The organism is Streptomyces roseolus, from assembly GCF_014649855.1.
In the GTDB taxonomy this organism is placed as follows: Bacteria; Actinomycetota; Actinomycetes; order Streptomycetales; family Streptomycetaceae; genus Streptomyces; species Streptomyces roseolus.
The window spans coordinates 1,312-97,330 of the sequence record NZ_BMTV01000031.1; the positions used below are offsets into that span (position 1 = coordinate 1,312).

Consider the following 96,019-nt stretch of genomic DNA (forward strand, 5'->3'; position numbering starts at 1 on the left):
CGTCGTACTCCCGTGACGACCGTGGTGGCGACCAGCGCGGTGGCGGCTTCCGCCGTGACGACAACCGGGGCGGTGGCGGCGGCTTCCGCCGTGACGACCGCGGTGACCGCGGTGGGTTCCGTGGACGGGACGACCGGGGCGGCGACCGCGGTGGGTACCGCGGGCGGGACGACCGGGGCGGTTACGGGCGCCGGGACGACCGTGGCGACCGGGAGCGGAGCGACCGCGCGCCGCTCAAGCGGCTGCCGATCCCGCCGGAGGTTACCGGTGAGGAGATCGACCCCGACGTGCGCCAGGAGCTGATGAGCCTGCCCAAGGGGCTCGCCGACGACGTGGCCCGCAACCTCGTCATGGTCGCGCAGCTGATCGACGAGGACCCGGAGAAGGCCTACGGCTACTCCCGGGTCGCCCTGCGGCTCGCCTCGCGCGTCGCCGCCGTCCGCGAGGCCGCCGGCTTCGCCGCGTACGCCAACCAGAAGTACGCCGAGGCACTGGCCGAGTTCCGGGCCGCGCGGCGGATGAGCGGCGGCGTGGACCTGTGGCCCGTCATGGCCGACTGCGAGCGCGGCCTCGGCCGGCCCGAGCGGGCGCTCGCCATGGCCGGTGAGCCCGAGGTGCAGAAGCTCGACAAGGCCGGGCAGGTCGAGATGCGGCTCGTCGCCGCCGGCGCCCGCCGGGACATGGGGCAGCTCGACGCCGCCATCGTGACCCTGCAGAGCCCCGAGCTGGCGTCCAACGCCAACCACCCGTGGACCGCGCGGCTGCGGTACGCCTACGCCGACGCCCTGCTCGCCGCCGGGCGGGAGCAGGAGGCCCGCGAGTGGTTCGCCAAGGCCCTGGAGGCCGACAAGGACGGGGCCACGGACGCCTCCGACCGGCTCGCCGAGCTGGACGGGGTCGAGTTCGTCGACGCCTTCGACGACGAGGACGAGGACGAGGACGAGACGGACGCGGTCGCGTCCGACGCCGGCCCGGCCGACGAGCGTGAGGACGACGAGGACGAGGACGACGAGCGTCAGGGCGACGCCGGCTGAGGTCCGGTGACATGAGGAAGGGGCGGCACCCGTCGGGTGCCGCCCCTTCCGCGTTCCGTCCGCGGGTCAGCCGAGGGCGAGGCTGCGGAGGACCAGGCCCGTGGCCGGCTTGGGCCCGAAGGAGGTCGACTTGCGGGGCATCGTGACGCCCTGGCGGGCCAGGTCGCGGACGACCTCCTCCCGGACCGGGTGCATCAGGACCGCCGTACCGCCGCGGCGCTCGGCCTGGGCGACGGCCGCCGCCGTGTCGTGGATGTAGGCGATGTCCTCGGGGGCGTCCGGAACGTGCCACAGGTGCTCCAGGAGCGTGGCGTGCAGGACCGTCGCGTCCAGGGTGCGCCAGGCCTCCGGGCGGTCGGCGCGGACCGTGCGGGCCAGCAGCGCCGGGTCCGGGCGGTCCAGGAGGTGGAAGGCGCCGTCGCCGGCGAGGAGGAAGGCGTTGCCCTCGGCGGCGGCCTCGGCGAGGGCCTCCAGGGCCTCCGGCAGGGGGCCCTGGAGGCGGCGGACGCGGAAGGCGTCGCCGACGGCGTCGAGGGCGTCCGCGACCGGCAGGCGGCTCAGGAGGCGGTGGATCGCGCGGACCCGCAGGGGGTAGCGGGCCGTGTCGACGAGGAGGACCAGGCCCTGGTTCCAGGGCCCGGGAGAGGGATGCTCGTCGCGCAGCCGCAGATAGGTCGCCCAGCGGTGGTGCCCGTCCGCGATGAGCGCCTGGTGACGGGCGAGTTCGGCCGCGACCGTCGCCTGCTCGGCCGGGTCCGTGACCGCCCACAGGCGGTGGTGGAAGCCGTCCTCGGTGGTCGTCGCGAGCAGCGGCTCGCCCAGGACCGTGCGCTCGATCACCGCGTCGGCCCCGTCGCCGTCGCCCGGGTAGGTGAGGAGCAGCGGCTCCAGATTGGCGGCCGTCGTGCGCATCAGGGCGGCGCGGTCCTCGACGACGTGCGGCATGACGTCCTCGTGGGGGAGGACGATCCCCTCGTCGGGGGCGGACAGTTCGAGGGCGCCGATGACGCCGCGCTGGAGGACGCCGTCGCCCCGCTGTTCGTACACGTACAGGGCGGGGGCCGGGTCGGGGGCGAGGACGCCGTCGGCGAGCCAGCGGTCCATCGTCACCGCGGCCTTGCGGTGGCGGGTGCCCGCCGTGACCGCCTGGGGGAGGATCAGCCGGACGATGTTGTGGGGGTCGGCGGACTCCAGGTGGAGCAGTCCGTCAGGTCGTACGACGACGTCGTAGGGCGGGGAGGTGACGGCCGCGAGGCTGCCGACCCGCTCGGGGACGTACCGGATGCCGCGGAACGGACGCAGGCGCAGTCCCGCCGTGTCGTCGCGGACGGCGTCGGCCGCGTGACCTGAGGTGTTCATCTCGCAATGGTAGGCGGGCGGCGGACATGAGCGATGATCGGGGAGCGGGGACGGACCGGTGCGAGTGAGGAGCGGGTGGTCATGGCGCGAGACGGCCAGGAGCGGCGGACGGAGAGGCTTCGGCCCGGTGGCAGCGGGGCCGCGCTGAGCGAGGCGTACGACACGGCGCTGCTCGACCTCGACGGGGTCGTGTACTTCGCGGGCGGGGCGGCGATCCCGTACGCGGTCGAGGCGCTCGGGGCGGCGCGCGACCGCGGGATGCGGCTGGCGTACGTGACGAACAACGCGCTGCGGACGCCGGACGCGGTGGCCGCGCACCTCACCGAGCTCGGGGTGCCGGCCGAGCCGGGCGACGTCGTGACCTCGGCGCAGGCCGTGGCGCGGCTCGTCGCGGAGGACGTGCCGGCCGGGTCCCGGGTGCTCGTCGTCGGCGGCGAGGGGCTGCGGGTGGCGCTGCGCGAGCGGGGGCTCGTGCCGGTCGAGTCGGCCGACGACGGGCCGGTGGCCGTCGTGCAGGGGTACGGCGGGCCGGACATGGCCTGGGGCCGCTTCGCGGAGGCGGCGTACGCGATCGGGAGGGGCGTGCCCTGGTACGCCTCCAACACCGACCTGACGATCCCGGGCGCGCGGGGGATCGGGCCCGGGAACGGCGCCGCCGTCGAGGTCGTGCGGATCGCCACCGGCGGGCGGGCCGAGCCGAAGGTCGCGGGGAAGCCGCAGCCGCCGATGCACCGGGAGACCGTGCTGCGGACCGGGGCGCGGCGGCCGCTCGTCGTCGGCGACCGGCTGGACACCGACATCGAGGGCGCCTTCCACGGCGGGGTCGACTCGCTGCTCGTGCTGACCGGGGTCACCGACGCGGCGACGCTGCTCGCGGCCGTGCCGGAGCACCGGCCGACGTACGTGGCGGCGGACCTGCGGGGGCTGCTCGGGGGGCAGCCGGAGGTCGTGGCCGAGGCGGACGGCGGTTTCCGGTGCGGCGGGTGGCGGGCCTCGGCGGGCGGGGGCGCGCTCGTCCTGGAGGGAGCCGAGGGCGAGGGCGGCGAGGACTCCGACGTGCTCGACGGGCTGCGGGCGCTGTGCGGGGCGGCGTGGACGTCGGCCGGGTCCGGGGCGTGCGGGCTCGACGCGGGGAAGGCGCTCGCCCGGCTCGGGCTGTAGGGGAAGAGGCCGGGGGAGAGGCTGGTCGGGAAGGGGGCTTTCCGGATTCGTGACCGTCGGCCGCTGCTAGATCAATATTGGGTAGGCTAACCTAACTCCGTGTTGGTCGAGAGTCCCTCCCGTACGAGCGCGGAGCCGGTGAAGTCCGGGCAGACCCCGAAGCGCCGGAATTCCGTGCGCGCCCTCGGGCTGCTCGCAGCCGTCGGTGCCCTGCTGCTTGTCTGTGTCCTCAGCATCATGATCGGTGCCAAGCCGGTGCCGATCGGTGACGTGTGGCACGGGCTGTTCCACAACAGCGGTGTCGGCAACGACGTCGTCATCCACGACGTGCGCGTGCCGCGCACCCTGCTCGGGCTGCTCGTCGGTCTGGCGCTCGGCCTGGCCGGCGCCGTGATGCAGGGGTTGACCCGCAACCCGCTGGCGGAGCCCGGGCTGCTCGGGGTCAACGCGGGCGCGGCCGCCGCCGTCGTCTCGGCCATCGCCTTCCTGGGCGTCACCGACGTCCGCGACTACGTGTGGTTCGCCTTCGTCGGCGCCGCCGTCGTCTCGGTGGTCGTGTACGTGCTCGGGGGCAGCCGCAGCGCGACGCCGGTGCGCCTCGCGCTCGCCGGCACCGCCGCCACCGCCGCCCTGTACGGCTTCGTCAACGCCGTGCAGCTGCTGAACTCGGCCGCCCTCGACCGGCTCCGCTTCTGGACCGTCGGCTCGCTGGCCTCCGCCGACATGGAGACCGTCGGCCGGGTCGCGCCGTTCATCCTCGTCGGCGCCGTGCTGGCGCTCGGGATCGCCCGGCCGCTCAACGCCATGGAGATGGGCGAGGACTCGGCCCGCGCGCTCGGCGTCCACATCAACCGGACCCGCGTCGTCGCCATGCTCGCCGTCACCCTGATGTGCGGGGCCGCGACCGCCGCCTGCGGGCCGATCGTCTTCCTCGGCCTGATGGTGCCGTACATGGTGCGCGCGATCACCGGGCCCGACATGCGGTGGATCCTGCCATACGCCGCGGTGCTCGCGCCCGTGCTGCTGCTCGGCTCCGACGTCCTCGGCCGGGTCGTCGTCCGGCCCGCCGAACTCCAGGTCGGCATCGTGACGGCCCTCGTCGGCGGGCCCGTCTTCATCCGACTCGTACGCCGCAAGAGGATGGCCCAGCTGTGACCACCAAGACCCTGCGGACCGGCGGCGGAGTCTCCGTACGGTACGCGCCGCGGGCCGCGTTCTCCGGCCTCGGGCTGATCCTGCTCACCCTCGCCGTCGGCACCGTCCTCGTCTGCACCGGCGACTTCCCCATGACCCCGGGCGAGGTCCTCGACACCCTGATCGGCCGGGGGACCGTCGTCCAGGAGTTCGCGGTGATGGAGCTGCGGCTCCCGCGGGTCCTCGTCGCGATCTTCGTCGGTGCCGCGCTCGCCCTCGGCGGGGCGGTCTTCCAGTCGATCTCGCGCAACCCGCTCGGCAGCCCCGACGTCATCGGCTTCGGGCAGGGCGCCACCGTCGGCGCGCTCGCCGTGATCGTCCTCTTCCAGGGCAGCGCGGTCGCCACCGCCCTCGGGGCCGTCGTCGGCGGCGTCCTCACCGGCGCCGTGATCTACCTGCTCGCCTGGAAGCGGGGCGTGCACGGCTACCGCCTGGTGCTCGTCGGCATCGGCGCCGCCGCCATGCTCACCTCCGTCATCCACTACCTCATCACCAAGGCCAACCTGGTGGACGCCACCCGCGCCACCGTGTGGATGACCGGCTCCCTCGACGGCCGTGACTGGACCCAGTTCTGGCCGCTGCTCGCCGTCTGCTGCGTGCTCGTGCCGCTGGTCCTCGGCCACGGCCGGGCGCTGCGGATGCTGGAGATGGGCGACGACGCGGCGTACGCGCTCGGCGTGAAGGTCGAGCGGACCCGGATCGTGCTGATGGCCTCCGCCGTGCTGCTCGTCGCCGTCGCCACCTCGGCGGCCGGGCCGATCGTCTTCGTCTCCCTCAGCGCCCCGCAGCTGGCCCGCCGGCTGACCCGCGCGCCCGGCCCGAACCTGGCGGTCTCCGCCGTCATGGGCTCCGCGCTGCTGCTGAGCGCCGACTGGATCGCCGGCAACGCCTTCGGCGACCGGCAGCTGCCCGTCGGCGTCGTCACCGGCATCCTCGGCGGCTGCTACCTCCTCTGGCTGCTCGTCAGCGAACGCAAGGCGGGCCGGATATGAGCGCGCCCCAGGACCACCCGAACCAGGACACCAGGAGTACCCCCATGAGCGATCGGCAGCGGCAGCGGCTCGGGGCCGAGTCGGTCACCCTCGCGTACGAGCAGCGGGTCATCGCCCGCGACCTGTCCGTCGAGATCCCCGACCACTCCTTCACCGTCATCGTCGGGCCCAACGCCTGCGGCAAGTCGACCCTGCTGCGCGCCCTGTCCCGGATGCTCAAGCCCACCGAGGGCCGGGTGCTGCTCGACGGGCAGTCCATCCACTCCCTGCCGGCGAAGAAGGTCGCCCGGACGCTGGGCCTGCTGCCGCAGTCCTCGATCGCGCCCGACGGCATCACCGTCGCCGACCTCGTCGCCCGCGGCCGCTACCCCCACCAGGGGCTGCTGCGCCAGTGGTCGCCGGAGGACGAGCGGATCGTCCAGGAGTCGATGGAGTCCACCGGCGTCGCCGAACTCGCCGACCGCTTCGTCGACGAGCTCTCCGGCGGCCAGCGCCAGCGGGTGTGGATCGCCATGGCCCTCGCCCAGCAGACCCCGCTGCTGCTGCTCGACGAGCCGACCACGTACCTCGACATCCAGCACCAGATCGACGTCCTCGACCTCTGCGCCGAGCTGCACGAGACCCAGGGGCGGACGCTCGTCGCCGTCCTGCACGACCTCAACCACGCGGCCCGGTACGCCACCCACCTCATCGCGGTGCGCGGCGGCGAGGTCGTCGCCGAGGGCCCGCCGTCGGAGGTGGTGACCGCGGAGCTGGTCGAGCGGGTCTTCGGGCTGCGCTGCCAGGTCATCGAGGACCCGGAGACGGGCACCCCGCTCGTCGTCCCCGCCGGGCGGCAGGCGCGCGCCAGGCGGTCCCTCCCGGCCCAGGGGCCGGCGGAAGGCCCGGCGAAGGAGTCCGCCGAGGGCCAGGAGGCCGTGCTACAGAAGTGAGCGCAGCCGCAGCAGGTCGCGGAAGCCGGCCTCCAGGCCGACCCGGCCGGAGGCCCAGGCCTTCGCGAAGTGCAGCCGGCCCTCCACCATCGCGACCAGGTCGTCGCCGGTCATCCTGAGACGGATCTGCGCCTTCTCCGGCGGCGGTCCCGCCACCGTGGAATCCACGAGCATCCGGCCGCCCGCGAGCCGGCCGGTGAAGGTCGTGTCCAGGTCCGTGAGGTGGCAGCTCAGGGTGCGGTCGAGCGCGGCCGCGCCCTTCATGGAGCCGTCCGCCCCCGCGAGCCTGTCCGCCAGCTTGTCGAGCGCCTCGCGGCACTCCGTGATCGTCGCCATCGCCGTCGACCGTACCCCAGGGCTTCGCGGTAGCGTCGGGGCATGAGCGAAGCGATGACGGACGCCGGTACGGATCCGGCGGCGGACGGGCCCGCCGCGGCGGCGCCGCTGGGGGTCGGCCGGGAGCCCACCGGACTGCCGGCCGTCGACGCGCTCCTGGAGCGTCTCGCCGAGACCGACCGCCTCACGGCGGACGGACACCTCGCGGTGTACGAGGATGTACACCGAGGCCTGCGCGCCGAGCTGACCTCGCTCGACGCGCACCCCGCCTCCGCACCCCGTCCGCACGACCCCAGGAGCTGAACCCAACGTGGCAGGAGTGGCACGCCGCCGACTCGACGCCGAGCTGGTCCGGCGCAAACTCGCCCGCTCGCGCGAGCACGCCGGCCAGCTGATCGCCGCCGGCCGGGTGACCGTCGGCAAGACCGTCGCCACCAAGTCCGCCACCCAGGTCGAGACCGCCGCGGCGATCGTCGTCTCCCCGGACGACTCCGATCCCGACTACGTCTCGCGCGGCGGCCACAAGCTCGCCGGCGCCCTCGCCGCCTTCGTCCCGCTCGGGCTCGTCGTCGAGGGCCGCCGGGCGCTCGACGCCGGGGCCTCCACCGGCGGCTTCACCGACGTGCTGCTGCGCGCGGGCGCCGCGCACGTCGTCGCCGTCGACGTCGGCTACGGACAGCTCGCCTGGTCGCTCCAGAGCGACGAGCGGGTCACCGTCAAGGACCGGACCAACGTGCGCGAGTTGACATTGGACGCCATCGACGGGATCCCCGTCGACCTCGTCGTCGGAGACCTCTCCTTCATCCCGCTCGGCCTCGTGCTGCCCGCGCTCGCCGCCTGCACCGCACCCGGCGCCGACCTCGTCCTGATGGTGAAACCGCAGTTCGAGGTGGGTAAGGAGCGGCTCGGCTCCGGCGGTGTCGTGCGCAGCACCGAGCTGCGCGCCGACGCCGTGAAGAACGTCGCACGACAGGCCGCCGAGCTGGGACTCGGCGTGCTCGGCGTCACCGCCAGCCCACTGCCCGGGCCCTCCGGGAACGTCGAGTACTTTCTGTGGCTGCGGGCCGGAGCGCCCGCACTCGATCCGGCGGATGTCGACCGAGCCGTGGCGGAGGGACCTCGTTGACAGAGACAGCGGCACCACAGGCACCACGCACCGTCCTGCTGCTCGCGCACACCGGCCGGCCGGCCGCCGTGCGCAGCGCCGAACTCGTCGTCCTGGGGCTGCTGCGCAGCGGCATCGGCGTCCGCGTCCTGGAGGCGGAGGCGGCCGACCTGCCGCTGCCGCCCTCCGTGGAGCGGATCCCGGACGAATGCCCCGAGGCGCTCGACGGCTGCGAACTGATCATCGTCCTCGGCGGTGACGGGACACTGCTGCGCGGCGCCGAGTTCTCCCGGGCCTCCGGCGTCCCCATGCTCGGCGTCAACCTCGGCCGGGTCGGCTTCCTCGCCGAGGCCGAGCGCGACGACCTCGACAAGGTCGTCGACCGGGTCGTCACCAAGGCGTACGAGGTCGAGGAGCGGATGACCCTCGACGTGGCCGTCTACCAGAACGGGGACGTCCTGCACCGCGACTGGGCGCTCAACGAGGCGGCCGTCCAGAAGGTGTCCCCGGAGCGGATGCTGGAGGTCGTCCTCGCCATCGACGGGCGCCCGGTGACCGGCTTCGGCTGCGACGGGGTGATCTGCGCGACGCCGACCGGCTCGACCGCGTACGCCTTCTCGGCCGGCGGCCCGGTCGTCTGGCCCGAGGTGGAGGCGCTGCTCATGGTGCCGATCGGGGCGCACGCGCTCTTCGCCAAGCCGCTCGTCACCACCCCCGACTCGGTCCTCGCCGTCGAGGTCGAGCCGCACACCCCGCACGGCGTGCTGTGGTGCGACGGGCGGCGGACCGTCGAGCTGCCCTCGGGCGCCCGGGTCGAGGTCCGGCGCGGCGAGGTTCCCGTCCGGCTCGCCCGGCTCCACCACGCCTCCTTCACCGACCGGCTCGTCGCCAAGTTCGCGCTGCCGGTCTCCGGCTGGCGGGGCGCGCCCCACTGATCCGCCCCACCGACCCCCGGTGACCACCCCGAGGCGGGGGTGATGTCGCGTCCCGGCACGGAAACCTCGTATGGTCTGGGGCGTGCTGGAGGAGATGCGGATACGGTCGCTCGGGGTCATCGACGACGCGGTGGTCGAGCTGTCGCCCGGCTTCACCGCGGTGACCGGTGAGACCGGCGCGGGCAAGACCATGGTCGTCACGAGCCTGGGGCTGCTGCTCGGCGGCCGGGCCGACCCGGCCCTCGTACGGATCGGGGCGGGCTCGGCGGTCGTCGAGGGGCGGATCACCCTGCCGCCCGGCGCCGCCGCCGCCGTGCGGGCCCAGGAGGCCGGGGCGGAGCTCGACGAGGGCGCCCTGCTCGTGACCCGCACGGTCTCCGCCGAGGGGCGCTCGCGGGCCCACCTCGGCGGGCGTTCGGTGCCCGTCGGGCTGCTCGCCGAGCTCGCCGACGAACTCGTCGCCGTCCACGGCCAGACCGACCAGCAGGGACTGCTGAAGCCCGCCCGGCAGCGCGGCGCCCTCGACCGGTACGCCGGCGAGGCCGTCTCCGGTCCGCTCGCCGCCTACGGCGAGGCGTACCGCCGGCTGCGGGCCGTCACCACCGAACTGGACGAGATCACCACCCGGGCACGTGAGCGAGCCCAGGAGGCCGATCTGCTGCGCTTCGGGCTCGCCGAGATCGAGGCCGTCGCGCCGCGGCCCGGCGAGGACGAGGAGCTGGCCGCCGAGGCCGAGCGGCTCGGGCACGCCGAGGCGCTGGCCTCCGCCGCCGCGCTCGCGCACGCCGCGCTCGCCGGGAACCCGGAGGACCCCGAGTCCGTCGACGCGACCACGCTCGTCGGCGGGGCGGGGCGGGCCCTGGAGGCCGTGCGCGCGCACGACCCGGCGCTCGCCGCGCTCGCCGACCGGACGGGGGAGATCTCCATCCTGCTCGCCGACGTGGCGCAGGAGTTGGCCGGGTACGCCGACGACCTGGACGCCGATCCGCTGCGGCTCGCCGCGGTCGAGGAGCGGCGGGCGGCGCTCACCCAGCTCACCCGGAAGTACGGCGAGTCCGTCACGGCCGTCCTGGCGTGGGCGGAGGAGAGCGCGGAGCGGCTCGGGGAGCTCGACGGCGACGACGAGCGGATCGGGGAGCTGACCGCCGAGCGGGACAGGCTCCGCGACGAGCTGTCCGTCCTCGCGCAGCGGCTCACCGACGCCCGCGTGGAGGCCGCGGACCGGTTCGCCGGGGCGGTCACCGCCGAACTGGCCTCGCTGGCGATGCCGCACGCGCGCGTGTCCTTCGACATCCGGCAGACCGAGGCGGCCGACGAGGCGAACGGCGTCCTGGTCGGCGGGCGGTGGGTCGCGTACGGGCCGTCCGGCGTCGACGAGGTCGAACTGCTGCTCGCCCCGCACCCGGGGGCGCCGCCCCGGCCCATCGCCAAGGGCGCGTCCGGCGGTGAGCTGTCGCGGGTCATGCTCGCCGTCGAGGTGGTCTTCGCCGGGGTCGACCCGGTGCCGACGTACCTCTTCGACGAGGTCGACGCCGGCGTCGGCGGCAAGGCGGCCGTGGAGATCGGCCGCCGGCTCGCCAAGCTGGCCCGCACCGCGCAGGTCGTCGTCGTCACCCACCTGCCGCAGGTGGCCGCCTTCGCCGACCGGCAGCTGCTGGTGGAGAAGACCAACGACGGCTCGGTGACCCGGTCCGGCGTCACCGTCCTGGAGGGCGAGGAGCGGGTCCGCGAACTCTCCCGCATGCTCGCGGGCCAGGAGGACTCCGAGACCGCCCGGGCCCACGCGGAGGAGCTGCTGGCCACGGCCAGGGCGGATGCCTGAGGCGTCCCCCGCGCGGGGCTCCCGGGCGGCCCGGGGCGCGCGGGGTCGTGTGCGCGCGCTCGCCCGGACGGGTGAATCCGGGGGCGGGGTCGTGCGACCGGCGCCCGGCCGGGCGGGGAACGTTGCGGTGTCGGTGCCGGAACGTGCGTACGGGTGGCCGCCGGGGCTGGCATCCTTGGGCGCGTGACACAGCTCCGTACGGTCCAAGTGCTGGGCGGCGGCAGCGCGGGCAGCAGCGCTCACGTCCGATCACTTGCCTCGGGGCTGGTGGCGAGGGGCGTCCGGGTGACCGTGTGCGCTCCGGCCGAACTCGACCGCCTCTACGACTACTCCGGGGCCGGCGCGCACGTCGTGCCGCTGCCGCGCCGCAACGACCCGGCGACCGTCGGCGTGCTCCGCAACGCCTGCATCGGCGCCGACGTCGTCCACGCGCACGGACTGCACGCCTCCGTCCGGGCCGCGCTCGCCGTCTCCGGCGCCGTCGGGCCCGCCCGCGTCCCGCTCGTCACCACCTGGCACGGGCGGCCGTACGCCGAGGGGCCCAAGGCCGGGCTCGTACGGCTCCTGGAACGCCGGACCGTACGGGCCGCGGCCGTCGTCCTCGGGACCTCCTCCGAACTCGTCGACCGGGCCCGGCGGCGCGGGGCGCGCGACGCCCGGCTCGCGCCCGTCACCGTGCCCGCCGCGCGGGGGCCCGTCTGCCTCCACGACGGCAAGGCCCGCGCCGAACTCGGCGCCGTCGACCGGCCCCTGCTCATGGCCGTCGGCGCGCTCGAACCCGGGCGCGGGTACGGGACGCTGCTCGACGCGGCGCGGGAGTGGCGGGAGCTGGAGCCGCAGCCGCTGCTCGTCATCGCCGGCGAGGGGCGCGAACGGGCCGCGCTGCAGCGGCGGATCGTGGCGGAAGGCCTCGCCGCGCGGCTCATCGGGCGCCGCGACGACGTCGCCGAACTCCTCGCCGCGGCGGACGTCGCGGTGCTGCCGTCGCGCTGGGAGGCCCGGTCCCTGCTCGCGCAGGAGGCGCTGCGGCTCGGCGTGCCGCTGGTCGCCACCGCGGTCGGAGGCGTACCGGAACTCGTCGGCGACGCGGCGGAACTGGTGCCGTACGGGGACGCGGCGGCGCTCGCCACGGCGGTGCGGGGCCTCCTGGAGGACGCGGAGCGGCGGATGGACCTCGCGGCGGCGGGACGGGTGCAGGCGGGGACGTGGCCCTCGGAGGACGACACCATCGCGCACGTCCTGAGCGTGTACGACGAGCTCGCGGCGGCGCGTTAGTGTCCTGAGTCGGAGATTCCTGGGTAGTTCTCCCAGCCTCCGGCTTCCGGGCCGACGGTTCCAGGTCGAGCCCCACCCTGGTGAGAAGCGGGCGCGACCGCCGACCGATCGAAGCAGAGATCTGCCTGAAGACTTCCGACTCGGGACACTGGGCGTCGCGGGCCCGGCACGATCCGAAGGGAACGGCCCGGCCCCGGCGCGCCCGCCCGGGGGTCACGCCGTGTGCCGCCGCGCGCGGAGCGCCAGGGAGAGGGCCAGGACCGTCTGGGGGTCGTCCAGGTCCGTGCCGAGGAGTTCGGAGATGCGGGCCAGGCGGTTGTAGAGCGTCTGGCGGTTGAGGTGGAGCTCGCGAGCCGTCTCCGCCTTGCGGCCCGCGTGCGCCAGGTACGTCTCCAGCGTGGGGAGGAGCGGCGGCCGCGAGGCGCGGTCGTGGTCGCGGAGAGGACCGATCGCGCGGTCGACGAAGGCCGCCAGGTCCGGGTGGTCGCGCAGCCGCCACAGCAGCAGGTCGATGTCCAGGCGCCGGGCGTCGTACCAGGGCCGGTCCGTCAGGCCCTGCGCCGCCGTGGCCGTCTCCGCCGCGTGCCGCAGGCCCGCCGACGCCGCCGCCCAGCCGCCGGCCATGCCGACCACCACGACCGGCGGATGCGCGCCGGCGCCTTCGAGGCCGGCCCGTTCGACGCCGGCCCGCAGCGCCGCCGCGACCCGGTCCGCGACCGCCGTCCGCTCCGACTCCGAGCGCAGGCCCAGGAGGAGCGGGACGCGGCCCTCGACCGGGCGGACGCCGAGGAGGGCGGGGACGCCGACGGCGGCCAGCTCCTCGTGGACGGCGCGGGCGAGCAGCGCCCAGCTGCCGGACGGGGACAGTTCGGGGGCGAGCCGCATGACGACCGGGAGCAGCGGGCCGTCGCCGGGGCGGAAGCCGAGGACGCGGGCCTGCGCCGGGGCGTCCTCGGCCGAGATCCGCCCCTCCGCCAGGTCGGTCAGGAAGTCGCCGCGGCCCCGGGCCGCCAGCTCCTCCTCCTGCCGGGCCTGCATGAGGACGACGGCGAGGAGTCCGGCCGCCCGCTCGGCGGCCATCCGGTGGACGGGGGAAAGGGCGCCGGAGACCGCCAGGAGGACGAGGCGGGCCCGCACCGAGCCCGTACCGGGACCCCCGCCGGGGACGTCGACGAGGACCGTGCCGGTCGGCGGCCCGGACTCGCGGGCGGCGCGCCGGCCGCGGAGGCCGTCCCAGACCTGGAGCGGGTCGGCGGGCCCGGACTCGGTGCCCGCCGCGTACAGGAGCTGTCCCTCGGCGGTCTCCAGGAAGACCGGGTTCGCGGCGAAGTCGGAGAGGATCCGGAGGACCTGGGGCACCCCGCCGCCGCCGAGGAGCGCCTCGGTGCACTGCCGGTGGACCTCCTCGGCCCGCCGCTGGAGCGCGTAGTGGCCGTTGACGATCTCGGTGTGGATCTCCTCCGTGACGGCGACGAAGGGGACCTCGCGGTGGAGCTGGACGAGCGGCAGCCCGGCGGCCCGCGCGGCCTCCACTATCGTCGCCGGCAGCCGGGCGAAGCGCGGGCCGAGCTCGACGACGAGGGCGGCGATGCCGCGGTCGGCGAGGCGGCGGACGAAGGCCCGCTGCTCGGCCGGGCGGGTGCCGAGGCCCAGGCCGGTCGTCAGGAGCAGCTCGCCGCCCTTCAGCAGGGACGCGATGTTCGGCACCTCGCCGGCGTGGACCCAGCGCACGGTCCGCTGGAGCCGGTCCGCCCCGGCGACGACCTCCGGAAGGCCGCTGCGGAGCCCCGGCAGTTCGAGTGCCCGTTGTACGGTGATGCCGCCCTGCGTGTCCATGGGCGGACGGTATCGCCCGCCGTGTTTCCCGGACATCACCCGATCGTCAACCGGTCGGACACTTCGTACAACGGACCGGCAACTCGTCGTGTCGTGGCGGGAATTGTGTGACCACCTGTCGCTTGTGGCCTACATCACTTCCGAGGATGCTCTCGCGCCATGGCAGACACCTCCAGCAAGGGGCCCGCGCCCCGCGTCGACCGGCTCAAGGCGAACTCCGTCGGGCTCGTCGGCGTCGTCTTCATGGCCGTGGCCACCGCCGCGCCGATCACCGCGATGACCGGAAACCTCCCCATCGCCGTCGGCTTCGGCAACGGCACCGGCGCGCCCGCCGGCTACCTCTTCGCCACCCTCGTCCTCACCGTCTTCTCCGTCGGCTACGTGGCCATGGCCAAGCGGATCACCGCCGCCGGAGCCTTCTACGGCTACATCTCGCACGGCCTCGGCCGGATCGCCGGCATGGCCTCCGGCATGCTCGCCGTCCTCGCGTACATCGTCTTCGAGGCGTCCATCGTCGGCGTCTTCGCCTACTTCGCGAAGACCACCGTCGCCGACCAGCTCGGCGCCGACCTGCCGTGGATCCTGTACGCGGCCGCCATGCTGGCCGTCACGGCCGTCCTGTCGTACTTCGACATCAACCTGACCGCCAAGGCCCTCGGCGTCATGCTCATCGCGGAGATCGCCGTCCTCTTCGCGGTCGCCACCGCCGTCCTCGTCCACGGCGGCGGCCCCGACGGCATCCCCGTCGAGCCGATCAACCCGAAGAACGCCTTCACCGGCGCCTCCGCCGGGCTCGGCCTCTTCTTCGCCTTCTGGTCCTGGGTCGGCTTCGAGTCGACGGCCATGTACGGCGAGGAGTCCCGCGACCCCAAGCGCGTCATCCCCCGCGCCACCCTCGTCTCCGTCGTCGGCGTCGGCCTCTTCTACATCTACGTGTCCTGGATGGCGATCGCCGGGAACGGCCTCACCGGCTCGGTGGAGCTGTCGTCCTCCAGCAGCCCGCTCGACCTCTTCTTCGCGCCGGCCCACACCTTCATCGGCGCCTGGGCCGTCGACGCCTTCCAGTGGCTGCTGCTCACCGGCTCCTTCGCCTGCGGCATGGCCTTCCACCAGTGCGCCTCGCGCTACCTCTACGCCATCGGCCGCGAGGGCTTCCTCCACCCCGCCCTCGGCCGCACCCACCCCAAGCACGCCTCCCCTTACCTCGCCTCCTTCGCGCAGAGCGCCATCGCCGTCGTCCTCGTCGGCGCCTTCTGGCTCACCGGCCAGGACCCCTACATCCACCTCTACACGCTGCTCGCGATCCTCGGCACGATGGCGATCCTCATCGTGCAGACCCTCTGCTCCTTCGCCGTCATCGGCTACTTCCGCCGGAACCACCCCGAGGACCGGCACTGGTTCAGGACCCTCACCGCGCCCCTCCTCGGCGGCATCGGCATGACCGCCGTCGTCGTCCTCCTCGTCGTCAACATGGAGACCGCGGCCGGGCTCGCCGCCGACTCCCTCTTCTTCAAGGCGATCCCGTGGATCGTCGGCGGAGTCTTCCTCGGCGGCCTCGCCCTCGGCTTCCACCTGAAGGCCCGGCACCCCGAGCGGTACGAGATCATCGGCCGGATCGTCCTGGAGGACGCCGCCGAACGCGACGACGAGCAGGCGGAGCCCGTACCTGCAGCGCACGGCTGACCCCTCACCGCCAACCCTCCAGGAGCGCCCCATGGCACGCACCAACCCGATGCACCTCCTGAACCGCCTCGCCGCCGACCACGCCGACGCCCGCCGGCTCGGCCTGCCCGTCGACGAGCTGCGCGGCCTGCGCCGCGACCCGCTCGGCCGCCGCACCCTCCTCAAGGCCGCCGCCGCGGCCGGCGTCGCGGTCTCCGCGGGAGCCGCGGCCGCGCCCGCCGTCGCCGCCGTGCCCGACCCTCCGGTGCGGTCCGACGCCCGGATCGTCGTCGTCGGCGCCGGCATCGCCGGACTCACCGCCGCCCTCACCCTCCAGGACGCGGGCCTCGCCCCCGTCCTCCACGAGGCCGACCCGGCCCGCGTCGGCGGCCGCATCTGGACCCAGCGCGCCCACTGGGCCTACGGGCAGACCTCCGAGATCGGCGGCGAGCTCATCGACACCGGCCACAAGAAGATGCTGGAGCTCTGCCGCCGCTTCGGACTCCCCGTCGAGGACTTCCTCGGCGGCGGCCCCAACGGCGCCGAAGAGGTCCTCTGGTTCGACGGCGGCTACTACCCGCGCCACCAGGCCGACGAGGACTTCAACGGCGTCTACCAGGCCCTGCGCCGCGACCTGTCGGAGGCGGGGGAGGTCTCCTGGAACCGGACGACCCCCACCGGCACCGCCCTCGACACCATGTCGGTGTACGAGTGGATCGAGAGCCGCGTCCCCGGCGGGCACGCCTCGCCGCTGGGGAAGTTCATCGACGTCGCCTACAACGTCGAGTACGGCGCCGACACCACCGAACAGTCCTCGCTCGCCCTCGTCCTGCTCATGGGCTACCAGACCAATCCCGGCAACTTCAACGTCTGGGGCCTGTCCAACGAGCGCTACCACATCACCGGAGGCAACGACCGGCTCCCGAACGCCATCGCCGCGGCCCTCAAGCCCGGAACCCTCCGCAGGGGCTCCTCCCTCCAGGCCGTACGGGCCAACGCCGACGGCACCCAGACGCTGACCTTCGCCGAGGGCGGCACCACCCGCACCGTCACCGCCGACCACACCGTCCTGTGCGTCCCGCTGCCGGTCCTCCAGCGGCTCGACCTCACCCGGGCCGGCTTCGACCCGCTCATGACGAACCTCCTCCGGGACGCCCGCATGGGCCACTGCACCAAGCTCAACATGCAGTTCGGCACCCGCCCCTGGCGCGGCACCGGCCCCTGGCCCGGGGTCTCCGCCGGCGACTGCTTCACCGACCTGGACGTCCAGCAGACCTGGGACACCACCAAGATCCAGGGCGGCACCGGCGGCATCCTCATCCAGTACAACGGCGGCGGCCTCGCCCGGAACCTCGACCCCGCCGGACCCTTCTCCACCGAGTCCGACCCGTACGTGAGGAACCTGGTGAGCCGCTACCTCACCGGCGTCGACGCCTTCTTCCCCGGCACCTCACGGGCCTGGAACGGCCGCGCCCAGCTCTCCGCCTGGCACAAGAACCCGAACGCCCTCGGCGCGTACTCCTGCTGGCCGGTGGGCTACCTCCACCGGTACGCCGGGTACGAGGGCACCGCCCAGGGCAACGTCCACATCGGCGGCGAGCACTGCTCCTACGACTTCCAGGGCTTCATGGAGGGCGGCGCCACCGAGGGCGAGCGGGCCGCGCGGGAGGTGATCGACGCCCTGCGGTAGCGGTCAGGCCGCCGGCCGGACGTTGTGGTTGTGGCGGAAGACGTTGTCGGGGTCGAAGGCCGCCTTCACGGCGGCGAGCCGGGGGAGGTTCTCCTCGCCGAACCCGGCGACGACCCGCCGCTCGCCCTCCGCCCCGATGAAGTTGAGGTACACGGCGTCCGTGGTCCACGGCCGCATGTCCGCGCGGACGTCGTGCACCCACTGCACCGCCCGCCCGTCGTCCGCCGGGTCCTCCCAGGTCGCGAACGGGTGCACCACCCACGGCGCGGTCCGCCACGGCAGCGGATGGCCGGACGGGCCGGCCGCCACCGCCCCGCCCATCATGAAGAGCACGTGCTGGGTCGCCGTCCCGGCCGGGATCCGCTCGCCGCGCGCGCAGAAGACGTCCACGGCCTCCTCGGGGAAACCGCTCAGATACTCCGCCGACCAGTAGTTCCGCAGCCCCGGCGGGTCGTCCATCATGCACTGGAGCTCCGCGTACGGGACGTCGGCGACGACCTCCACCACCGGCCGGAGCGCCACCAGCGACTCGGCGACCTCGCGGAGCCGGGACACCGGCCCCGCGCACGTCACCAGCACGCCGCACACCAGCTGCCCCACCAGGTGATCGGGCACGAACGGCTCCGGCGGGGCCGGGAAGTAGATGACCCCGCCCCCGATCTCGTCCGGCGCCCACCCGGCCAGCTCCCGGTAGGCGCGCACGACCTCGGGGCCGTACCGGGGCGGGAAGAGCAGCAGCGCCATGCTCATGTGCGGCAGCTCGTGCAGCCGCAGCGTCAGCGAGGTCGCCACGCCGAAGTTGCCGCCGCCGCCGTGCAGCGCCCAGAACAGCTCCGGGTTCTCCTCCGCGCTCGCCACCACGTGCTCGCCCTCGGCCGTGATCAGCTCGACGGAGAGCAGGTTGTCGCAGGCCAGACCGAACTTCCGCTCCAGCCAGCCGGAGCCGCCGCCGAGCACGAAACCGCCGACGCCGGTCGTGGACACCCGCCCGCCGGTCGTCGCCAGGCCGAACGGCTGGGTCGCGCGGTCCAGGTGGCTCATGAGCGCCCCGCCCTCGACCCGTACCGTCAGGTGCTCCGGGTCCGCGACCACCGCGTGCATCCGGCGCAGGTCGACCACGAGCGCTCCGTCGACGACGGAGACCCCGGCGACGCTGTGGCCGCCGCCGCGCACCGCGATCGGCAGCCCGGTCTCCCGGCCGAAGAGGATCGCGTCGGCGACGTCGGCCTGGGTCGCGCACTGGGCGATGACCGCCGGACGCCGGTCGATCATCCCGTTGTGGACGGCCCTGGCCTCGTCGTAGCCCGGATCCCCGGGCACGTACACCTCACCGGCCAGATCCTCGCGGAGCCCGGCCAGGGCGCTCGGCGGAACGGTGGTGTGGGGAGCCATGGCCGCCCCCCTTTCGGTACGGGGGCCAGAACACCTCTTCATCGTAGGCCCGGGCCCCCGGGGCCGCCGCTCAGCCGCCGTACGCGCCGCTCGCCGTCAGCCGCAGGGCCGTGTCGATCAGCGGGACGTGGCTGAACGCCTGCGGGAAGTTGCCGACCTGCCGCTGGAGCCGGGGGTCCCACTCCTCGGCGAGCAGCCCCAGGTCGTTGCGGAGGGCGAGCAGCTTCTCGAAGAGGGTGCGGGCCTCGTCGACCCGGCCGATCATCGCCAGGTCGTCGGCGAGCCAGAACGAGCAGGCGAGGAACGCGCCCTCGTCACCCTCCAGGCCGTCGACGCCCGCCTCCTCGCCGGCCGTCGGATAGCGCAGCACGAAGCCGTCCTCGGTGGACAGCTCCCGCTGGATCGCCTCGATCGTGCCGATCACCCGCTTGTCGTCCGGCGGCAGGAAGCCCATCTGCGGGATCAGCAGCAGCGAGGCGTCCAGCTCCTTGGAGCCGTACGACTGGGTGAAGGTGTTCCGCTCCTTGTCGTAGCCCTTCTCGCAGACGTCCCGGTGGATCTCGTCGCGCAGCTCCCGCCAGCGCTCCAGCGGGCCGTCCGCGTCCCCGGCCTCGATCAGCTTGATCGTGCGGTCGACCGCCACCCAGGCCATCACCTTGGAGTGGGTGAAGTGCCGGCGCGGGCCGCGGACCTCCCAGATGCCCTCGTCGGGCTGGTCCCAGTGGGTCTCCAGGTAGTTGATCAGCTTGATCTGGAGCAGGGAGGCGTAGTCGTTGCGGGAGAGGCCCGTCATGTGCGCGAGGTGGAGGGCCTCGGCGACCTCGCCGTAGACGTCCAGCTGGAGCTGGTTCGCCGCGCCGTTGCCGACCCGGACCGGGCCGGAGTTCTCGTACCCCGGCAGCCAGTCCAGCTCCGCCTCGCCGAGCTCCCGCTCGCCCGCGATGCCGTACATGATCTGCAGGTTCTCCGGGTCGCCCGCGACCGCGCGGAGCAGCCAGTCCCGCCAGGCGCGGGCCTCCTCGCGGTAGCCGGTGCGCAGCAGCGAGGAGAGGGTGATGGCCGCGTCCCGCAGCCAGGTGTAGCGGTAGTCCCAGTTCCGTACGCCGCCGATCTCCTCCGGCAGCGAGGTCGTCGGCGCGGCGACGATCCCGCCGGTCGGCGCGTACGTCAGCGCCTTCAGGGTGATCAGCGAGCGGACCACGGCCTCCCGGTAGGGGCCGTGGTACGTGCAGTGCCCCACCCAGTCGTGCCAGAAGGCGGCGGTCGCCTCCAGGGAGCCCTCCGGGTCCGGCAGGGCCGGCGGCTCCTTGTGCGAGGGCTGCCAGGAGAGGGTGAAGGCGATCCGGTCACCGGGGGTGACGGTGAACTCGGAGTAGGTGGTCAGGTGCTCGCCGTGGGTCTCGGCGTCGGTGTCGAACCAGACGGAGTCCGGCCCGGCGACCGCGACCGTCCGCTCGCCGACCTTGTGGACCCAGGGCACGATCCGGCCGTAGCTGAACCGCATCCGAAGCGCCGAGCGCATCCGCACCCGGCCGCTGACGCCCTCCACGATCCGGATCAGCTGGGGGGCGCCGTCGCGCGGCGGCATGAAGTCCGTCACCCGGACCGTGCCGCGCGGGGTGTCCCACTCGGACTCCAGGATCAGCGAGTCGCCCCGGTAGCGGCGGCGGTCCGCCGGGGCGGGTTCGGCGTCGGGGGGTCCCGCCGGTCCCACTCTCCAGAAGCCGTGCTCCTCGGTGCCGAGCAGGCCCGCGAAGACCGCGTGCGAGTCGAAGCGGGGGAGGCAGAGCCAGTCGACACTGCCGTCCCGGCAGACCAGCGCCGCGGTCTGCATGTCCCCGATGAGTGCGTAATCCTCGATACGCCCGGCCACGTGCTTCACTCCAGTCGAACGGCCCGTCCGCCCCTCGGGGCGCGTGCAGCAGATGTTGCGGGTTGCGAGTTGCGAGAGTGCCCGCGGTGCCAGTGTGCGGGATGGCCGGCTCCGGCAGCGGATCGAGGGGAGGCGACACGGGCTCCCGGTCCGGTTCCACGGGCGGGGGTGGTGCCGTCGGCCGGCCGCCCGGCGACACGGCCGGGCGGGATGGACCGCACAGTAGTGACCGTGGTGATCGCCCGTGCAACGCGCTGCTCCACTCGGGTGAACAGCTGCTTTCGATACGCCCCCGGAGCCCCGCCGGCGGCGCACGACGGCCCCGCGGCGGCCCGTCCCACCCGGTCGGCGGGCGCGCCGACCGTGTGGCCGGAAGCGGTCTCCTGATGTCACTGATACCCTGGTACCCCGTGGACCGGTGGGAAACGGCGCCAGCCGAAACCCCCGAAACCGCAGCGACGGCACCCCCGATTCTTCCGGAGGGCATGCCGCTTCGCACCTCCAGAACGCGACCACGGGAGCCCCCTCTTGGCGATGCCGCCCAAATCCACGACGACCAAGCACATCTTCGTCACCGGGGGTGTCGCCTCCTCGCTCGGCAAGGGCCTCACCGCCTCCAGCCTGGGTGCGCTCCTCAAGGCCCGGGGCCTGCGGGTCACGATGCAGAAGCTCGACCCGTACCTCAACGTCGACCCGGGCACGATGAACCCCTTCCAGCACGGTGAGGTGTTCGTCACCAACGACGGCGCCGAGACCGACCTGGACATCGGCCACTACGAGCGCTTCCTCGACGTCGACCTCGACGGCTCGGCCAACGTCACCACCGGCCAGGTCTACTCGCAGGTCATCGCCAAGGAGCGGCGCGGCGAGTACCTCGGCGACACCGTGCAGGTCATCCCGCACATCACCAACGAGATCAAGTCGCGGATCCGCCGCATGGCCACCGACGACGTCGACGTCGTCATCACCGAGGTCGGCGGCACGGTCGGCGACATCGAGTCGCTGCCCTTCCTGGAGACCGTCCGCCAGGTCCGCCACGAGGTCGGCCGCGACAACGTCTTCGTCGTGCACATCTCGCTGCTGCCCTACATCGGCCCCTCCGGCGAGCTGAAGACCAAGCCGACCCAGCACTCGGTCGCCGCCCTGCGCAACATCGGCATCCAGCCCGACGCGATCGTGCTGCGCGCCGACCGCGAGGTCCCGACCGCCATCAAGCGCAAGATCTCGCTGATGTGCGACGTCGACGAGGCCGCGGTCGTCGCCGCCATCGACGCCCCGTCGATCTACGACATCCCGAAGGTGCTGCACACCGAGGGCCTCGACGCCTACGTCGTGCGCAAGCTCGACCTGCCGTTCCGCGACGTGGACTGGACCGTCTGGGAGGACCTCCTGGACCGCGTCCACAACCCCGACCACGAGGTCACCGTCGCGCTCGTCGGCAAGTACATCGACCTGCCCGACGCCTACCTGTCGGTGACCGAGGCCATGCGCGCCGGCGGCTTCGCCAACAAGGCGCGGGTCAAGGTCAAGTGGGTCACCTCCGACGACTGCAAGACCCAGGCCGGCGCCGAGAAGCAGCTCGGCGACTGCGACGCCATCCTCATCCCCGGCGGCTTCGGCGACCGCGGCGTCTCCGGCAAGGTCGGCGCCATCCAGTACGCCCGCGAGCACAAGGTGCCGCTGCTCGGCATCTGCCTCGGCCTCCAGTGCATCGTCATCGAGGCGGCCCGGAACCTGGCGGGCATCCCCGAGGCGAACTCCACCGAGTTCGACCCGGCCACCGCGCACCCCGTCGTCTCCACGATGGAGGAGCAGCTCGCCTACGTGGAGGGCGCCGGCGACCTGGGCGGAACGATGCGTCTGGGCCTCTACCCGGCGAAGCTCGCCGAGGGCTCCGTCGTCCGCGAGACCTACGCCGGCGAGCCGTACGTCGAGGAGCGCCACCGCCACCGCTACGAGGTGAACAACGCGTACCGCGCCGAGCTGGAGAAGAAGGCCGGTCTGGTCTTCTCCGGCACCTCCCCGGACAACAAGCTCGTCGAGTTCGTCGAGTACCCGAAGGAGATCCACCCCTACCTGGTCGCCACCCAGGCACACCCGGAGCTGAAGTCCCGTCCGACCCGCCCGCACCCGCTCTTCGCGGGCCTGGTCAAGGCGGCCGTCGAGCGCAAGACCGGCAAGAAGTAGCCAGGCGTTAACGTTGCCGGGGTGCGGGTCCTGACGGGCCGGTACCCCGGTTTTCGTATGTGGTTTCGGGTACGGGAGGACAGAGATGAAGGTGCAGGACACCCCGGAGGAGTGGCAGGTCGTCGCCACCGCCACCCCCTTCACGGGAAACAAGACGAGTGTCCGCACGGACGACGTGGTCATGCCGGACGGGTCGGTCGCCCGCCGCGACTACCAGGTCCACCCCGGCTCCGTCGCCGTGCTCGCCCTGGACGACCAGGACCGGGTGCTCGTGCTGCGGCAGTACCGCCACCCGGTGCGGCAGAAGCTGTGGGAGATCCCGGCGGGCCTGCTCGACGTGCCCGGGGAGAACCCGCTCCACGCCGCGCAGCGCGAGCTGTACGAGGAGGCGCACGCCAAGGCGGGGGAGTGGCGGGTCCTCGCGGACGTCTACCCCACGCCGGGCGGCTGCGACGAGGCCGTACGGATCTTCCTGGCGGGTGACCTCGCCGACGCGGAGGGGGACCGGTTCGCCGTCTCCGAGGAGGAGGCGGACATGGAGCTGGCGCGGGTCCCGCTCGACGAGCTGGTGCGCGGGGTCCTCGCCGGCGAGCTCCACAACACCTGCCTGGTGGTGGGGGTGCTGTCGCTCGTCGCGGCCCGTGCGGGTGACGGCGTCGAGGCGCTGCGGCCCGCCGACGCGCCCTGGCCCGCGCGCCCGTTCGAGGCGTAGCGCTCCCGCCGTCCCGTCGTGGGCCGCGCCGCCGCCCGTGCGGCCCGCAGCGGGGACCGACCGGTGTGACTGTCGGCTGATCCGATCGGGGGATGCCCCCGCCGCGCTCCGCCGGGTCGGCGGCAGGGGCTGAACTACGCTCGTACACGCCCGTGCGGAGTCCCCCGCGGGGATCGGCTCGTGCGCAGGTGGACGGGAGCGTGGCCCGTGACGGATCAGGCGGTGGCAGCGGCCGGCAGCCGGCAGTTCTACGGCCGGCAGCGGGAGTTGAAGGCCCTCCGCGCCGACATCGAACGGACCGGTCTCGACACCCTCACCGGACGCAAGGAGCCCCGCGCCCGTGTCCTCCTCGTCGCCGGCCGGCCCGGCTCCGGGCGGACCTCGCTCGCCGAGGAACTGATCGCCTCGGTCGCCGCCCGCTACCCCGACGGGGTCTACCGCGCGCGGCTCACCGAGCCCGGCGGAGAGCCCGTCCCCACCGCCAGGGCCGCCCGCGAACTGCTGCGCGACCTCGGGGTCGCCGAGCCGCCGGGCGCCGCCGAGGACGAGCTGACCGAGCTGGTCCGCGAGGCGCTCGGCGCCCGCCGGGCGATCCTCCTGCTCGACGACGCCGTCGACGCCGAGCAGGCCGATCCGCTGCTCCCCGACAACCCCGACGCCCTGGTCGTCGCGGTGGCCCGGGGGCCGCTCACCGGCATCCCCGACGTCCGGCCCTGCACGCTCGGCGGGCTCGACCCGAAGTCCGCGATCGAGCTGCTGACCTCGGCCACCGGCTCGGTCCGCATCACCGTCGACCCGCAGGCCGCCGAGGCGCTGGTCGAGGAGTGCGGCGGACTGCCCGCCGCGGTGGTCCTGGCCGGCGGCTGGCTGGCCGGCCGGCCCGAGACCTCCGTCGCCGACCTCGCCAAGCGCCTGCGCGGCCTCAGCGGCGACCCCCTCACGCGCACCTTCCTCCTGGCCCACCAGGCGCTGCCCCAGCCGGCCGCCCGGATACTGCGCTTCCTGGCGCTCGCCCCGCTCGGCCGGGCCGACGCCCACACCGCCTCCGCCCTGGCCGGCTGCTCGGTCTCGGCGGCGGCGACCACGCTCGCGGACTTCGCCCACCTCGGCCTGGTGGCCGAGACCGCCGACGGGCGGTACGAGGTCCCCGGCCATCTCGTCCCCCTGCTCCGCGCCCAGCTGGAGGAGCGCGACCGGCCCGCCGAGGTGCAGCTCGCCCGGGCCCGGATGCTGGAGCGGACCGTGCGGCTCCTCCAGTCGTGCCGCGCGGTCACCGAACCCGAGGGCTCCCCGGCCCGCCGCAGACTCGCCGGTCTGCCGCGCGCCCTGCGCTTCCCCACCCCCGAGGACGCCGCCGACTGGCTGGCCTCCCGCCGCACCGAGCTGCTCGCCTGCGCCCGGCTCGCGGTCGCCGACGGCGAGCTCGACACCCTCGCCCGCCGGCTGATCGCCTCCCTGGTGCGGGCGCTCACCGCGCACCGCGGGGCCGAGGCGGCGGCCCCCGACCTCTACGGGCTGCACCGGCTCGTCCTCGACGTCGCCGAGCGGCGCGGACTCCACCGCGAGCGGGCCGCCGCCCTGCTCAACCTCGGCGACCTCGACGCCAAGACCGGCCGCACGAAGGACGCCCTGCTGCGATATCGGTTGGCCTGGGAGGTCGGGAGGCAGGCAAATGACCCGTACGCCACCGGTCGCGCAATGGAATCCGTAGGTGGCAGCTATCAGGAGCTCGGCGACTGGCAGCGGGCCGGCGACTGGTACGGCCGCGCCCTGGCCCAGCGCCTCGCCCACGACGAGCGGGCCGACCAGGCGCGCCTGTACGCCCGCCTCGGGGCCGTACAGACCTACGCCGGGCGGTACGGGGAGGCCCTGCGGCACTGGCGGGCGGCCGCGGCCGGCTACCGCAGGCTCGGCGATCTCCCGGGCCACGCACGGGCGTTGAGCGAGGCGGCCCGGGTGCAGGAGTACGCGGGACGCCCCGAGGAGTCGCTGCGGACCTGCGAGGAGGCGGTCGAATGGGCCCGCCGTGCCCGGGACACCCGGCTGCAGGCCGCGCTCCAGCTGCGGCTCGCCGACACCCTGGACCGGCTCGGCGACCCCGCCGCGGCGCGGCTGCACCGGGCCGCGGCGGACCGTCTGCTGGAAACCGACCGCTGTGCCTACGAAATCCGCAGTGGGTCTGCGGAAGATTAGTACTTTGAAAGGCTAGACAGCGGGAACTCCTTCATTAGACTGGTTCCGCCGCGTTCGAACGTGGTCTGCTCCGGTGTGCCGCAGTGCATCCGGGTATGTATCGCAGTGCACCAGTTATCCCCCCGATTCAAGGACCGTGATCGACGATGAAGGTCGGCATCCCCCGCGAGGTCAAGAACAACGAGTTCCGCGTGGCCATCACCCCCGCCGGTGTCCACGAGCTCGTCCGCAACGGCCACCAGGTCTTCATCGAGCAGAACGCCGGCGTCGGCTCCTCGATCACGGACGAGGAGTACGTCGCCGCCGGCGCCGAGATCCTCCCCACCGCCGACGAGGTCTGGGCCACCGCCGACCTGCTCCTCAAGGTCAAGGAGCCGATCGCGGAGGAGTACCACCGCCTCCGCAAGGACCAGACGCTCTTCACCTACCTGCACCTCGCGGCCTCCAAGGAGTGCACGGACGCCCTCCTGGAGTCCGGCACCACCGCCATCGCCTACGAGACGGTCGAGACCGCGAACCGCGCGCTCCCGCTGCTCGCCCCGATGTCCGAGGTCGCGGGCCGCCTGGCCCCGCAGGTCGGCGCGTACCACCTGATGCGCTCGGCCGGCGGCCGCGGCGTCCTCCCCGGCGGCGTCCCCGGCACCCACGCCGGCAAGGCCGTCGTCATCGGCGGCGGCGTCTCCGGCTGGAACGCCACCCAGATCGCCGTCGGCATGGGCTTCCACGTGACCCTGCTCGACCGTGACATCAACAAGCTCCGCGAGGCCGACAAGATCTTCGGCACCAAGGTGCAGACGATCGTCTCCAACGCCTACGAGCTGGAGAAGGCCGTCGTCGAGGCCGACCTCGTCATCGGCGCCGTCCTCATCCCGGGCGCCAAGGCCCCGAAGCTGGTCACCAACGAGCTCGTCGCCAAGATGAAGCCCGGAAGTGTCCTTGTCGACATCGCGATCGACCAGGGCGGCTGCTTCGAGGACTCGCACCCGACCACCCACGCCGAGCCGACCTTCCAGGTCCACAACTCGGTCTTCTACTGCGTCGCCAACATGCCCGGCGCGGTCCCGAACACCTCCACCTACGCGCTCACCAACGCCACGCTGCCCTACATCGTGTCGCTGGCGAACAACGGCTGGGTCGAGGCGCTGCGCCGCGACTCCGCCCTCGCCCTGGGCCTCAACACCCATGACGGCAAGGTGGTTTACAAGGAGGTCGCCGAGGCGCACGGCTACGAGCACGTCGAGCTGAGCACCCTCGTCGGCTGACCCCGAGCCGCCCTCGCGAGGGCCCCGGCGGCGGCCCCGTCAACGCCCGCCGTCAATGTCACGCACCCGGCCGGACCTTGTTCGACAAGGTCCGGCCGGCTGTGTCTCCGGCCACGCCAAAACGTTCGGTCAACTCGCCTCGAACGTAACCCTTTAACCGTTTCGCACACCCCTGAAACGTGTGGATGCGTGGTCGCGCACCCTTGACAGAGCCGTGTTCGGTTGCCGACACAACGGGCCGGGTCCGGGCGATTGTGTTGCTGCGGACCGGTGACACGCCATAGAGTCGCCAACCGTCGGCATGGTGCCACGCTGACAGATCGATAAATGTTCCTGGTCACATCCAAGGAGGTAAGACGACTTGTGAATGAGTCGACATTTACTCCCGGGAGCGGTGCGCCAGGTGCCCCGGTCGGCTCCGTCGCGGTGCGGACCTTCGCGACGCACCAGCCCATGACGACAACCCACACGCTGAAGACGATGGACGGCCTACACGTGAACGCCACGGCCGGCAACGAGATGGGCCGAGAGTCCACCCACTTCGCCGCCTACGACGAGCTGCCCGAGGGGCACTTCTACGACCCCGACGCCGAGTACGAGCCCGACCCGGAGTACGCGGCCACCCTCGCGCCCGACGCTGCCCGCCAGCGCCGCGAGCGGATCGGCCCGACCGGACGGCCGCTGCCGTACTTCCCGATCCCGGGCCCGCTGACCGACCACGGTCCCGCCAAGATCATCGCGATGTGCAACCAGAAGGGCGGCGTCGGCAAGACCACGTCGACCATCAACCTGGGCGCCGCGCTCGCCGAGTACGGACGACGGGTGCTGCTCGTCGACTTCGACCCGCAGGGCGCCCTGTCGGTCGGCCTCGGCGTGAACCCGATGGAGCTCGACCTCACCGTCTACAACCTGCTCATGGAGCGGGGCATGTCGGCGGACGAGGTGCTGCTCAAGACGGCGGTCCCCAACATGGACCTGCTGCCGAGCAACATCGACCTCTCCGCCGCCGAGGTGCAGCTGGTCTCCGAGGTCGCGCGCGAGTCCACGCTCCAGCGCGCCCTCAAGCCGCTGATGAACGACTACGACTACATCGTGATCGACTGTCAGCCCTCGCTCGGCCTGCTGACCGTGAACGCCCTGACGGCCGCTCACAAGGTCATCGTGCCGCTGGAGTGCGAGTTCTTCGCGCTGCGCGGCGTCGCCCTGCTGACCGAGACCATCGAGAAGGTCCAGGAGCGGCTCAACCCCGAGCTGGAGCTCGACGGCATCCTCGCCACCATGTACGACTCCCGGACCGTGCACTCCCGCGAGGTGCTCGCCCGGGTCGTCGAGGCCTTCGACGACCACGTGTACCACACGGTGATCGGCCGGACGGTGCGCTTCCCGGAGACCACCGTCGCCGGCGAGCCCATCACGACGTACGCCTCCAACTCCGTGGGCGCCGCCGCCTACCGCCAGCTCGCCAGGGAGGTGCTCGCCCGGTGTCACGCCGAGTGAGTCTGCCCGGAGCCGACGAACTCTTCCGTACGACCGGGGGGACGGCACTGCAGTCCTCGTCGCCCCGCCGAACCGTTCCCGCTCCGGCGGGAGAGAGCGACACGGCGGCCGGCGCGGACGGCGGATCCGCCGGCTCCGCCGAGCACACGGCCGCCGACTCGGAGGCGGCCGAGCCGCGGGCCCGGGAGACCGAGGCGGTCCCCGCACAGCAGCCCGCCCCCGTGAAGGCGGCCGCCCAGGCCGGCGCTCCGGCGCGGCGCCGCGGCCGGGCCGCCGCGCGGCGGCCCAGCGGCCGGGAGCGGCACGACGAGAAGATCACGGTCTACGTCTCCGCCGAGGAGCTCATGGACCTGGAGCACGCCCGTCTCGTGCTGCGCGGCGAGCACGGCCTCGCCGTCGACCGCGGCCGGATCGTCCGCGAGGCGGTCGCCGTGGTCCTGGCGGACCTGGAGTCCCGCGGCGAGGCGAGCATCCTCGTCCGCCGTCTGCGCGGCCGCTGACGGTAGCCTGCGGGCGGCCCCGCCCCCGCACCCCCTGGAACCGCCCCCGATGCACCCGCACGCCGACGAAACGTCCCGCCCACCGCGCCGCCGCGCGCTGGGCCGGGGCGGCGGTCTCGACGGCCCCCCTGCGGCCCCCGCGGCGGAGCCCGTACCGGATCCGGTACTCCCTCCCGCCGCGGAGCCCGCGCCCGATCCGGTCCCCGCTCCCGCGGCGGGGCCGGTGGCGGATCCGGTCCCCGTTCCCGCGCCCGATCCGGTGACGGGTCCGGTCCCCGCTCCCGTGGTGGAATCGGTGGCGGAACCCGCGGCGGTGACCGTCACGGACCCGGAGAGCGGGTCGGAGGCCGGGGCCGGGGACGGGCGGTTCACCGTGCGGCTCGCGAACTTCGAGGGGCCGTTCGACCTGCTGCTCCAGCTGATCACCAAGCACAAGCTGGACGTCACCGAGGTCGCGCTCTCGCAGGTCACCGACGAGTTCATGGCCCACATCCGCGCCCTCGGGCCGGACGGGGACCTCGACCAGACCACCGAGTTCCTGGTCGTCGCCGCCACCCTGCTCGACCTCAAGGCCGCCCGGCTGCTGCCCGCCGCCGAGGTCGAGGACGAGGCCGACCTCGCGCTCCTGGAGGCCCGCGACCTGCTCTTCGCCCGGCTCCTCCAGTACCGCGCGTACAAGCGGATCGCCGAGATCTTCGCCGAGCGCTGGGAGCGGGAGGGCCGGCGCCACCCCCGGACCGTCGGCCTGGAGCCGCACCACGCCGAGCTGCTGCCCGAGGTCGTCATCTCGATCGGCGCCGAGGGCTTCGCGAAGCTCGCCGTGAAGGCCCTGCGGCCCAAGGCCGCGCCGCAGGTGTACGTCGACCACATCCACGCCCCGCTGGTCAGCGTCCGCGAGCAGGCCGGGATCGTCGCCGCCCTGCTGCGCGAGCGCGGCACCGCGGACTTCCGGGAGCTGGTCGAGGACGCCGGGGACACCCTGACCGTCGTCGCCCGCTTCCTCGCCCTCCTGGAGCTGTACCGGGAGAAGGCCGTCGCCCTCGACCAGGAGGACCCGCTGGGCCGCCTCACGGTCTCCTGGACCGGCGGCGACGGCGAGATCGGGGCGACCGAGGAATTCGACACGGAGGACCAGCCGGAATGAGCGACCTCAAGCCCGCCCTCGAAGCCGTCCTGATGGTCGTCGACGAGCCCGCCACCGAGGCCCACCTCGCCAAGGTCCTCGACCGCGCCCCGCGCGAGGTCGCCGACGCCCTCCACGAGCTGGCCGACGAGTACACCGCCGACGGGCGCGGCTTCGAGCTGCGCCGGGTCGCCGGCGGCTGGCGCTACTACACCCGCCCCGCCCACGCCGCCGCCGTCGAGGCCTTCGTCCTGGACGGCCAGCAGGCCCGGCTGACCCAGGCCGCCCTGGAGACCCTGGCGGTGGTGGCGTACCGCCAGCCGGTCAGCCGTTCCCGGGTCTCCGCGGTCCGCGGGGTCAACTGCGACGGCGTGATGCGGACCCTCCTCCAGCGGGGTCTCGTGGAGGAGGCGGGCGCGGAACCCGAAACAGGTGCGATCCTGTACAGGACGACGAACTACTTCCTGGAGCGGATGGGCCTGCGCGGCCTGGACGAGCTCCCGGAGCTCGCGCCCTTCCTCCCCGAGGCGGACGCGGTCGAGCCGGACTCCCTGGAAGGTGTTCCGTCGTTCGATCCCGACCGGGACGAAGAACCCGGCGGGGACGGACCAGCGGACGAAGAGACGACGGAAGTTTGATGCGAAGCAGCAGCGGCAGGAACAGCGGAAACAACGGCGGGAGCCGTGGTGCCAAGAGCGGCGGCCGCGGCAACGACTACCGGGGCGCGGGCAACAACCGCGACGAGCGCGGCCAGAGCGCCGGCCGCCCCCGGAAGACCCGCCCCGAGGAGCGCAGCTACGACGTGAGCATGCCCTCCGACGCCCCCCGCAAGGGACGCGGCGACGCGGCCCGCGGCGGCGCCAAGGGCGGCCCCAAGCAGTCCCCGAAGCAGCCCACCGGGCAGCAGCGGCGGGGTCCCGGCGGCCGTACGGCCCCGGCGCGCTCGCGCGAGTACGAGGCCAGGGCCGAGGAGCGCAACCGCGAGCGGTACGCGAACAAGCCCCAGGTCAAGACCCCCAAGACCTTCCCGGGCGCCGAGCAGGAGGGCGAGCGGCTGCAGAAGGTCCTGGCCCGGGCCGGCTACGGCTCGCGCCGTGCCTGCGAGGAGCTGATCGAGCAGGCCCGCGTCGAGGTCAACGGCGAGATCGTCCTGGAGCAGGGCCTCCGCGTGAAGGACAGCGACGAGATCCGCGTCGACGGCCTGTCCGTGGCGACCCAGTCCTACCAGTTCTTCGCGCTGAACAAGCCGGCCGGAGTCGTCTCCACCATGGAGGACCCCGACGGCCGCCAGTGCCTGGGCGACTACGTCACCAACCGCGAGACCCGGCTCTTCCACGTCGGCCGGCTCGACACCGAGACCGAGGGCATCATCCTCCTCACCAACCACGGCGAGCTGGCCCACCGTCTCACCCACCCCAAGTACGGCGTGAAGAAGACCTACCTGGCCGCCGTCACCGGTCCGCTGCCCCGCGAGGTCGGCAAGCGGCTCAAGGAGGGCATCGAGCTGGAGGACGGCTACGCCCGTGCCGACCACTTCCGCGTGGTCGAGCAGCTCGGCAAGAACTACCTGGTCGAGGTCGTGCTGCACGAGGGCCGCAAGCACATCGTGCGCCGGATGCTCGCCGAGGCGGGCTTCCCGGTGGAGAAGCTGGTCCGCACCGCCTTCGGCCCGATCGGCCTGGGCGACCAGAAGTCGGGCTGGCTGCGCCGCCTGTCCAACACCGAGGTCGGCATGCTGATGAAGGAAGTCGGTCTGTAGGACCCGCGCTTCCCGCGCCTTCCGGCGGGGGCCCCGTATCCGCGACGCGGACACGGGGCCCCCGCCGTTTTTCGGGCTTGTGTGCGACCCCCGTCGCCTTTTATAGTCAAGATGACTCTTAAGGAGGCGGGCGTGAGCCTCGCGGATGTACTCGAACCCCTCCAGCAGCCGCTCTTCACGCTGCTGGACACCCCGGTCAGCTGGACCGAGGTCCTCGGCTTCGGCAGCGGCGCCCTCTGCGTCTGGCTCGTCGCCCGGCAGCACCTCGCCAACTGGCCGATCGGCATCGCCAACAACCTCTTCTTCGTCCTGCTCTTCATCCAGGCGGGCCTCTACGCCGACGCCGGCCTCCAGATCGTCTTCATCGTCCTCGCCGCGTACGGCTGGTGGACCTGGACCCACGGGGGTGGACCAGGCTCCGCCGGGGCCCTTCCGGTGCGGCGCACCACCCGCACCGAATGGACCTGGCTGCTCGCGGCGGGGACGGTGGGGACCCTCGCCCTCGCCCTCCTCCTCGACCGGGCCACCGACTCCACCGTCCCCTTCTGGGACGCCCTCACCACCGGCCTCTCCCTCATGGCCACCTACGGCCAGTGCCGCAAGCGCCTGGAGTCCTGGTGGCTGTGGATCGCCGCCGACGTGGTCTACGTCCCCCTGTACGCCTCCAAGGGGCTCTACCTGACCTCGCTGCTGTACCTCGGCTTCATGGCCCTCTGCGTGGCCGGCCTGCGCGGCTGGAGCCGCGACCTCGCCGCCCGCCGCCCCCTGGAGGCCGTCGCGTGACCGGCGCCCCGACGCACGGCTCCCGAACGGCCCCGTACGGCCACGGGCTCGTCCTCGGCAAGTTCTATCCGCCGCACGCCGGTCACCACCACCTCGTCCGCACCGCCCTCGCCGCCTGCGAGCGCGTCACCGTCCTCGTCTGCGCCTCCTCCGTGGAGTCCCTGCCGCTGGACGAGCGGGTCGCCTGGATGCGCGAGGTCCACCCCGACGCCCTCGTCGTCGGCACCGTCGACGACATCCCCGTCGACCTCACCGACCCCGACGTCTGGGACGCCCACATGGCCGTCTTCAAGGCCGCCGTCCCCGAGCCCGTCGACGCCGTCTTCACCTCGGAGCCGTACGGCGAGGAGCTCGGCCGCCGCTTCGGCGCCGCGTCCGTCGCCGTCGACCCCGAGCGGCTCCGCTTCCCGGTCTCCGGCACCGCCGTCCGCGCCGACCCCGCCGCCGCCTGGGACTTCCTGGAGCCGCCCGTACGCGCCGCGCTCACCCGCCGGATCGTCGTCCTCGGCGCCGAGTCCACCGGCACCACCACCATGGCCCTCGCCCTCGCCGACCACTACCGGCGGCGCGGCGGGATCTGGGCGCGCACCCGGTACGTCCCCGAGTACGGCCGCGAATACAGCGAGCTCAAGCTCGCCGAACTGCGGGCCGTCCGCCCCGGCGCCGACTGGTCCGAGGTCGCCTTCCACACCACCGACTTCCCCGTCATCGCCCAGCGCCAGGCCGAGCTGGAGGAGGAGGCCGCCCGCGACGGCTCACCCGTCCTCTTCTGCGACACCGACGCCTTCGCCACCACCATCTGGCACGAGCGGTACCTGGGCACCACCAGCCCCGCCACCGGCGAGATCGCCGCCCGCGGCCGCCAGCACCTCTGGCTGCTCACCGACCACCGGGGCGTCGACTTCGAGGACGACGGCCTCCGCGACGGGGAACACCTCCGGCCCTGGATGACCGCCCGCTTCCTCGCCCAGCTCGCCCACAGCGGCCGCCGCACCGTCGTCCTCACCGGCCCCCACGAGGAGCGCCTCGCGACCGCCGTCGCCGCCGTCGACGCGCTGCTCACCGAGGGCTGGCACCTCGCCGACCCCCTCCCGGAGCGCCGATGACCACCCCGCCGCGCCCCGACGGGTACGACCCCCGGGCCTTCGAACCCTTCGCCGTCACCGTCGACCTCGCCGTCCTCACCGTCCGCGCCGGCCGGCTGCACGTCCTGCTCGTCCAGCGCGGCCAGGAACCGTACGCCGGCGCCTGGGCGCTCCCCGGCGGCTTCGTGCTGCCCCGCGAGTCCGCCGGCACCGCCGCCCGCCGCGAACTCGCCGAGGAGACCGGACTGCCCGAGGCCACCGTCGCCGGCCTCCACCTCGAACAGCTCCGCACCTACACCGAACCCGACCGCGACCCGAGGATGCGGGTCGTGTCGGTGGCCTACACCGCGCTCGTCCCCGACCTGCCCGAACCGCGCGGCGGCGGGGACGCGGCGGAGGCCCGCTGGCTGCCCTACGACGAGGTCCCGGCGCTCGCCTTCGACCACGACGTGATCCTCGCCGACGCCCGGACGCGCGTCGGCGCCAAGCTCGAGTACACCTGCCTCGCCACCGCCTTCTGCCCGCCCGAGTTCACCCTCGGCGAGCTGCGCGAGGTCTACGAGACGGTCTGGGGCGTCCCGCTCGACCGCCCCAACTTCCGGCGCAAGGTCCTCACCACCCCCGGCTTCGTCGAACCGGTGGAAGGACCGCCGCGCCGCACCGGCGGACGGGGGAAACCGGCCGCGCTCTACCGGGCGGGCGAGGCCACGGCCCTCCACCCGCCGCTGCTCCGACCGGAAGGACGATCCGCATGACCCAGCAGAAGCAGGCCGCCACGGGGACGCTGATGGGACTGGCGCTGGGGGACGCGCTGGGCTTCCCGACCGAGTTCAACGACGTGCCCGCGATCCTCGCCAAGTGCGGGCCGTGGCGGACGATGGAGCTGCCCGTGACGCGGGGGACCGCGTACATCACCGACGACACCCAGATGACCCTCGCCCTCGCGCGGGGCATCCGGACCGCCATGGACCGGGGTCCGCTCTCCCCGCTCCGGCTCGCCCGGCCCGTCCGCGACGAGTTCGTCGACTGGTACCACTCGCCGGAGAACAACCGCGCCCCCGGCAACACCTGCCTGCGGGCCTGCATGCTCCTCGACGGCGACCGCCCCTGGCAGGACGCCAGCCAGATCGGCTCCAAGGGCTGCGGCGCCAACATGCGCGTCGCGCCGCTCGGCCTCGTCCCCGGACCGAGCGAGGAACAGCGGGCCGGCGCCGCCCAGCTCCAGGCCGCGCTCACCCACGGCCACCCCACCGGGCTCGCCGCCTCCGACCTCACCGCGCGCGCCGTCCGGCTGCTCGCCCAGGGTGTCGACCCGGCCGGGCTCGTCGGGCAGCTGCGCTCGTACGCGTACGAGAACCGCGACACGTACCACGAGCGCTGGCTCGGGGACCTCTGGACCCGCTCCCAGGACCCGAGCGCCCGGCACTTCGTCCGGCGCGGCTGGGACGAGTGCCTGGCCGTCCTCGAACGGCTCGACTCCGTGCAGCGCACCGCCGACCCGGAGCTCGACCCCTGCACGTACACGGGCGACGGCTGGATCGCCGAGGAGGCGCTGGCCACCGGGCTGCTCTGCTTCCTGCTCTTCCCCGGCGAGCCGCTCACCGCCCTGCGCCGGGCCGCCTGCACCCGCGGCGACTCCGATTCGATCGCGGCCCTCGCCGGCGCCTTCGCCGGCGCCCACCTGGGCGCGGACGCCTGGCCGGCGGAGTGGACCGACCGGATCGAGCACCGCGACGAGCTGCGCGAGCTCGGGGCCCTCTGGGACGCGTGAGCGGCTTCTGGGAGGCTTCGGTCCCATGACGCTCACCATCGAGGCCCACAAGGCCGATCTGACAGCCGTCGTCGCCGGGGAACCGGACCCCCTCCTCTTCGCCACGGTCTCCGGCGCCCACCTGTACGGCTTCCCGTCCCGCGACTCCGACGTGGACCTGCGGGGCGTCCACCTGCTGCCCGCCGAGGCGCTGGTGGGACTCCGGGAGCCCGAGGAGACCCGGGACCGGATGTGGACGCGGGACGGCGTCGAGATGGACCTCGTCACGCACGACCTGCGGAAGTTCGCCCGGCTGATGCTGCGCCGCAACGGCTATGTCCTGGAGCAGCTCACCTCGCCGCTGGTCGTGCACACCACCCCCGTCCACGCCGAGCTCGTCGCCCTGGTGCCGGGGGCGCTCACCACCCACCACGCCCACCACTACCGGGGCTTCGCGGCCACCCAGTGGCGGCTCTTCGAGAAGAGCGGCGAGCTCAAGCCGCTGCTCTACACCTACCGGGCGCTGCTCACCGGCATCCACCTCATGCGCTCCGGCGAGGTCCAGGCCCACCTGCCCACGCTCGTGGAGGAGGTGCCGGAGGCCCCGGCGAGGATCCCGGACCTGGTCGCCGCGAAGACGGCCGCCGAGCACGGCGCCGCCGGGGTGGCGGCGGAGGGCGTACGGGCCGAGGTGGAGGCGCTGCACGGCGTGCTCGACGCGGCGCGGGCGGACTCGGGCCTCCCGGACGGCGTCCGCGCCGGGGACGCCCTCCACGACCTCGTCGTACGGGCCCGGCTACAGCTCCTGGAGGGCTGAGGCGCGGCGGGCGCGGATCAGGAGGTCCTGCACGCGCGCGTGGTCGGGGGCGGGCGGCAGGGGGCTGGTGCCGAGGGCGGTGTCGGCCTCGTCCTGGAGGCGGTTCATCCAGGACTCCACCTCCGGCCACGGGACCTCGCCGCGCTTGACGGCGAGCAGCCGCTCCCGGTCCGCGCCCACGTCGATCCGCAGCTCGCCCGTGCGCAGCAGGTCCCGGCAGCTGCCGAGCAGCCGCAGCAGGTGCATGGCGTGCTTCCAGCGCGGGTGGCCGTACTGGCGGACGTCCGCCTCCAGCTTGCGGCGCTGGCCGCCCGCGTACCGGACGAAGGTGGCGTGGGCCTGGCGGGAGAGGAAGGCGCCGCGCAGGTCGAGGAGCTCGCGGCCCCACTCGGTGGTGTGGACGACCAGGGGGGAGTGGAGGCACTCCAGGACGTTGGGGTTGTTGCGGAGGGCCAGCTCGCAGAAGCGTTCCAGCTCCCAGCTGAACTGCTCGGGGGCCGGGCCCTCCACATGCGCCGGGGGCTTGTCGAAGCGCCAGAAGAGCGGCGTCGGGGCGAGGTAGACGCCCCGGGTGTCGGTGTCGCTGTCCTCGGTCGCCAGGCCGAAGGCGCGCGAGCCCATCACGCAGGCGTAGACGGTGTGCTCGCGCACCAGCGCCTCGGGGGTCATGTCCACGGCGGTCATGGCGGTCAGGCTACGCGAGGGTGATCGTCTCCCCGGAGACGGTGATCTTCTCGGCGGGCAGCGGACGCGTCGCCGGGCCGGCCGTCACCGCGCCGTCGGTGATGCCGAACTTCGAGCCGTGGCAGGGGCAGTCGATCGTGCCGTCCGCGACCTTGTTCACCGTGCAGCCCTGGTGGGTGCAGATCGCCGAGAACGCCTTGAACTCGCCCTCCTCGGGCTGCGTCACGACCACCTCGCGGTCCGCGAAGACGGTACCGCCGCCCACCGGGATCTCCGAGGTGCTCGCCAGCGGGGTGCCGCCGGCCGTCGCCGAGACGGAGGGGGTGGTGCCGGTGGGCTCCGCCGGGGCCGGGGCGCTCGACTCCGTACCGCCGCCGTCGCCCGCGCCGTCCGAGCCGCAGCCGGTGGTCGTCGCCGCCGTCGCCGTGGTCAGGGCGGCGGCCGCGAGCAGGACCGCCCGGCGGGGTGCCGTCGGTGCCGCCGGTGTCGTCCGTGTAGTCCGTGAAGTCATGCGGCCCAGCTTCGCGCCGGCCGCGCCGCCGCTCCCGCAACACGCCGGGCCCGGGCTACACCCACGGCACCAACTCCCTCGCACGGCCGTCCGCGTCCCGCAGCACCTCCAGGACGGCCGTCACCGCCGCCCGCTCGACCGGCCCGTACACGTGCGGGAAGAGCCGGTCCTCCGAACCCTCCCAGCGGACCTCCCCGGCCAGCAGGGCCGGGTCGATCACCAGCACCAGGAGCGGGCCCGGGACGTCCCGGTAGTGGGCGTCGGCGATGGCGAGCGCCGCCTGCTCGTCCGGCGAGCAGTGCACGAAGCCCTCGGCGGCGAGCGACGGCGGGGCGTAGGGGACGGCGGGGTCCGCGGACCACTCGTCCAGTGGTACGACGTGGAGCAGCATCCGCCCTTTCTACCCCCTCGGCACCGGCGCCCGCACCGGGTGGCGGGATCATCCGGTATGGGCGAGATTGAGGCGATCGGGGCTCTGTACCGGACGAAAGGCGGACCCACCATGGCGGGCAACGATCTCGGCAGTCTCCTCGGCTCCCTGCTCGGCGGAGGCGGCGGACAGGGCGGAGGCGGCGGCGCCGGCGGCATCCTCGGCTCCCTGCTCGGCGCCCTCGCGGGCGGCGGTCGGGGGAGCGGGGGCGCGGCCGGCGGCGGCAATGGCCAGAACCCGCTCGGCGGACTGCTCGACATGCTCACCAGGTCCGGCCTCGCCGACCAGGCCCAGTCCTGGATCGGCACCGGCGAGAACAAGCCCGTCGACGGCGCCCAGATCGCCCGGGCGCTCCCCGACGAGACCCTCCAGAAGGTCGCCCGGGACGCCGGGGTCACCCCGCAGCAGGCCGCCGACGAGATCGCGCAGTCGCTGCCGCAGGCCGTCGACAAGCTGACGCCGGGCGGATCGCTGCCGCAGGGCGGGTCGCTGGAGGACATCATCCGGGCGCAGAAGCTCTGACACCGCCGGCCGTCCGCGGCGCCCGCCCCGCGCGTCTCGCAGGGCGGGCGCACGCGCGCGTGCCCTCCGCGGGCTGACTAGGCTGGCCCCTCACCGCCACCGCCCTGCCCCGCCCCAAGGACGTCCCCCCGTGAGAACAGCGCTCGTCATCGGAACCGGACTGATCGGCACCTCCGCCGCCCTCGCCCTCGCCGGCCGGGGCGTCACGGTCCACCTGCGGGACCACGACCCGGCGAGCGCCCGGACCGCCGCGGCGCTCGGAGCGGGCACCGACGCGGAGCCCGAGGGCCGGGTGGACCTCGCGATCGTCGCCGTACCGCCGGCGCACGTCGCCGCCACGCTCGCCGACGCCATGCGCGCCGGAGCGGCCCGCGGCTACCTCGACGTGGCCAGCGTCAAGGGCGGACCGCGCCGGGACCTGGAGGCGACCGGCCTCGACCTCGGCGCGTACATCGGGAGCCACCCCATGTCCGGCAAGGAGCGGTCCGGCCCGCTGGCGGGCGCCGCCGACCTCTTCGAGGGCCGGCCATGGGTCCTCACGCCGACCCGGGACACCGACACCGAGGTGCTCAACCTCGCGCTGGAACTCGTCGCGCTCTGCGGCGCCGTGCCCGTCGTCATGGACGCCGACGCCCACGACCGGGCGGTCGCCCTCGTCTCCCACACCCCGCAGCTCGTCTCCTCGATGGTCGCGGCGCGCCTGGAGGAGGCGGAGGAGTCGGCCGTACGGCTCTGCGGGCAGGGGATACGGGACGTCACGAGGATCGCCGCGTCGGACCCGCGCATGTGGCTGGAGATCCTCGCCGCCAACCCCGGACCGGTCGCCGACGTCCTCGCCGGGGTCGCGGCGGACCTCGACGAGACGGTACGGGCGCTGCGGGCCCTGCAGTCCCCGGACGAGGAGGAGCGGCGGGGCGGGGCGGCCGGGGTCGAGGACGTGCTGCGGCGCGGGAACGCGGGGCGGGCGCGGGTGCCCGGCAAGCACGGCGCGGCCCCCACGGCCTACGAGACCGTCGCGGTGCTCATCAGCGACCGGCCGGGGGAGCTGGCCCGGATCTTCGCGGACGCCGGGCGGGCGGGGGTCAACATCGAGGACGTGCGCATCGAGCACGCGACGGGGCAGCAGGCGGGCCTGGTCCAGCTCATGGTCGACCCCAAGGCCGCCCCCGCCCTCTCCCACTCCCTCCAGTCCCAGGGCTGGTCCCTCCGCACCCCCTGACCGGTCGCCGCCGGCCCTGTGGGTGGCGCCACAGGGACGGGGCATGGGCGGGTTCGGGGACTCGGTAACCTTGTAGGGGTCCGGGCTGTCGCCGGGGCCCCGCCCACCCAGGAAGGTCACCCACCGTGGAATCCGTGATCGTCGCCATCGACGGCCCCTCCGGCACGGGCAAGTCGAGCACCTCGAAGGCGGTCGCCGCCAAGCTGGGTCTCGACTACCTGGACACCGGCGCCCAGTACCGGGCGATCACCTGGTGGATGATCGGCAACGGGATCGACGTGGACGACGCCGACGCCGTGGCGAACGCCGCCGGCAAGCCCGTCATCGTCTCCGGCACGGACCCGTCCCGCCCCACGATCACCGTGGACGGCGTCGACGCCGCGGGACCGATCCGCACGGAGGAGGTCACCTCCCGGGTCAGCGCGGTCAGCGCCGTCCCCGAGGTCCGCGCGCTCATCACCGATCTCCAGCGTCGCATCGCCCGCGAGGCCGAGCGCGGCATCGTCGTCGAGGGCCGGGACATCGGCACCACCGTCCTCCCCGACGCCGACCTCAAGATCTTCCTCACCGCCTCGCCCGAGGCCCGCGCCGCCCGCCGCTCCGGCGAGCTGAAGGGCGCCGACGTGCGGGCCACCCAGGAGGCCCTGGTCAAGCGGGACGCGGCGGACTCCAGCCGCAAGACCTCCCCGCTCGCCAAGGCCGACGACGCCGTCGAGGTGGACACCACCGAGCTCACCCTCGACCAGGTCATCGAGTGCGTCGTCACCCTGGTGGAGGAGAAGAGGACGGCCGTCAAGTGACCCAGCCGTCCGCGAAGGGCGCCGCGGTCGGCCGCCGCATAGGCATCGGGCTGATGTACGGCTTCTGGAAGCCGCGCGTCCTCGGCGCCTGGCGGGTGCCGGCCACCGGGCCCGTCATCCTGGCCGTCAACCACGCGCACAACATCGACGGCCCCATGCTCATGGGCACCGCCCCGCGCCCCGTGCACTTCCTCATCAAGAAGGAGGCGTTCGTCGGGCCGCTGGGCAGCTTCCTGGAGGGCATCGGCCAGCTCAAGGTCGACCGCGACTCCACCGATCGCACGGCGATCGGGAACGCGCTGGGCGTGCTGGAGCAGGGCGGCGTCCTCGGGATCTTCCCCGAGGGCACCCGCGGCGAGGGCGACTTCGCCTCGCTCCGCGCCGGCCTCGCCTACTTCGCCGTCCGCAGCGGCGCCCCGATCGTGCCGGTCGCGGTCCTCGGCAGCACCGAGCGGCCCGGACGGCTCGTCAAGGGGCTGCCGGCCCTCCGCAGCAGGGTGGACGTCGTCTTCGGGGAGGCCTTCGAGGCCGGCGACGGCAGCGGGCGGCGTACCCGCAAGGCGCTCGACCAGGCCACGCTCCGCATCCAGGAGCACCTCACCGGCCATCTGAAAAACGCCAGGCGCCTCACCGGGCGCTGAGCCACACTCTCAGTAGTGGGCCCCACGGCTCCGGCCGCCGGGACCACCGACCACGAATGATCAAGGAACGGACTTCATGAACGACCAGCACGACCACGGGGCACTTGGCGACGCCGAGTACGCGGAGTTCATGGAGCTCGCCGCGGAAGAGGGCTTCGACGTCGAGGACGTCGAGGAGGCGATCGAGGAGGCCGGCCACGGCCCGCTCCCCGTCCTCGCCGTCGTCGGCCGTCCGAACGTCGGCAAGTCGACCCTGGTGAACCGCATCATCGGCCGCCGCGAGGCGGTCGTCGAGGACAAGCCGGGCGTCACCCGCGACCGCGTCACCTACGAGGCCGAGTGGGCCGGCCGCCGCTTCAAGGTCGTCGACACCGGCGGCTGGGAGCAGGACGTCCTCGGCATCGACGCCTCCGTCGCCACCCAGGCCGAGTACGCCATCGAGGCCGCCGACGCCTGCCTCTTCGTCGTCGACGCCACCGTCGGCGCCACCGACACCGACGAGGCCGTCGTCAGGCTGCTCCGCCGCGCCGGCAAGCCGGTCGTCCTGGCGGCCAACAAGGTCGACGGCCAGTCCGGCGAGGCCGACGCGGCCATGCTGTGGTCCCTCGGCCTCGGCGAGCCGTTCCCGGTCTCCTCGCTGCACGGCCGGGGCACCGGCGACCTCCTCGACGAGGTGCTGCGGAAGCTGCCCGAGGCCCCCGAGCAGACCTTCGGCAAGGCGATCGGCGGCCCCCGCCGCATCGCCCTCATCGGCCGCCCCAACGTCGGCAAGTCCTCCCTCCTCAACAAGGTGGCGGGCGAGGACCGCGTGGTCGTCAACGAGCTGGCCGGCACCACCCGCGACCCGGTCGACGAGCTGATCGAGCTCGGCGGCACGACGTGGAAGTTCGTCGACACCGCCGGCATCCGCAAGAAGGTCCACCTCCAGGCCGGCGCCGACTACTACGCCTCCCTCCGCACGGCCGCCGCCGTGGAGAAGGCCGAGGTGGCGGTCATCCTCATCGACACCACCGACCAGATCTCGGTGCAGGACCAGCGGATCATCACGATGGCCGTCGAGTCCGGCCGCGCCATCGTCATCGCGTACAACAAGTGGGACGAGCTCGACGAGGAGCGCCGTTACTACCTGGAGCGCGAGATCGAGACCGAGATGCAGCAGGTCTCCTGGGCGCCCCGGGTCAACGTCTCCGCCAAGACCGGCCGCCACATGGAGAAGCTGGTCCCGGCGATCGAGACCGCCCTCGCCGGCTGGGAGACCCGCGTTCCCACCGGCCGGCTCAACGCCTTCCTCGGCGAGCTGGTCGCGGCCCACCCGCACCCGGTCCGCGGCGGCAAGCAGCCCCGCATCCTCTTCGGCACCCAGGCCGGCACCAAGCCCCCGCGCTTCGTGCTCTTCGCCTCCGGCTTCCTCGAGGCCGGCTACCGCCGCTTCATCGAGCGCCGGCTGCGCGAGGAGTTCGGTTTCGAGGGCACCCCGATCCACATCTCGGTCCGCGTGCGCGAGAAGCGCGGCAAGAAGAAGTAACCCGCGCCGTGAGCACGGCCGAGGGCCGGAGACGTACCGTACGCGTACGTCTCCGGCCCTCGGCCGTTCCTCGTTCTCCCGACCGCGCTCAGAAGCCGCGGCGGGGCCCCGGCGGCAGCGCCGCTTGCGGGGGGTGGTGCTGGGGGGTCGACCAGGCCGGCGGGTACGCCGCGCGGTGCTGGCCCTGGACCCCCGTGAGGCCGGTGAACCCCGACAGGCCCGTGCTCATCGCCGTGCCGAAGGCCCGGAACGCCAGCTCCTCCTCGCCGCTGCGGTCACCCGGAAGCGTGCGGAACGACCGGCGGTACTCCGAGTACAGGGCGTCGAAGATGGGCGTCGCCGAGTACCCGGCCGGAACTTCCTGCGCCGGGCGCATGCCGGGGATCGGACTCGGATGCGGTGGGGGGAAAGGGTCGTATGCGTGCACGTAGGTGCCAACGACCCCGCCGCCCGTCGGATGCGGGCGGCTCTCCGAAAGAGGGGCCCGCCGGGGGCGGGGCACGGTCGGGATCCCCGGCCCGCGCACCGGCCCTCTCCCCGGACGCCCGTCGGCCATCAGGTCCCGGCCAGCGGCATCGCGGCGGCGACCAGGCGCCCGTTGGCCGCGGCCTTCTCCAGGGCGTCCCGGAGCAGGTCCTCGCGCGGCTGCTGGCCGATGGAGCCGACCGGCGCGGCGAAGACGAGCACCGTGTGCGACTTGTTGGCCGCCGCGCGCCAGCCCTCGGTGACCTGGAGCGGCTGGTGCGCCTGCCACCAGGCGGACTGGCCGGCGCCGCCCGGGCCGGGCTGGAGCACCGAGTGCAGCTGGCCCATGGCGACCAGGACCGACCAGCCGGGCAGCGCGGCCGGCTTGGTGTTCAGGTCCTCGACGGGGTGGAAGCCCTGCTCGGAGAGGAGCGACAGGAACTCGTCGGTGAGCCCGCCGGAACCGGGCCGGGCCACCGGCGCGGTCGGCTCCACGACCAGCGCCGGGTGCAGCTCGCCGTCGATCAGGACGAGGCCGCTGGTGACGCCGAGCACGGCCTGCTCGGGGTGGGCCGCGGAGAGGGCGTCGGCGGCGTCGGCGGCCGTGATGGAGGCGACGGCGCCTTGGAGCTGGTCCTCGGCGACCTGGACCACCTGCGACGGGATGCAGCTGGCGTGGGCGAACGCCAGGACCGCGGTCTCCTCGCCGACGAACAGCACCGTGGAGGTGCGCTCCTGCTCGGAGTCGCCCGGCGTGCGGCAGGAGGTGCAGTCGTAGCTGCCCGGGGCGTTGTCGCCGGCGAGCAGCCGGTCGGCTTCTTCGTCGCCGATCTCGGCGCGTACGTCCTCGCTGACGTCGAGCATGCGCGGCACGGAGGGCTCCCTGGATTCGGTACGGACGGACCCCGGGCCTTTCCCGGGCGTCTCATGCCGAGTTCAACGGGTCAGGCGCGGGCGGGGTCACGCGCGGAAGGGAGACAAGTTGCCGCCGGCGCGTGCGGACGCCCCCCGGAACGGCCGCCGCCGGGCCCCCGGAGGGGGCGGCCTCGGGGGCCGGCGGGGGTGACTCCGACCGGGTGGGAAGTGAACGGTGTTCCGCGCGGCACGGGCACGGGGCCCGGGCGGCCGACCTAGCCTGCGGCGATGTCGATGATCCGATTGTGGACAGCCGGCTCGCTCGCGGCGGCCTCCGCGGCGGCGCTGCTCGCCCTCCACCAGGCGCCCGTCGCCCTGGCCGCGCCCGGCGACGACGGGCCCGGCACGGCCGGGGCACCCGGAGCGCCCGGCGTACCGGCCGTCCCCGTGCTGCCCGACGCGGCGGCCGGCGCGGTCGCGGAAGCGCTCGCCGACGCCGCGGCCGCCGTGGAGGCCGCCCAGGGCGCCGGCGCCGGGAGCGTCGGGTCGGCGCCCCCGCCCCCCTCGGCGGGACCGCCGGGCGTGCCCGCGTACCCCTGCGCCGAGGACCAGTGGCCCTGGGGCTGCGTCGCCGAGTGCGAGAGCAGCGGACGCTGGGACGCCAACACCGGCAACGGCTACTACGGCGGGCTCCAGTTCTGGCAGCCCACCTGGATCGAGTACGGCGGCCTCGCGTACGCCCGCCGAGCCGACCTCGCCACCCGCCGGCAGCAGATCACCGTCGCCGAGGACGTCCTGCGCGTACAGGGCTGGGGTGCCTGGCCCGTCTGCTCCAAGCGGTACGGGCTCAGCGGCCGCGCCCACACCGTGCAGCCCGGCGACACCCTCGCCGGCATCGCCCGCCGCTTCGCGGTCAAGGGCGGCTGGCAGCGGCTCTACGAGGCCAACAAGGCCGTCATCGGACCCGACCCGAACCGCCTGTACGTCGGCATGATGCTGCGCATCGCACCGCTCTGAGCGGCTGGGCGAGGCGGCCTTCCGCCGCCGCCTCGCCGTGGGGAGCCCGGCCGCCGGGACGCGGTCGCGGTTCGGGGAGGAGCGTGCCCGGCGGCAGGCCGTCGGCACGCGCCGCTCGGCCGGGACCACCGCCGTTCCGGCTCCGGCCGCGAGGGCGGGGCAGGGCGTACGGGCCGCGGGCCGCTTCGGCGACCAGGACCACGCGGGCGCGGCGGGGCGCAGCGCCGCCCTCCGGCGTTCGCCCCGAAGGCACACCGCCCCGGTCGCGGGCCGGGCCCCTCCTCCGTGGCCTGCGACCACGCCCGCGCGTCCGGCTGCCCTGACTCCCTCCGGGTGGCCGAGGCGGGCCGCGACGTCGACGGGGCCGGGCGCCCCGGGGTCCGCGCCCCTCCGGGCCGCACGGGGGAGCGAGGGGCCTCCCCGCGTCAGCGGGAGGGCCGACGGCGTCCACGGGGTGGGCCGGCGCGGCCCGCTCCGCCCCCGCCCCCACCGGGGCGGATCTCACGCGGACGGGTGCCAGGGCCCGCCTGGACCGCCAGGAGCCGTACACCGTACGGGGGGATCCGGTCCCCGTCCGCTCCGAGCTCCTGGAGCGGCCGCCCCGGCCGTGGGGCCTGCCTCCCCACGGCCCGCCGACGGGCCGGGCGCGGCCGGGTGGACGGGGGGCGACGCGGAACCGCGCGGTCGTCCCCCCGACCGGTCACCGGCCGCGAGGCGCGCCGCCGCCGGAGCAGTACAGTCGCCCCGACCTACCGACTGACCGGGGGGAACCGGCAGATGCGTATCTCTTTCCTGCTCCACAACGGCTATCACTACGGCGGCACGATCCGGACCACGTTCACGCTCGCCGAACACCTCGCGGAACGTCACGAGGTGGAGATCGTCTCGGTCTTCCGCCACCGCGACCGGCCCCGACTCGGCCTTCCCGCGGGGGTGACGCTCCGTCACCTCGTCGACCTGCGGGAGGACTCGCCGGAGTACGACGGCGACCACCCCGACGCCCACCGCCCCGCCCGGGTCTTCCCGCGCGGCGACGGCCGGTGGAAGCAGTACAGCGCGCTGACCGACGCGCGGATCGGGGACCTGCTGCGCGGGGTGGCGGCGGACGTCCTCGTCGGCACCCGGCCGGGGCTCAACGTCCAGCTGGCCCGGCAGGCGGGGGCGGGGCCCGTCCTCGTCGCCCAGGAACACCTCGTCCTCGACGGGCACAGCCGCCGGCTGCGCCGGGACATCGTCCACGAGTACGGGCTCCTCGACCTCGTCACCACCGTCACCGAGGCCGACGCGCGGTCCTACCGGCGGCTCGGGCTGCCCGATTCCGTCCGCGTCGAGTCGGTGCCCAACGGGGTGCCCGCGCCGGCCGTGCCGCCCGCCGACCCCTCGTCCCGGGTGGTCGTCGCGGCCGGCCGGCTCACCCGGGTCAAACGTTTCGACGTGCTCGTCGACGCCTTCGCCGAACTGGCCGGCGACCACCCCGACTGGAGCCTGCGGATCTACGGCAGCGGGGACGCGGCGCAGGACCTGCGGACGCCGCTGACCCGGCAGATCGAGGCCCTCGGGCTCGGCGGGCGGGTCCGGCTGATGGGCCAGGTCCACCCCATGGAGCCGGAGTGGGCGAAGGGCTCGATCGCGGCCGTCACCTCCGAGCGGGAGGCCTTCGGCATGACGATCGTGGAGGCGATGCGGTGCGGCCTCCCGGTGGTCGCCGCGGACTGCCCGCACGGGCCGCGCGAGATCGTCGAGGACGGCGTCGACGGCCGGCTCGTGCCCGTCGGGGACCCCCGCGCGGTGGCCCGCGCGCTGGGCGAGCTGATGGACGACGAGGAGCGGCGGGCGAAGGCGGGCCGGGCCGCGCTCGCGGCGGCGGAACGCTTCGACCCCGCCCGCATCGCCGCCCGCCACGAGCAGCTGTGGACCGAGCTCGTGGCCCGCGCCGCACCCCGCCGCACCCACTCCCCGGCGGCCGCCGCCCGGCACGCCTGGACGGGCCGGGCCTACGACGCCGCCTACACCGCCAAGGCCGGCGCGGGCCGCGCCCTGCGCCGCCTCGGCCTGCGCTGACGCCGCCCCGCACCCCGCCGCCGCGGCCCGCCGGCCCGGCGGCGGGCTCGTGATCCGCATCCGCTCGTAACCCGTGAACTCCGGGTGCACGTCGGGCACGCCGATCCGGAGCGGCACCGGCTCGACGGCGAAGCCCGCGGAGGTGGTCACGGGACAGAGGTGACCGGTCTTCTTGTGGTCGGTGGTGGTGAGCCGGTCGATCAGGATCCGGCCGAGCCGCTCCCGTCCGCCCGATTCCGCCGTGATGGCCGCGGCCTCGGTCCTCATCGACGCCTCCGCCCCGTGTTCCGTTCTCCGGCGCCGGCCGGCGTGAGCGTGATGTGGGGGAACGGTGAGGGAGTGGCGCGCGGACGCGGCCCGCATTACTCCGGTGAATTCATTCGAACAGTTCGTGCGAACCTCCGGGTGTTTTTTCGAATTACCGGAGAAACGGCCGGAAACCGACGTTCCGCCGCAGCCGTGCCGATCGCGCCGACTGTCGAGAAGTTGTGACGCAAGCGTGACCGCCAGGGGACTAACGTGAACCCCATGGCACCCATGTCGCGCAGCCCCGAACCCTCCCGAGACGCGCCCGAGTCCTATGTGGGCCTCGACGCCGACGGCGCCGGCCGGCTCGCCCGGACGCGCGGCTGGCGCGTCGTCCGGACCCTCCCGCCCGGTGCGATCGTCACCATGGAGTACGTCGCCGGACGGCTCAACTTCGAGGTCGAGGACGACACCGTCACCCGCTGCTGGATCGGCTGATTCCGGCCCCGGACGCGGGAAGGGCCCCGACCGCGCGCTGCGCGGTCGGGGCCCTTCGCGTACGGACGGGGGCGGGTCAGGCGGTGAGGCGGTCCGAGGACGGGCGGGCCGGCCGGGCGCGGCTCGCGGCCGCCCCCACGGTCTCCCTGGCCGGCTCCTCCGCCGGCGGGGCCGGGAAGAGCCGCGGCCCGCCGGAGGCCACCGGCAGCGAGGGCACGAGCCGCCGCCGGGCCCGCAGCCGCTCCCTGATCCGGTCCCGCCGGTCCAGGATCCAGGCCTCCACCACGGCGGTGACCGGCTCGCACCAGGGCAGCGCGAGCAGGATCAGCAGGCCGGCGGCCCAGCCGAGCAGCACGTCGCTGAGCCAGTGGGTGCCGAGGTAGACCGTCGTGAGGCCGACGCCGAGGGCGACCACGGCGGAGAGCGCCGACAGATAGCGGCGGGCCCGCGGGGTGGTGGCGAGGTAGGCCAGGATGCCCCAGGTCACCACCGCGTTCGCGGTGTGACCCGAGGGGAATATGTCGCCGCCCGCGAACAGTTCGGCCGAGCCGACCTGTGTCGCGTAGTGGGGGCCGAGCCGGCCGAGTCCGAGCTTCACCGCGCCGACGGTGACGTTGAGGAGCAGCAGCGCCGCGCCGAGGGAGAGGAGCGGCCGCAGGGTGTGCTGGCGCCAGGAGCGCCAGCCCAGCCAGGCCGCCACCATCACCGCGGTCGGACCGCGCTGGCCGAGGACGACGTAGTAGTCCAGGAAGGCGTGCAGCTCCGGCCACTGCTGGTAGGGACGGAAGAGCATGATCTTCCAGTCGAGGGTCACCAGCCAGGTGGACAGCAGCACCGCCACCACGACGATCAGATAGAACGCCGACGTCCCGCCGAAGAGGGCGAGACGCGTCCGGGTCATCCGCGGGACCTCTATCTTCGGCGGGACCGGCTCCCGGTCCAGCCGGGCAAAGATGTCGGTACGCACCCAATCGACGTTACAGGGGGTGAGGAGACGACCCGCGCGATCCGCTCCCTTCGTGATGACGATGTGATGTGGAGTGGGTCTCAGCCGCCCGCCTTTTCCGGACTCCCGTCGGAAAATCCGATGACCTTCGGCCCTATTGCCGCCGGGGGCGATTCCGGAAACCTGTTTGTGCGGCACGGAATTACTTCAAACGCCCATCCGTGCGGAATTCCATGCGACGCGCGGGGCGGACCGAGTGGCGTACGCCACACCGGGAGCCTCGCCGGGGTGAGAGGTGCACCACCCCCCAGGGGCCCGTCCTCGCGTACGCTGACGGCTCACTCGCCCCTCTTCGCCGCGCCGCCCCCGCACATCAGCCCAGGTCGGCGGCGTCTGCCGAGCGCGAGAGCGTCACTTGGAGGTACGCACATGTCGCGGACGATCACGGCCCGAGCAGGACGGCGGGCCGCCGCCGGCGGCGGCGCCAACCGCTGGGCCGTCCTCGTCGTCCTCTGCGTCAGCCTTCTCCTGGTCGCCCTGGACGCGACCATCCTCCACGTCGCCGTCCCCTCGCTCACCGAGAACCTGCGGCCCGGCGCGACCGAGCTGCTGTGGATCGTCGACGCCTACCCCCTGGTCTGCGCCTCGCTGCTGATCCTCTTCGGGACCCTCGGTGACCGGATCGGCCGGCGCAGGGTGCTGCTCCTCGGGTACGGGATCTTCGGCCTCGCCTCGGCCGTCGCCGCCCTCGCCGCCGAGCCCTGGGTCCTCGTCGCGGCCCGCGCGCTGCTCGGCGTCGGCGGCGCCATGATCATGCCGGCGACGCTCTCCCTCATCCGGACCGTCTTCCCCGACCGGCGCGAGCGCGCCACCGCCATCGGCATCTGGACGGCGGTCGCCGCGATCGGCGCGGCCGCCGGCCCGGTGCTCGGCGGCTTCCTCGTCGAGCACTACTGGTGGGGCTCCGTCTTCCTCATCAACATCCCGCTGATGGCGCTGATCCTGCCGCTCGCCCGCCGGCTCCTGCCCGAGTCCCGGGGGAGCGCGGAAGGACCCTGGGACGTCCTCGGCGCGCTGATGGCCGCGGCGGGCGTGCTCGGCTGCGTCCTCGGCGTGAAGCGGCTCGGCGCGGGCGAGCCGGTGCTCTCCCTGCCCACCGCGGGACCGCTGCTCGCCGGGGCGCTGCTGCTCGTCCTCTTCGTCCGGCGCCAGCGACGCAGGCCGCACCCGCTGATCGACATGCGGCTCTTCTCCCGGGCCGCCTTCACCACCTCCGTCGGCTGCATCGTCCTCGCCATGCTGGCCCTCGTCGGCCTGGAGCTCATCGCCGTCCAGTACCTCCAGCTGGTCCTCGGGCTCGCGCCCCTGGAGACCGGGCTGCGGCTCCTCCCGCTCACCTTCGCCGCCATGGCGGCCGGCGCCACCGGCTCGTACACCCTGCGCCGGATCGGACCCCGGAGGATGGTCGGCTGGGGCTTCCTGCTCACCGCCGGGGCGGTGCTGCTGCTCACGCTGATGGGCCAGCACGACCGGCCGCTGCTGCTCACCGCCGGCTTCGTGCTGCTCGGCTTCGGCCTCCAGACGACCCTCTTCTCGGCGTACGAGTCGATGCTGAGCGAGGCGCCGCCGCGCAGTGCGGGCGGGGCCGCGGCGATCGGCGAGACCTCGTACCAGCTCGGCGCGGGCATGGGCATCGCCCTGCTCGGCAGCGTCATGAACGCGGCGTACGCCCCCGGCCTCGCGGACGTCCCCGGGGTGCCGGCGGCTGCGAGCGGCGCCGCGGCGAACTCGCTCGGCGAGGCGTACCAGGTGGCCGACCGGCTCGGCGGCGCGGCCGGCGAGGCCCTGCACGCGGCCGCGCGCCACGCCTTCGTCGACGGCCTGCACCTCACGCTCTTCGTCAGCGCGGGCCTGCTCCTCGCCGGGGCCGCGATGGCCCTGCGGCTGCCCCGGGTGATGGAGTGCCCGGTGGACGTCGAGGCGGCGGTCGAGGAGGCGGAGGCGGCGGCGCTGGCGGAGGCGGCGGCCCGGTGCGCGCCCCCGGCGGAGTCCCGGCCCGCGGGCCCGGCCGTGGTCCCCGGCCAGCCGACCGGCTCCCCGGCCGACCGGCTTCCGCCCGCCGCGTCCTGTCCGGCACCTCACCCGGCGTCCGGCCCGGCGGAGCCGATGACCGGCGCGACCACGGGCGGCCACTGATCTAAGGGCGGCCACTGACCCAGGGCGGTGCCCCGGGGCGGCCACCGACCACGGGCGGCTTCGGCCCCGAGGCCGCCCGTCGGGGCCCGGACATGCGGCCGGCCCGGTCCGCCGGGCGGGTCCGGGCCGGAAGGCGTCGGTGGGGGCGGGGCGCTGCGGGCGGGGTCAGCTCTGGTTGAAGAAACCGTCCTGCTGACGGCGGCCGGACTCGCTGACGATCTCGGTGTCGGCGGGGGTCAGCAGGAAGACCCGGGTCGCGACGCGCTCGATCGAGCCGCGCAGCCCGAAGGCGAGGCCGGCGGTGAAGTCGACGACCCGCTTGGCGTCGTTCGGCTCCATGGCGGTCAGGTTCACGATCACCGGCACGCCGTCCCGGAAGAGCTCGCCGATGGCCCGGGCGTCCCGGAAGCTGTCGGGCGAGACGGTGGCGATCCGGCGGCCCCGGTCCTCCGCGGTGTCCGAGGCGACCCGGACCCGGGGGTCCGTCACCCAGGCGTCGCCGCTCTCGGCACCGTCGGCGTACTCGTCGTCGTAGTAACGCTCGTCGTTGTCCTCGACGAGTCCCAGCCAGGCGCTCGCCTTGCGCACCGATCCCATGGACGCCTCCTTTCACGCGGTCACTGCGGTCACTTGTGGTTCCGCATATCCCTATCGTCGTCCATGATGCGGATCGCGCGCCAAGTGGATAGGCGCCGCGCAGGGGATTCGTGACGGTACTGGTGCAGAACGTGAGGCCCGAAAACTGGCGATTCGTCAGGAAACCTGGGGTATGTGGACCCTGGGGGAGGGCCATGTTGCTGAAAATATGAAAGTCGGTCTGGAAGGGTGACGTCGGGCGCGTACGGGTGAACGCACCCCTCGCTACGATGCCGCGACACGCTCTCGCACCGCACCACGGGGGATGGAATTGTTCGGCATAGTCCGACCCTGCACGCACCGGCTCACCGACCACCTCAAGACCCAGTGGATGGCCCACCTCTGCGGCCTGTGCCTGGCCCTGCGCGCCGACCACGGCCAGTTCGCCCGGGTCGTCACCAACTACGACGGGCTCATCGTCTCGGTCCTGACGGAGGCTCAGACCGGCGTCACCGATTCCGGCCGCCGCACCGCCGGCCCCTGCCCGCTGCGCGCCATGCGCACCGCGCCCGTCGCGCGCGGCGAGGGCGCCAGGCTGGCCGCCGCCGTCTCGCTCGTCCTCGCCTCGGCCAAGGTCCGCGACCACGTCGCCGACCGGGACGGCCTCCTCGCCCGCCGCCCGGTCGCCGCCGCGGCCCGCCGGGTCGCCCGCTCCTGGGACAGGGCCGGCGCCCGCGCGGGCACCGCGGTCGGCTTCGACACCGCCGTCCTCGTCGACGCCGTGGACCGCCAGACCGGGATCGAGGCCCTCGCCGGCCCCGGCACCCCGTTCCTCGTCGTCACCGAACCCACCGAGACCGCCACCGCCGCCGCCTTCGCGCACACCGCGCTCCTCGCCGGCCGGCCGGGGAACACCGAGCCGCTCGCCGAGGCCGGCCGGCTCTTCGGCCGCCTCGCCCACCTCCTCGACGCCGTCGAGGACCAGGCCGCCGACGCCGAGGCGGGCGCCTGGAACCCGCTCACCGCCACCGGCACCTCCCGCGAGGAGGCCCGCCGGCTCGCCGACGACGCCCTGCACGGCATCCGACTGGCCCTCAAGGACGCCGAGTTCACCGACGGCAAGCTCGTCCACCAGCTCCTCGCGCACGAACTGCGCGTCTCGGTCGACCGCGCCTTCGGCACCACCACCTGCTCCCACACCGGCGGTGCCCCCGCGCACGCCCACGGCCCGGTGCCCGGCAACCCGTACGCCCCCGACGGCCCGGCCCCCGGGAACCCTTACGCCCCCGGCCCCGGCGGTCCGGCGGGCCCCGGCGGCCCCTGGAACCCCGGCCCGGGCGGTGGCGGCGGCTTCGGCCCCCTTCCGCCGGGGCCGCCGCGCAACCGGCGCGGCCTGATCGCCGGTTGCGCGGTCTGGGCCGGCCTCGCCTGCACCTGCCAGATGTGCTGCGGCACCTACGAGGACCCGTGGAGCCGGGAGCGCAAGGACGGCCTCTGCCAGCAGTGCGACTGCGGCAGCTGCTGCGACGGCTGCGAGTGCTGCTCCAACTGCTGTGGCGAGGACGGCTGCTGCGGCTGCGACTGCAACTGCGACTGCGGCAGCTGCTGACCCGGGGCCGCCGGGGCGGGAGCCGTACGTCTCCCTTTCCGGCGGCCCGCCCGGCAGCGCCCGGGTCCCCGGCCGACACGGAGTTCGTATGACCCCCTCCCTGGTGATCGTCGGTGCCGGACCGCGCGGCACCGGCTTCCTGGAGCGGCTCGCCGCCGCCGTGCCCGGGCTGTACGGCGGGCGGCCGCTCGACGTGCACCTGGTCGACCCGTACCCGCCCGGGCCCGGCCGGATCTGGCGCACCGCGCAGTCCCCGCTGCTCCTGATGAACTCCCGGGCCGGGGACGTCACCGTCTTCACCGACGACTCCGTCCCCCTGGAGGGGCCGGTGCGCCCCGGGCCCACGCTCGCCGACTGGGCCGGGACCGACGGCCGCCGCTTCGCCGGCCGCTCCGAACTGGGCGCCTACCTGGGCTGGGCGTACGCGCGGGCCAAGGAGGCGCTGCCCGCCACGGTCACCCTCCACGAGCACCGCACCACCGCCCTGCGGGTCGAAGGACCGCGCGAGGGACCGCAGCTCGTCCGGCTCGCCGGGCGCGCCGACCCCCTCCGGGCCGACCTCGTCGTCCTCGCCCTCGGCCACCTCGACGCCGAACCCGACGCGGAACAGCGGGAACTGGCCGCCTTCGCCGCCCGCCACGGCCTCGTCCACCTGCCGCCGGGACCCACCGCCGACCTCGACCTCTCCGTGCTCCCGGCCGGCGAGCCCGTCCTCGTCCGGGGCCTCGGCCTCGCCTTCGTCGACCTGATGGTGCTGCTCACCGAGGGGCGCGGCGGCCGGTTCGAGGGGGCGGGGGACGCGCTCGTGTACGTGCCCTCGGGGCGGGAACCGGTGCTGTACGCGGGCTCCCGCCGGGGCGTCCCGCCCCACGCCAAGCCCGGCTACGTCCTCGGCGGCGAACGTCCGCCGCTGCCCCGTCACTTCGGCCCCGACCGGGTCGACGCCCTGCTCGCCGCGGACCGGCCGCCGGACTTCCGGCGCGAGGTCTGGCCGCACATCGCCCGGGAGCTCGGCGGGGCCCACTACCACCGCCTCTTCACCGCCCACCCGGAGCGCACCGCCCGCCCCTGGCCCGTGTTCGACGCCCGGTGGGCCGCCGCCGCGCCGGACGGCCCCGGCCTCGCCGCCTTCGTCGCCGCCGCCGTTCCCGACCCCGCCGACCGCTTCGACCCCGAGGCCCTCGACCACCCCCTCGCCGGCCTGCGCGTCCCGAGCGCCGAGGCGCTCCAGGAGGAGCTGCGCCGCCACGTCACCGCCGGCCTGGCGCGCCGGCACGACCCCGCGCACAGCGCCGACGCGGCCCTCGTCGCCGCCCTCGACTCCGTCTACCGGCAGCTCGGCCGGCTCGCCCACCGCACCGACACCGGCGGCTGGTGGCACGGCTTCTACAGCCACCTCGGCTCCGGCCCGCCCGCCTCCCGGCTGCGCCGGCTGCTCGCCCTCTCCGAGGCGGGCGTCGTCCGCTTCCTCGGCCCCCGCCTCGCCGTCGGCACCGACGACCGGCGCGGCGTCTTCCGGGCCTCCTCGCCGGCCGTGCCCGGGGCGGTCACCGAGGCCCGCGCCCTCGTCGAGGCCCGGCTGCCCGCCGCCACCGTCACCGGCACCGCGAGCCCGCTGCTGCGCGGTCTGTGCGAGGGCGGCGCCCGGGCCGCCCCCGGCGGGCTGCTCGCCGTGGACCCCGCCGACGGGCGGATCGTCCAGCGGGACGGCCGCCCGCACCCGCGCCGGATCGCCCTCGGGCCGTACACCACGGCGGGGGCGGGCGGCGGCTTCGCCCGGCCCCGGTCCGGCGGCCCCGCCTTCGCGCAGAACGACGCCGCCGCCCGGGCCGCCCTCGCGCTGCTGCGGGGGGTCGCGGCCCGGGCGTCCGGCGCCGGTGTGGAAGGGTGGGACACCATGAGCGACACCACGAGCAGCACCGAGACCACCGACGCGGCGGGGGAGTGGCGGGACTGGCACGAGCGGCGCGAGGCGGCGGTGGCCTCCTCGTACGGGCCGCTCTCCCTCACCGGCACCCACTGGCTCGCGGACTTCCCCGACGGCCGGCTGCCGGACCTGCCGGGGGTGTGGCGGGAGGACGGCGACGAGGTCGTCCTGACCGCGGACGCCGGGGACGGGCTCACCGTCGACGGCGAGCCCTTCGCCGGCACCGTCCGGCTCACCGCCGACCACGCGCCGGTCCACGAGTCCCGGGTCGAGTCGGCGGGCCGCCGGATCGTGGTGATGCGCCGCGAAGGCCTGTGGGCGGTACGGGACTTCGACCCCGGCTCGGCGGCGCGCCGGAACTTCCGGGGCATCGAGGCCACGCCGTACGACCCGCGCTGGGTGGTGCCGGGCGTCTACCGGCCGTACGAGCACGAGCTCAGCGTCCGGGTGGAGAACGCGGACGGCAGGGAGCGCGGGCTCGGGCTCTCCGGCGAACTCGTCTTCGAACTCGACGGGCGGGTGCACGCCCTCCAGGTGGCGGTGGAGGAGGACGGCTCGCTCTGGGCGGTCTTCGCGGACGCCACCGGCGGGCGGTCCACCTTCCGCTTCCGCTTCCTGCGCCCGGCGGCGCCGGACGAGGACGGCGCGGTGACGGTGGACCTCAACCGGGCGCTGCTGCCGCCGTGCGCCTTCGCGGACCACTTCATCTGCCCCTTCCCGCCCCCGGGCAATACCCTCGACCTGGCCGTGGAGGCGGGGGAGCGGCGGGTGCTGACGGGCTGACCTCGGGCCTTCCGCAATCCGGACGACGGGCGCCCCGGACCGGTACGGCCGGGGCGCCGGTGCGTGCGGCGGTCTTGTGCACCGGGCCGGGAGGCGGCACCATCACTGACGGTGCATGTCAGGGACACATCATCTGACGGCGCCTCACGGGCCTCTCACCCCCCGGGCCCCCTCCGCTTTTCCCAGAAGGATGTGAGGAGCACAGTGAGGATCAAGCGCACCCGTCTGCTCGCCGTCGCCGCCGGACTCGCGGCCGTCACCGCCCTCGGACTCCCCGGCGCCCAGGCCGCGCCCGCCCCCGGCCCGGCCTCCGCCGCCCAGCTGGCCCGCGCCGAGTCGGCGGTCGACGCCGCGGGGGTCGGCGGCACCGCCTGGTACGTGGACAAGGCCGCCGGCCGGGTCGTCGTCACCGCCGACTCGACCGTCTCCGACGCGGGCCTCGCGAAGATCCGGGCCGCCGCGGGGAACGACGCCGGAGCCCTGCGCGTCCAGCGCGACCCCGGTGTCTTCAAGCCCCTCCTCGGCGCCGGCGACGCCATCTACGGCAACGGCTACCGCTGCTCGCTCGGCTTCAACGTGCGCAGCGGCTCCACGTACTACTTCCTCACCGCCGGCCACTGCGGCAACGTGGTGAACACCTGGTACGCCAACTCCGCCCAGTCCACCCTGATCGGCGCCACCGCCGGCTCCAGCTTCCCGGGCAACGACTACGCCCTGGTCCGCTACGACAACACCTCGCTCGCCCACCCGGGCGGCTTCACCGCCGCCGACGCCTACGTGGGCGAGTCCGTCAAGCGGTCCGGCTCCACCACCGGCACCCGCAGCGGCACCGTCACCGGCCTCAACGCCACCGTCCGCTACTCGGGCGGCGGCACGGTGAAGGGCATGATCCAGACCAACGTCTGCGCCGAGCCCGGCGACTCCGGTGGCGCGCTGTACGACGGGACGAAGGCGCTCGGCCTGACCTCCGGCGGCAGCGGCAACTGCTCGACCGGCGGCACCACGTTCTACCAGCCGGTGCCGGAGGCCCTGGCCAAGTACGGGGTCAGCCTCTACTGACCCGCCCGGAGCCGACCCGAGGGTCCGGGCGCGCCACGGCGCGCGGACCCGGACGCGTACGCCAGGAGGCCCCCGCCGCGGCGGCGGGGGCCTCCTCGCGTCTTGCGGGGTTCAGCGCTCGACCTCGTCCAGCTCGGCGGCGATCGGCTCGCCCTCCGGCTTCCGCTTCAGCGAGGACAGCACCAGCGTGACCGCCGCGCCGACCACCGCCCAGGCGGAGAGCACCAGCATCGAGGCGGTCAGGTCGTTGCCCTTGAAGTACGCGATCGAGCGCGCCGCCCAGGTGCCGGCGCCCGGTGGCAGGGCCGGGCCGATCGCCTTCCAGAACGGCGGCAGCATCGGCGCGGGGAAGGCGCCGCCGGCGCTGGGGTTGCCCAGGACGACCACGAGGAGGATCGCCAGGCCGATGCCGACGATCCCGAAGACCGACTGGAGGGCTAGGGTGGCCGCGCCGACCGCGAAGACGACCAGGGTGCCGAGCCCCCACAGGGCGGCGACGGAGCCGGGCAGCGCGCCCAGGACCGGACCGACGATGACCGCTCCGCCGAGGCCGCCGAGGACCGAGTAGAGCGCGAGGACGCCGAGCCGGATGATCGCCCGCTCGCGGTTGGCCGGCCGGGAACCGGCGCTGATGGCGAGGATCGCGGCGCAGATGTAGCCGCCGACGCACCAGCCGACCACCAGGTAGAAGGCGGAGAGCCCGTCGAAGTCCCGGGGCGAGGCGGGGGCCACGTCGACCGTCCGCACCTCCCGCCGCTGGGTCTCCTCCACCCGCGTGACGATCTTCTCCAGGGCGGAGGAGAGCACGGTGCCGCCGCCGGAGGCGACGAGCAGGGTGTCGGTGCGGCCCCTCGGGTCCACGACCAGGGCCCCGTCGATCTCCCGGTTCATGATCTTGTCCCGGGCCTCGTCGGCGTCGGCGACCGGCCGCGGGTCGAGCGGGTCGCCGGGCAGCTTCTCCAGCTCGCCGACGAGGGTGGCGGACACCTGCGGGGGCGCGACCACGCCGAAGGGCACGTCGACCGGCTTCGGGTTGTGCAGGGCCCCGACGTACGAGGTGATGAAGAGGAGCTGGAGGGCGAAGACCCCGACGACGAGCAGGGCGGCTCGGGGGGTGACGGCGCTTTTCAGTTCGTCGACGAGACTCATGCCCCCCAGGCTGCGGCCGAAGGGGTGTCTCCGCAGGGGGGAGAGGGCCGAACGGCTGACGGAGGCCGAACCGCGCGCCGCCTCCGGTACGGCGCCTCCCGTGCCGGCGCCCGCGCCGCCGAGCGGGGCCCGGCCGCCCTCGCCCTCACCGACCGCGACGGCCCCGGCGGCGCGATCCGCTTCGCCGAGGCGTGCGAGGAGCAGGGCGTCCGCCCGCCCTTCGGCGCCGGCCCCGCCCCCGAGCCGCCGACCGCCCCGGACGGGCCGGGCGCGTCGTGCCGGGCCCGCCGACGTCCTGAACCGCCGCCCCATCAGGCGGAGGTGACGGCACGACGGTTTTTACCGACGCGTAACTTCCCAGTCGGTAACACCCGTGCGTAACGTGGCCGAAGAGCATCCCCACTTGTGGTCCGGACCGCAGGGCACCGCACCCCCACCATCCCCTTGAGCCGCAAGGAGATCGCCCGATGCTGCCCCGGAACCGCCGGAACCCCTGGAAACACCTCGCCAGAGTCCTGTCCGTCCTGTTCCTGACGGTCGCCGCCGTCCTCGCCCCCACCGCCGCCCAGGCCGCCGGCGCGCCGAGCCGGGGCTGGAACGACTGGTCCTGCAAGCCCTCCGCCGCCCACCCGCGCCCGGTCGTCCTCGTCCACGGAACCCTCGGGAACTCCGTCGACAACTGGCTCGCCCTCGCCCCCTACCTGGTGAACCGCGGCTACTGCGTCTACTCCCTCGACTACGGGCAGCTGCCGAACGTGCCCTTCTTCCACGGCCTCGGCCCCATCGAGCGGTCCGCCGGACAGCTCGACGCCTTCGTCGACCGGGTCCTCGCCGCCACCGGCGCCCCCGAGGCCGACCTCGTCGGCCACTCGCAGGGCGGCATGATGCCCCGCTGGTACCTCAAGTTCCTCGGCGGCGCCGAGAAGGTGAACGCGCTCGTCGGCATCGCCCCCGACAACCACGGCACCACCCTGCTCGGCCTCACCAGGCTCCTGCCGCACTTCCCCGGCGCCGAGGACCTGATCAAGGCCTCCACGCCGGGCCTCGCCGACCAGATCGCCGGCTCCGCCTTCCTCACCAAGCTGAACGAGGGCGGCGACACCGTGCCCGGCGTCCGCTACCACGTCATCGCGACGAAGTACGACCAGGTCGTCACGCCGTACCGCACCCAGTTCCTCGACGGGCCGAACGTCACCAACGTCCTCATCCAGGACAAGTGCGCGCTCGACCTCTCCGAGCACGTGGCCATCGGCACGGTGGACCGGGTCACCTTCCACGAGGTCGCCAACGCCCTCGACCCGGCCCACGCCACCCCGACCACCTGTCTGTCGGTGGTCGGCTAGCCGCGCCGGGCCCGCCGGCCCGCCGCGAACAGCACCGCCGCGCCGACCGCCAGCACACCGGCGCCGCCGAGCGCCAGATACGGCGTGCTGCCGTCCCCGCCGGTCTCGGCCAGCTCCACGGCCCCACCGGCGGGGGCGGGGGCGGGGGCGGGCGGCGCCTGCGTCGTCGCCTTCGGCTCCGGACCCGTGGACGCGTCGGCGTCCCCGTGTCCGCCGTGCTCGACCGTGGAGTGCTCCCGGCCCTCCTCGATCTGCTCGTCGGAGGGCGCGGAGGCGGTCGGCACGGGCGCCGGCGGCACGGTCGCCGGGGCCTCGCCGGCCGGAGCGGTGCCGGGCGCGGTGGCGGGCGCGGTGGCCGGCGTCGTCGGAGCCGTACCTCCGCCGCCGTTCTGCTGCTCCCCGCCGAAGACCACGTCGGAGCAGGTGTAGAACGCCTCGGGGGAGTCCGAGCGCTGCCAGATCGAGTAGATCAGGTGGCGGCCCGACTTCCGGGGCACCGTCCCCTCGAAGACGTAGTCGCCGTCCCGCATCGCCGGGTCGGTCACCGTCAGGAACGGCTCCGCCTCCAGGTCCGACCACGCCAGCGGCTTCGACGGGTCGTAACCGTCCTTCGTCACGTACAGCGCGAACGTGCCCTTGTGCGGCGCCGTCCCCTTGTAGCGGAAGGTGTGGCTGCCGGGCGACAGCGGCGACGACGGCCAGTCCGCCCGGGCGAGGTCGAGGCCCCGGTACTTCTCGTTGCCCGCGCTGCACAGCTTCCCGTCCGGGATCAGCGCCCGGTGCCGCCCGGCCGCGTTCGCGACGTTCACGCCGTTCCAGTCGTAGAGCGCCTGCGGCCCGCCCGCGGCCACCGCCGCCTCGCACGCCGCCGACGACGGCGACTCCGGACCCTCCGCGTAACAGGCCGCGACCCGGCTCACCGGGTCCGTCATCGAGCCGTGCGCGAAGGCGGGAGCGCCGGAGGACCCGGCGAGGACCAGAGCGGTGGCGGCGACCGCGACCGCGACCGTACGACGAGACGTCATGGGGGGACACTCCTGGAACGAGGGTGGGTGTGGGGGGTGTCCCGCACGCTAGCCCCCGGAACCGCCCGGAAAGGCCCCGGAGAGGGGCGGACGACGATTCTTAGGACCGCTTTAAGGTCCAGGAAAGCGCCGCCTCAGGAACGGACCCCGAGCAGTCTCGGCAACGGCCCTCCGAGCAGCATCGGGAACGGCCCCTGGCAACCTCGGCGACGGCCCTCCGGGCAGCCTCGGGAACGGCCCCGGGCGGCTCCCGGGACGGCCCCGGGTGGTTCCCGGGAACGAACGGCCCCGGTCTCAGCCCGCCGGCCGGTACCGCCGCTCCGGGCGGCCCGTCCCCCCGTACCGCAGGGTCACCTCGGCCCGGCCCGTGGCCGCGAAGTGCTCCAGGTAGCGGCGGGCGCTGACGCGGGAGAGGGAGCCGGCCTCCGCGCACTCGGCGGCCGAGAGGCCCTCGGGGTGGGCCCGCAGGACGCCTTCCACCAGCTCCGCCGTGTGCGCGGCCAGGCCCTTCGGGAGCTCGCGGGAGCCGCGCGGACGGGTGCCGAAGATCTGGTCCACGTCCTCCTGCCGCGCCTCGTCCAGACCGTCGAGACGGGTGCTGAGGGAGGCCACGTGGCGCAGCTGCTCGTGGAGGGCGGCCTGGTGGAAGGGCTTGATCAGGTAGTGCAGGGCGCCGGCCCGCAGCGCCGCGCGGACCATGCCCGCGTCCCTGGCGGCCGTGATGAAGAGCGCGTCCATCGCGAGACCGGCCCCGCGCAGCTCCCGCAGGACCCCGATGCCGTCCATGTCGGGCAGGAAGACGTCCAGGAGGACCAGGTCGGGGCGGAGCCGGTGGGCGGCGCGCAGCGCCTCCGCGCCGGTGTGCGCGACACCGACGACGGAGAAGCCCGGCACGGCCGACACGTAGCGGCTGTGCAGCTTGGCCACCATGAAGTCGTCGTCGACCACCAGCACCTTCGTCACGCCGGACACGGTAGGCCGCGACCACAAGGACCACAACGTCCGTTGGTTGCGGAAGAGCGACAGCTTCCTCACGCGCGGGCAACATGTGGGCACTTCCCCACCGCGTACTTCCCCACCCCGCACTTCCCCCACCACACACGTCCACCCATCACCGAGAGGCGGCCGCGTTGCGTCTTCGCACCCCCTTCGCCCTGCTCGGGGCGGCGCTGCTGGTGCTCGTGGGGCCGCCGCTGCTCACCCCCGGCAGCGGCCCCGACACCGGCACCGACATCCCCGGCCTGAGGTTCATGGTCCCCAACACCCCCGGCGGCGGCTACGACATCACCGCCCGCACCGCGGCGAAGAACGCCGAGGAGGCCGGGCTCACCGGCGACATCGAGGTCTTCAACCTGCCCGGCGCGGGCGGCACCGTCGGCCTCACCCGGCTCGTCGGCGAGCGCGGCGACGGCCGGATCGCCATGTCGATGGGGCTCGGCGTCGTCGGCGCCGTCCACACCAACAAGACCCCCAGGACCCTCGCCGACACCACCCCGATCGCCCGGCTCACCGAGGAGCAGGACATCGTCGTGGTCTCCAAGGACTCCCCGTACCGGACCATCCAGGACCTGCTCGCCGCCTGGAAGAAGGACCCGGGGAAGCTGCCCGTCGGCGGCGGGTCCTCGCCCGGCGGCCCCGACCACCTCGCGCCGATGCTGATGGCCCAGGCCGCCGGCATCCCGCCGAAGGAGGTCAACTACATCCCCTTCGACGGCGGCGGCGAGCTCCTCGCCTCCATCCTCGGCTCCAAGGTCGCCTTCGGCGTCTCCGGCGTCGGCGAGTACCTCGACCAGATCGAGGCCGGCGAGCTGCGCCTGCTCGCCGTCACCGGCGCCGAGCGGGTCCCCGGCCTCGACGCCCCCACCCTCCGCGAGGCCGGACTCGACACCGAGTTCACCAACTGGCGCGGCATCGTCGCCCCGCCCGGCCTCACCGACGCCGAACGCGAGCGGCTCGTCACCCTGGTCACCAAGCTGCACGACTCGCCCCAGTGGCGCGATTCCCTGAAGACCCACGGCTGGACCGACGCCTTCCTGCCCGGCGAGGAGTTCGGCGCCTTCCTCACCGAACAGAACACCCGCGTCGACACGGTGCTGAAGGAGCTGGGACTGTGACCACCGATCCGAAGTCCTGGCTCAAGGACCGCTCCGAACTCGGCGTCAGCGCCCTGCTGCTGCTCCTCGGCGTCCTCGTCCTCACCGACGCCCTCACCCTGGACGTCGACGTCTCCGCCCGCGGCCCCGTCGGCCCCGCCACCGTCCCCCTCCTCGTCGGCTGCGGCCTCCTCGTCGTCGCCGTCCTCCTCGCCGTCGACGTGCTCCACGGCGGCCGCGGCGAGGCCGAGGGCGGTGAGGACGTCGACCTCGACGCCCCCGCCGACTGGCGCACCGTGCTGCTCCTCGTCGGCGTCTTCCTCGGCTTCGCCGTCCTCATCGGCCCGCTCGGCTTCCCGGTCTCCGGCGCCCTCCTCTTCTGGGGCGCGGCCTACGCCCTCGGCAGCCGCCACCCCGCCCGCGACCCGCTGATCGCGGCCGTCCTCTCCCTCCTCACCTACGGCGTCTTCGACCGGCTGCTCGGCGTCCCGCTGCCCGGCGGCCCGCTGATGGGAGTGCTCTGACCCATGGATTCCCTGACGTCCCTGACGGACGGCTTCGCCACCGCCCTCACCCCGGTCAACCTGCTGTGGGCCGCCCTCGGCGTGCTCCTCGGCACCGCGATCGGCGTCCTGCCCGGCATCGGCCCCGCGATGGCCGTCGCCCTGCTGCTGCCGGTGACGTACGGCCTCGAACCGACCGGCGCGTTCATCATGTTCGCCGGCATCTACTACGGCGCCATGTTCGGCGGCTCCACCACCTCGATCCTGCTGAACACCCCCGGCGAGAGCGCGGCCGTCGTCGCCGCGATGGAGGGCCATCCGATGGCCAAGGCGGGACGGGGCGCGCAGGCGCTCGCCGCCGCCGCGATCGGGCACTTCGCCGGCGGCATGATCGGCACGATGCTGCTCGTCGTCCTCGCCCCGACCGTCGCGGCCCTCGCCGTCGACATCGGCGCCCCCGACTACTTCGCCCTGATGGTCCTCGCCTTCATCGCGGTCACCTCGGTCCTCGGCTCCTCCCGGATCCGCGGCGTCGCCTCCCTGCTCATCGGCCTCACCCTCGGTCTCGTCGGCCTCGACCAGCTCACCGGCCAGCAGCGGCTCACCTTCGGCTCGCTCCAGCTCGCCGACGGCGTCGACGTCGTCATCGTCGCGGTCGGCCTCTTCGCCATCGGCGAGGCCCTGTGGGTCGCCGCCCATCTGCGCCGCACCGCCGGCCGGCCCGTCCCCGTCGGGCGTCCGTGGCTCGGCCGCGAGGACCTGAGGCGCACCTGGAAGCCGTGGCTGCGCGGCCCGTTCCTCGGTTTCCCGTTCGGCGCGATCCCGGCCGGCGGCGCCGAGATCCCGACCTTCCTGTCGTACGTGACGGAGAAGCGGCTCTCGAAGCACCGGGACCAGTTCGGCAAGGGCGCCATCGAGGGCGTCGCCGGGCCCGAGTCGGCCGCCTCGGCCTCCGCCGCCGGCACCCTCGTCTCCATGCTGACGCTCGGCCTGCCGACGACCGCCGTCGCCGCCGTGATGCTCGCCGCCTTCCAGCAGTACGGCATCCAGCCGGGCCCGCTGCTCTTCGAGCGGGAGCCCGAGCTGGTGTGGGGCCTGATCGCCTCGCTCTTCGTCGGCATGGTGCTGCTGCTCGCGCTCAACCTGCCGCTCGCGCCCGTCTGGGCGAAACTGCTCCGCATCCCGCGCCCGTACCTGTACGCCGGCATCCTGTTCTTCGCCGCCGTCGGGGCGTACGCGGTCGGCGGCGAGGCCCTCGACCTGGTCGTCCTGCTCGTGGTCGGCCTCCTCGGCCTCGGCATGCGCCGCTACGGCCTGCCGGTGCTGCCGGCGGTCATCGGCGTCATCCTCGGCCCGGCCGCCGAGCAGCAGCTGCGCCGTGCCCTGCAGATCAGCGACGGCTCCGTCACCGGTCTGGTGAACACCCCGTTCGCGGTGGCCGTCTACGCGGTCGTGCTGCTCCTGCTGGGGTGGCAGCCGCTGCGGAAGGCGCTGGCCCGCCGGCGCGCGGGGGCCCGGGCGGCGGAGTCGTACGACGATATAGAAGGCCCAACGCGCCGATGAAGGAGTGAGTTTCGGACAACGAGCGGCCGGATCCGGTATCCCTGGCGGGCGAAAGTCTCCCCCCCACCCCGAAGGGACACCCCCCATGCGCGTCCGACTCGCCCTCGCCGCCACCGCGCTGCTCGCCGCGGCCGCCGCCCCCCTCGCCCACGCGGGAGGGGCGGACGGCCCCGCCGTCGACCCGGCCGCCCGGCTCGCCGACTTCCTCACCGTCGACCCGGCCGGCCTCCTCGGCGCCGACGGCACCGTCACGCTCTCCGGCACCTACCGCTGCCTCGACGACAGCGCGGGACCGGTCCTCATCGGCTCCACCCTCCGCCAGCAGGACCGTTCCGCCGCGATCGGCGGCAGCCGGGCCGTCTGCGACGGGCTGCTGCGCACCTGGACCCACACCGCGGTGGTGAAGGACCCCGCCTACCAGCCGGGCGAGGCCCGCGTCGAGGGCTCCCTCGTGCAGCTCATCCCCACGGGCGAACTCGGCCTGCCCACCCCCGCGTTCCTCGCCCGGCAGGAGTCCAGGGTGACGCTCAACTAGCCCCGAGCAGCTCCACCAGCCCCCGTCGGCCCAGCCGTTCCAGCTCGTCGAGGGCGGCCACGGCCCGCTCGGCCGCCTCCGGATCGGAGACGGCGAGCCCGCTCGCCGCGAACTCGTCCTCGTCGAGCCGGAGCACCTCGCTGCCGTCCGCCGACACCCACAGGTCCAGATCCAGGTCCTCGACCGTCACCCCGGCCGCCCCGAACCCGGCCGGCCGGGTGATGTCGCAGTACCAGCCCTTGAGCCCGCCCTCCGCCGACCACACCTCCTTGACCGTGTACCAGCGGTCGGTCCAGTAGTGCTCGACGAACACGTCACCCGGCTCGAAGCGCACGAAGCCGAAGTCCCGCACCCCCGGCGCCGCCCACGGGGCCCGCACCGACAGCCGGTTCGCCGACTCCTCCACCACCTCGGCCGGGTAGCGGATCTTCAGCCGCCCCGCCTTCCACAGCGCCACCTCAACCGAGCGCCCTGACATAGCGCACCTCCGTCGCCCCGATCTCGTACCCGAACCACTCGTTGATCGCCAGCATCGGCGCGTTCCCCGCGTCGTTCCCGGTGAACGCCTCCGTGCAGCCGGCCGCCCGCGCCCGGTGCAGCGACGCGTTCTTGGCGAGCTTGGCGAGCCCGCGGCCGCGGTGGGCCGGCGCCGTGCCGGTCATCCCCGTCGCGTACCGGCCGAGGCCGTCGGTCCGCGCCGCGCTGAACGCCGCCGGCACCCCGTCCACCACCGCCACCACCGTCAGCTCCCGGTCGAACAGCGGATGGTTCCAGGTCGTCTCCAGCCAGTGCGCGTAGTCGTCCAGTTCCGCCCCCACGTCCCCCGGCTCGTCGGCGGTCGTCACCGCGTCCAGCTCGAAGAGCGGCCGCGGGTCGGCCGCGAACTCCTCGGCCGTCAGCAGCCCGACCCCGGCCGGCGGGTCCTGGAGCGGCGGCAGCCCCGCCGTCAGGTCGAGCCGCAGGAAGTGCGCGGTCCGGCTCGCCGTGTACCCCCGCCGCTCGGCGTAGGCGCGGTTCGAGGGCCGGTCCATCGCCCAGCTGTACAGCACCGTCGCGCCCCGCTCGGCCAGGTACTCCTCGGCCGTCCGCACGAGGAGCGTCCCCGCGCCGAGCCCCTGCCGGTCCGGGTGCACGTACACGTTGAGGTAGCCGACCCCGGGGCGCGGGGCGTCGTGGGCGATGCCCACCTGGGCGGTCCCGATCACCTCCCCGTCCTCCGTCACGGCGACGAGCGGTCGGGAGCGGGCCTCCGGGTGGGCGTGCGCCCAGTCGAACGCCACCTGCTCGGCGGTGGCCAGCATGAAGGGGACGGCCGCGCGCCGGACGCGGGCGAAACCCTCGGCGTCCTCGGGCCGTACGTCACGGACGATCACAGTCATGGGGCCGCAGGCTACGGGCGGGGCCACGCCGCCGCCTCCCATTTTCCGGTGGGGTGGGGGCAGAATCGGGCGGGTGACACTGACAATCGCCGTGGACCACCAGTCCACCACCGCCCCCTACGAACAGCTGCGCGCCCAGATCTCGGAGCGCGCCCGGTCGGGCCGACTGCCCGTCGGCTACAAGCTGCCGACGGTCCGGGGACTCGCGGAGCAGCTGGGGCTCGCCGCGAACACGGTCGCCAAGGCGTACAAGGCGCTGGAGTCCGACGGGGTCATCGAGACCCGGGGCCGGCACGGCACCTTCGTCGCGGCGGCCGGTGACGCCGCCAGCCGCAGGGCCGCCTCGGCCGCCGCCCAGTACGCCGAGGAGGCCTACCGCCTGGGGCTCACCCGGGACGAGGCCGAGGCCGCGGTGCGGGACGCGCTGCGGGCCGCGTACGACTCCGAGTGACGCACCGCGCGTCCCGTTCCGAGCGACGGCCGGGCCCGCCGGGGGACTCCCCGCGGGCCCGGCCCCCTCACAGATAGAGCCCGGGGGCGGGGGAGCGCTGCTCGGGCAGCTCGGCGGGCGAGGTCCCGCGCCGCAGCGCGAAGAGCTCCGCCAGGGTGGCGCCCTCGGCCGGCACCCCCTCGTCCCGCCCCAGCCACGCCGCGGACTCGGCCCGGGTGAGCGGTCCGACCTCGATCCGGGCCAGGCAGCGGCCGGGGCGCACGATCGCCGGGTGCAGCCGCTCCAGGTCCTCGTTGGTGGTCAGCCCCACGAGGACCTTGCGGCCCTGGCCGAGCAGACCGTCCGTCAGGTTGAGCAGCCGGGACAGTGCCTGGCCGGTGGCCTCCTTCGCGCCGCCGCGGATCAGCTCGTCGCAGTCCTCCAGGAGCAGCAGCCGCCACCGCTCCTTCTCCGTGCCGTCGCCCTCCTCGCCGATCGCGATGTCCATCAGGTAGCCGATGTCGTTGAAGAGCCGCTCGGGGTCGAGCACGCAGTCGACCTGGCACCAGTCCTGCCAGGACCGGGCGAGGGTGCGCAGCGCGGAGGTCTTGCCGGTGCCGGGCGGGCCGTGCAGCAGCAGGAGCCGGCCGCTGACGTCGTCCGGGGTCAGCTTCATCAGCCGGTCCATCGCCTCGGCCACCGGCGCCGTGTAGTGGGGGCGGGCGTCGTCCCAGGTGTCGGCGCTGATCCGGCGGGTCATCCGGCGCGGGCCGCGCTGCGGCGCCAGGTACCAGAAGCCCATGGTGACGTCCTCGGGCTCGGGCTCCGGCTCGTCCTTGGCGCCCTCGGTGGCCTCGGCGAGGATCCGCGCCGCCAGCTCGGGGCCGGTCGCCGTCACGGTGACGTCGGCGCGGTGCTTCCAGCGGGAGGACAGGATCGTCCACCCCTCGCCCTCGGCCAGCACCGAGCTGCGGTCCTCGTCCTTGAAGCCCCACAGCACCCGGGCGCCGGGCGGCAGCAGGCTCGCGTCGGGCTTCGCCCGGTCCAGGGTGAGGCCGTGGGAGTGCGGCTGCGCCCCGGTGGCGAACCGGTCGAGGAAGAGCGCGTCCATGACGTCGCCCGGCGAGTCGCTGTCGTCGAGGTTGACCACGACCGGCAGCGACGCCTGGTGCGGCCCGGACGGAACGGCGGGGGTGTCTGGCATGCCGCCATGATCCGCCACCGGCCCCGGACGGCGCACCGGGTTTTGCCGGGGCCGGCTGCGGCGCCCGGGGCCGGCTGCGGCGTGCGGGGCCGGCTGCGGCGTGCGGGGCCGGCTGCGGCGTGCGGCGCCGTGACCGCGGGCGCGGCCCGGATCCGGTGCGTGCGGCACCGGTCCCGCGCCCGCCGCCCGGATCCGGTCCCGGGATCAGATCCAGTGCCCGCGCAGTGCGCCGCGGGCCCTGCGGGCGAGGGCGTACCCCTTCGTCAGGGCCCGGTCGGCGGCGAAGTTCCGTCCCACGGCCCGCCCTTCGACGAGGCGGGTGAACTCCTCGACGGTGGTGGAGCGGCGCACGGTCACCCGTTCCAGGGCGTACGGCCCCTGGTGGCGGCGCGCGAGCGCGTTCCCGACCGCGAGGGCCTGGGCGAAGCCGGCCTCGCGGACGGCGGCCCGCACCCGGCGGCTGGAGTAGCCGTACGGATAGGCGAAGGAGTCCGGCGCGGTGCCGAGCTCCTCGCCGATCAGTTCCCGGCAGCGCAGCGCCTCGAACCGCAGCCGCCGCGCGTCGAGCTGGTCCAGTTGCGGGTGGCTGTGGCTGTGTCCGCCGATCTCCGTTCCGGCGGCGGCCAGTTCGCGCACCTGGGTCCAGGAGAGCATGGTGTCGAGGGCGCCGCCGGTCGCGTGCCGGCCGGGCAGCCAGCCGCTGGTGACGAAGACGGTGCTCGGGAAGGAGTACCGCGCGAGCACCGGCAGGGCGTACCGGTGCACGCCCTCGTACCCGTCGTCGAAGGTGACGAGCACCGGCCGGGGCGGCAGCACCCCGCCGCTCCGCCAGGCGGCGGCGAGCGCGGCCGTGGTGACGGGCGTGAACCCCCGCCCGGCCACCACGTCCATCTGCGCGGCGAAGGCCTCGGGCGTCACCGAGAGCCCCAGCGTCGCGGGCGCCGGATCGGGCGCGACGGCGTGGTACATCAGGATGGGGACGGGCTCGGGCACCGCCCCGGGCTCGGCGGGGACCCGGCCCGCCGCCCCCCGCGCGGACCGGACACGCCCCCCGGCCGCCGCACCACCCACGGGCCTCACCCCGGCGGGAGCCGCCGCCCCGGGTACGGGCTCGGCCCCGGTGGGAGTCGTCGCCTCCGGTACGGATTTCGCCTCGGCGGGAGTCGTCCCGGGTGCGGGCTCTGCCTCGGCGCGAGCCGTCGTCCCGGGTGCGGGCTCGGCCCCGGTGGGAGTCGTCGCCTCCGGTACGGATTTCGCCTCGGCGGGAGCTGCCGCCCCGGGTACGGGCTCCGCCCCGGCGCGAGTCGTCGCCTCCGGTATGGGCTCCGCCCCCGCGGGGGCCTCGCCCTGGCCCGCGTCCACGTGGCTCGCCGTGCCGTCCGGGCCCGGGAACGCCTGGCTCTGTGGGCGCTCCCCGCCCGGGTCCGCGGAGGTGGCGTTCACGCGGCGGCCTCCTTCGGTTCCGGGGCCCCGGTCCGCCGGGGTTCCGGGGTGATCGGGCCCCAGGCGAAGGTGGGGGAGCCGCCGCGCCGGGCGCGGAGGGTGCCGAGGGCGTAGCCGCCGGCGGCGAGCGCCACGCCGGTGACGATGGCGCCGGCCCGGCCCGCGCCGCCGGCCCGGCCGAGCAGGGCGTCGCGCATCCCGCGCAGCACTCCGGCGGGCAGCACGCGGCTGGTGTAGCGCCGCTCGGACTCCAGGCCCTTGCCGGCGCCGACGCTCTGGGCGACGAGGGCCTTCGAGAGGCCCTCCGCGTAGACGCGGGTGCGGAAGTAGGCGAAGCGCTCGCGGGCGGCCGGCACCTTGTGGTGGATGACCGCGCGGTCGTCGATGAGCAGGACCGCGCCCGGCACCGCGCCGGCCAGCCGGATGCAGAGCTCGGTCTCCTCGCAGCCGAGCGGGCGCCGGTCGCCGTCCCGGCCGATGCCGGTGGCGAAGCCGCCCGCCGCGTCGAAGGCGGCGCGCCGGAAGGAGGCGTTGCCGCCGAGGACGTTGCGGACCCGGACCCGGCCCGGGGGCAGCCCCCGGTACGTACAGCCGACGACCCAGTCGAACTCCTCGGGGAACCAGACGGGCCGGCGGCCGGAGGCCCAGACGGGCAGCGTGCGCCCGCCGACGGCGACGACCTCCGGGTCCTCGTAGCCGGCCGCGAAGTGGTGGAGCCAGTCGCGCTCCGCCACCGCGTCGTCGTCGAGGAAGGCGACGAACTCGCCGCGCGCGGCGGCGATCCCGGTGTTGCGGCCGGAGGAGAGGCCGCGGGGGCCCGCGTTGGCGAGCACCCGCACCTCCTCGCGGTCGTCCGCGTACTCCTCGGCGAGCCGCTGGAGCAGCCGCTCGTTGTGGTCGACGACGAGCAGCGTCTCCAGCGGCGGCAGCGACTGTTTCCGGACGGAGTCGACGGCGGCGAGGATGTCCCCCCACCGCTCCTCGGTGTAGGCGCAGATCACCACCGAGAAGCGGGGCGGGGCCGTGCGGTCGCTCAAGAGACCTCTCCCCGGGGGACGTTGACCGAGAACGCGGCGGGGCGGCGGAGTGCCCGGGCGGCCCTCGGGACGCGCTTCTCCTTGAGGATCACCTTGAGGACGCGGAGGCCGTCGCGCACCGCGTTGAGGTTGCTGACGCCGTGGATCCGCAGGTACTCGTGGCTCGGGACCTCCTGCACCTTCAGGCCGGCCTTGACGACCCGGATGTTGATGAGGGTCTCGATCTCGAAGCCGGTGCAGTCGAGGGTGATCTTGTCGAGGCAGTGCTTCCAGAAGGCGTTGTATCCGTAGCACAGGTCGGTGTAGCGGGCGCCGAACTTGCGGTTGACGAGGGTGCAGAGCGCCCAGTTGCCGAGCCGGCGGATGCCGGTCATGTCGTCGGTGCCGCCGCCGTTGGCGAAGCGCGAGCCCTTGGCGAAGTCGGCGCCGCCGACGAGGGCGGAGACGTAGGAGACGATCTCCTGTCCGTCGGCCGAGCCGTCGGCGTCGACCATGACGATGATGTCGCCGGTGCAGGCGGCGAAGCCGCTGATCAGGGCGTCGCCCTTGCCCTTTCCGACCTGCTTGACGACTTTGACGCCGGGCCAGTGCTTTTTGGCGACCTCGACGGTGTCGTCCGTCGAATTTCCGTCGACGAGGACGACTTCGTGAATCCAATCCGGCAGTGTCTGGAACACGTACGGAAGATTTTCCGCCTCATTCATCGCGGGAATGACGACGCTCACCGGCGGAGTGATCGCCAGATGGGACGTGATGGCCCGGTACTGGGCCGCTATTCGACTCGGCTCGGTGAATTCTCGGCCCGTGGCGGCCGGGCGCAGGAACGAGCTCATTGGGTCGGTCTCCCTCTCGTCCGGTGAGCCGCCCAACCCCTGGGCGGCCCGGTCGTGTGTCCGGTTCGAAAGGGGGGTTCTCGCCATCCCCGCACGGAAGCGATCTCCTTGCGAGACGCGCGAGTTGGCATGACTGGCCGCGCGGTACCCGCGACTCGGCGCATACGCGCGCACCGAGCACGGCACCCCCCTACCGCGCCCCGCTCCGGGACCCCTCGACCGGTCGGCGTCTCCCCAAGAGCCGCTGTGTCGATGAACCGATGCGGGTGAGATGTACGACGGTATTGATGAATGGGACTGTATGGCAAGTCCCGCTGGCACGGCCCGGTTTCTGGCACTTTGGCGAGCAAACAGCGCTCGTAAGCGCTCTCTTGTCGATCGGATTCGATCAATCCGTTTTCGGGGTGGGAGGGGTGGGGCTCCCTCGTCTTCCTGTGCGGGCGCGGGCGTCCGGGTCGCGATCCCGTTCGATCGTCGAAGCGGAAGCGGACCCTACGGTTCCTCAGGTGGCCGGAAATCGACGGTTCCTGAGGAATGTTCACTCACTCTCCAGGGTCAGTTTTGACATGAACACTTCCGGAACGGCGGATCCGATGCTACTTCCTGGTAGCGCAGAGATCCTGCTACAGGGAGGTTCCATGAAACTGTCGCGATTCGCGGCCTTCGCGTCCTCGCTCCTGCTCGGTTCCGTCCTCGCCCTGACCGGGGCGGGAGCCGCGCACGCCGCCGAGTCCGCAGCCGTCGACTATGTGGCCCTCGGTGACTCGTACTCCTCCGGCGTCGGCGCCGGCAGCTACGACAGCGCCAGCGGCGACTGCAAGCGCTCCACCAAGGCCTACCCGCGCCTCTGGGCCAACGCCAACGCCCCCTCGTCCTTCGCCTTCACCGCCTGTTCCGGCGCCGTCACCACCGACGTCACCACCAAGCAGCTCGGCCCGCTCTCCTCCGCCACCGACCTCGTCTCGATCACCGTCGGCGGCAACGACGCCGGGTTCGCCGATGTCATGACGACCTGTGTGCTCCAGTCGGAGTCCACCTGCGTCAACCGGGTGAACCAGGCGAAGGGGTACGTCGACTCGACGCTGCCCGCCCGCCTCGACGCCGTGTACAACGCCATTCGCGCCAAGGCCCCGGCCGCCCGGGTCGTCGTCCTCGGCTACCCGCGCTTCTACCAGCTGAGCGGCAGCTGCGTCGCCGGCCTCAGCGAGACCGAGCGCGCGGCCATCAACGGCGCCGCCGACCACCTCAACGCGGCCGTCGCCAAGCGCGCCGCCGACCACGGCTTCGCCTTCGCCAGCGTCGTCCCGGCCTTCACCGGCCACGAGATCTGCTCCGGCTCGGCCTGGCTGCACAGCGTCAACTGGCTCAACATCGGCGAGTCCTACCACCCGACGGCCGCCGGCCAGTCGGGCGGCTACCTGCCGAGCTTCAGGAGCGCGGCGTAGCGGCGGGTCCCCCCACCTCCGCACCCGTACCCGCGGCGCCGGGAACGGCCGGAGCGGTGCTCGACGCCCCGCCCCCGCCCGGACCGGCGCCCGGATCCCCGCCCCTGACGGCCTGCCAGACCAGCACCGCCAGAATCACCAGGAGTCCCACGACGCCGGCGACGACGACGGCGCCCCGCCGGGGACCCCGCCGCCCCTCCGCGGCCGCGCGCCCCTCCGTGCGCGCCCCGCGCACCCCGCCCGGCCCCTCGTGCTCCCGGTCCTCCGACCGCCCCGGACCGCGCCCCGACGCGCGCCCCTCGGCCACCGCCCCGCCCCGCGCCCGCTCCCCGGTCCCGGCGACCCGCTCCAGTTCCCGTACGGCCCCGGCCCGCACGCCCGCGTCCCGGTCGGCGAGGCCCGCCACCACCGGCGCCAGCGGCCCCGAACGGGGGTCGGCGACCATCCCGCCCAGCAGCGCGGCCAGCGACCCCGCGTCCTCCTCCGGGCCCGGCGGCGGCGCGTCCGGCCCGTCGCCCGGCGCCGAGGCCCCGGTCGCCACGCCCGTCACCACCACCCGCCCGTCGTTGGCGAGCAGCACCCGGTCCGGCCCGAGTTCGCGGTACGGGACGCCCGCGGCCCGCGCGGCGCGCAGCGCCGCGAGCACCCCGAGCGCCACCCGCGCCGCCTCCCGGTCCGGCAGCGGCCCGTCCGCCTCCCGAGTCTCCGCCAGCGTCAGCCCGCGGACCAGCTCCATCACGATCCACGGCCGGCCGCGCTCGACGACCACGTCGTACACCTCGGCCACGCCCGGGTCCGAGATCGCCTCCGCCGCCCGCGCCTCGCGCTCCACCCGCGCGTACAGCGCGGGCTCCGCGCCCGGGGGCGTCCCCGGCGGGGCGTGCACCTCCTTGACGGCCACGTCGCGGCCGAGCGCCTCGTCCCGGGCGCGCCAGACGATGCCCGCCGCGCCCTCCGCGAGGGCGTCGAGCAGTCGGTAACGGCCCGCGATCAGCGTCATGGACCCACGGTAGCCGCGCCCCTGCCGGGTGGCGACCCACCCGGACGGACCTCGGTGGCGCAGATCACACCGGTCTGCGGGGCCGCAGGTGGACGGGGAGGGGGCGGGATGGTTCATGACGGTTCGGCAGGTGTTCGAACGCTGTCCAACTCGCCCTGGAATCAGATGGATTCGAAGAGTGAGCGTCAACCCCCGTACGAGTGTGTCGAATCCCGTCGGCGGGATACACGCGTGTCACCGTGGGGCGATAGGGTTAACCTGCCCGGGCCGGGTGCCCTCGTACGGGTGGGGAGTGACATGGAACAGATAACGATGCGCAGCAGGCCGCGCGTGCCTGCCATCACCTGCGGGAGCAGCGCGACGAGTTCGCGCCTCGACCGCCATCTCGCGGTGCTCGGCGGTCCCGCCGTGCCCCAGCGCGAGGTGGCCGAGGCGACGCTGCTCATGCGGGAACTGACGACGCGCCGGCACGAGACGCCGGCCCAGGGCCCGCACGGCGGCCGCGCGCGCGTCTCGCTCTTCGCCCCGCTCCGCCGCCTCCGTCGCACCCTCTTCGGCGCCCGCCACTAGGACACCGCGCGACCAGGCGGTGGAGCCGCGTCCCCGACGCGCCCCGCCCCGTCCGGTCCGCCACCCGTACCCACCCGCACGCCGAGAGCGCCGGACGCGTCCCCGCCCGTCCGGCGCTTCGTCGTACCCCCGGTCCGCCGGCCGCGGGCCCCGTCAGGCGATCACGCCGGACGTCCGCAGCCGCGCCAGCTCCGCCGCCGGCACGCCCAGGGCGGCCAGGACCGCGTCCGTGTGCTCGCCGAGGGCCGGGACCCGGCCCATCGGCGCCTCGGGGGCGTCGGGGAAGACGACCGGCGGCAGCAGGGACGGCAGGGGGCCCGCCGGGGAGTCCACCGGGCGCCAGCGGTCCCGCGCGGCCAGCTGGGGGTGGCGCACCAGCTCCGCCACCGAGTTGAGCCGCGCGCAGGCGATCCCGGCCGCGTCCAGGCGTCGTACCGCCTCCTCCGCCGACAGCGTGCCGAGCGCCGCCGCGACGGCCGCGTCGGTCGCCGCCCGGCCCGCCACCCGCGCCGCGTTGGTCGCGAACGCCGGGTCGTCGGCGAGTTCCGGCCGGCCGAGGACCCGCTCGGCGAGCCGCCGCCACTCCCGGTCGTTCTGCACCGAGAGCAGCACCTGGGAGCCGTCCGCCGTCGGATAGGCGTCGTAGGGGGCGATCACCGCATGCGCGAGCCCCGTGCGCGCCGGGGCCGTGCCTCCGTGCGCCCCGTGGTGCAGGGGGTGGCCCATCCACTCCGCGAGCGCGTCGAACAGCGAGACCTCCACGGGCCCGCCCCGGCCCGTCGTCCCGCGCCGCACGAGGGCGGCGAGCACCCCCGCGTACGCGTACATCCCGGCCGCGATGTCGGCGGCCGGGACGCCGGACTTGACGGGCTGCTCCGGGGTGCCGGTGACCGAGACGAGGCCGGTCTCGCACTGCACGAGCATGTCGTACGCCCTCCGGTGCGCGTACGGGCCGTCGGGGCCGTACCCGGAGACGTCCACGGCGACCAGCCGGGGGTGCGCGGCGCAGAGCGTGGCCGCGTCGAGTCCGAGCCGGGCCGCCGCCCCGTGCGCGAGGTTCTGCACGAAGACGTCCGCGTCCGCCACGAGCCGCCCCACCAGCTCCCGGCCGCGCGGGTCCTTCAGGTCGACGGCGACGGACTCCTTGCCGCGGTTGCACCAGACGAAGTGCGAGGCCAGCCCGCGGGCGGCGGTGTCGTAGCCGCGGGCGAAGTCCCCGCCGTCGGGGCGCTCGACCTTGACGACCCGGGCGCCGAGGTCGGCCAGCTGCCGGGTGGCGAAGGGCGCGGCGACGGCCTGTTCGACGGAGACGACGGTGATCCCGTCCAGGGGGAGTGGCTGAGTGCTCATGCCCGTCTGCCTACCGCGCCCGGGCGGCCGCTGTCACCGGGATCCGGGTCACGCCGCCCGGCCGGCCCGGTTCAGCGGCGCCCGTACCGGCGGACGGCGAGCGGGGCGAGGACCGCGATCAGGCCGAGCGACCAGAGCAGCGAGCCCGCCACCGGGTGGGCGACCGGCCAGGCGGCGCCGTCCGGGACGGGGGCGTTGCCGCAGAGCGCGCGCACGGCGGTGGTGACGGCGGAGACCGGGTTCCACTCGGCGACCGTCCGCAGCCACCCCGGCATGCCCTCGGTGGGGATGTACGCGTTCGAGAGCAGCGGCAGCATGAAGGTGGCGCTGCCGAGCTGGCCGGCCGCCTCCTCGCTCTCGGAGGCGAGGCCGAGCAGGATGCCCGCCCAGGTCGCGGCCGAGCGGAAGAGCAGCAGCAGGCCGAAGGCGCCGAGGGCTCCGAGGGCGCCGCCCTCGATCCGCCAGCCCATCGCGAGCCCCACCAGGACCAGCGGCACCATGCCGACGGCGCTGACCAGGAGGTCGGCGGCGGCCTGCCCGAGCGGCACGGCGGCCCGGCCCACCGGGAGGGTGCGGAAGCGGTCGGTGACGCCCCGGTGGGTGTCCTGGGCGGCCTGGAACATGCCGGTCATCAGTCCGCCGGCGGCGGTCGCGACGAGCAGTCCGGGGACGAGGAAGGAGCGGTACTCGGCGCCCGGCATGGCGAGCGCCCCGCCGAGGACGTAGCCGAAGAAGAGCAGGAAGACGATCGGCATCGTCATCGTCATGACCGTGAGGGCGGGGGCGTGCCGGACGCGCCGCAGGTTGCGGCCGGCCAGGGCGGCCCCTTCGAGGGCGAGGGCGTTCACGCGGCGGTCTCCTTCCGTCCGGTGAGGCGCAGGAACACCTCGTCGAGGGTGGGCGGACGCAGCGAGGCGTCGACGATGTGGATCCCGGCGGCGTCGATCTCGCGGACCAGCCGGGGCAGGGTGAGGGCGGGGTCGGTGGTGACGGCGCCGACGGTGCGGCGTTCGGCGTCCAGGACCGGGGCCGAGCCGGTCAGCCGGTCGAGGACGGCGGCGGCGGGTTCCAGCGGCCCGGTCCCGGCGAGGACCACCTCGGCGCGGTGGCCGACGAGCGCCTTGAGCGCGGCGGGGGTGCCGCGGTGGGCGGCCCGGCCGTCCTCGACGAGGACGATGTCGTCCGCGAGCCGGTCCGCCTCCTCCAGGTACTGGGTGGTGAGCACCACGGTCGTGCCCTGGCCGGAGAGTCCCCGGACGGCGTCCCAGACGGCCTCCCGGCTGCGCGGGTCGAGGCCGGTGGTCGGCTCGTCGAGGAAGAGGACCGAGGGGCGGCCCAGGAGGCTCGCCGCGAGGTCGAGGCGCCGCCGCATCCCGCCGGAGTAGGTGCGGGCGAGCCGGTCCGCGGCGCCGGTGAGGCCGAACTCCTCCAGGAGCTCGTCGGCCCGGGCGCGCGGGAGCCGCAGCAGCCGGGCGAAGAGGCGCAGGTTCTCGGCGCCGGTGAGGTCGCCGTCGACGGAGGCGTACTGGCCGGTGACGGCGATCCGGCGGCGTACGGCGGCGGGGTCGCGGACCAGGTCGTGGCCGGCGATCCGGGCGCTGCCGGCGTCGGGCGCGAGGAGCGTGGTGAGGATCCGGACGGCGGTGGTCTTGCCGGCGCCGTTGGGGCCGAGGAGGCCGCAGACCGTGCCCTCGGGGACGGCGAGGTCGAGCCCGCGCAGGGCGTGGACCTCGCCGTACCGCTTCTCCAGACCCTCACTAAGTACAGCGTACGTAGTCGTCATGGGGGCACCGTATCCCACTACGTACGCTGTACGTAACTACGATGGAGGCGAGGTGATGAGATGGCGGGCCGAGCGGCCGAACCCGAAGTGATCTGGGCGCGCCCCGAGCGCGCCGGCCGAGGCCCCAAGCCGGCCTTCAGCAGGCAGGACGTCGTCGACGCCGCCGTCCGCATCGCGGACGCCGACGGCATCGACGCGGTCTCCATGCGGCGGATCGCCGCCGAACTCGGCTGCGGCACCATGTCGCTGTACAACTACGTCCCCCGCAAGGAGGACCTGTACGAGCTGATGGTCGACGCGGTGAGCGCCGAGTACGCCTTCCCGGAGCGACCCAGCGGCGACTGGCGGGCCGACATGACCGACCTCGCCCACCAGACCCGCGCGATCATGTACCGGCACCCGTGGCTCTCCCGGGTCATGACCACCGCCTACGGCTTCAGCCCGAACGCCCTGCGCTACCTGGAGTGGTGCCTCGGCTGCCTCGTCCCGCTCGACGTGCCCGCCGGACTCAAGATGCAGCTCGTCGCGATGGTCAACGGCACCGTCATGGCCACCGTCCGCAACGAGCAGGCCCTCGCCGAACGCGCCCGCGGACTGCCGTGGACCGAGGAGGAGGAACAGGCCGTGCGCGGCGCCTACCTCATGGGCCAGGTGGCCAGCGGACGCTACCCGCACCTCGCCGCGCTGCTCGCCGAGTCCGCCGCCCCCGCCGACCCGGACGAGATCTTCGCCCTGACCATCGCCCGGCTCCTCGACTCCTTCGCGACGGCGGAACCGGGCCGGGGAAGCGTCACACCAGCGTGAACTGGCCCCCCGGGCCCTCCTCCTGATGGTCGAGCACCGACGCCGGCCGGCGCGCCCGGTCCGGCACCGGCAGCACCCCGGCCGCCCGCAGCGCCGCCCGGCCCGGCCCGCCGCCGCCGGACGCCGCGAACGGCGCCCGCTCCGCCTCCCGCGCCCCGAGCAGCGCCAGCACGGTGATCAGGTCGAGGAGCTCGGAGGTCCACTCCTGCGGCCAGGCCGCAGGGCCGACCGCCTCCAGCGACCCCGCCTCGGCCGGTGCGGTCCGGCGGGCGAACCACTGCTCCAGGACCCGCGCCCCGCCCGCCCGGTACTCCCACGCCTCCTCGGGGACCGGCGAGATCCGGCCCTCGCCGACGCTCAGGACCTCGCCCCCGGAGTCGTACGCGAGCGCGTCCGGGCGCGGCGGGAGAGCCGCCCGCACGTACGGCCGGCGGCCGCCCGGCAGCCGGGGCCGCGCCCCGCTCAACGCGCCCCGCAGCTGGACGTCCAGCAGCTCCCGGCCGAGCGCCACGCCCGCCGCCCACGCCTCCGGACCCGCCGGCAGCGGCACCCGGCACCCGGCAGGGGAGGGGACGGCCGCCGCGACGACCCAGGCCAGCCACCCGACCGGCTCCACCGCCCCGTACCGCTCCCGCAGGAAGTCCGGCAGCCCGGGCGCCAGGTTCGGCTCCGCGCCGCCCGGCCGCCGGAACAGCGGCCGGATCCGGCCCGGGCGGCCCGCCGGGGAACGCCCCTCGGGCAGCGCGCCCGTCACCAGGAGGGCCGGCCCGGCCGCCCCCGGCACGTACCCCTGCTCCACCGCGAAGAGCTGCGGTTCGCCCGCCACCCGCCACAGCTCGGGCCGCGCGGTGTCGAGGAGCCGGTGGTCGGGGAGCAGCCACTGCTCGTCGAAGGGCCCGGACAGCACCCGCACCGGCTCGGGGCACGGCCCGGACTCGCGGGCGAACCGCCCGGTCCCGGTCCGCTGCCCCGGCAGCGCCGCCACCGCCGTCCCCGTCGTCCGCGCCCGGCTCGGCCGGAACAACGCCTCGCGCTCCCCGCCCTCCGCCGCCACCAGCCGGTCCCACCGGCCGCGCAGCGTCCGCGCGTCGGGCGCCACGACCCACGCCCGCCCGAACCGCGGCGGCGCCACCGACCACGGCATCAGCTCGTCGAGCAGGGGCGCGTCGTCGTCCGGTGGAAGGGCCTGCTGCCGGGAAGCCTCTGTCACGCCCCGCATGCTAACGAGCGCGGAACGGAGGCGTCAGTGCGCCTCGTACCCTCACGGCGTCAGTGCGCCTCGACCGTCACCGTGAAGGAGAAGCGGTCGCCGCGGTAGCGGATGCGGGCGACGTCGACGACCCGGCCGTCCTCGGCGTAGGTGACGCCGGTGTAGTGGAGGATCGGGGAGAGCAGCGGGACCCGCAGGAGTTCCGCCGTCTCCGGGTCGGCGAGGCGCGCCTCGACCGTGTCGGTGATGCGGCTGATCGGCACCCCGACGACGTCCCGGAGCACCTTCGTCATCGGCCACCGCTCCAGGTCCGCCGGGTCGATCGCGGTGGCGAACTCGGGCCGCACCGCGTTCTCCGCCCAGTTCGTCGGCTCGTCGCTCTCGCCGTCGGAGCGCAGCCTGCGGTACGTCACGACCTCGGCCACGTCCGGGAAGTACTCGGCGAGCTCGCCGGGCACCGGCTCCGGGCCGTGGCCGAGCACCGTGGTCCGCTCGCCGGACTGCTGGGCCACGATCGCGTCGATCGAGCCGAGCAGCCGGCGCGGGGTGGAGCGCCGGGCGCCCGGCTCGATGAAGGTGCCGCGCCGCCGGTGCCGGCTGATCAGCCCCTCCTCCTCCAGCTCCTTCAGGGCCTGGCGCATGGTCAGCACGCTGACGCCGTAGTGCGCGGCCAGCTGCTCCTCGGTGGGCAGCCGCAGCGAGGCGTCGGGCGTGCGCCCCAGTATGGAGGCGCGCAGGGACTGCGAGACCTGGTACCACAGCGGCAGCTTGCGGTTCAGGACCAGCGAGTCGGGAGCGAAGGCGGTCACGGCGTTCTCCGTACGACGGCGCGGTGGGACGGCTGAGCGGACTCTACGCGGCCGGAAAGCGGAGCCTACGGCCGGAAATGACGCTCAAGACCCTGCCACACGTCGTCGTAGCCGCGCTGCAGGTGGTCGGCGCCGGCGGCCTGCGCGGTCGCCGTCACCGGCCAGCGCGTCTCGAACATGAAGGCCAGGCCGTCGTCGATCTTCTGGGGCTTCAGCTCGGCGGCGCTCGCCCGGTCGAAGGTCTCCCGGTCGGGGCCGTGCGCGGACATCATGTTGTGCAGCGAGCCGCCGCCGGGCACGAATCCCCCCTTTCCGGCTGTCTTGGCGTCGTACGCGCCCTCGATGAGGCCCATGTACTCGCTCATCACGTTCCGGTGGAAGTACGGCGGCCGGAAGGTGTCCTCGCCGACCAGCCAGCGCGGGGCGAAGACCACGAAGTCGACGCCGGCCAGGCCGGGGGTGTCGGAGGGGGAGGTGAGCACGGTGAAGATCGACGGGTCGGGGTGGTCGTAGGAGATCGTCCCGATGACGTTGAAGCGGCGCAGGTCGTAGACGTACGGGGTGTGGTTGCCGTGCCAGGCGACGACGTCCAGCGGCGAGTGGCCGTACGTCGCCGTCCAGAGGTTGCCGCAGAACTTGTTGACCACCTCCACCGGGCCCTCGACGTCCTCGTAGGCGGCGACCGGGGCGCGGAAGTCCCGGGCGTTCGCGAGGCCGTTGGCGCCGATCGGGCCGAGGTCGGGGAGCTGGAAGGGGGCGCCGTAGTTCTCGCAGACGTAGCCGCGCGCGGTCTCGTCGAGCAGCTCGACGCGGAAGCGGACGCCGCGCGGGATCAGCGCGACCTCGCCGGGGCGGGCCGCGAGCAGCCCCAGCTCGGTGCGGAGGAGGAGGCCGCCGCGCTCGGGGACGATCAGCAGCTCGCCGTCCGAGTCGCCGAAGACCCGCTCCATGGAGGCGTTGGCGTGGTAGAGGTGCACGGCCATGCCGGCCCGCTGGGCCGCGTCGCCGTTGCCGCCGAGGGTCCACAGGCCGGCCAGCCAGTCGGTGCCGGGCGCCGGCTCCGGCAGCGGGTTCCAGCGCAGCCGGTTGGGGTCGGCGACCGTCTCGGCGAAGGGGGCGGTGCGCACCGCGCCGTTGTCGGTCCGGACGAACGGCGGATGGGCCGCCGAGGGGCGGATCCGGTACAGCCACGAGCGCCGGTTGTGCGCCCGCGGCTCGGTGAACGCGCTGCCGCTGAGCTGCTCGGCGTAGAGGCCGAGCGGGGCGCGCTGCGGCGAGTTGCGGCCCTCCGGAAGGGCGCCGGGGAGCGCCTCCGAACCGTGCTCGTTGCCGAATCCGGTGCTGTAGGTGAGCGCCTCGGCCGTCTTCCTGGCCTGCTCGGTCGTCATCGCCCGCTCCTGTCCTGAAAGAAATCCTATGGATGACCGTAGGATTCCGCGCGGCTCCCGTCAACGGGGCGGGGGGAAACGGTGTCCACGATCCGTCCGCGTGTTCGCCGTCATCCGTCCGCGTGTCCGCCGTCCATCCGCCCTCGGCCCCACCGTCATCTGCCCGCGCGTCCGCAGCCATCCGCCCGGGTGTCCGCCGTCATCCGCCCTCGGGCCCGCCGTCATCCGCCCGCGCCGACGGGGACGTCCGGGCCGCCCCGGCGGGATCGGACCGCTCATCGCCCGGACGGGACCGGAGCGGCATCATGGACCCCGTGCCCCAGACCCGCCCGCACGACGCGCCCCCCGCGCTCCGCCGCGCCCCCGTCCAGCGGCGCAGCGCCGAGCGGCTCGCCCGCATCCTCGACGCCTGCGCCGGGCTCCTCGACGAGACCGGCTACGAGCAGCTGAGCACCCGGGCCGTCGCCGTCCGCGCCGGCGTCCCGATCGGCTCCGTCTACCGCTTCTTCGGCAACAAGCGGGCCATGGTCGCCGCCCTCGCCCACCGCAACCTCGACCGGTACGCCGAGCGGATCTCCGCCCGCTTCGAGCGGACGCCCGTCCTCGACGAGCGCTCCGCCATCGACGGCGTCCTCGACGAGTTCCTCGCGATGAAGCGCGGCGTCCCCGGCTTCGCCCTCGTCGACTTCGGCGTGCCCGCCGCCGAGGAGGCCGGGGAAGGAGCCGCCGAGGACCCCAACGGCAAGGTCGCCGAGCGGATCTGCGGCCTCCTCGCCGCCCACCTCGGCCGCGCCGACGACGAGACGCTGCGCCGCAAGGTCCTCGTCTGCGTCGAGACCGCCGACACCCTGGTCCGCCTCGCCTTCCGCGCCGACCCCGCCGGCGACCCGGCGCTCATCGACGAGACCCGGCAGCTCCTCCACGCCTACCTCGCGCCCTCCCTCACCGGCTGACCCCGGGAGGCGCGGGGCCGCGCTCCCCCTCCCGTACGTCCCTACCGGTCGGTATGCTCGCCGCGAGCTGCCGCCCCGCCGCCGTCCCACGGGAGACGCCATGTCCACCGCCCCACGCATCTGCCCCCTCTGCGAAGCGACCTGCGGACTCGTCCTGACCCTCGACGGCAGCCGGGTCACCGGCGCCCGCGGGGACCGGGACGACGTCTTCAGCAGAGGCTTCATCTGCCCGAAGGGCGCCGCCTTCCCCCAGGTCGACGCCGACCCCGACCGGCTGCGCACCCCGCTCGTCCGCGAGAACGGCGAGCTGCGGGAGGCGAGCTGGGAGGAGGCCTTCGACACGATCGCGGCGAGGATCCGTCCGCTGATCGAGGGCCACGGGCCCGACGCCCTGGGCATCGTCCTGGGCAACCCCAACGTCCACACGATGGCCGGAGCGCTCTACCCGCCCCTCCTCCTCCGCGCCGCGGGCACGAGCAACCTCTTCACCGCCTCCACGCTCGACCAGATGCCCAAGCACGTCTCCAGCGGGCTCCTCTTCGGCGACCCCTTCGCCATCCCCGTCCCCGACCTGGACCGCACCGACCACCTCCTGGTCATCGGCGCCAATCCGCTGGACTCCAACGGAAGCCTCTGCACCGCCCCCGACTTCCCCGGCCGGCTCGCCGCGCTCCGCCGCCGGGGCGGCACCCTCACCGTCGTCGACCCCCGGCGCACCCGCACCGCCCGCCTCGCCGACCGTCACCTCGCCCCCCGGCCCGGCACCGACGCCCTCCTCCTCGCCGCCCTGGTCCACACCCTCTTCGCCGAGGGCCTCGCCGACCCCGGCCCGCTCGCCGACCGCACCGAGGGCGTCGACCAGGTCCGGGACGCCGTGAGGGAGTTCACCCCCGAGGCCGTCGCCCCGGTCTGCGAACTCGACCCCGGCACGATCCGCGCCGTCGCCCGGGAGCTCGCCGCCGCGCCCACCGCCGCCGTCTACGGGCGGATGGGCAGCTCCACCGTGTCCCACGGCACCCTCGCCAACTGGCTCGTCGACGTCCTCAACGTCCTCACCGGCAACCTCGACCGGCCCGGCGGCGCGCTCTTCCCCCGCTCCGCCACCGCCCCGGCGCCCCGCCCCGCGGGGCCGGGCCGCGGCTTCCTCCTCGGCCGCCGCCGCAGCCGCGTCTCCGGACACCCCGAGGCCAAGGGGGAGTTCCCGCTCGCCGCCCTCGCCGAGGAGATCGACACCCCGGGGGAGGGCCGCATCCGGGCGCTGATCACCATCGCCGCCAACCCCGTCCTCTCCGCCCCCGACGGGCTCCGGCTCGACGCGGCCCTCACGAGCCTCGACCTGATGGTCTGCGTCGACCCCTACCTCAACGAGACGACCCGCCACGCCGACGTCCTGCTGCCCCCGCCGCCGCCCTCCCAGAGCGCCCACTTCGACTTCGCCTTCAACGGGTTCGCCGTCCGCGACCAGGTCCGCCACACCCCGGCCGCCGTCCCCCTGGAGGCCGGGCGGATGGACGAGTGCGAGATCCACGCCCGGCTGATCCTCGCGGTGTCGGGCATGCACGGAGCGCCGCCGTCCGCCGTCGACGACCTCGCCGTCGACACCCTCGTCGCCAGGGCGGTCACCCAGCCGCACTCGCCCGCGTACGGCGCCGATCCCAAGGAGTTCGCCGCCGGACTCACCGGGGAGAACGGTGCCGAGCGGCGGCTCGACCTGATGCTGCGGCTCGGGCCGTACGGCCTCACCCTCGACGAGCTCAAGGCACACCCGCACGGCATCGACCTCGGCCCGCTCAAGCCCCGCCTGGACGAGGTCCTGAACACCCGCACCGGCCGGATCGAACTCCTCCCGGACCCCATCGCCGCCGACCTGCCCCGGCTGCGGGCCGCCCTCACCGCCGTACCGGAGCCGGGGACCCTCCAGCTGGTGGGCCGCCGCCATCTGCGGTCCAACAACAGCTGGCTCCACAACACCCCGGCGCTCACCGGCGGTTCCAACCGCTGCACCCTCCAGGTGCACCCGGAGGACGCCGAGCGGCTGCGGCTCGCCGACGGCGGCCCCGCCAGGATCACGGGCGCGGGCGGCGAGCTGACGGCGGAGGTCGAGGTCACCGACGCGGTGCGGCCCGGGGTGGTCAGCCTGCCGCACGGCTGGGGCCACGACCGGCCCGGCACCCGCCTGTCCGTGGCCGCCGCCCGGCCCGGTGTCAACGTCAACCAGCTGCTCGACGGCACCCTCCTCGACCCGCTCTCCGGCACCGCCGTCCTCAACGGCTTCCCCGTCGAGGTGGCCCCGCTCGAACCGGCACCCCTGCTGTGACCTGGGGTTCTGCTCGTATTGCTCACGGGCGGAACCCTTGTTGAGGCCGGAAGGGGGCACCTACGGTCATCCGGACCGCCGCTCGGCGGCTGTTCAACGGTGAACGTGAGGTGCCTCCATGCTGACCGTCCTCGGCTTCGCCATGATCGCGACCTTCCTGGTCCTGATCATGATGAAGAGGATGTCGCCGATCGCGGCGCTCGTCCTGATCCCCGCCCTGTTCTGCGTCGCCGTCGGACAGGGCGCGCAGCTCGGCGACTACGTCATCGACGGCGTGGGCAAGCTGGCCCCCACCGCGGCCATGCTCATGTTCGCGATCGTCTACTTCGGCGTGATGATCGACGTCGGCCTCTTCGACCCGATCGTCCGGGCCATCCTGCGCTTCTGCAAGGCCGACCCGGTCCGCGTGGTCGTCGGCACGGCGGTCCTCGCCGCGATCGTCTCCCTCGACGGCGACGGTTCCACGACCTTCATGATCACCGTCTCGGCGATGTACCCGCTCTACAAGCGGCTCGGCATGAGCCTCGTCGTCCTCACCGGCGTGGCGGCCACGGCCAACGGCGTGATGAACACCCTGCCCTGGGGCGGTCCCACCGCCCGCGCCGCGACCGCGCTCAAGCTCGACGCCGGCGACATCTTCGTGCCGATGATCCCGGCCCTGGCGGCCGGACTGCTCTTCGTGATCGCCCTCGCCTACGTCCTCGGCCGCCGGGAGCGGAAGCGGATCGGCTACCTCACCCTCGACGAGGCGCTCGCCCCCGGCGTCGACGCGGAGACCGTCCTCGTGGGCGCCGGCGCGGGCAAGGGCGGCGGCGAGGGGGAGGGGCGGGCGGTCCCGCGGACGGGCGGCGGTGCCGGCGCGGCCGACGACGCCCCCGGCGAGGAGGGCGCCGGGGCCGCGGGCTTCCAGGGCCTCGACCCGCAGCGCGCCACCCTCCGGCCCCGGCTGTACTGGTTCAACGCCGCGCTCACCGTCGGCCTGCTCACCGCGATGATCCTCGAAGTGCTGCCGATCCCGGTGCTCTTCCTCATCGGCGCCGCCCTCGCGCTCACCGTGAACTTCCCGCGCCCCGCCGACCAGAAGGAGCGGCTGGCCGCGCACGCGGACAACGTCCTCAACGTCTCCGGCATGGTCTTCGCCGCCGCCGTCTTCACCGGCGTCCTCACCGGCACCGGCATGGTCAAGCACATGGCCGACTGGCTGGTCGGCGCCATCCCGGACGCGATGGGCCCGCACATGGCGCTGGTCACCGGGGTGCTGAGCCTGCCGCTCACCTACTTCATGTCGAACGACGGCTTCTACTTCGGCGTCCTGCCCGTCCTCGCGGAGGCCGGCGCCGCCCACGGCGTCTCCCCGCTGGAGATCGCCCGCGCCTCGCTCGCCGGCCAGGCGCTGCACATGTCGAGCCCGCTCGTCCCGGCGGTGTACGTGCTGGTCGGCATGGCGAAGGTGGAGTTCGGCGACCACACCCGCTTCACCGTGAAGTGGGCCGCCCTCACCTCGCTCGTGGTGCTCGCGGCGGGGGTGCTCTTCGGCATCGTCTGAGCCGGACGGGCGACTTGGGCGCGGCGTGGGCATGTCGCTACGGCTCGTGTCGAGTCGGTGACGGATAGTCGGATTATCGCCAAAGATGACCGCTCATGCTCATCCTGGAGGAATCCGCATGTCCGTCCGTACCTTCCGTCCCCTCGTCGGCACCGCCGCCGTCTCCGCAGTCCTCGGCGGGCTGGTCTTCGCCGGCGCCCCGGCCGCGTACGCCGCCCCCGGTGACAACGGCGACGTCAAGATCCACCACGCCGGCCGCGCCGACGAGCCGCCGCGGACGCCGGAGACCGACCAGCGCAACGAACCCAAGGTCTGCACGTTCTACATCTCGGCCCTCGGCTTCGACGGGCTGCAGACGCTCAACTGGACGATCGCGCCCCAGCCCCCCAAGGGCGGCACGGTCAAGAGCGGGGCCATCATGGTCGACCCCGCCGGCAACGGCTACACCCCGGACATCGAGCTCCCCGACGGCATGTACAAGGTCGAGTGGACCTGGACGGGCCAGATGGGCGCCAAGAAGAGCAAGGTCTTCCGGGTCGACTGCGACCACTTCACCAACCCGCCGAACGGCAACGGCGGTAACGGCAACGGCGGCAACGGCCACCACAAGCCCCCGCACGGCCCGGTCGGCGCCGGCGGCGGCGGCGCCGCCCAGCTCGCGGCCGAGCAGGACTCCTCGGCCTTCGGCGTCGGCGCGGCGGCCGCCGCCGGCCTCGCGGGCCTCGCCGGCGTGGTGCTGATCCGCCGCTCGCGCCGCCGCAGCAATGGCGCGGCGTAAGGCCCGTCTCACGCGCCGGCAGCGGCGGCTCCTCCGGCTCGCCAGGACCGTGGCACTGGCCGCGGTCCTGGTGACCGGGGGCGTGTGGTGGAGCGGGGACGCAGACCCCGCCGACCGGACGCCCGTCGCCGGGGCCGACGCCAAGTCCGTCCCCACGGCCGCCGACGCCCCGGCGGCCGACGGCGGCGAGCGGGGCGCCGGCCCGAAGGACGGCGCCCGGAGCCGCGCGGACGGAGGCGAGGCCCGTCCCCCCGCCTCGGCACCCCCCGCCCGGCCCGCGAAACCGGCGCCGCCCCCCGCCCCGCTCTCCCGCTCGCGCCCCACCGTCCTCGCCGTGCCCGCGATCACCATCGAGGCGCCCGTCCTGGACCTCGCGCTCGACCGGAAGGGGCAGCTGGGCGTGCCCCCGGTCGACGACCCGGAGAAGGTCGGCTGGTACGCGCGCGGCCCGGCGCCCGGCGAGCGCGGCACGGCCGTGATGGTCGGCCACCGGGACACCCTCACCGGGCCCGCCGTCTTCCTCGACCTCGGCTCGCTCGGCCCCGGCAACACCGTCCGGGTGGCCCGCGCCGACGGGCGGGTCGCCGTCTTCACCGTCGACAAGGTGCGCACCTACCGGAAGTCCGCCTTCCCCGACAAGGAGGTGTACGGCTCCACCGGCCGCCCCGAACTGCGCCTGCTGACCTGCGGCGGCGCCTACGACCGGGGCTCCGGCTACGACGCGAACATCGTCGTCTTCGCCCACCTCACCGGTGTCGACAAGACGATCTGAACGACCGGGACCGGCGCCGGCCCCGGGTCGGGTACCGTCGGCCCCGGTGGGCCCCGGCCCGGGGCCGACGCGCGGGTCCGCCCGGCGCCGCCGCGGGACGGTCCGCCGCGCGATGAGATCCGCCCCACTCCGGCACCCCCTGGCGCCCTAAAACTAACGTCGCTAGTTTAGGGGCGGCGGAGCCGAGCAGATCGGCCCCGCCGCAGGCGAGCGGTCGAGTGCAGAGGGAATGGGGAAGCTGATGAAGGCCCACGACGCGATGTACATCGGTGGGGAGTGGCGGCCCGCGGCCGGCTCCGGGACGATCCCGGTCGTCGACCCCGCCACCGAGCAGGTCATCGCCCACGTCCCCGCCGGCACGGCCGAGGACGTCGACGCCGCCGTGCGCGCCGCCCGCGCCGCGCTGCCCGGCTGGTCCGCCACCCCGCCCGCCGAGCGGGCCGCCCGGATCGCCGCCCTGCGCGACGCGCTCGCCGCCCGCGCCGAGGAGATCGCCGCCACCGTCACCGCCGAACTCGGCGCCCCGGCGAAGATCGCCGCGGCCGTGCACGCCGGACTGCCGGTCGCGGTGGCCGGCACGTACGCCGAACTCGCCGCCACCCACCCCTTCGTGGAGAAGGTCGGCAACTCCACCGTCTACGCGGAGCCGGTCGGCGTCGTCGCCGCCGTCACCCCCTGGAACTACCCGCTCCACCAGATCGTCGCCAAGGTCGCCCCGGCCCTCGCCGCCGGCTGCGTCACCGTCCTCAAGCCCGCCGAGGACACCCCGCTCACCGCCCAGCTGTTCGCCGAGGCCGTCCACGAGGCGGGCATCCCGGCCGGCGTCTTCAACCTGGTCACCGGCCTCGGCACGGTCGCGGGCCAGGCCCTCGTCGAGCACCCCGGCGTCGACCTGGTCTCCTTCACCGGCTCCACCGCCGTCGGCCGCCGCATCGGCGCCCTCGCCGGCGGCGCGGTCAAGCGGGTCGCCCTCGAACTCGGCGGCAAGTCCGCCAACGTCATCCTGCCCAGCGCCGACCTCGCCAAGGCCGTCGCCGTCGGCGTCGGCAACGTCATGGCCAACTCCGGCCAGACGTGCAGCGCCTGGACCCGGATGCTGGTCCCCGCCGACCGCTACGAGGAGGCCGTGGCGCTCGCCGCCGAGGCCGCCGCCAAGTACACCCCCGGCGAGCGCCTCGGCCCGCTGGTCTCCGCCCGCCAGCGCGACCGCGTCCGCGGCTACATCGAGAAGGGGATCGAGGAGGGCGCCCGGCTCGTCGCCGGCGGCGCCGAGGCCCCGCTGGAGACCGGCTACTACGTCGCGCCGACGGTCTTCGCCGACGTCACGCCCGACATGACCATCGCCCGGGAGGAGATCTTCGGACCGGTCCTCTCCCTCCTCCGGTACGAGGACGAGGACGAGGCGCTGGCGATCGCCAACGGCACCGAGTACGGCCTCGGCGGCGCCGTCTGGGGCGAGGAGGCCGAGGCCGTCGCCTTCGCCCGCCGCATGGAGACCGGCCAGGTCGACATCAACGGCGGCCGGTTCAACCCGCTCGCCCCCTTCGGCGGCTGGAAGCGCTCCGGCATCGGCCGCGAGCTCGGCGCGCACGGTCTCGCCGAGTACCTCCAGACCCGGTCCCTGCAGTTCTGAGCCCCGGCCCGCGCTCCGTCCCGCGCCCCGTCCCGAACCCGCAGAAAGGGAGCCTCCCGTGATCCGTGCCGCCGTCCTGCCCGCCGTCGGTGCCCCGCTGGAGATCACCGGCATCGAGCTGCCCGAGCCCGGCCCCGGCCAGGTCCGGATCCGGCTCGCCGCGGCCGGCGTCTGCCACTCCGACCTGTCGCTCTCCAACGGCACCATGCGCGTCCCGGTCCCGGCCGTCCTCGGCCACGAGGGCTCGGGCACCGTCGTCTCCGTCGGCGAAGGGGTCACCCACGTCGCCCCCGGCGACGGCGTCGTCCTCAACTGGGCGCCGTCCTGCGGCGCCTGCCACCCCTGCTCGCTCGGCGAGGTGTGGCTCTGCGACAACGCCCTGAGCGGCGCGGCGAACGTGCACGCCCGCACCGCCGACGGCCGCGAGCTGCACCCGGGCCTCAACGTGGCCGCCTTCGCCGAGGAGACGGTCGTCGGCGCGGAGTGCGTCCTGCCCGTCCCGGACGGCGTCCCGCTCGCCGACGCCGCCCTGCTCGGCTGCGCGGTCCTCACCGGCTGGGGGGCCGTGCACCACGCGGCCCGCGTCCGGGAGGGCGAGACCGTCGCCGTCTTCGGCGTCGGCGGCGTCGGCCTCGCCACCCTCCAGGCCGCCCGGATCGCCGGTGCCTCCACGATCGTCGCCGTGGACGTCTCCCCGGAGAAGGAACGGCTGGCACGGGCCGCCGGAGCCACCGAGTACGTCGTGGCCTCCGAGAGGACCGCCCGCGAGATCCGGGCGCTGACCGGCGGGCACGGCGTCGACGTGGCCGTCGAGTGCGTGGGCCGCGCCGTCACCATCCGCACCGCCTGGGAGTCCACCCGGCGCGGCGGCCGCACCACCGTCGTCGGCATCGGGGGCAAGGACCAGCAGGTCTCCTTCCACGCCCTGGAGATCTTCCACTGGGGCCGCACCCTCGCCGGCTGCGTGTACGGCAACGCGGACCCGGCCGTCGACCTGCCGGTCATCGCCGCGCACATCCGGGACGGCCGCTTCGACCTGGGCGCGCTCGTCACCGAGCGGATCACCCTCGACGGCATCCCCGGCGCCTTCGACGCCATGGTCGCGGGCAAGGGCGGCCGCGCCCTCGTCGTCTTCTGAGCCCCGTCCCGGAGGAGACCGCGGCCGTCACGGGGCGTCCGCGGTCTCCTCCGGGACGGAGGCCGCGCCGGGCGCCGGGGCGGCGGCGGACCCGCGCGGGCGGGACCGCGCCACCGCCACCCCGGCCAGGCACAGCGCGCCGCCGGCCAGCGTCAGCGCCCCCGGCAGCTCGCCGAGCAGCGCCCAGGCCATCAGGACCACCAGGGCGGGCACGGCGTACGTGGTCGCGCCCATCCGTCCCGCGGTCGTCCGCGCCAGCGCGTACGCCCAGGTCGTGAAGGCGAGCGCGGTCGGGAACACCCCGAGGTAGACCATGTTCGCGGTCGCCGCGAGCGGCGCCCGCGCCGCCTCCGTCACCAGCTGTCCGGCGAAGGGGAGGCAGGCCGCGGCGCCGATCGCGCAGCCGAAGGCCGTCACCTGGAGCGGGCTCGCGTGCGCCAGGGCCGGCTTCTGCGCCACGACCCCGCCCGCGTACGCCACCGCCGCCAGCAGGCAGAGCGCGACGCCCAGGACCGAGGCGTGGCCGTCCTCGCCGGACATCGACAGGCCCACGGCCACCGCGCCCGCGAAGGACACCGCCATGCCGGCGAGCAGCCGGGGCGGCAGCCGCTCGCCCAGGAAGCGGGCGCCGAGCAGGGCGATCAGGATCGGGCCGACGTTGACGAGCATCGCCGCGGTACCGGCGTCGACCTCCCGTTCGCCCCAGTTCAGGACGACCATGTACACCCCGAACCAGAGCAGCCCGGAGACGAGGATCCCCGGCCACGCGCCGCGGGCCGGTAGTCCCTCGCGCCGGATCAGGAGGACGGCCCCGAGGACCAGCGCCCCGGCGAGCAGCCGCCCGAGCGCGAGCGCGCCGGGGGAGTAGGCGGCCCCGGCGCTGCGGATGGAGACGAAGGCGGACGCCCACAGGACGACGGTGACCCCGGCGGCGGCGAGCGCGAGCCGGGCGGAGGAGACGGATTTCGGCATGCCCCGACGGTAGGACCCGCACCCTTCGGTCCACACCGCAATATCCCGCGCTCCCACGGCTGCCCCCGCCGGGCCCCCACCGCCGGAGCCTCCAGCCGCCCCCGCCGGCCCCCACCACCGGAGCCTCCAGCCGCCCCCCGTCGGGCCCCCACACCGGAGCCTCCAGGCGCCCCCGTCGAATCCCCCGCCGGAGCCTCCGGCCGACCCCTCGACCGGCCCCGACCGGAGCTCCCCGCCGGAACCCACCCGGAACCCGCCGACGCGCCCCGTCGGACCCCCGGCCCCGTCGGCCCCCCGGCGCCCCCGGCCCCGCCGATGCCCCCGGCCCCGCCGACGCCTCCCGGCGCCGCCGCTCACCGCACCGCGTCGGCCTCGATCCCGAGTTCGCGCCGCAGCGCGCGCTCCCCGGCCGGGGTGACCTTCACCGCGCGCTCGGAGCCGATGCGTACACACCAGCCGCTGTCCAGCGCGTGCGCGCAGAGCGCCGCGCCCGCGAGGCCCGCGAGGTGGGGGCGGCGCTCGGTCCAGTCCAGGCAGGCGCGCGCGAGGGGCCGCCGGCCCTTCGGCGCGAGGGGGATGCCGAGGCCCGCGAACCACGCCAGGCCCTGCTCCGTGAGGGCGAACCCGGTGTCCTGGCGCAGCAGTCCGCGCGCGGTCAGCGCGTCGGTGACGGCGATCCCGAGCCGTCCGGCGAGGTGGTCATAGCAGGTCCGGCCCCGGGCCATCGCCCTCCCCGCGCTCGCCGCCGCCAGCGAGCGGGGCGCCGCGTCCGCCCCGGGCCCGGCCAGGCCGGCGAGCTCCTCCACCAGGTGCGCCATCCCGGGGCCGGCGAGCCGCACGTACCGGTGCCGGCCCTGGCGTTCCTCGGTGAGCACCCCGCCGGCGACGAGCTTCCCGAGGTGTTCGGTGGCGGTGGACGGCGCCACGCGCGCGTGCCGGGCGAGTTCCCCGGCCGTCCAGGCGCGGCCGTCGAGCAGGGCGAGCACCATGGCGGCCCGGCTCTCCTCCGCGAAGAGCGCCGCGAAGGCGGCGAGTTCACTGGCTCCCATGGGCCCAGGATCGCCCGCTCACGCTTCGGCCGCGTCCGAAACGTGGGCCTCCCGCCCATTTCCCGCCTCCGGCCGCCCGTCCCCCGTGCCGGGGCCGCCGTTCCCCGCGCCCAGCACCTCGTACTGCGCGCCCAGGCCGTCGAGCAGGGCCCGCAGGCCCGTCGCGAAGGCGCCCTCGTCGACCTTCTCGCGGTGCTCCGCGAGGAGGTGCGCCTGGCCGAGGTGGGGGTAGTCGGCGGGGTCGTACGCCGTCTCGTCGTCGACGAAGCCCCGGGCGAAGGAGCCGAGGGCCGAGCCGGTGACGAAGTACCGCATCAGGGCGCCGATGTGGGTGGCCTGGGCGGGCGGCCAGCCGGCCCTGACCATGGCGCCGAAGACGGCGTCGGCGACCTTGAGGCCCGCCGGGCGGCGGCCGGGGCCCTGGGCGAGGACCGGCACGACGTGCGGGTGGTCGGCGAGGGCGGCCCGGTAGGAGAGCGCCCAGTCGTGGAGGGCGGTGCGCCAGTCGCGCGGGTCGTCCGGCGCGAACATCGACAGGTCGATCTTGGCGCTCACCGCGTCCGCGACCGCGTCCAGGATCTCGTCCTTGGTGCGGAAGTGGTTGTAGAGCGAGGGTCCGCTCACGCCGAGCTCCGCCGCGAGCCGCCGGGTCGAGAGGGCGGCCAGGCCCTCCGCGTCCACGAGCTCGCCCGCCTTCTCGACGATGCGGTCTCGGCTGAGCAGGGGCTTGCGCGGTCGGGCCATGGCGCACATAGTAGGCCGCACCAATAAAACTAGCAGTGGTAATTAAAGGGATGGGTGAGGTGGCACCGTGGATCTGGCGCTGAGCGAGGAGCAGCAGGACGTACGCCGGCTCGCCGAGGACTTCGTCGCCCGCGAGGTCGCCCCGCACGCCGTCGCGTGGGACCGCGCCGAGGAGGTGGACCGGGGCATCGTGAAGAAGCTCGGCGCCGTCGGCTTCCTCGGGCTCACGATCCCCGAGGAGTACGGCGGCTCGGGCGGCGACCACCTCGCGTACTGCCTGGTCACCGAGGAGCTGGGGCGCGGCGACTCCTCCGTGCGCGGGATCGTCTCCGTCTCCCTCGGCCTGGTCGCCAAGACCCTCGCCTCCTGGGGCACCGAGGAGCAGAAGCGCGCCTGGCTGCCCCGGCTCGCCTCCGGCGAGGCGCTCGGCTGCTTCGGCCTCACCGAGCCCGGCACCGGCTCCGACGCGGGGAACCTGCGCACCCGGGCCGTGCGCGACGGCGGCGACTACGTCATCGACGGCTCCAAGATGTTCATCACCAACGGCACCTGGGCCGACGTCGTGCTGCTCTTCGCGCGCACGAACGACACCCCCGGCCACCGGGGCGTCTCCGCCTTCCTCGTCCCCGCCGACGCCCCCGGCCTCACCCGCCGTGCCGTCCACGGCAAGCTCGGGCTGCGCGGCCAGGCCACCGCCGAACTCGTCCTGGAGGGCGTGCGCGTCCCCGCCTCCGCGATGCTCGGCCCGGAGGGGAAGGGCTTCACCGTCGCCATGTCCGCCCTCGCCAAGGGCCGGATGTCGGTCGCCGCCGGCTGCGTCGGCATCGCCCAGGCCGCCCTCGACGCCGCCGTCCGCTACGCGGGGGAGCGCGAGCAGTTCGGCAAGCCCATCGCCTCGTACCAGCTCGTCCAGGAACTTCTCAGCGACATCTCCGTCGACGTGGACGCGGCCCGGCTGCTGACCTGGCGGGTCGCCGATCTCGTCGACCGCGGCGAGGACTTCGCCACCGCCGCCTCGAAGGCCAAGCTGTACGCCTCCGAGGCCGCCGTGCGCTCCGCCAACAACGCCCTCCAGGTCTTCGGCGGCTACGGCTACATCGACGAGTACCCCGTCGGCAAGCTGCTCCGCGACGCCCGCGTCATGACCCTCTACGAGGGCACCAGCCAGATCCAGAAGCTCGTCATCGGGCGGTCGCTCACCGGGGTCTCCGCCTTCTGAGCTCCGGACCCCAGCCGGTCCTGAGTACCCGTGCGGATGTGGCGCCCGCCACATCCGCCGGAAGCTCTCCCCATGAGCGAGTCACAGGTCAAGCAGCAGAACACCAGCGCCTACCACGCCCAGGCCGTCATCTCCTTCGCGATCGCCCTCGCGGCCGTCACCGTCGGGATCTACCAGCTGGAGGCCGGCGCCTGGGTGCGCGCCTTCCTCGCGGTCTCCGTCCTCTACCTCACGACCTCGGCCTTCACCCTCGCCAAGGTGGTCCGCGACCGGCAGGAGTCGGAGCGGATCGTCAGCCGGGTGGACCAGGCCCGTCTGGAGAAGCTCCTCGCCGAGCACGACCCCTTCCAGCAGAAGCTCTGAGCGGTCCCCGAAGCGCGTCCGGGCCGCCCCCGGGGCGCGGACGGCTCTAAGCGCTTGCTCAGCTTCGTTGTATGGTGTTCGTCCCGACCGGTCCGAGGAGGAGTGTGGGATGAGCGCGGCGGAGCAGACGCCCGAGGGCGAGGACGTGCCCTGGGGCGAGGTCACGCCCGAGGCCGCCCGGAGGCTGCTGGTCGCGGCCGTCGAGGCCTTCGCCGAACGCGGCTACCACGCCACCACCACCCGGGACATCGCCGGGCGGGCCGGCATGAGCCCGGCCGCGCTCTACATCCACTACAAGACCAAGGAAGAGCTGCTCCACCGGATCAGCCGCATCGGTCACGACAAGGCGCTGGAGATTCTCCGGGCCGCCGAGTCCGGCGGCGGCGCCGCGTCCGAGCGGCTCGCCGACGCCGTGCGCTCCTTCGTCCGCTGGCACGCCGAGCACCACACCACCGCCCGGGTCGTCCAGTACGAGCTCGACGCACTCGGCCCCGAGCACCGCGCCGAGATCGTGGAGCTGCGCCGGGAGACCGACGCGAGCGTCCGCCGGATCATCGAGCAGGGCGTGGCGGCCGGCGAGTTCGACCAGGCCGACGTGGCCGGCACCACCGTCGCCGTCCTCTCGCTCTGCATCGACGTCGCCCGCTGGTTCAACCCCGAGGGCCGCCGGACGCCCGACGAGGTCGGCGCGCTCTATGCCGACCTCGTGCTCCGCATGGTGGGCCACCGCTAGGGTCTGTTGTGAAAGTGCTGGTCACAGCCACTCGTTGATGGCTGCGACCAGCACGGTCGCTTCGTAGCGG

88 protein-coding genes and 1 pseudogene are annotated in these 96,019 nt (G+C 74.6%); 58 read left to right on the forward strand and 31 right to left on the reverse strand.

Annotated features, from left to right (window positions below):
• Positions 1-242: 242 nt before the first annotated feature.
• Positions 243-1,034, forward strand: coding sequence for a tetratricopeptide repeat protein (locus tag IE245_RS29880; RefSeq protein WP_189953366.1), 792 nt, complete (start codon positions 243-245; stop codon positions 1,032-1,034).
• 66 nt (positions 1,035-1,100) lie between these two features.
• Here IE245_RS29880 and IE245_RS29885 read toward each other — a convergent pair whose 3' ends face one another.
• The gene (locus IE245_RS29885) at positions 1,101-2,393 is read right to left on the reverse strand and encodes a DUF1015 family protein (protein ID WP_189953202.1); all 1,293 of its coding nucleotides are present in this window, start codon (positions 2,391-2,393) and stop codon (positions 1,101-1,103) included.
• Between the two features lie 81 nt (positions 2,394-2,474).
• Between IE245_RS29885 and IE245_RS29890 the strand changes: the two genes are divergently transcribed.
• From IE245_RS29890 to IE245_RS29905, 4 genes are all read left to right on the forward strand, one after another.
• Entirely contained in the window at positions 2,475-3,554 is a 1,080-nt protein-coding gene (locus IE245_RS29890) for an HAD hydrolase-like protein (protein WP_229851677.1), read from the forward strand.
• Between the two features lie 99 nt (positions 3,555-3,653).
• Positions 3,654-4,709, forward strand: a complete 1,056-nt coding sequence (locus IE245_RS29895) for an iron chelate uptake ABC transporter family permease subunit (protein ID WP_189953205.1) — start codon at positions 3,654-3,656, stop codon at positions 4,707-4,709.
• Positions 4,706-5,740 carry a FecCD family ABC transporter permease gene (locus IE245_RS29900; protein ID WP_189953208.1) on the forward strand — a complete coding sequence of 345 codons (1,035 nt, stop codon included), beginning with the start codon at positions 4,706-4,708 and terminating at the stop codon, positions 5,738-5,740. The genes IE245_RS29895 and IE245_RS29900 overlap by 4 nt, the downstream gene beginning before the upstream one ends.
• A gap of 44 nt (positions 5,741-5,784) precedes the next feature.
• Complete coding sequence (locus tag IE245_RS29905) at positions 5,785-6,672, forward strand: ABC transporter ATP-binding protein (RefSeq protein ID WP_189953210.1); 888 nt, start codon at positions 5,785-5,787, stop codon at positions 6,670-6,672.
• Here the strand turns inward: IE245_RS29905 and IE245_RS29910 are convergent.
• Positions 6,661-7,008 (reverse strand): SCP2 sterol-binding domain-containing protein, encoded by a 348-nt coding sequence (locus IE245_RS29910; RefSeq protein WP_189953212.1) that lies wholly within the window; start codon positions 7,006-7,008, stop codon positions 6,661-6,663. The two genes, IE245_RS29905 and IE245_RS29910, sit on opposite strands and share 12 nt — an antisense overlap.
• A gap of 42 nt (positions 7,009-7,050) precedes the next feature.
• Between IE245_RS29910 and IE245_RS29915 the strand changes: the two genes are divergently transcribed.
• The 5 genes from IE245_RS29915 (at position 7,051) to IE245_RS29935 (ending at position 12,145) form a co-directional block, all read left to right on the forward strand.
• Positions 7,051-7,311 carry a hypothetical protein gene (locus tag IE245_RS29915; protein WP_189953214.1) on the forward strand — a complete coding sequence of 87 codons (261 nt, stop codon included), beginning with the start codon at positions 7,051-7,053 and terminating at the stop codon, positions 7,309-7,311.
• A gap of 7 nt (positions 7,312-7,318) precedes the next feature.
• Positions 7,319-8,134 carry a TlyA family RNA methyltransferase gene (locus IE245_RS29920; protein WP_189953216.1) on the forward strand — a complete coding sequence of 272 codons (816 nt, stop codon included), beginning with the start codon at positions 7,319-7,321 and terminating at the stop codon, positions 8,132-8,134.
• A complete protein-coding gene (locus IE245_RS29925) occupies positions 8,131-9,048 on the forward strand; it encodes an NAD kinase (protein ID WP_189953218.1) in 918 nt (305 codons plus the stop codon). The genes IE245_RS29920 and IE245_RS29925 overlap by 4 nt, the downstream gene beginning before the upstream one ends.
• 70 nt (positions 9,049-9,118) lie before the next feature.
• Positions 9,119-10,870 (forward strand): DNA repair protein RecN, encoded by a 1,752-nt coding sequence (gene recN, locus IE245_RS29930; RefSeq protein ID WP_189953220.1) that lies wholly within the window; start codon positions 9,119-9,121, stop codon positions 10,868-10,870.
• A gap of 183 nt (positions 10,871-11,053) precedes the next feature.
• Positions 11,054-12,145 (forward strand): glycosyltransferase family 4 protein, encoded by a 1,092-nt coding sequence (locus IE245_RS29935; RefSeq protein ID WP_189953222.1) that lies wholly within the window; start codon positions 11,054-11,056, stop codon positions 12,143-12,145.
• 213 nt (positions 12,146-12,358) lie between these two features.
• Here the strand turns inward: IE245_RS29935 and IE245_RS29940 are convergent, their stop codons facing one another.
• Positions 12,359-13,981, reverse strand: a complete 1,623-nt coding sequence (locus IE245_RS29940) for a PucR family transcriptional regulator (protein ID WP_189953224.1) — start codon at positions 13,979-13,981, stop codon at positions 12,359-12,361.
• 159 nt (positions 13,982-14,140) lie between these two features.
• On the opposite strand from IE245_RS29940, the gene IE245_RS29945 reads away from it, so the two are divergent.
• Together IE245_RS29945 and IE245_RS29950 are read left to right on the forward strand one after the other, a co-directional pair.
• On the forward strand, positions 14,141-15,664 hold the full coding sequence (locus IE245_RS29945) for an APC family permease (RefSeq protein WP_189953226.1): 1,524 nt from the start codon (positions 14,141-14,143) through the stop codon (positions 15,662-15,664).
• Between the two features lie 31 nt (positions 15,665-15,695).
• The gene (locus IE245_RS29950) at positions 15,696-17,333 is read left to right on the forward strand and encodes a flavin monoamine oxidase family protein (RefSeq protein ID WP_189953227.1); all 1,638 of its coding nucleotides are present in this window, start codon (positions 15,696-15,698) and stop codon (positions 17,331-17,333) included.
• 3 nt (positions 17,334-17,336) lie between these two features.
• Here the strand turns inward: IE245_RS29950 and IE245_RS29955 are convergent, their stop codons facing one another.
• On the reverse strand, positions 17,337-18,725 hold the full coding sequence (locus tag IE245_RS29955) for an FAD-binding oxidoreductase (protein ID WP_189953229.1): 1,389 nt from the start codon (positions 18,723-18,725) through the stop codon (positions 17,337-17,339).
• 70 nt (positions 18,726-18,795) lie between these two features.
• A complete protein-coding gene (locus IE245_RS29960; RefSeq protein ID WP_189953232.1) occupies positions 18,796-20,598 on the reverse strand; it encodes a glycoside hydrolase family 15 protein in 1,803 nt (600 codons plus the stop codon).
• 534 nt (positions 20,599-21,132) lie between these two features.
• Between IE245_RS29960 and pyrG the strand changes: the two genes are divergently transcribed.
• The 14 genes from pyrG to IE245_RS30030 all read left to right on the forward strand — a co-directional run bounded on the left by pyrG (position 21,133) and on the right by IE245_RS30030 (position 36,266).
• Positions 21,133-22,785 (forward strand): CTP synthase, encoded by a 1,653-nt coding sequence (pyrG, locus tag IE245_RS29965; RefSeq protein WP_189953234.1) that lies wholly within the window; start codon positions 21,133-21,135, stop codon positions 22,783-22,785.
• Between the two features lie 85 nt (positions 22,786-22,870).
• The gene (locus IE245_RS29970; protein ID WP_189953236.1) at positions 22,871-23,497 is read left to right on the forward strand and encodes an NUDIX domain-containing protein; all 627 of its coding nucleotides are present in this window, start codon (positions 22,871-22,873) and stop codon (positions 23,495-23,497) included.
• A 207-nt stretch (positions 23,498-23,704) separates the two neighbouring features.
• Positions 23,705-25,690 carry an AAA family ATPase gene (locus tag IE245_RS29975; protein WP_229851680.1) on the forward strand — a complete coding sequence of 662 codons (1,986 nt, stop codon included), beginning with the start codon at positions 23,705-23,707 and terminating at the stop codon, positions 25,688-25,690.
• Positions 25,691-25,836: 146 nt separating this feature from the next.
• Positions 25,837-26,952 carry an alanine dehydrogenase gene (ald, locus tag IE245_RS29980; protein ID WP_189953240.1) on the forward strand — a complete coding sequence of 372 codons (1,116 nt, stop codon included), beginning with the start codon at positions 25,837-25,839 and terminating at the stop codon, positions 26,950-26,952.
• 453 nt (positions 26,953-27,405) lie between these two features.
• The gene (locus IE245_RS29985) at positions 27,406-28,449 is read left to right on the forward strand and encodes a ParA family protein (RefSeq protein WP_226651714.1); all 1,044 of its coding nucleotides are present in this window, start codon (positions 27,406-27,408) and stop codon (positions 28,447-28,449) included.
• Positions 28,434-28,949 carry a hypothetical protein gene (locus IE245_RS29990; RefSeq protein WP_189953242.1) on the forward strand — a complete coding sequence of 172 codons (516 nt, stop codon included), beginning with the start codon at positions 28,434-28,436 and terminating at the stop codon, positions 28,947-28,949. Before IE245_RS29985 ends, IE245_RS29990 begins: the two co-directional genes overlap by 16 nt.
• 49 nt (positions 28,950-28,998) lie before the next feature.
• Positions 28,999-30,093 carry a segregation and condensation protein A gene (locus IE245_RS29995; protein WP_189953250.1) on the forward strand — a complete coding sequence of 365 codons (1,095 nt, stop codon included), beginning with the start codon at positions 28,999-29,001 and terminating at the stop codon, positions 30,091-30,093.
• Positions 30,090-30,710: an SMC-Scp complex subunit ScpB gene (gene scpB / locus IE245_RS30000; protein ID WP_189953252.1), complete on the forward strand. Its 621-nt coding sequence runs from the start codon at positions 30,090-30,092 to the stop codon at positions 30,708-30,710. The genes IE245_RS29995 and scpB overlap by 4 nt, the downstream gene beginning before the upstream one ends.
• Positions 30,710-31,831, forward strand: coding sequence for a pseudouridine synthase (locus tag IE245_RS30005; RefSeq protein ID WP_189953254.1), 1,122 nt, complete (start codon positions 30,710-30,712; stop codon positions 31,829-31,831). Before scpB ends, IE245_RS30005 begins: the two co-directional genes overlap by 1 nt.
• A 132-nt stretch (positions 31,832-31,963) precedes the next feature.
• Positions 31,964-32,614 (forward strand): nicotinamide riboside transporter PnuC, encoded by a 651-nt coding sequence (gene pnuC, locus IE245_RS30010; protein WP_189953256.1) that lies wholly within the window; start codon positions 31,964-31,966, stop codon positions 32,612-32,614.
• A complete protein-coding gene (locus IE245_RS30015) occupies positions 32,611-33,720 on the forward strand; it encodes an AAA family ATPase (protein WP_189953258.1) in 1,110 nt (369 codons plus the stop codon). Before pnuC ends, IE245_RS30015 begins: the two co-directional genes overlap by 4 nt.
• Positions 33,717-34,454: an NUDIX hydrolase gene (locus tag IE245_RS30020; protein ID WP_189953260.1), complete on the forward strand. Its 738-nt coding sequence runs from the start codon at positions 33,717-33,719 to the stop codon at positions 34,452-34,454. Before IE245_RS30015 ends, IE245_RS30020 begins: the two co-directional genes overlap by 4 nt.
• Entirely contained in the window at positions 34,451-35,470 is a 1,020-nt protein-coding gene (locus IE245_RS30025; RefSeq protein ID WP_189953262.1) for an ADP-ribosylglycohydrolase family protein, read from the forward strand. The genes IE245_RS30020 and IE245_RS30025 overlap by 4 nt, the downstream gene beginning before the upstream one ends.
• Before the next feature lie 25 nt (positions 35,471-35,495).
• Positions 35,496-36,266, forward strand: coding sequence for a nucleotidyltransferase domain-containing protein (locus tag IE245_RS30030; protein WP_189953264.1), 771 nt, complete (start codon positions 35,496-35,498; stop codon positions 36,264-36,266).
• Here IE245_RS30030 and IE245_RS30035 read toward each other — a convergent pair.
• From IE245_RS30035 to IE245_RS30045, 3 genes are read right to left on the reverse strand one after another with little or no spacing between them, the layout of a single operon-like run.
• Entirely contained in the window at positions 36,246-36,935 is a 690-nt protein-coding gene (locus tag IE245_RS30035; protein ID WP_189953368.1) for a nucleotidyltransferase domain-containing protein, read from the reverse strand. The two genes, IE245_RS30030 and IE245_RS30035, sit on opposite strands and share 21 nt — an antisense overlap.
• Before the next feature lie 25 nt (positions 36,936-36,960).
• Positions 36,961-37,461, reverse strand: coding sequence for a Rieske (2Fe-2S) protein (locus tag IE245_RS30040; protein ID WP_189953265.1), 501 nt, complete (start codon positions 37,459-37,461; stop codon positions 36,961-36,963).
• A 55-nt stretch (positions 37,462-37,516) separates the two neighbouring features.
• Positions 37,517-37,852, reverse strand: coding sequence for a DUF952 domain-containing protein (locus IE245_RS30045; RefSeq protein WP_189953267.1), 336 nt, complete (start codon positions 37,850-37,852; stop codon positions 37,517-37,519).
• Between the two features lie 111 nt (positions 37,853-37,963).
• Between IE245_RS30045 and IE245_RS30050 the strand changes: the two genes are divergently transcribed.
• The 5 genes from IE245_RS30050 (at position 37,964) to der (ending at position 42,598) form a co-directional block, all read left to right on the forward strand.
• Positions 37,964-38,413 (forward strand): YidB family protein, encoded by a 450-nt coding sequence (locus tag IE245_RS30050; protein ID WP_189953269.1) that lies wholly within the window; start codon positions 37,964-37,966, stop codon positions 38,411-38,413.
• Between the two features lie 130 nt (positions 38,414-38,543).
• Positions 38,544-39,632, forward strand: coding sequence for a prephenate dehydrogenase (locus IE245_RS30055; RefSeq protein ID WP_189953271.1), 1,089 nt, complete (start codon positions 38,544-38,546; stop codon positions 39,630-39,632).
• Positions 39,633-39,757: 125 nt separating this feature from the next.
• Positions 39,758-40,432 carry a (d)CMP kinase gene (cmk, locus tag IE245_RS30060; protein WP_189953274.1) on the forward strand — a complete coding sequence of 225 codons (675 nt, stop codon included), beginning with the start codon at positions 39,758-39,760 and terminating at the stop codon, positions 40,430-40,432.
• 53 nt (positions 40,433-40,485) lie between these two features.
• The gene (locus tag IE245_RS30065) at positions 40,486-41,073 is read left to right on the forward strand and encodes a lysophospholipid acyltransferase family protein (protein ID WP_373305428.1); all 588 of its coding nucleotides are present in this window, start codon (positions 40,486-40,488) and stop codon (positions 41,071-41,073) included.
• Between the two features lie 76 nt (positions 41,074-41,149).
• Positions 41,150-42,598 (forward strand): ribosome biogenesis GTPase Der, encoded by a 1,449-nt coding sequence (der, locus tag IE245_RS30070; protein ID WP_189953278.1) that lies wholly within the window; start codon positions 41,150-41,152, stop codon positions 42,596-42,598.
• An 88-nt stretch (positions 42,599-42,686) separates the two neighbouring features.
• Here the strand turns inward: der and IE245_RS30075 are convergent, their stop codons facing one another.
• Positions 42,687-42,974: a hypothetical protein gene (locus IE245_RS30075; protein WP_308436638.1), complete on the reverse strand. Its 288-nt coding sequence runs from the start codon at positions 42,972-42,974 to the stop codon at positions 42,687-42,689.
• 179 nt (positions 42,975-43,153) lie between these two features.
• Positions 43,154-43,936 (reverse strand): DUF8842 C-terminal domain-containing protein, encoded by a 783-nt coding sequence (locus tag IE245_RS30080; protein WP_189953283.1) that lies wholly within the window; start codon positions 43,934-43,936, stop codon positions 43,154-43,156.
• 270 nt (positions 43,937-44,206) lie between these two features.
• Here IE245_RS30080 and IE245_RS30085 point away from each other — a divergent pair, with 270 nt between their 5' ends.
• The 3 genes from IE245_RS30085 (at position 44,207) to IE245_RS30095 (ending at position 47,740) form a co-directional block, all read left to right on the forward strand.
• On the forward strand, positions 44,207-44,935 hold the full coding sequence (locus IE245_RS30085; RefSeq protein ID WP_189953284.1) for a LysM peptidoglycan-binding domain-containing protein: 729 nt from the start codon (positions 44,207-44,209) through the stop codon (positions 44,933-44,935).
• A 777-nt stretch (positions 44,936-45,712) separates the two neighbouring features.
• Complete coding sequence (locus tag IE245_RS30090; RefSeq protein ID WP_189953286.1) at positions 45,713-46,996, forward strand: glycosyltransferase; 1,284 nt, start codon at positions 45,713-45,715, stop codon at positions 46,994-46,996.
• A 528-nt stretch (positions 46,997-47,524) separates the two neighbouring features.
• Entirely contained in the window at positions 47,525-47,740 is a 216-nt protein-coding gene (locus IE245_RS30095) for an I78 family peptidase inhibitor (RefSeq protein WP_189953288.1), read from the forward strand.
• A gap of 76 nt (positions 47,741-47,816) precedes the next feature.
• Here the strand turns inward: IE245_RS30095 and IE245_RS30100 are convergent, their stop codons facing one another.
• The gene (locus IE245_RS30100; protein ID WP_189953290.1) at positions 47,817-48,707 is read right to left on the reverse strand and encodes a phosphatase PAP2 family protein; all 891 of its coding nucleotides are present in this window, start codon (positions 48,705-48,707) and stop codon (positions 47,817-47,819) included.
• A gap of 408 nt (positions 48,708-49,115) precedes the next feature.
• Between IE245_RS30100 and IE245_RS30105 the strand changes: the two genes are divergently transcribed.
• A complete protein-coding gene (locus IE245_RS30105; protein WP_189953292.1) occupies positions 49,116-50,882 on the forward strand; it encodes an MFS transporter in 1,767 nt (588 codons plus the stop codon).
• 165 nt (positions 50,883-51,047) lie between these two features.
• On the opposite strand, the gene IE245_RS30110 is transcribed toward IE245_RS30105, so the two are convergent.
• Positions 51,048-51,479, reverse strand: a complete 432-nt coding sequence (locus IE245_RS30110; protein ID WP_169092496.1) for a cell division protein SepF — start codon at positions 51,477-51,479, stop codon at positions 51,048-51,050.
• 310 nt (positions 51,480-51,789) lie between these two features.
• Here IE245_RS30110 and IE245_RS30115 point away from each other — a divergent pair, with 310 nt between their 5' ends.
• The 4 genes and pseudogenes from IE245_RS30115 to IE245_RS30125 all read left to right on the forward strand — a co-directional run bounded on the left by IE245_RS30115 (position 51,790) and on the right by IE245_RS30125 (position 56,836).
• Complete coding sequence (locus IE245_RS30115) at positions 51,790-53,067, forward strand: DUF5685 family protein (RefSeq protein WP_189953293.1); 1,278 nt, start codon at positions 51,790-51,792, stop codon at positions 53,065-53,067.
• Between the two features lie 88 nt (positions 53,068-53,155).
• Positions 53,156-54,931 (forward strand): annotated as a pseudogene (locus tag IE245_RS30120) (FAD/NAD(P)-binding protein); the annotation flags it as partial.
• A gap of 360 nt (positions 54,932-55,291) precedes the next feature.
• Positions 55,292-55,777, forward strand: coding sequence for a DUF1684 domain-containing protein (locus tag IE245_RS37355; RefSeq protein ID WP_229851691.1), 486 nt, complete (start codon positions 55,292-55,294; stop codon positions 55,775-55,777).
• 204 nt (positions 55,778-55,981) lie between these two features.
• Positions 55,982-56,836 carry a S1 family peptidase gene (locus IE245_RS30125; protein WP_189953297.1) on the forward strand — a complete coding sequence of 285 codons (855 nt, stop codon included), beginning with the start codon at positions 55,982-55,984 and terminating at the stop codon, positions 56,834-56,836.
• 111 nt (positions 56,837-56,947) lie between these two features.
• On the opposite strand, the gene IE245_RS30130 is transcribed toward IE245_RS30125, so the two are convergent.
• On the reverse strand, positions 56,948-57,985 hold the full coding sequence (locus IE245_RS30130) for an ABC transporter permease (protein ID WP_189953299.1): 1,038 nt from the start codon (positions 57,983-57,985) through the stop codon (positions 56,948-56,950).
• A 467-nt stretch (positions 57,986-58,452) separates the two neighbouring features.
• On the opposite strand from IE245_RS30130, the gene IE245_RS30135 reads away from it, so the two are divergent.
• Positions 58,453-59,328: an esterase/lipase family protein gene (locus tag IE245_RS30135; protein ID WP_189953301.1), complete on the forward strand. Its 876-nt coding sequence runs from the start codon at positions 58,453-58,455 to the stop codon at positions 59,326-59,328.
• Here IE245_RS30135 and IE245_RS30140 read toward each other — a convergent pair.
• Both IE245_RS30140 and IE245_RS30145 read right to left on the reverse strand, forming a co-directional pair.
• Positions 59,325-60,353, reverse strand: a complete 1,029-nt coding sequence (locus IE245_RS30140) for a lytic polysaccharide monooxygenase (RefSeq protein WP_189953303.1) — start codon at positions 60,351-60,353, stop codon at positions 59,325-59,327. The two genes, IE245_RS30135 and IE245_RS30140, sit on opposite strands and share 4 nt — an antisense overlap.
• Before the next feature lie 294 nt (positions 60,354-60,647).
• Positions 60,648-61,316 (reverse strand): response regulator, encoded by a 669-nt coding sequence (locus IE245_RS30145; RefSeq protein WP_189953305.1) that lies wholly within the window; start codon positions 61,314-61,316, stop codon positions 60,648-60,650.
• Between the two features lie 167 nt (positions 61,317-61,483).
• Here IE245_RS30145 and IE245_RS30150 point away from each other — a divergent pair, with 167 nt between their 5' ends.
• The 4 genes from IE245_RS30150 (at position 61,484) to IE245_RS30165 (ending at position 65,047) form a co-directional block, all read left to right on the forward strand.
• A complete protein-coding gene (locus IE245_RS30150; protein WP_189953307.1) occupies positions 61,484-62,467 on the forward strand; it encodes a Bug family tripartite tricarboxylate transporter substrate binding protein in 984 nt (327 codons plus the stop codon).
• Positions 62,464-62,970: a tripartite tricarboxylate transporter TctB family protein gene (locus IE245_RS30155; RefSeq protein ID WP_189953309.1), complete on the forward strand. Its 507-nt coding sequence runs from the start codon at positions 62,464-62,466 to the stop codon at positions 62,968-62,970. Before IE245_RS30150 ends, IE245_RS30155 begins: the two co-directional genes overlap by 4 nt.
• Before the next feature lie 3 nt (positions 62,971-62,973).
• Complete coding sequence (locus tag IE245_RS30160; protein WP_189953311.1) at positions 62,974-64,512, forward strand: tripartite tricarboxylate transporter permease; 1,539 nt, start codon at positions 62,974-62,976, stop codon at positions 64,510-64,512.
• A gap of 85 nt (positions 64,513-64,597) precedes the next feature.
• Positions 64,598-65,047 (forward strand): DUF6299 family protein, encoded by a 450-nt coding sequence (locus IE245_RS30165; protein WP_189953313.1) that lies wholly within the window; start codon positions 64,598-64,600, stop codon positions 65,045-65,047.
• On the opposite strand, the gene IE245_RS30170 is transcribed toward IE245_RS30165, so the two are convergent.
• The gene (locus IE245_RS30170; protein WP_189953315.1) at positions 65,040-65,525 is read right to left on the reverse strand and encodes a ribonuclease FAU-1 family protein; all 486 of its coding nucleotides are present in this window, start codon (positions 65,523-65,525) and stop codon (positions 65,040-65,042) included. The genes IE245_RS30165 and IE245_RS30170 overlap by 8 nt on opposite strands.
• The gene (locus IE245_RS30175) at positions 65,506-66,426 is read right to left on the reverse strand and encodes a GNAT family N-acetyltransferase (RefSeq protein ID WP_189953317.1); all 921 of its coding nucleotides are present in this window, start codon (positions 66,424-66,426) and stop codon (positions 65,506-65,508) included. The genes IE245_RS30170 and IE245_RS30175 overlap by 20 nt, the downstream gene beginning before the upstream one ends.
• A gap of 73 nt (positions 66,427-66,499) precedes the next feature.
• Here IE245_RS30175 and IE245_RS30180 point away from each other — a divergent pair, with 73 nt between their 5' ends.
• On the forward strand, positions 66,500-66,877 hold the full coding sequence (locus tag IE245_RS30180; protein WP_189953319.1) for a GntR family transcriptional regulator: 378 nt from the start codon (positions 66,500-66,502) through the stop codon (positions 66,875-66,877).
• Between the two features lie 67 nt (positions 66,878-66,944).
• Here the strand turns inward: IE245_RS30180 and IE245_RS30185 are convergent, their stop codons facing one another.
• From IE245_RS30185 to IE245_RS30200, 4 genes are all read right to left on the reverse strand, one after another.
• A complete protein-coding gene (locus IE245_RS30185; protein WP_189953321.1) occupies positions 66,945-68,060 on the reverse strand; it encodes a DUF5925 domain-containing protein in 1,116 nt (371 codons plus the stop codon).
• A 204-nt stretch (positions 68,061-68,264) separates the two neighbouring features.
• Positions 68,265-69,029 (reverse strand): polysaccharide deacetylase family protein, encoded by a 765-nt coding sequence (locus IE245_RS30190; RefSeq protein WP_189953371.1) that lies wholly within the window; start codon positions 69,027-69,029, stop codon positions 68,265-68,267.
• Between the two features lie 470 nt (positions 69,030-69,499).
• Positions 69,500-70,540, reverse strand: a complete 1,041-nt coding sequence (locus IE245_RS30195) for a glycosyltransferase family 2 protein (RefSeq protein ID WP_189953322.1) — start codon at positions 70,538-70,540, stop codon at positions 69,500-69,502.
• Positions 70,537-71,373 carry a glycosyltransferase family 2 protein gene (locus tag IE245_RS30200; protein ID WP_189953324.1) on the reverse strand — a complete coding sequence of 279 codons (837 nt, stop codon included), beginning with the start codon at positions 71,371-71,373 and terminating at the stop codon, positions 70,537-70,539. The genes IE245_RS30195 and IE245_RS30200 overlap by 4 nt, the downstream gene beginning before the upstream one ends.
• A gap of 638 nt (positions 71,374-72,011) precedes the next feature.
• On the opposite strand from IE245_RS30200, the gene IE245_RS30205 reads away from it, so the two are divergent.
• On the forward strand, positions 72,012-72,818 hold the full coding sequence (locus IE245_RS30205; RefSeq protein WP_189953326.1) for an SGNH/GDSL hydrolase family protein: 807 nt from the start codon (positions 72,012-72,014) through the stop codon (positions 72,816-72,818).
• Here IE245_RS30205 and IE245_RS30210 read toward each other — a convergent pair.
• Positions 72,802-73,818, reverse strand: a complete 1,017-nt coding sequence (locus IE245_RS30210; RefSeq protein WP_189953328.1) for a protein kinase domain-containing protein — start codon at positions 73,816-73,818, stop codon at positions 72,802-72,804. The two genes, IE245_RS30205 and IE245_RS30210, sit on opposite strands and share 17 nt — an antisense overlap.
• A 297-nt stretch (positions 73,819-74,115) precedes the next feature.
• On the opposite strand from IE245_RS30210, the gene IE245_RS30215 reads away from it, so the two are divergent.
• The gene (locus IE245_RS30215) at positions 74,116-74,388 is read left to right on the forward strand and encodes a hypothetical protein (RefSeq protein ID WP_189953330.1); all 273 of its coding nucleotides are present in this window, start codon (positions 74,116-74,118) and stop codon (positions 74,386-74,388) included.
• A 153-nt stretch (positions 74,389-74,541) separates the two neighbouring features.
• On the opposite strand, the gene IE245_RS30220 is transcribed toward IE245_RS30215, so the two are convergent.
• The 3 genes from IE245_RS30220 to IE245_RS30230 all read right to left on the reverse strand — a co-directional run bounded on the left by IE245_RS30220 (position 74,542) and on the right by IE245_RS30230 (position 77,521).
• Positions 74,542-75,738, reverse strand: a complete 1,197-nt coding sequence (locus IE245_RS30220) for a CaiB/BaiF CoA transferase family protein (protein ID WP_189953332.1) — start codon at positions 75,736-75,738, stop codon at positions 74,542-74,544.
• A gap of 71 nt (positions 75,739-75,809) precedes the next feature.
• Positions 75,810-76,586, reverse strand: a complete 777-nt coding sequence (locus IE245_RS30225; protein WP_189953334.1) for an ABC transporter permease — start codon at positions 76,584-76,586, stop codon at positions 75,810-75,812.
• The gene (locus IE245_RS30230) at positions 76,583-77,521 is read right to left on the reverse strand and encodes an ATP-binding cassette domain-containing protein (protein ID WP_189953335.1); all 939 of its coding nucleotides are present in this window, start codon (positions 77,519-77,521) and stop codon (positions 76,583-76,585) included. The genes IE245_RS30225 and IE245_RS30230 overlap by 4 nt, the downstream gene beginning before the upstream one ends.
• Positions 77,522-77,581: 60 nt before the next feature.
• Here IE245_RS30230 and IE245_RS30235 point away from each other — a divergent pair, with 60 nt between their 5' ends.
• Positions 77,582-78,325 (forward strand): TetR/AcrR family transcriptional regulator, encoded by a 744-nt coding sequence (locus IE245_RS30235; protein WP_189953336.1) that lies wholly within the window; start codon positions 77,582-77,584, stop codon positions 78,323-78,325.
• Here the strand turns inward: IE245_RS30235 and IE245_RS30240 are convergent.
• The 3 genes from IE245_RS30240 to hmgA all read right to left on the reverse strand — a co-directional run bounded on the left by IE245_RS30240 (position 78,312) and on the right by hmgA (position 81,732).
• Positions 78,312-79,544 (reverse strand): type ISP restriction/modification enzyme, encoded by a 1,233-nt coding sequence (locus IE245_RS30240; protein ID WP_189953337.1) that lies wholly within the window; start codon positions 79,542-79,544, stop codon positions 78,312-78,314. The two genes, IE245_RS30235 and IE245_RS30240, sit on opposite strands and share 14 nt — an antisense overlap.
• A gap of 50 nt (positions 79,545-79,594) precedes the next feature.
• Entirely contained in the window at positions 79,595-80,344 is a 750-nt protein-coding gene (locus tag IE245_RS30245) for a GntR family transcriptional regulator (protein WP_189953339.1), read from the reverse strand.
• Positions 80,345-80,409: 65 nt separating this feature from the next.
• A complete protein-coding gene (hmgA, locus tag IE245_RS30250; protein ID WP_189953341.1) occupies positions 80,410-81,732 on the reverse strand; it encodes a homogentisate 1,2-dioxygenase in 1,323 nt (440 codons plus the stop codon).
• A 305-nt stretch (positions 81,733-82,037) separates the two neighbouring features.
• Here hmgA and IE245_RS30255 point away from each other — a divergent pair, with 305 nt between their 5' ends.
• The 7 genes from IE245_RS30255 (at position 82,038) to IE245_RS30285 (ending at position 90,869) form a co-directional block, all read left to right on the forward strand.
• On the forward strand, positions 82,038-82,685 hold the full coding sequence (locus IE245_RS30255; protein ID WP_189953343.1) for a TetR/AcrR family transcriptional regulator: 648 nt from the start codon (positions 82,038-82,040) through the stop codon (positions 82,683-82,685).
• A gap of 100 nt (positions 82,686-82,785) precedes the next feature.
• Positions 82,786-85,002 (forward strand): molybdopterin oxidoreductase family protein, encoded by a 2,217-nt coding sequence (locus IE245_RS30260; RefSeq protein ID WP_189953345.1) that lies wholly within the window; start codon positions 82,786-82,788, stop codon positions 85,000-85,002.
• 118 nt (positions 85,003-85,120) lie between these two features.
• Complete coding sequence (locus IE245_RS30265) at positions 85,121-86,548, forward strand: CitMHS family transporter (RefSeq protein ID WP_189953347.1); 1,428 nt, start codon at positions 85,121-85,123, stop codon at positions 86,546-86,548.
• A gap of 118 nt (positions 86,549-86,666) precedes the next feature.
• Positions 86,667-87,326, forward strand: a complete 660-nt coding sequence (locus tag IE245_RS30270) for a hypothetical protein (protein WP_189953349.1) — start codon at positions 86,667-86,669, stop codon at positions 87,324-87,326.
• Entirely contained in the window at positions 87,313-88,098 is a 786-nt protein-coding gene (locus IE245_RS30275; RefSeq protein WP_189953351.1) for a class F sortase, read from the forward strand. The genes IE245_RS30270 and IE245_RS30275 overlap by 14 nt, the downstream gene beginning before the upstream one ends.
• 241 nt (positions 88,099-88,339) lie before the next feature.
• A complete protein-coding gene (locus IE245_RS30280; protein ID WP_189953353.1) occupies positions 88,340-89,731 on the forward strand; it encodes an aldehyde dehydrogenase family protein in 1,392 nt (463 codons plus the stop codon).
• A 58-nt stretch (positions 89,732-89,789) separates the two neighbouring features.
• The gene (locus tag IE245_RS30285; protein ID WP_189953355.1) at positions 89,790-90,869 is read left to right on the forward strand and encodes a zinc-binding dehydrogenase; all 1,080 of its coding nucleotides are present in this window, start codon (positions 89,790-89,792) and stop codon (positions 90,867-90,869) included.
• 27 nt (positions 90,870-90,896) lie between these two features.
• Here the strand turns inward: IE245_RS30285 and IE245_RS30290 are convergent, their stop codons facing one another.
• The 3 genes from IE245_RS30290 to IE245_RS30300 form a co-directional block, all read right to left on the reverse strand.
• Positions 90,897-91,841: a DMT family transporter gene (locus IE245_RS30290; RefSeq protein WP_189953357.1), complete on the reverse strand. Its 945-nt coding sequence runs from the start codon at positions 91,839-91,841 to the stop codon at positions 90,897-90,899.
• A 353-nt stretch (positions 91,842-92,194) separates the two neighbouring features.
• On the reverse strand, positions 92,195-92,890 hold the full coding sequence (locus tag IE245_RS30295; RefSeq protein WP_189953358.1) for an ArsR/SmtB family transcription factor: 696 nt from the start codon (positions 92,888-92,890) through the stop codon (positions 92,195-92,197).
• Positions 92,891-92,908: 18 nt separating this feature from the next.
• Positions 92,909-93,634 carry a TetR/AcrR family transcriptional regulator gene (locus IE245_RS30300; protein WP_229851683.1) on the reverse strand — a complete coding sequence of 242 codons (726 nt, stop codon included), beginning with the start codon at positions 93,632-93,634 and terminating at the stop codon, positions 92,909-92,911.
• A 67-nt stretch (positions 93,635-93,701) separates the two neighbouring features.
• Here IE245_RS30300 and IE245_RS30305 point away from each other — a divergent pair, with 67 nt between their 5' ends.
• From IE245_RS30305 to IE245_RS30315, 3 genes are all read left to right on the forward strand, one after another.
• A complete protein-coding gene (locus tag IE245_RS30305; protein ID WP_189953360.1) occupies positions 93,702-94,853 on the forward strand; it encodes an acyl-CoA dehydrogenase family protein in 1,152 nt (383 codons plus the stop codon).
• Positions 94,854-94,925: 72 nt separating this feature from the next.
• Entirely contained in the window at positions 94,926-95,216 is a 291-nt protein-coding gene (locus IE245_RS30310; RefSeq protein ID WP_189953362.1) for a YiaA/YiaB family inner membrane protein, read from the forward strand.
• Positions 95,217-95,325: 109 nt separating this feature from the next.
• Positions 95,326-95,949 (forward strand): TetR/AcrR family transcriptional regulator, encoded by a 624-nt coding sequence (locus tag IE245_RS30315; protein WP_189953364.1) that lies wholly within the window; start codon positions 95,326-95,328, stop codon positions 95,947-95,949.
• Positions 95,950-96,019: the final 70 nt, after the last annotated feature.

What these genes read in the sequence shown, in the direction of transcription:
- IE245_RS29885 (WP_189953202.1), bottom strand. Translation starts at nt 2,393, where the DNA reads ATGAACACCTCAGGTCACGCGGCCGACGCCGTCCGCGACGACACGGCG.
- IE245_RS29890 (WP_229851677.1), top strand. Translation starts at nt 2,475, where the DNA reads ATGGCGCGAGACGGCCAGGAGCGGCGGACGGAGAGGCTTCGGCCCGGT.
- IE245_RS29905 (WP_189953210.1), top strand. Translation starts at nt 5,785, where the DNA reads ATGAGCGATCGGCAGCGGCAGCGGCTCGGGGCCGAGTCGGTCACCCTC.
- IE245_RS29910 (WP_189953212.1), bottom strand. Translation starts at nt 7,008, where the DNA reads ATGGCGACGATCACGGAGTGCCGCGAGGCGCTCGACAAGCTGGCGGAC.
- IE245_RS29915 (WP_189953214.1), top strand. Translation starts at nt 7,051, where the DNA reads ATGAGCGAAGCGATGACGGACGCCGGTACGGATCCGGCGGCGGACGGG.
- recN (WP_189953220.1), top strand. Translation starts at nt 9,119, where the DNA reads ATGGTCTGGGGCGTGCTGGAGGAGATGCGGATACGGTCGCTCGGGGTC.
- IE245_RS29940 (WP_189953224.1), bottom strand. Translation starts at nt 13,981, where the DNA reads ATGGACACGCAGGGCGGCATCACCGTACAACGGGCACTCGAACTGCCG.
- IE245_RS29945 (WP_189953226.1), top strand. Translation starts at nt 14,141, where the DNA reads ATGGCAGACACCTCCAGCAAGGGGCCCGCGCCCCGCGTCGACCGGCTC.
- IE245_RS29950 (WP_189953227.1), top strand. Translation starts at nt 15,696, where the DNA reads ATGGCACGCACCAACCCGATGCACCTCCTGAACCGCCTCGCCGCCGAC.
- IE245_RS29955 (WP_189953229.1), bottom strand. Translation starts at nt 18,725, where the DNA reads ATGGCTCCCCACACCACCGTTCCGCCGAGCGCCCTGGCCGGGCTCCGC.
- pyrG (WP_189953234.1), top strand. Translation starts at nt 21,133, where the DNA reads ATGCCGCCCAAATCCACGACGACCAAGCACATCTTCGTCACCGGGGGT.
- IE245_RS29970 (WP_189953236.1), top strand. Translation starts at nt 22,871, where the DNA reads ATGAAGGTGCAGGACACCCCGGAGGAGTGGCAGGTCGTCGCCACCGCC.
- ald (WP_189953240.1), top strand. Translation starts at nt 25,837, where the DNA reads ATGAAGGTCGGCATCCCCCGCGAGGTCAAGAACAACGAGTTCCGCGTG.
- IE245_RS29985 (WP_226651714.1), top strand. Translation starts at nt 27,406, where the DNA reads ATGACGACAACCCACACGCTGAAGACGATGGACGGCCTACACGTGAAC.
- IE245_RS29995 (WP_189953250.1), top strand. Translation starts at nt 28,999, where the DNA reads ATGCACCCGCACGCCGACGAAACGTCCCGCCCACCGCGCCGCCGCGCG.
- scpB (WP_189953252.1), top strand. Translation starts at nt 30,090, where the DNA reads ATGAGCGACCTCAAGCCCGCCCTCGAAGCCGTCCTGATGGTCGTCGAC.
- IE245_RS30005 (WP_189953254.1), top strand. Translation starts at nt 30,710, where the DNA reads ATGCGAAGCAGCAGCGGCAGGAACAGCGGAAACAACGGCGGGAGCCGT.
- IE245_RS30020 (WP_189953260.1), top strand. Translation starts at nt 33,717, where the DNA reads ATGACCACCCCGCCGCGCCCCGACGGGTACGACCCCCGGGCCTTCGAA.
- IE245_RS30025 (WP_189953262.1), top strand. Translation starts at nt 34,451, where the DNA reads ATGACCCAGCAGAAGCAGGCCGCCACGGGGACGCTGATGGGACTGGCG.
- IE245_RS30030 (WP_189953264.1), top strand. Translation starts at nt 35,496, where the DNA reads ATGACGCTCACCATCGAGGCCCACAAGGCCGATCTGACAGCCGTCGTC.
- IE245_RS30035 (WP_189953368.1), bottom strand. Translation starts at nt 36,935, where the DNA reads ATGACCCCCGAGGCGCTGGTGCGCGAGCACACCGTCTACGCCTGCGTG.
- IE245_RS30040 (WP_189953265.1), bottom strand. Translation starts at nt 37,461, where the DNA reads ATGACTTCACGGACTACACGGACGACACCGGCGGCACCGACGGCACCC.
- IE245_RS30045 (WP_189953267.1), bottom strand. Translation starts at nt 37,852, where the DNA reads ATGCTGCTCCACGTCGTACCACTGGACGAGTGGTCCGCGGACCCCGCC.
- IE245_RS30050 (WP_189953269.1), top strand. Translation starts at nt 37,964, where the DNA reads ATGGCGGGCAACGATCTCGGCAGTCTCCTCGGCTCCCTGCTCGGCGGA.
- IE245_RS30065 (WP_373305428.1), top strand. Translation starts at nt 40,486, where the DNA reads ATGTACGGCTTCTGGAAGCCGCGCGTCCTCGGCGCCTGGCGGGTGCCG.
- der (WP_189953278.1), top strand. Translation starts at nt 41,150, where the DNA reads ATGAACGACCAGCACGACCACGGGGCACTTGGCGACGCCGAGTACGCG.
- IE245_RS30075 (WP_308436638.1), bottom strand. Translation starts at nt 42,974, where the DNA reads ATGCGCCCGGCGCAGGAAGTTCCGGCCGGGTACTCGGCGACGCCCATC.
- IE245_RS30085 (WP_189953284.1), top strand. Translation starts at nt 44,207, where the DNA reads ATGTCGATGATCCGATTGTGGACAGCCGGCTCGCTCGCGGCGGCCTCC.
- IE245_RS30090 (WP_189953286.1), top strand. Translation starts at nt 45,713, where the DNA reads ATGCGTATCTCTTTCCTGCTCCACAACGGCTATCACTACGGCGGCACG.
- IE245_RS30095 (WP_189953288.1), top strand. Translation starts at nt 47,525, where the DNA reads ATGGCACCCATGTCGCGCAGCCCCGAACCCTCCCGAGACGCGCCCGAG.
- IE245_RS30105 (WP_189953292.1), top strand. Translation starts at nt 49,116, where the DNA reads ATGTCGCGGACGATCACGGCCCGAGCAGGACGGCGGGCCGCCGCCGGC.
- IE245_RS30110 (WP_169092496.1), bottom strand. Translation starts at nt 51,479, where the DNA reads ATGGGATCGGTGCGCAAGGCGAGCGCCTGGCTGGGACTCGTCGAGGAC.
- IE245_RS37355 (WP_229851691.1), top strand. Translation starts at nt 55,292, where the DNA reads ATGCGCCGCGAAGGCCTGTGGGCGGTACGGGACTTCGACCCCGGCTCG.
- IE245_RS30130 (WP_189953299.1), bottom strand. Translation starts at nt 57,985, where the DNA reads ATGAGTCTCGTCGACGAACTGAAAAGCGCCGTCACCCCCCGAGCCGCC.
- IE245_RS30135 (WP_189953301.1), top strand. Translation starts at nt 58,453, where the DNA reads ATGCTGCCCCGGAACCGCCGGAACCCCTGGAAACACCTCGCCAGAGTC.
- IE245_RS30140 (WP_189953303.1), bottom strand. Translation starts at nt 60,353, where the DNA reads ATGACGTCTCGTCGTACGGTCGCGGTCGCGGTCGCCGCCACCGCTCTG.
- IE245_RS30160 (WP_189953311.1), top strand. Translation starts at nt 62,974, where the DNA reads ATGGATTCCCTGACGTCCCTGACGGACGGCTTCGCCACCGCCCTCACC.
- IE245_RS30165 (WP_189953313.1), top strand. Translation starts at nt 64,598, where the DNA reads ATGCGCGTCCGACTCGCCCTCGCCGCCACCGCGCTGCTCGCCGCGGCC.
- IE245_RS30170 (WP_189953315.1), bottom strand. Translation starts at nt 65,525, where the DNA reads ATGTCAGGGCGCTCGGTTGAGGTGGCGCTGTGGAAGGCGGGGCGGCTG.
- IE245_RS30175 (WP_189953317.1), bottom strand. Translation starts at nt 66,426, where the DNA reads ATGACTGTGATCGTCCGTGACGTACGGCCCGAGGACGCCGAGGGTTTC.
- IE245_RS30185 (WP_189953321.1), bottom strand. Translation starts at nt 68,060, where the DNA reads ATGCCAGACACCCCCGCCGTTCCGTCCGGGCCGCACCAGGCGTCGCTG.
- IE245_RS30190 (WP_189953371.1), bottom strand. Translation starts at nt 69,029, where the DNA reads ATGTACCACGCCGTCGCGCCCGATCCGGCGCCCGCGACGCTGGGGCTC.
- IE245_RS30200 (WP_189953324.1), bottom strand. Translation starts at nt 71,373, where the DNA reads ATGAGCTCGTTCCTGCGCCCGGCCGCCACGGGCCGAGAATTCACCGAG.
- IE245_RS30205 (WP_189953326.1), top strand. Translation starts at nt 72,012, where the DNA reads ATGAAACTGTCGCGATTCGCGGCCTTCGCGTCCTCGCTCCTGCTCGGT.
- IE245_RS30210 (WP_189953328.1), bottom strand. Translation starts at nt 73,818, where the DNA reads ATGACGCTGATCGCGGGCCGTTACCGACTGCTCGACGCCCTCGCGGAG.
- IE245_RS30215 (WP_189953330.1), top strand. Translation starts at nt 74,116, where the DNA reads ATGGAACAGATAACGATGCGCAGCAGGCCGCGCGTGCCTGCCATCACC.
- IE245_RS30220 (WP_189953332.1), bottom strand. Translation starts at nt 75,738, where the DNA reads ATGAGCACTCAGCCACTCCCCCTGGACGGGATCACCGTCGTCTCCGTC.
- IE245_RS30230 (WP_189953335.1), bottom strand. Translation starts at nt 77,521, where the DNA reads ATGACGACTACGTACGCTGTACTTAGTGAGGGTCTGGAGAAGCGGTAC.
- IE245_RS30235 (WP_189953336.1), top strand. Translation starts at nt 77,582, where the DNA reads ATGGCGGGCCGAGCGGCCGAACCCGAAGTGATCTGGGCGCGCCCCGAG.
- IE245_RS30240 (WP_189953337.1), bottom strand. Translation starts at nt 79,544, where the DNA reads ATGCGGGGCGTGACAGAGGCTTCCCGGCAGCAGGCCCTTCCACCGGAC.
- hmgA (WP_189953341.1), bottom strand. Translation starts at nt 81,732, where the DNA reads ATGACGACCGAGCAGGCCAGGAAGACGGCCGAGGCGCTCACCTACAGC.
- IE245_RS30255 (WP_189953343.1), top strand. Translation starts at nt 82,038, where the DNA reads ATGGACCCCGTGCCCCAGACCCGCCCGCACGACGCGCCCCCCGCGCTC.
- IE245_RS30260 (WP_189953345.1), top strand. Translation starts at nt 82,786, where the DNA reads ATGTCCACCGCCCCACGCATCTGCCCCCTCTGCGAAGCGACCTGCGGA.
- IE245_RS30265 (WP_189953347.1), top strand. Translation starts at nt 85,121, where the DNA reads ATGCTGACCGTCCTCGGCTTCGCCATGATCGCGACCTTCCTGGTCCTG.
- IE245_RS30270 (WP_189953349.1), top strand. Translation starts at nt 86,667, where the DNA reads ATGTCCGTCCGTACCTTCCGTCCCCTCGTCGGCACCGCCGCCGTCTCC.
- IE245_RS30275 (WP_189953351.1), top strand. Translation starts at nt 87,313, where the DNA reads ATGGCGCGGCGTAAGGCCCGTCTCACGCGCCGGCAGCGGCGGCTCCTC.
- IE245_RS30280 (WP_189953353.1), top strand. Translation starts at nt 88,340, where the DNA reads ATGAAGGCCCACGACGCGATGTACATCGGTGGGGAGTGGCGGCCCGCG.
- IE245_RS30290 (WP_189953357.1), bottom strand. Translation starts at nt 91,841, where the DNA reads ATGCCGAAATCCGTCTCCTCCGCCCGGCTCGCGCTCGCCGCCGCCGGG.
- IE245_RS30295 (WP_189953358.1), bottom strand. Translation starts at nt 92,890, where the DNA reads ATGGGAGCCAGTGAACTCGCCGCCTTCGCGGCGCTCTTCGCGGAGGAG.
- IE245_RS30300 (WP_229851683.1), bottom strand. Translation starts at nt 93,634, where the DNA reads ATGGCCCGACCGCGCAAGCCCCTGCTCAGCCGAGACCGCATCGTCGAG.
- IE245_RS30310 (WP_189953362.1), top strand. Translation starts at nt 94,926, where the DNA reads ATGAGCGAGTCACAGGTCAAGCAGCAGAACACCAGCGCCTACCACGCC.
- IE245_RS30315 (WP_189953364.1), top strand. Translation starts at nt 95,326, where the DNA reads ATGAGCGCGGCGGAGCAGACGCCCGAGGGCGAGGACGTGCCCTGGGGC.